Raw genomic sequence first — 115343 nt, 5'->3', positions numbered from 1 at the left:
CGCGGTAAATTCCAACCGATACCCCTGGGCGGCAATTTTCAGGGCCGCGTGGGTCATGATGATGCTTTTAAGGTTCTCTTTGCTGTCGATTTCAGCCGATTCCAGCAAGAGAGTGTGGTGGGCATCCTGAGTCAGGCTCTCGTAGAGCGCCAGAGGGTCATCCTGGTAAGGCAAGGGCTGCTTGGTCAACTTGCCTGTGGCCAGCTTTCCCTCAGCCTTGGCATCAAACGCCTGTTGTGTCATCCGGTTATCCTTCAAGTTTTTGTACCGCTTTTCCCCGGGCCAGATGCAAAAAGGCCCGCGTAGTGCGGGCCTTTTCGATGAATCTTGTGTCTGTTAAACGCACACCAAGCTTCACACTACCCGCGTATTGGGGAAGTGCCACCACCAGTTGATGAAAGAAGCAATGATTGGATTCATGTTGCGTTTATCTTGTGAAATTCGTTGTTGGCCTATAGAAAAACCCAGGCGGTGGGGATTGTCAATTGAATATTTATCATAATCTATGCGAACTCACTGATTTGGCCATCGATTGGGGGCGGGAAGGGCTGAAAGTTTGGGGCGCTTTTCATAATGCTTTCAAGTAGAATAAGCCCATGAACGATGAAAATTATTTGGTTGATCTCCACTGCCACACCACAGCCTCCGACGGACAACTTTCACCCTCGGATGTGATTACACGCGCCATCGAGCGCGGCGTGAATTTGCTGGCAATTACCGACCACGACACCCTCGACGGGCTTGAAGAGGCCCACGGCGCCAACAATGCGTCGCAGTCGCCGCTCGAACTGGTTGACGGGGTGGAAATATCAACCCGTTGGCACAGTTACGATATCCACATAGTGGCGCTGCAGGTGGACCGGCATCATCCTGAGTTGCAGGCGTTTCTCGCACGGCAACGGGAGCTTCGGGAAATCCGTGCCCGTGAGATAGGCAATCGTCTGGCCAAGGCCGGTATCGAAGGCACCTTTGAAGCGGCTAAGGCGTTGGCCGGAAACGCGGCTGTCAGCCGTGGCCATTATGCCAGGGTGCTGGTTGAACGGGGCATTGCCGCGGATATGGCCGGGGTATTCAAGCGCTTTCTGGCCCGCAACAAAACCGGCTATGTGCCCAACAACTGGGGTGATATGGCCTCGGCCATTGCGATTGTTCATCGCGCTGGCGGTGTGGCCGTGCTTGCCCACCCCAGTGGCTATAAAATGTCGGCCAAGTGGCTGAAAAAGTTGGTACGGGAGTTTAAAGAAGCCGGCGGCGATGCCATGGAAGTGGTGCTGGGGCAGCAAACATTGGAGGACAGGGCCAATTTGGTGGCGCTGTCCCATCTCAACGGCTTGTACGGCAGCCTGGGCAGCGATTTTCATTTTCCCGGCAGCTTTGTCGAGCTGGGTAAAAATCTTTACCGACCACAGGGCGTAACCTGGGTCTGGCAAACCGAACTCTGGGGGACGAGGGAATGAGTCAATTTTTTTATGTGCATGAGGTGAATCCTCAAAAACGTCTGATAGATCAGGCGGTCAATATTCTCAGAAGCGGTGGCGTGATTGTGTATCCCACCGACTCGGGCTATGCCCTTGGTTGCCTGATTGGCGATAAAAACGCCATGGAGCGTATCGTGCGAATTCGTCAGATGGAGCAGGACCATCACTTCTCCCTGATGTGCAGAGACTTGTCTGAAATTGCGACCTACGCCAGAGTCGAAAATCAGGCCTTCCGATTGGTGAAACACTGCACGCCCGGGCCTTACACCTTTATTTTCAAGGCCACCAAAGAAGTACCGCGCCGTTTACAAAACGACAAGAAGAAAACCATTGGTATCCGTGTGCCCGACAACGTGATAGCCCTGGCACTGCTCGAAGCGCTCGGCGAGCCTTTGATGTCCACCAGTTTGGTGATGCCCGGTCAGGAGTTTGCCGAATCGGATCCTGAACATATCCGCGACCTGCTCGAACACCAGGTGGAGGCCATTCTCAATGGTGGTTACCTTGGTGAGAGCCCGACCACTGTGGTTGACATGTCCGAAGACACCTTCGAGGTGCTCAGGGAAGGCGCCGGGGATATCAGTCCGTTTCTGTAAGAAGGCGCGCCCCGACTGTGTTGCTTTCACGCGGCGTTGCTTTTAAGAAGAGCTGTTTTCGGGTATAATCGCGCGCTTTCGTGTCCGATATCGGGTACGGCGCTGCAAACCGTGAGAATTGAGTCTCTTACGCATTGTAAAAGCTCGGTTTTTTGGTAAGAGGTTGGCCTTTGGGTAGCCTGGAGGACGGATGCAAGGCATTCAGCAAAGTTTGCCACTTGCGGTGGTTCGTGGGGAGCCCGTCAGGGAGTTGCCCGCCGATCTCTTTATCCCACCGGAAGCGCTTGAGGTGTTCCTGGAGGCCTTTGAAGGTCCGCTCGACTTGCTGCTTTACCTTATCCGAAAGCAAAAGCTCGATGTGATAGAACTGCCCCTGACCCTGATAGCGGCTCAGTACCTTGAGTACATCCGATTGCTGACCGATGCGCGGATTGAGCTTGCTACCGATTACCTGGTGATGGCGGCAACCCTGGCGGAAATTAAGTCGCGACTGCTGTTGCCCAAAATGGCGGTGGAAGACGACGAGGAAGAAGATCCGCGGGTTCGGCTTATCAAGCAGCTCAAGGCCTATGAGGCGATTCGTGAGGCGGCTTTTAAGCTCGACGAACTGCCGCGGCTCGAGCGTGATGTACATCAGGCCCGCGCTCAGGCAGCCCCAGGGCTTAAGCCTGAAGTGATACCGCCGGATGTCTCGCTTAAAGAGCTGGCGATGGCCTTTGCTGAAGTGCTTAAACGCGCATCGGCCTTTGAACACCACCAGGTGAAGAAAGAAGTGCTCTCCACCCGGGAGCGAATGAGCGAAATTTTAGCCAAACTGGATCATGAACACTTCACCCCCTTCACCGCGCTGTTTAGCCCGGAAGAGGGTCGTGGCGGTGTGGTGGTCAGTTTTCTTGCGCTGATGGAACTGGTGAAGGAAACCCTGGTTGAGCTGTACCAGGCCGAGCCCCTCAGCGGCATTTACGTGAAGGCGACCTGATGGCGCAGATTAGTCACTTACAGCTGAAACAATTGATAGAGGCTTGTCTGTTTGTGCAGCAAAAGCCGATGACCATCAAAGCATTGCGAGAAGGTGTGCTGGCTCCCTTTGCCGTATCACGGGAAAGGATCAGTACCGTTGTTGCCGAGCTGATGGTCGATTATCAGGAACGTGGGGTCAATCTGGTGAAAGTGGCGGGTGGATACCGCTTCCAGACCCAGGAAACCCTGAACCCTTACCTGCAGACCCTGTGGCAGGAAAAGGCGCCCAAGTATTCGCGGGCAACCCTGGAAACCCTGGCGGTGATCGCATACCGCCAACCTGTGACCCGGGGTGATATTGAGCAGGTAAGGGGTGTGGCACTTGGAAGCCATATCCTGAAAACCTTATCTGATCGTCGATGGATCAGAGTGGTAGGGCACAAAGAGGTTCCGGGTCGTCCGGCACTTTACGCTACTACTTCAGAATTTTTGGCCTATTTTGGCTTGGATAATCTGGCGTCATTACCGGCGCTGGCGGATCTGGAGTCATTGGATGCGTTATTTGGCAAACAAACTGAATTACCAAATGCGCAGGAAGAATTAACTCATGAGTGAAAAGTTGCAGAAAGTCTTGGCCCGTGCAGGCCATGGCTCCCGTCGTGAGATGGAGGCATGGATTGCTGCAGGACGAGTGAGTATCAACGGCGAAATCGCCAACCTGGGAGACAGGGTGGATGCCGACGCAAAAGTGCGTCTCGACGGTCGCCTGGTGTCCATCAAATCAGCCGACGACATCATCTGTCGTGTGCTGGCTTACCATAAACCCGAGGGCGAAATTTGCTCGCGCAAAGATCCCGAAGGCCGCCCAACTGTATTTGACCGCCTGCCCAAGCTGCGTGATGCACGTTGGGTTGCCGTGGGTCGTCTGGACATCAACACCTCTGGCCTGTTGCTGTTTACCTCTGACGGTGAGCTGGCTAACCGCCTGATGCACCCGTCCAATGAGGTTGACCGCGAATATGCCGTGCGTACCTTTGGTGAAGTGAATGACTTTACCATTCAAAAGCTGCGTACCGGCGTGATGCTCGAAGACGGTCCGGCACAGTTTGACTATGTAAAGGCTGCCGGTGGTGAAGGTGTTAACCAATGGTGGCACGTAGGGCTGCGCGAAGGACGTAACCGTGAAGTGCGCCGCCTGTGGGAATCACAGGAAGTGCAGGTAAGCCGCCTTATCCGCGTGCGTTACGGTATGATTGAACTGCCGAAAACCTTGCCCCGTGGTGGCTGGATTGAATTGCCTCTGGAGCAGGTAAACTACCTGCGTCAGCTGGCAGGTATGGACCCTGAAACCCGCTCCATGATAGGTACCGACAAGCACAGTGTGGCGCGTGCGTCTCAGGTGCGCAGCGCCAAAATTCGCCGCGCAGTGCGTAAGAGTAAGGTAGGCGCTGCCACCGGCTCAAAACGCCCCAAACCGACTCGTACTCGCAGTTAATCCCGCCTTCAGGCGTTGGATATCGAAGTCAAAGGCCGCTTATGCGGCCTTTTGTGTTATACCAGACTGTAACTTGGACTATTGACAGGGAAGCGGTATGAAACTGCTGTCGGTGACAAAAATCTGGGATCGGGGTGAGCACAACGCTTTTACCGATCTCATCCGTTTTGATGGTCGTCTTTACTGTGCCTTTCGGGAAGGCTCTGCCCATGTATCGCCAGACGGTGCTCTCAGAGTATTGGTGTCTGCCGATGAGGGTGCCAGTTGGCACGAAGCCGCGCTCATCAGGCTGGAAGAAGGGGATTTGCGTGACGCCAGGTTACTGGTGTGGCAGGGACAGCTTTATCTGTTTGGTGCCAGAGCCATCGCCGGAGAGCCACTGCAGTCTCTTATGTGGCGCTCGCCGGATGGCTGTCACTGGCAGGCAGCTGAACACTGCGCCGACACTGGTTACTGGCTTTGGCGGGTGATTGCCGATGACAGTGAACAAACCGCCCCGAATGAGTCTGCCCTCTATGGCGTGGCATACCGCCCCGGGCCCGATGGTGATGTGCGCCTGTACCGCGCTGCGCCGAAAGGCACTCTCAAAGGTGCTGATTTCACCTCCCTGGTTGTTTGCCTTAACCGCGACGGTTATGTCAATGAAACTGGCCTTGAGATCTCTGACGGCACCTTTACTTGTTTGCTCAGACGTGATCCCGTCTGGGATGACCGCAAAAATGGCATACTCGGGAAAGCCTCAACGCCTTTTACTGACTGGCAATGGCTCGAGTTGGATTGCCGTATCGGTGGCCCGATTGCGTTTCGCTGGCAGGGGCGACTGCTGGCCATTGTAAGGCTCTATGATGAAAAGATACGCACATCTCTGGTGGAGATTTGCGAAACTACGGGCCATGTAGCCGAGCATTTATCGCTGCCATCAGGGGGAGACACCAGCTATGCAGGGGTGGTGATGCAGCACGCTGAACACAGTGATGAGCTCAAGGTAAGTTATTACTCAAGCCATGAAGGTAAGACGGCGATTTACTTCGCAGCTATCCGGCTTGAGTAGAGCTTAAAAGTCAAAAACGGCAGCCAAGGCTGCCGTTTTTTTGTTATAAAACCAAACCCCGATTTCTCAACGATTTGCCAGCATAAAGTCCAGCGCGGCGCGAATGGCCGCGACCTGAGCCGCATTACATTCTTCGGCAGTGGCTTTGGGGCTGTCGGGATAGACTTCGGTCGTGGTGGTAAAAGTCGCATCCGTTATTCCGGCGCACAAACCCAGTTGCTTCACCGGGTAGTTGATTACACCGTGTTGCACTACCGGTGAGCCAATAATCTTGCCCTTATCATCGGGTGGTGCGATATGGGTGACCTTTTCCACGGCTTCGATAATCGCTTTTTGGAAGGCTTCCTGGGGATTGTCGCTGTCACCCACCAAGTAAAAGCCATCGGGGATGATATCGGGCTCGTAGTCTTTGCCATCACGGGCGGCCAGCGCCGGGCGAAACTCGGTTTCGTCTGTGTCTGTGGTTTCGTGCAGGTCGATATGCAGCGCAAAGTCAGACTTATGAGGCGCAACCAGCTTGAGCAGTGCGGCCGACTCCTCAGATGGACTGTTTTCCACGAAGGAGCGATTTGGGTCGACTGCTTTGGGGTTCCAACGATTGATGATTTCATAACCCCAGGGACTCACGCACGGAGCAACCAGCAGATTCACCTTGCCCTGATACTCTTTGGCATCATGATGTAAAAAGTCCAGTGCGCCTTGTACGCCACTGGTTTCATACCCGTGAACACCTCCCGTGACCAGCGTCAGCGGCAGGCCCGGCTGCCACTGGTTTTTCAGAGCATACAGCGGGAAACGTCCGGCATCGATGGAAAGCGCGCCGTAGTTAACCAATTCAAAATCGGCAGCCAGTGGCAGCACGCGGGACAGCACTTCATCCTGATAGCTGCGTTTTACTGTTTGGGCGTCGAACCAGGCTTGCTTGTCGGCATCGTTCCAGGGGGTGCCTGGCGTGCCAATGGGGTAGGGTGTTGTCATGGTATTTGGTCTTTATTGTATTTGGCTGAGAGTAAACATAAAAAAGCCCGCTTCAGCGGGCCTTGAGAATACAGCTTATTGTGCGCTGAAGGCCTGACCATTCTGGTCTTTGCTGTCGTCTGCCATCAGGTATACATACAGTGGCATCAGCTCTTCGGCGGTTTTCAGGGTTTGCGGATCTTCACCCGGATAGGCATTGGCACGCATCTTGGTGCGTGTGGCACCGGGGTTGATTGAATTGGCACGCACAGTGGTGCCATCACACTCGTGGGCAAGCACCTGCATCATGCCTTCGGTGGCAAATTTGGAGAAGGCATAAGGCCCCCAGTAGGCACGGCCGGTACGGCCAACACCGCTGGAGGTGAATATGATTGAAGCGGAAGGTGCCTTGCGCAGCACCTTGAGCAGGCTCTTGGTCATAATGGCCTGAGCGGTAACGTTGACCTTCATGACTTCTTCGAGGGACGCCAAATCAATGTGCTCGAATGGGCCAAGTACACCGAGCACACTGGCATTGTGGAGCACGCCATCGAGATGGCCAAATTGCTCTTCGATGGTGTCGGCCATGTCGCGGTAGTTTTGCTCTGTGGCGCCTTTCATATCCAAAGGCACAATGGCCGGAGTAGGGTAGCCTGCCGCTTCGATTTCATCGTAAACGGCTTCGAGTTTCTTCACAGTACGGCCCAGCAGGATCACAGTGGCGCCGTGGGCGGCATAAGCCAGTGCCGCAGCGCGGCCGATACCGTCACCGGCACCGGTAACCAGAATCGTTTTGCCTTTCAGAGCATCGGGGGCAACTTTATATTCCAACATGGATTTAAACTTCCTCTTGGCGCAACTTCCCGTCTTTACTGAGGGATTTTATGAGTCATACAGCTGTTTAAAACAATTGACTGTTTATTGGGTGTTCACTTCATTGCGCAGTGTGACAAAATTGTAGCGAACTCAATATTTTTGCGTTAAGTTGAAACGAGTTACGGACATTTAATAAGTCCGGTTGGCATCGCAATACGGGCTATTGTGACCAATTTCTTGGGGAAAACAAAATTATTACAACAAGATTTGGGGAAAAAAGATGAAAAGACTCATTTTGGGAGTAGCAATCGCCTCGGCTCTGGGCCTCAGCGGCTGTGGTGGTGAGGATAGTGTCAATGAGCTCAGGGATAATATAGAGCCGCTGATCCCCGAGTCCCACCTGGTGTTTGATCCCACCGCCGGCAAGGTACCGCTGCCAAGCGATCTGCTGTTCAGTGGCACCCTCGACGGTACCCTGGCCATTCCCGGCGAAGAAGGCGGTGATTACACCAATCCTCAGTACGCCATCGGCGCGCTTGATGGCTGGTCTACCACGCAGCCCATCAGCATTGATTTTGCCCCATCCAGAGATCACAGCGGTAACCTGCTGTCCCTGAACGCAGCCTCTGTATTCCAGTCTGGTGCAGTGCGTGTATTTGAGGCCACTGTAGGCGGCGCACTCTCTTCAGACGCTGAGTGTAAAGCGGCGCCTTCGGTTTCAGCCTGTAAGATTGGCGATGAGCTGCAATTCGGTGTCGACTTTATCAGTCAGGCCGTGGGCAACAAGATTGTCATAGTGCCATTAAAGCCACTGAAAGCCGGTCAGTCGTACATCTACGCGACCACTACTCTCATTGAAGACTCTGAAAACCGTCCGGTCGCAACGTCTTCGACCTACGGTTCGGTGAAGATGGATATCACCACACATCCGCTGGGCACCGAAGCACAGCGCGGACTGCAGGCGCTGGTTAACAGCTATGAAAATGCCCTCGAGTCCAAAGGCGTTGATAAGGCCAGCATCACCTACTCGAGCCTCTTTACCACCCAATCGGTAAATCCTGCGTACGAAACCCTGAAACTGCTGATGGCAAGCAACGATGCGTTCAAGCCGTCGTTCGATATGTTTCCAACCCCGACCGGGATGACAGTGGCGCAAATGGCAGGCATGAGCCCAGAAATGGGTCTGCCTTACGTGCTGTCTGATCTGGCCGATGTGTACGTTGCCAAAATCAAGCTGCCCGTTTACAGCGATTGTTCCGCGAACGGCTGTTTGACCGCTGACATGGCGCCCAAGATTAACGGCCGCTGGACTGCCCTGGGCGACAGCCCAGTGTCAGTGCTGCTTGCGCTGCAGGCCGGCACCCTGAGCCAACAAAACTTTGGTGCCCAGGCTATGGCGCAGGGTATTGAAGACCCTGCCGCCGCGCTGGCAAACCCTGCGCTGCTGGCTGGAAAGCAGTTTAAGCTTGATGACGGTACCCCAGCGGATAAAACCCGCCATGTCACCAAGTTCAACCCCATTCCTGCACCCAAGACCTACGAAAGTGTCTCTGTGCTTATGACCCTGCCAAACGCAGCCAAGCTGAAGGCCTTCACCGAAGCTCAGGGCCAGGCCTTTGTGCCACCTGCCAATGGCTGGCCGGTGAACATTGCCATGCACGGTCTGGGCGGCGGTAAAGAGATGGCGCTCGCCTATGCGGGTACCTACGCCGCAGCTGGTGTGGCAACGGTTGCAATCGATATGCCGCTCCACGGTGAGCGTTCATTCGATGCCAACAAAGATGGTATCTATGAAATCTCAGCGACCGATCCTTCATTTGGTCCTGTGGTTGGTAAACCTGACGCGTTCAAAAATGGTTCACCGCTGGTGTTTGTGAATATCGCAAGCTCACTGTCTGTGCGGGATAACTTCCGTCAGGCCGTGGCTGACCATCTGGGCGTGCGATTGGCGCTCACCGGTATGGCGCAATATTTGGCCGCCAATAACCAGCCGCAGGTATTTGATGTGTCCAAGGTGTCTTCCCAGGGCCTGAGCCTCGGCGGCATTGTAAACACCAACTTTGCCACTTACGCTTCAACCGGTTTGGTTGACCCAACCACAGGTACTCAGTTGCCCAATCCCTATGCCATCACCGCAGCTTCACTGGTTGCGCCTTCCGGTGGCTTGGCTGGCGCCTTCGCGGGCTCCGCAACCTTTGGCCCTGTGCTCTTTAGTACCATTACCGGTACCCCAGAGTTCCAGGCCATGGTGGATGCCGCCAACACGGCAGGTTATGAGCCTGGCAGCCCTGAATACGCGGCGCTGGTACAACAGGTTTACGCCGGCTTTATCCCTACCTTCGCGTTTGCCATCCAAACCGGTGTGGACTCCATTGACCCTGTAAACCATGCCGGCATGTTGAAGGCGACTGGTTTGCCGGTTCACCTGATTGAGGTGGTCGGTGACGGTAACGGTAACCTGCCTGATCAGGTACTGCCAAACAGTGTGGAAGGCTTCCCGCTGTCGGGGACCGAGCCACTGATTGCAAATCTGGGGCTGGAGTGTCGTGATACCACGGCTCAGGGCGGTGGCGCAGTGCGCTTTATCAAGGGACATCACAGCTCCATCGTGGACCCAAGCGAAAACGGTGCCACCGATGGCAAGGCAGCTGCAGCGACTGCAGAGATGCAGTGGCAGGTAGCAGGTTTTGCCAAGTCGGCTTCAGCGGGCACAGCCACCATTCTGGTGAATGATGCCAGCGTGCTGAAGGCCTGTGACTGATCTTTGCTACGTCTCAGTTAGTCACAGTTAGTCACAGTTAAACCGGCCTCAGGGCCGGTTTTTTATTGGTTTTAGCGGCTGAATTGTTAGAATAGCCGCACTTTTATGCTCGCCCGGCCAGGTTGCCGGGTGTTGGGATGGTTTGGAGCGGAATTTGGAATTTTTATACGAATACGGGCTGTTTCTTGCCAAGGCGGTGACAGTGGTCGCGGCCATCGGCGCCATACTGGTGATGGTGTTCGCCGGTGCGGCCCGTGGTAAGGGTGATAAAGGCGAACTGGTACTGACCAATGTCACTGAAGAACTCGATCATTTAAAGACTCACCTCAAACACGAACTGCTTGATAAGAAAGCTTTTAAGGCGTATGAAAAAGCCCAGAGAGCCGAGGCCAAAGAGGCTGAAAAGCAGGATACGCCCAAGCCCAGAACCTTTGTGCTGGATTTTAAAGGCAGTATCGATGCCCACGAAGTTGCCTCTTTGCGGGAAGAAATCAGCGCCATACTGACCATTGCCGAAAAAGGCGATGAGGTGCTGCTTAACGTCGAGAGCGGTGGTGGCATGGTACATGGTTACGGTCTTGCGGCCAGCCAGCTCGACAGATTGCGCCAGGCAGACATCCCACTGACTGCCTGTATCGACAAGGTGGCGGCCAGTGGCGGCTACATGATGGCCTGCGTGGCCAATCGCATCTATGCCGCACCCTTTGCTATTGTGGGCTCAATCGGTGTGGTCGCTCAGCTGCCAAACTTCAACCGCTTGCTGAAAAAGCACGATATCGATTACGAGCAGCACACCGCCGGGGACTTTAAGCGCACCCTGACGCTGTTTGGCGAGAACACCGAAGAGGGCAGACAGAAGTTTCGCGAAGAGCTGGAAGAGACCCATCAGCTGTTCAAGGCGTTCGTATCCAAGTATCGCCCTGAGCTTGATCTGGACAAGGTTGCCACCGGTGAGCACTGGTATGGACAGCAGGCCCTGGATTTGGGGCTGGTGGACAGCATCAGTACCAGCGACGACCTGATGTTGACAGCGGCCAAAGACCGAACCCTGATTAAATTGCGTTATCAGCCACGCAAGAAGCTTGCTGACAAGCTGGCCCACAGTGCTGCACTGACTGTCAGCACCTTTTTTGGCAAGCTGGCGGAAAAGAATAAACCGCTGCCATAAATTCCAGTGCATGTTGTATATATTAAAAGCCTGCTTTTGCAGGCTTTTTTGTGCGCCTATTTCCGCTGAACGTCCTAATGTAACTCTCTGTAACCGGGGTTTTCTTCCTTCAGCAAATGGTATACAACTGGGCGTTGGGGGGAATATCAGTCAATCATGAACATGTCGTTATCAAATTACCGTGCCGGTGCCATGGTGGGGGATCAGGGCTATCCTGCCTGGGAGCTGTTGCAGATCCTGTCAGCCATTGGGCGGCTTTTTGGCGAGCAGGCCCACAGCGATGTGTGTGCCCGCCTTGGTGTGGCACCTGAGGTGCTTGGCCATATTACTCTGGTACCCGTGTGGCAGGTCGATGGCGCTATGGAGGCTCTTTGTGCCCTCACTGATGACCGGGAAATCGGTATGCGGGCTGCGGCGGATTATCGCGTCAGTGAGCTTGGGTTTCTTAAAGGTCATCTTGCACGCTGCCAGACCCTGGCGGACTGCTTTTACTTGCTGAATGACAATCCGGAATGGGCCGGCACCATGAATGACAGTCTGTTGACCCTGACAGACGGCAAGCTCAGGGTTCGCTGGATAAATACCCTGAGGATCCCGGATATCCAGTTTCATTGCCACTTTCTCCACAGTTTGGGCGCCCTGGTGGTACTCGGGCGGGAGCTTTGTGGTCAGGCTTTCCCCCTGGGCAGCATTGCCCTGACAGAGACTTCCCACCCCTGCGCTTTTATTGAATCACTGTGCGGCGTTACCCCATCGTTCGGTGCACCTTTTTGCGAATGGACTGTGGATGCAGGTGTGCTGGCGCTGCCCGTGACCTATGCCTTCAGCGACGAAGAGCGCCGAGAACCCGAGCTGATACAGCCAAGCTATATCTATCAGGTGTTGCAGCAACTTAAGATTTCCATGCCTGTATTGCCCACACTCAATGAATTGGCGGCGCGTTTGGGCACCAGTGAGCGAACCCTCAGGCGAAAACTGGCTGAAAATGGATGCAGTTTTCAGCTGCTGCGGGATAAGGTGCGCAGTCAGGCGGCCATTGCATTAATCATTGAAGGCCGCCTGAGCGCTGAGGACATCGCTGAATCCCTCGGCTTTACCGATGTCAGCCATTTCCGGGCCAGTTTCAAACATTGGTTGGGAGCGCCGCCGGGTAAGTTTCAGCGGCTTATTGGCAGTTACCCACCGACAGAGCCATCAAGTCTATCCAGTGACTGATCTGCGTTACGGCTTCACTGTGAACCAAGGCGCGTCCCAGCGGTGGCATGCGGTCTTTGGCCGCTGACAACGTCTGGCGGTAGACCAGTATCGAGTGGTCGCCATTCCCCGGCACTATGTCGTAGGACAGTCCCCGCTCACCACCATCCCAGCCGGGCGGCTGCTTACAAATCCCGTACTGATAGCTGTGATGATCGGTTTCAAACCCGAGCCTGAGTCCCGATACGCTGGCAAAGCCGTCGGCCTTATGGCAATGGGCACAGTTCACATCGAGATAACCTTTCACCCGTGCAGTAAGATTTTGCTGCTCATCCCCAATGGCAAAGGTCTGTGGTAGTGACTCAAGATCACCCAGCCCAGTGAGCAGCCCCTGGGACGCAAACCATGTCAGCTGGTTCATTGGTTCACCATCAACGGTAATGGGTTTGTTCAGCAGCAGCGGTTTGGGACCTATGGGCGCTATTGTGGTCAGGCCATTCTGGGCGCTTTGATGGCAAATTTTGCACTCGGCACGACTTGGCACGTGATAGGTGAAAGTCAGTGTGTCATTTGCACTGTTTATGCTGTGGCTTACATCGGCACCGGTTTCGGCAAGGTATGCCTCATCGCCATCCCACAAATAGGGCAGCGCCGTCCAGCCGCTCTCACGGTGGATAAGGAGCCGGGTCTCTATTAGCCGGGCAGCGGATGCATTGGTGTCCGAGGTATCCGCAGGCAATAAAAAGCTTTTTACCAACACAGTGCCTATCGGCAACGACACGGAGTTTCCCGCCAATACCATGGGCGTGTTTTCGGGTAAGAACAGGAAGCGGCGCTTAATGGCATAGTCGGTAAAAAGCTCAGTGGCGAGCTGGTAGGCTACACCCGGCGCGTGAGGTGCCTGAGTCGGGTCGCGGCTGTCGCTGAAAAGTCGGTAATCAGACAAGCGCGCGCAGTTTGTGCCCATCAGGGCGTCACGATTGATGCTGCCCTCACTGTTATCGCACACAGAGGTGGCGGGGGGCGGAGTGACTACTATGGGCGGCGCTGTAGGCGGAGTGCTGTCACCTTCACCACCACAGGCGGTGAGCGCCAAAAGCAAGAGTAATGGCAGTCGTCGTGGCTGCAATAACAGCGCAGGTGTTAATCCGGGATTTGGCATTTGGGGTACCTGTAGAGAAAAGGCCGGGGTTTCCCCGGCCTTGTGTCATCAGTTGGAGCAGGCTGCCGCTGGCAGGCGTTTTATCCATTCATGGATAAGGGCGACGCCTTCTTCATGGGCGAGGCTTCGCCCAATCTCTGGCATGCGATCCCCGGGCTCAGTGCTCGCCATCCTGAAATGCATGATGGAGCTTTCCGGTTTGGTGGGCACCACGTCATACCCCAGGCTGCCGCCACCGTAGGCCACCGGCTGCTTACAGGTGCCGTGGGAGAAGCCATTGTCATCGCCATAACCGCGCCAGTACTCAAGCTTGAGCCCTGTGTTGGAGGCATTACCTTCGGGACGGTGGCAGTGGGCACAGTTAATGTCCAGATACCCCTTGGCGGTTTGCATCAGGCTGGCATCGTCCAGGCTGGCGAGACCGGCTTCATCACCATCGTGAAAGGCAGGGACTTTGGGCACGCTGGACAGTTCCGGCAGGCCTTCCAGTATACCGGCGCTCTGCCAACGGCTGAGCTGGTTCACTGTGGCGTCGGCATAGGCAAAGTCACCGTTGAGGAAACGTGCCTTCGGTCCTATGGGCACAAAGCGTGGGAACTCGTCGCCTTCGGCCTTGAACTGGTGACACTGCTTACACTGGTTGATAGAGGGCACCACATAGTCAAAGGTTTTGGCTTCGCCCTTGTGCATCACTGTCTTGGCCTGAATGGCGCCGGGTTTGGTGAGCACAGCATCGCTCTTTTGGGCATTCCACACGTAGGGCAGAGCGGTCCAGCCGCTGGCACGCTTGATGAGCAAGCGGGTTTCAATCAAATCCTCATTGGCGATGCCGCGCTTGCTGGTGTCAGCTGGCAGGGCAAAGGTTTTGGAGATGACGGTACCCACAGGGAAATCAAAGGCTTCATTTTCACTGTATTGGGCCTTGGTACCATCCGGCGTAAACACAAAACGGTATTTGCTGGCGTAGTCGGTGAAGAGCTGGGTGTTCAACTCATAGGGCATGCCGCCATTGGCATTTTGAGTGGGGTCGGTTTCATCGGCAAACAGCCCATAGTCAGACAGCTTGGGACAGTTGGCCTTGGCCAGGGCATTCCAGTTAACGCCGGATGCCGTGCTGTCGCACAGTGCCTGGTCACCATCGCCAATGATGCCGCCGTCACCGTCGCCTATGGTGCCGCCACCGCCAATCAGATTGCCACCATCGCAGCCTGCGGTATCGTCATCCACCCCACAACCGAAAATTTGCTCGCCAAAGGTCACAGTGTGCACCGGCAGGCTCACCTGGGCACATTTGAGCAGATTGGTTTGGGTTTTCTCGTACAGCACATCGGCAATGCTCATGTCGGTATTGCTGTTGCTGTAGAGCTGCCCCATGCTGACATCGCCGTTGTTTTGCATACACACGTTGTCACTGCCATCGGCGGCGAAGGGCATTTCCCTGAGCCCCAGATAGGCGGCTGTGCCATTGTTGGCGAGCAGTTCACCCAGACCATCATAGAGGATGCCGGGCATGGCGCCGTGGGTTAACACGTAAGCGTTGATGATGTCGGTGATGAGGTAGCCGTTTGGCTTGGCGCCGTAGCCGCTTATCTCGTTGTCATGCACGTAGATATTACGGGGCACAGGGCGCCAGCCGTCTTCGATGGACTGACCGGGCTGGCCGTAGTTGGCAACAAAGTCGCTGATTTCGGGCTCGGCAATGAAGAAGCTCGATACCGTCAGGCCAAGGGTGTCGTGATTGGTGATTTGGTTGTTGAAAATCTCCACGTCGTTGGTGGAGAGAATAATCACCCCGGTACCGGGCGGCACTATGTGCACCCCGGCAGGATTGGCCGAGGCATTGGCAAAGTTGTGGGTATTGTTGTCGTAGACCTTGTTGTCAAAAATCCTGACGCTGGAGCCGTATCTGTGGTTATTGATGGGCAGGTCAAACACCAGAATACCGCCGGTGTTGCCCGTGGCCTCGTTGTTGTACACGTCGGCGTAGCGGCTGTTTTCAATCTCGATACCGGCCACGTTTTCTTTGGCGATGTTATTGCGCACCACGATATATTCCGATTGACCAACGTAAATGCCAGCATCGGCGCTGCCACGCACATAGCTGTCTTCAATCAGGATGTTTTCGCACTCTACCGGGTAGAGACCATAGGCACCGTTGTCTTTATCCAGCGCACCTTCCCAAACGGCGCCCACTTTGCGCAGTATGATGCCGTTGGTGTTTTTCAGCTTAATGCCGTTGTTTTTGGCTTCATAAACAGACAGATCCGCAATGGTGATCTGCATGGCGTTTTGTACAAAGATGCCGTCGCCTGAGTTGGCATTGGCAAAGTCCAGCACGGTTTCATCCATGCCATAACCCATGATGGTGACGTTTTTGGCAAAAGCACCGTCACCGTCCACATCACCGTCAAACAGCAGGGTGGACTGGATATCAAAGCGGCCCTTTGGCAGCACTATTACATCGCCGCTCTGGGCGTTAATCAGGGCTTCCTGAATGCGGGTAGTCAGGTTGTCACCGGCCTCAATCATGATTGCGCCTTCAGGGAAGCTTGGCCCCCCTGAGGTTGGCGGTGTGACAACCGGAGGCTGTGGCGTTGGTGCGGTGTCTTCGCTGTCAGAAAAACAGCCCCCCAGTTGCAATGCCACGGCCAGAGCGACTGCTGATGGCAGCCAGTGCTTTCGAGTCTTGTTGTGCATGAGTGTTCCTCGTTATTGTTATATATCTGTTAAGAAACCTTGCACGAACGTACATATTAGGCAATGAGAAATCCGGCCAACCTGCTTGGTGTTGACTTGGCGTGCCGACAAGAGAAGGAATTTCAGGCAATAAAAAACGCGCACAGGGCGCGTTTTTGGGGATAGGGCTTGGTTCACGGCCAATGGCGACTCAGCGCCATCGAATATGGGTCGTGAGGGTATGGGTTTGACCTGGGGCCAGCTCTACGTTGTCTTCCAGTACATTGGTGGCTTCCAGACACACCATGGTGAGGTAGTCTTCATCCCTGAAGCGAGCCAAACGTTGTGACTTATCAATCCAGGGGTTCCAGAGTACCGCTGATTGGCTGTGCTCACGACTGACCTCTATCACACCGTCCGGTGTATGCAGGGTCTGGCAGGGGCCAAGGTCGGTGTAAACTCTGTCAGTTTCACGGTCGAACCTGACCTCATCGCCTTCCTGGGCATAGGGCCCTTCACCGAACTCAATGTACTTGGCGCCGCTGAACCCCTTGGCACTGAGCGCGTGTATATCCTTGATGGGGAAATAGCTGTGCAGCGCCTGGGTCAGGCTGACATGGCTGTCGCCCAGGTTGCGGTTCACCAAAGAAACGCTCAGGGTCTCTGTGAGGCGAAAATGCACCTCCACCTCGGTGTTATGGGGCCAGAATTGGCGGTCGTCCGCCGCAATATCCAATCCGAATACCAGTTCGACAGCTTCATTGTGAATATGGCTGTGCTTGAGATGCCACAGACGGGTGCGGGCAAAGCCGTGCTGGGGAAACTCTGGATTAGTGTGCATGCCAAACCAGGGCCAGCACACGGGCACCCCTCCGCGAATACCGCTGCCGGGGAGGTAATCATCGGCTTCAGAAACCCAAAGCAAAGGCGGTTTCCCGGTGGGTTGAAAGAAGTCTATCTGAGCGCCCTGCAGAAAAATTCGCGCCTTGCAAAGTGCGGTACTGACTTCAATGTAATCGAGTCCCTGGGGATGTTTTTTACTGCTTACCGACGCCATGGATGACTTCCTCCATTTAGCTCTAAAGGCGTGGACGGGGCCACGCAGAATATGAAATTGCCGCCTACTTTACCCAAGAACCTCGGCTCTGATAAACCGCTTCAGGCACTATTTGGCGGTTTTGTCTGTTCGCCAGACAAAACACTGCCAGGATAATCATGTTCTTAGATATGAAGCATTGACCCGTTAACGCCAGCGTTAAGCCTGCTCGCTGGCAACGATGGCTTCGATTCCATGGGGGTGGACTTTCACCGTTAGTCCATCGAGTCCAAAGGCCAGGGTGGGGTTGGGTAAACGTTCGGCTTCACCCTGGGGCGAGCTGCGCTTGACCTTAAAGGGGCTATCACCTGTCAGCACGGCAGCTATTGCGGGTACTTTGGCGATAAGCGCCTGCTCAAGTGTGTCACAGTCGGTGGCATCGCAGGGCAACACCAACTCTATGTGCTCCCAGCCTTCGTTGGGGTACTGCTTGCTGCCCGGGTAGGGCAGTTCGATGCAGGGCACAGTAAAGGGCCCGAGGTTTAGCGGGGTGTTGAGCTTAATAATCAGAATGGGGCGCCCATTAATCATATTGTTGCTGATGATATCGCCCAGATCGCCAAAGGCATCGGTGAGCTTCTCGGCGGCGTCCGGGGTATTGACTCTCAGTGATGCATGGTCGCACTCAAGCTTAAGTTCAGTTAAGCCCAGTTTATCAACCAAGGTGAGTATGCGGGTCTCAAAGTCGGACCAGCTGTTTAACAAGGATTCCAGTTGCATCCTTACCTCAGGGCCAGATTTCGATAGGAGTGCCGGGGTCAATCAGTTGCCACAGCTCATCCATGTCTCTGTTGGTGACGGCGATACAACCGTTGGTCCAGTTGTACTTTTGCGCTTCTTCCGCGCTCAGGGGCGATTTGGGGTCCTGACCGTGGATCATAATGGCGCCGCCGGGACTGATGCCAAGAGCCTTGGCGCGCAGTATGTCTTCGTCGTTGGGATAAGAGATGTGAATTGAGCGGTAATAGGCGCTGTCGGCTTTTTTAAAGTCCAGCAGGTAGCGGCCCTGGGGGGTGCGCTGATCGCCTTCCTTGAGCTTGTGCCCTTTGGGGTTATCGCCCATGGCAATGCGATAACTCTTGATGAGCTCACCGCGGTAAAACACCTGCATCTGTGCTTCTGCTTTGTTGACCACCACCAGGTCCACCTTCTGGCCCGGTTTAATTGCATTTGCCTGCACACTGGCACTGACCAGCAGCAATAACACCAACAGCTGACGAAACATGAAATCCCCAATCCAACATTATTCTACGCACAGGACGTGCTGATTTGGATTCTACCCAAGGCTGCGGCGGCTGAAAACTGCATTGAGAATTGTTTTTGAGCCTGAGTGATTGCCATGGCACACTGTGGGGCGATTCAGACCCATTCCAAGGACTTCAGGGAACCCATGAGCCAACCCCAGGCCGATGCTGAGAGTGAACTCAAGAAAAAACTCAGGATAATCATTTTTGGCACAGATACACCGGCGGGCCGCTGGTTCGATTTGGCGCTTATTCTGTGCATCATTGCCAGTGTGACCCTGGTGCTGCTGGATACAGTTTCCAGCATCAACGCCCGCTGGGGTGGGCTTATCCATGTGCTCGAGTGGATTTTCACGGTTATTTTTACCCTCGAATACGGCCTCAGGATTTATTGCAGTGCCCATCGCTGGCAGTACGCCCGCAGTTTTTACGGCATAGTGGATCTCTTGTCCGTGTTGCCAAGTTATCTCGCGCTCTTTTTCCCGGGCGCCAACTTCACCCTCATTATCCGGGTGCTCAGACTGTTCAGAATATTCAGGGTACTCAAGCTCTTAAGATACTTAAGTGAAGGGAATCTGCTGCTCAAGGCTATGATGCAGTCCAGTCGCAAGGTGTTTCTGTTTTTCTTCTCGGTCAGCCTTATCATCATGGTGCTCAGCGCCATCATGTATATGGTTGAAGGCCCCGAAAACGGTTTTTCGTCCATTCCCAAGTCCATTTACTGGACCATAGTGACCATAACTACTGTGGGTTATGGTGATATTACGCCCAAGACCGAATTGGGCCAGGCCATAGCGGCACTGACCATGCTGATAGGTTACTCGATTATTGCCATTCCCACGGGTATTCTCACTGCGGAAATTTCTCAGGAAATCGGCCGTCACCGGGACCTTAGACGTTGCAGTAACTGTTTGAAAATCGGACACGATCAAGACGCCGAATACTGCAATAAGTGTGGCAGCGAGCTGCAAAAAGAGCCGTAACAGGACCCATAATGACCCAAGCAAAATTTGTTGAAGGGCCGATACTGCGCCACATTCTGGTGATGAGCTCCACCGCTGCGGTGGGCATTTCGGCGCTGTTTTTGGTGGACTTGCTGGATATCTTCTTTCTGAGTTTGCTCGGGGAAGCGGAGCTTGCTGCGGCCGTTGGCTACGCAGGTACCATTTCGTTTTTTACCACCTCCATCGGCATCGGCTTGTCCATAGCGCTGGGGGCGCAGGTGTCCCGTGCTATTGGCGCCCGGGAAATCGACAACGCCAAACGGCTGCTGATGAGCTCGCTTCTGGTGACTCTGGCAGTCTCTTCCCTGGTGTCGCTCTTGGTGTCGCTGAATATCCCCGCACTGCTGACACTGGTCGGCGCCACCGGGCACACGGCTGAGCTTGCCGCGGACTATCTCGATATTCTGGTACCCTCGCTGCCCTTTATCTGCCTTGCCATGGCCCTTGGCGCCGCGCTCAGAGCGGTAGGGGACGCCAAGCTTTCCATGGTGTCGACTCTGGTGGGTGGCGGCGTGAATCTGGTACTCGACCCCATATTGATTTTTGTGCTCGCCATGGGCATTGAAGGGGCGGCGGTAGCTTCTGTGCTGGCGCGTTTATCTGTGATGCTGGTGGCCGGGCGCGGTGTGTTTGTTAAACACGGGCTTGGCAGTAAACCCACAATCGATGCCTTTGTTGGCGATTTGAAGCCCATTTTCGCCATTGCCGGACCGGCCATGCTCACCAACGTGGCCACCCCCATCGGGAACGGCTTTATGACCCGCGCCATCGCCGAATTTGGTGACGCCTACGTGGCGGGGTGGGCCGTCATTGGGCGTCTTACCCCTGTTGCGTTCGGGATGATATTTGCACTCTCAGGCGCCATTGGCCCCATCGTTGGACAAAATTTTGGTGCCAGGCGCTACGACAGGCTCAGGGATTGTTTAACCCAATCGCTGCTGTTTTGTACTGCCTATGTGGTGGGCATGGCGTTGGTGCTGTTTCTGGCCCAGGATATGATTGTCAGGGCCTTTGACCTTAAAGGTGATTCGGCGGAATTTATCGGCTTTTTCCTCACCTACATAGCGGTGTTCTTCGTGTTCTCCGGGGCGCTCTTTGTTGCCAACGCATCATTCAACAACCTCGGTAAAGCCAAGTACTCCACTGTGTTTAATGTGGGCAAGGCAACTTTGGGCACCTTGCCCTTTATCTGGCTTGGCGCCCAATACGGCGGCGTGTACGGCGTGCTAATCGGGCAGGTGTTGGGGTCAGTGCTGTTTGGTGTGGCAGGCGTTTATACCGCGTACCGCCTGGTGGCCTCTTTTGAGAGTGACAGTGACGCCACAAAGGACGCCGCCGACGAAGAGGTGGTACCTGCCAGCAACAGCCCCTTGTCGTCATCCTTCGTGCAGATGGCGACCCATACCGAAGAAAAGGATTGCATGGGCGCACAGGAGGCGACGGAGTTTTTGGTTAAGTCTGAGACCTGCCCATCTGATGTGGGCGCCGTGCCAAAAGATAAGGGTTGATAGCCCGTGTGAAGGCGTAAATGGCATTAAAAAAGGCTCTGCAAAAGAGCCTTTTTTATTCGGTGAAATGCTGGACCTCAATCCCGTCCGCCATTCTGTGCGCCGGGCATTGATTCAGTTGCCTGTATCGGCGGCAATGTCAGCAACGTCGGCACCAATCTCCATTTCACTGCTCGATGCGTCAGCAAGCTTTGCTTCAGTTGCCTGTGCTTCTGCTTCCAGTTTGGCGCGCTCGGCTTTGGAGATATATCTGTCTTTTGCTGCACCTGCGTTGGGCTTTTCTTTCTTGTTTTCTCTGGCCTTGGTGCGTTTGGCCATTTTCTTAATCAGTGCCTGTCTTCTGTTCATATTAAGCTCCGCGCAATCGAGCGGCGAATACTACCCAAGCAGCGCCGAAAATGCCACTGCTGTGGCGTGTTAACCCTGTCTTCCAAAGCGCTGCCTGTCTTCATCGGTGGCGCCTTCGGTACATTCTCCGCGAATTTCGGCTCTGTCTGCCTGTATGAGACGGCTGATTTCTATGCTGCCTTCACGGCAAAAGCCCGACATGGCAAGGGTTCGCTTCAGCCCCAGTTCGATTTGTTCTGTCCATTCGGTTAAATCAGGGCCAGACGAGCGCTTTCGTCGCTCGCGGCCGGTCAATTCCAGAGGTTGCATGGTTATTGGCGCCGTCACCCGGGTATTGCTGACACTGTAAGTAAAGAGCTTCAGGCCATTATCGGCAATGCTGGTGGTCAGTTTGTCGCGAATAACGCCTTCATATTTTGCCTCTGGCTCCACATCGGGATCAGTGGATGCTGCGCAACCTGTGAGCAACAATGCCCAGAATACGAAGGCGCCGGTTTTAAATAACACGGTTTTAATTCCCCAAAAATCGGTGATAATCACAGTCATCAAGAGTAACCATATTGACTCGGGAATCAATGCTTTTCCATGACTGAGTTTTGGCAAAATCTGTGGGGCAGTATCGACTGGCACTTCACCTTCGCCGATGGGGTGGCTTTCGCATTGCTGTTGATTTGGTTGTGGATTATTTGGCCCAAAGACGCCCTGAACAGCCTGCTGGCAGACAAGGAGCGGCAAATAAGGGCGCTCTTGTCACTCAGCACCGTGATGGGGCTCTGGCTCTTTAACGCCGGTGTGCATGGCATGTTGCAGCTGCACTTTTTAGGCCTGGTCACCTTGATGCTGATGTTTTCCTGGCGTCTTGCCTCTGTGTTGGCGTTGCTGCCCTGCGCCTTTTACTGCCTTGCGGTGCTAAAACAGCCCTGGCTCTTTGGGGCTTATGCCCTGATGGGCGTATGCCTGCCGCTCTATCTGGCATTTGTTATCCATAATCGCGGCTTTTACTGGCTGCCGAACAATGTGTTCGTGCTGATTTTTGTTGGTGGCTTTTTCAACGCCGGAGTTTCTCAGGTCAGTCACGAGGGGCTTTGGTCGCTGTGGCTGTGGGCCACAGAGATGCAGTCGTCTGCCGTGCTGTGGCAGGATTATCTTTCCCTGTCAGTGCTCATGGTGTTCCCCGAGGCCTTGCTCAACGGTATGGCCGTGACCCTGCTGGTGGTATATCGTCCCCAATGGCTCAGTGACTACTCCGACCGTTACTATCTGTGGCGCAAGTGATTCTTTGGAACAGACCATACGGCGGATTTGACCTGGCTAGCTCCTTTTAAAGCTTCACTTGACAAGCCAGGACGAAGTCAGCATCTTGAAGCGCCCAACCCCCTTCCCGGCAGGGAGAGCCACACATCATATGACGCTGTTTTTTCTGGATAACCAGCGCTTCCATGCCGAATCCGGCGAAACCGTTCTGAGCGCCCTCAAACGCGTCGGTCATCCGATTAATTACTCCTGCACCAAAGGTCAGTGCCGCAGCTGTTTGCTGCGTCTCGATGAAGGCAAGATTACCCCTAAGGCCCAGAAGGGCTTGGAAGCGGACCTGAAAGCACAGCAGTTGGTGTATGCCTGTCAGTGTGTGGCCAAAAATGGCATGAAGTTAAGCCGTCCTGCCGAACAGACGTATGTCAGTGCGCGGCTGCTCGATAAGCTCAGTCTCAGCGCTGATGTGACCCGCCTGGTCATTAAACCCGATACAACGATTCCCTATACGCCCGGACTGTGTACCGGTATTCGTGGCCCGGAAGGCCTTGGCCGCACCTATGGTATCGCGCCGGGGCAGGGGGAAGGCACCTTTGCCGTGCATGTGCGGCGAAAGCGGAATGGCCATTTCAGCCGCTGGCTGTGTGACGAAGTAAAGGTGGGCGGAAGCTTGTCGCTTACCCGCCCATGGGGCCGATGTCACTACGACGGGGCCTATGGAAATGACGAGCTGATTGTGGTGGCTTTTGGCACGGGGATTGGCCCCGCACTGGGGTTGGTGCAATCGGCACTCGACAGCGGTCATCAAAGGTCCATCAGTCTTTATCACTGGGGTAAATATCTTGACGATCTGTATTTGCACCGAACCCTGCTTAAATTAATGCTGGAGCATAAGGTATTGCATTATCAGGGGCTTATCTCGGCTTTGAGCGATGCCGAGCGCATCGATAATCACAGGGTTCGCCTCATGGAAGTGCCGCAAATCCTCAAAGAACGGCACGAGCTTGGGAGAGACAAGCGACTGTTTCTATTCGGTGAGCCCGATATGGTGGCCAAGGTGACCGAATACGCCTTCCTGTGCGCCCTGGATATGGACCGTATCCACGCACAATCCTTTGAGTACCGCGATTTGCGCCGTCGGCCAAGAGATCAGGACGGGCAGTAGTCTCTTTTTAGCCTGAGCCGGTGGTCGTCACCGTCGTCCAGGCGACTCTGTGCGCCGCCCATTGGCTCCGGATGTCGGCAGCGCACCGCACCGTATCCCAAAAGGCCCTTTCATCACCTTTCGCGAAGCAGTATTAGCCGGTGATTGCCATGGCTAAGCCAGTAATTAGCATAGAAAAGAGCCGCAGTTTCGCCAGTGTCTTTTTTAATTTCATTGTGTTACCTTCACTCGAGTCTTTCTGGGCCCCGGAGCTTTGGATAATTCAAGGAAGAAGCATGCAAATACGTTTAGCCACCGACAACGATCTCGACAATCTTGTTCCCCTGTTTAATGCCTACCGCCAGAGTCTTGGCTCTGCGTCCGACGCCATTGGCGTGCGTGAGTTTTTGTCAGCGCGCCTGACCGAAAATGACTCGGTGATTTTCGTCGCCTTGGACGAACACAACGCGGTGGGATTTATTCAGCTCTATCCCTCCTATTCATCCCTGCATCTCAAGCCACTGTGGTATTTCGATGACAGCTACGTTACCCCTGCGTATCGCGACCACGGCGTAGCTGACTTGCTTGCCGGCAAAGCCATGGAGCTTGCCAGCGAAACCGACGTGCTGTGCGTGCGTCGTACCCTGGTAGATGCCAACACTTCTGTTGTGTTGAACACAGATACCGGCGATCGCAGTATCTATCAGGTACTGGCCCTGCGCTGAGGACGTTGGCCTCGGTTGGACTCCTTGCTAGAATGCCGTCGTTTTGTTTGTTGTCCAACTGGGGGAATTACATGAATAAAGGGCTGGTAACCAATGGGTTGGCTGCGGCCGTTACGGCTGCGGGTTTTGCGGCAGAACAACCGCTGCTGACCTCGGTCGGTCTGTTTTCTCTCTCAGGCGCGCTCACCAACGAGCTTGCCGTACACATGTTGTTTGAAAAAGTGCCCGGACTCTATGGTTCAGGCGTGATCCCTGCCAAGTTCGAGTCCTTTAAAAAAGCGATTCACGAACTCATGATGCAGCAGTTCTTCACCGACGAAAACATTGACAGGTTCCTAAGTGACGGCGCCGGTCACCGGGCGCTGGACTTATCCGGCGTCATTGCCGGGGTGGACTTAACCCCCGCATTCGATGCCCTGGTGGAAACCGTTGCCCAGTCCTCCTTCGGCGGCATGTTGGCCATGTTCGGTGGCGTTGAGGCCTTGGCCCCGATGAAGGCCCCCTTCGAAGAGAAAATGAAAGCGTCCTTAACTGAAATTGCCGCATCGGATAATTTCCATGAACAGCTTAAAGCCGCGCTGGAACAACCGGATATGTTGTCGGACTTCAAGAGCCAGATAGCGCAGATAGTGCAAAATCGCCTCGATGAACTCACCCCTGAGCTGGTCAAACGCCTGGTACAGGACATGATCCGTGAGCACCTGGGTTGGCTTGTGGTGTGGGGAGGGGTGTTTGGCGGTCTTATTGGTCTTGTCGCCGGGCTGCTACAGGCATAAACTGACCAGGGTACGGTAAAAATCAGTCGTAAGGCGTAAATGCCCATCGGCGTCAAGGAAGCATGATGAACCGCGTAAATACCATTAACTATTTGGAAATTCCCTGCAGTAAGCTGGCTGAAACCAAGGCGTTTTTCAGTGCAGTGTTTGGTTGGGCGTTTCTTGATTATGGCCCTGAATACAGCTGCTTTTTGGATGCCGGCATCGACGGCGGCTTTTATCTGGGCGACGTAAGCTTCACCGCCGCGGCAGGCCCATTGTTGGTACTTTACAGCGATGATTTGGCGGCGAAACAGGAGCAAATCATGCACCAGGGTGGCCGTATAGTCCGGTCCGTCTTCAGCTTTCCCGGTGGTCGACGTTTTCACTTTGCCTGTCCCAGTGGCAATGAATATGCCGTTTGGTCTGAATAGGAGCTCAAGTGCCTCATTGTATTATTGACTTTTCAGCCAATGTTGACGGACATGATGTTGCCGAAGCTCTGACGCGTGCCTGTCACAGTGCAATGGTCGCCAGTGGCCTGTTTGAGCCGGCATCCATCAAAACCCGCGCCCATCGCGCCGAAGCGGCGCAAACCGGGGAGGGCACTGATAGCTTTATCCATGTCGACATCAGCATCATGCCCGGACGCAGCAGTGAGCAAAAGCGGGCGCTGATGGCATCGATGGCCAATGCCATCGATGCCATGGATATTCGGGCATCCAGTCTGACCATGGAAGTGCGCGAGCTGGAAAAAGCCCACTACTTTAAGAAGTTGACCTGAGATGGATAAGTTGCCATCTCCCTGCGTTCGCAATTGCTGCCTGACCAATGAGGACATCTGCATGGGGTGTGGGCGCAGCTATCAGGAAATCCTCGATTGGCATCAGGCCAATCCACGGCGGCAGCAGTTGATACTGGAAAGTGCCAAAGAGCGGCTGGAGGAGATGGCCGCGCTGCGCGGACAGCCGCTGCGGTAAATCCCCGCCGTTTGGATCCGCTCAGATAAAAGTCCAGCGATGAAAAAGCCCTGTGTTCAACACAGGGCTTTTTTATGCAATTAACTGAAGGTGTTCCAATCGACTCTTATCTGCTGGCTAATCCGCGAACTACAGGTTAGCGGCTGTCAGTAGCTTTGTGCGTGCACTTCGCGCACTGCACGGCCGGAGGGATCGATAATTCCCTGCAGGCTGGCATCCCAGGCGAGGGCCTCTGGTGTCGAGCAGGCTACACTCTTGCCACCGGGGACTGTAAGGGCCGCAGACTCCAGCGGGAACAACTCTTCAAAGAAGCAGCGGTAGAAATAGGCCTCCTTGGTTTCCGGCGTGTTGTGCGGGAAACGGAAACGGGCATTGGCCAGCTGTAAATCATCCACCTGAGCCGCGGCTTGCTCCTTGAGGCCATCAATCCAGCTGTAGCCCACGCCATCGCTGAACTGCTCCTTCTGACGCCAGGCGATTTCGGCAGGCAGCTTGTGCTCGAAGGCTTCCCGCAAAATGTGCTTCTCTATTTTGCCCTTGCCGGACATCTTGGCCGCAGGGTTCAAGCGCATTGCCACATCCATAAATTCCTTGTCGAGGAAGGGGACACGCGCTTCGAGGCCCCAGGCCGCCATGGCCTTGTTGGCACGCAGGCAATCGAACAGATGCAGCTTGTCGAGTTTACGCACCAGCTCTTCATGGAAGGCCTGAGGGTTTGGTGCCTTGTGGAAATACAGGTAACCGCCAAAAAGCTCATCAGCGCCTTCGCCGGAGAGTACCATCTTGATACCCATGGCCTTGATTTTACGCGCCATCAAGTACATAGGCGTGGCCGCGCGAATGGTGGTTACATCATAGGTTTCCAGGTGATAAATCACGTCCTTGATGGCATCCAGCCCTTCCTGGAAGGTGAAATGAATTTCGTGGTGAATGGTGCCAATGGCATCGGCCACCTTGCGTGATGCGGCCAAGTCTGGCGAACCTTTAAGGCCCACGGCGAAGGAGTGCAGCTGTGGCCACCAGGCTTCACTTTCATCGTTGTCTTCAATGCGGCGCTTGGCGAAGGTTTGGGTAATGGCCGACACGATGGACGAGTCCAGCCCGCCGGACAGCAACACGCCATAGGGTACGTCTGACATCAACTGACGTTTGACCGCGGCTTCCAGTGCCGCGCGCAGTTCTTCTACGCTTGCACCGTTGTCGGCCACAGCGTCAAAGGCTTGCCAGTCGCGCTGATAGTAGCGCACGGGCTCGGCGTCTGTGCTTGACAGGTAATGGCCGGGGGCAAAGGTTTCGACGGTTTTACACACGGGCACCAATGCCTTCATTTCTGAGGCCACATAGAAGTTACCCTTGGCGTCACGGCCGGTGTAGAGCGGAATGATGCCGATATGGTCGCGGCCAATCAGGTAGCTGCCCTTGGCCTTGTCATAGAGCACAAATGCGAAGATGCCGTTGAGTTTATCGAGAAAGTCGCTGCCGTATTCCTGATACAGCGCCAGGATCACTTCGCAGTCGCTGTTGGTCTGGTAGCTGTATTTGTCGCCAAGCTCTGCCTTGAGTTCTTTGTGGTTGTAGATTTCGCCGTTCACTGCCAACACCAGGCTGCCATCGTCACTGATAAGCGGCTGGGCACCGTGTTCTATATCGACAATGGCGAGGCGCTCGTGGGCCAGCACGGCGTGGTCGTCGGCGTAAATACCTGACCAGTCGGGACCACGGTGACGCAATAACTTGGACATCTCCAGGGCAACCTGGCGCATGGCGCTGGCATCAGACTGGATATCGAGAATGGCAAATATCGAACACATAACAAACTCCGCACGTCACTTCATAGGCATCAATGTTTTGTCACTTTGCCAGCGAATTCTGCAATAAGCAAATAATAAAAATGATGAAAAGTCATTTTTGTTGCCATTTTTGTGATGATGATTTTGCTCGGTGGCGTAGTTAAATGAATTATCATCAAAATTCATTGCGTTTCATTATGGTTGGTTGAATTGTGCTGTGCAGAAGAGCCGGGCTCTTGGTGTATCCGTAATGCGGTGTAATTTTAAGTGGTTGGATGGTACACGGTTTGAATGCGCAGAAAACAAACAGGGCACCCTTGGGGTGCCCTGTGGTGGAGATCTAGTTCGCGGGTCTTAACGGGTAAAACTCACTTTTTTGATAATACCCGGGTTTGTGCTCATTGTTGGCCAGGGTTCTTGCGACATCGTAATAGATGGCCAGATCCTGCAAGGCGCCGGACAAATCCCAATCGGCGCGATATTCATCGCACACGTTGTGATAGCAACCTTTCATTTTCAGCTGCATCTCCGCCTTATAAGCGGCGGTGGCATCGTCCAGGGGAATGCTGCCACCACCGGCGAAGGCTGCCGGAACCCCCAGCTTGGCAAAGCTGAAGTGATCGGAGCGGAAAAAGCCGCCGGAGGCCGGATTCTTTTCGGCCACGGCTTCCCGTCCCTGAGCTTTGGCCGCGGCGACAAGATAGTCTTCCAGCTGGGATTGTCCCTTGCCGACAATGGTAAAGTCCTTGGTACGGCCAAACACATTGGTCGAATCGAGGTTCAGCACCGCAATGGTCTTGTCGATGGGAAACAGTGGATTGGCGGCATAGTATCGTGAGCCAAGCAGACCCTGCTCTTCACCCGTGGTGGCGATAAAGGTGATGGAGCGGCGGTTTTTAAAGCCCATGGCATCCAGCGCCGCAAACTGGCGGGCGATTTCGACAATACCGGCGACACCAGAGGCGTTGTCGAGAGCGCCGTTGTAGATTTTATCGCCGTTGCGACTGTCGTCTTTGCCGATATGGTCCCAGTGGGCGGTAAAAAGGATATGCTCGCCGGCTTTGTCGGTGCCCGGCAGGGTTGCTACCAGGTTATAACTGTCGGTAAAGGTGGCGCTGTTGGCAAAGGCGATATCGGCACTTTGCTTGAGGTCGTGGTTACCCGGTGTGAGTGCGGCTTGTTGGCTCAGGGTGTCCAGTGACAGGCCCGCCTCATCGAAGAGCGCCTTGGCGGTATCCAGGGTCATCCAGCCTTCTACCTGAACCCGGTTGTCATGTTGACTGGCATCTGCCAGGTCTTGCTGCGGCCCGGTCCAACTGTTTTCAATGACAGACCAGGGGTAGGATGCGGGCGCCGTATCATGGATGATGATGGCGCCAAGGGCACCCTGGCGGCTCGCTTCTTCAAACTTGTAGCTCCAGCGGCCGTAGTAAGTCATGGCCTTGCCTTTGAACTTGCCCGATTCAGGTGCGGCAAATCCGGGGTCGTTGACCAGGATAACCGCAATCTTGCCCTGCATATCCAGGCCGGCGTAATCGTCCCAGTCATATTCAGGTGCCTTGATGCCATAGCCCACAAACACCAGCGGCGCCTTGCTTATCTCTACGCCTTGATTGTTGTGGCGACTGCCCAGCACTATGTCTTTGCGGTAGGCAGGATGAAGATTGCCGAGGCGAACGGCCTGATTCTCCGAGGCGTTATAGGTCACCATGGGCACGCTTTGTAAAAAGCTGCCATTGTTGGCACCTTTGAGTCCGGCGGCTTTAAACGCTGTGGTGAGGTAGTCGAGGGTACGCTCTTCACCGGTGGTGGTGGGCGCGCGGCCTTCGAAGGCGTCAGAAGAGAGGATTTTGATGTCGTTCCTGAAACGCGCCTCATTAAAATCCGGCGATGGCGCCGTGGCGGCAGTCTGGCCGCCCTGGCTGCAGGCGGTCAGCAGCACAAGTCCCAGAGGGAGCAGTGATTTCATAGGGTACCTTGTTGGTATTCTGTTGTTATTGTGTTTTGCGTTTGATTTGCGGCGCCCATAATGACAAAGGCCGCTTACCCATGACAAGGCAAACGGCCATTTTTATGTGTCAATTTGTGAACATACCCGGGGTGCATGTACCTGGGATTAGCCGCACGCTCGAACATATGGGAGTGTGGTGCCGTGCTGGCGTTGGTGCGGGTCAGAGAATATCGATGTCACCGGCACAATTAAACACATGATTGGGCCTGAACGGCTCTTTCTCTATGTCTTCAAGACGGCTGACGCCTGTGAGTACCAGTATGGTCTCAAGACCCGCCTGAAAACCCGCCAGAATGTCGGTGCGCATATTATCGCCAATGATAACCGTGTTTTCCGAGTGGCCGTTGATGTGGTTTAAGGCAGAGCGCACTATCCAGCTGCTGGGTTTACCCACGTAAAAGGGTTTGCGGCCGGTGATCCGCTCAATGGGAGCGCACAGGGAGCCACAAGCCGGTGAAAACGCCGGGCCATGGGTATCGGGGTTGGTGGCGATAAAGCGGGCGCCATCGGCTACAAACCGCGCCGCTTTATGGATCATGTCCCAGTTGTAAGAGCGGGTCTCACCCACAATCACAAAGTCGGGGTTGATGTCGGTGATGGTGAAACCGGCCTTGTAGAGTTCGTGAGTGAGGGCGCCTTCACCAATCACAAAGGCCTTGCTGCCTTCCTGATGCTTCAAAAAGTCTGCGGTGGCCATGGCGGCGGTGTAAAAACATTCCTCGGGGACATTGATGCCTGCGGCTTCGAGGCGGTTTTGCAGATCTTTGCCGGTTTGTACCGGGTAATTGGTCAGGATTACCAAGGGGTTGCCTTGTTCCAGCACCCGATGAATAAATTTGTCGCTGCCGGGCACCAGTTTGTTGTCGTGCAGCAGTACTCCGTCGATATCACAGATGATGTTTTTCATTGAAAAATCCTGTTCAAGGTTCCGTCGCTGGCGAAAAAATGGACGGCCCATTTATCTAAAGCCAAATTGGCGGCAAATTCAACGATAACAGAGCAAGTTAGCGGCGGATGTCAGGATTTAACTGAAAGGATTCGGGGGCGGGGTGATCCGAGCGCCACGTCGCGGAAAATAGATTAACGGATAAAAAAAGAGGCCAACCGGGCCTCTTTTTTCGTTCAGCAGCAATAGTGTGCTGCTTGCTTTAGTCTGCTCAGTCCGGGGCGTAGCCGCTTGGACCAATCAGGTTGCCATCGAGATAGGCGCCATCGGCGTCCATTTTCAAGCGGCCTGCGGCAAACCATTTTACGACCAAAGGGTAAATGGCATGTTCCTGCTCATGTACCCGCTCGGCAAGCGTTTGGGCGTCATCACCCTCATAGATGGGTACCTTCGCCTGCAGGATAACAGGGCCGGCATCAAGCTCAGGGGTGACAAAATGCACGCTGGCGCCATGTTCGCTGTCACCGGCATCGATGGCACGCTGGTGGGTATCCAGGCCGGTGTACTTGGGCAGCAGTGACGGATGGATATTCAGCATCTTACCCAGATAGCGGCTGACAAAGCCTTCGCTGAGAATGCGCATAAAGCCTGCCAGCACAATCAAGTCTGGCTGATAGGCTTCAATGGCCGCCGTGAGGCGCGCGTCATAGTCAGCGCGTTTTTCACCTTTTTGGGCGATAACGCAGCTGGTGTTTATCTCGGCATGGTGGGCACGGACCAGACCATAGGCATCAGGCTTATTACTGATAACGCCAACCAGTTCAACGCCGCTGCGGCCCTGACACTGGTCGATAATGGCCTGCAGATTACTGCCACTGCCGGAGATAAGGACAACGACGCGACAACTCATCAGAGGATCTCCACCTGCTCTTCATCGCCATTACGGGCGGCGATATGGCCGATGTGCCAGGCGTTTTCGCCTTCGGCCTTGAGGAGTTCAAGGGCCGCATCCACCTTGTCGGCGGGCAGGGCAACAACCATGCCCACACCGCAGTTAAAGGTGCGGTACATTTCGTAGGTTTCGATATTGCCGGCAGTTTGCAGCCAGTCGAATACCACAGGCCACTGCCAGGAATCGCCCTGAACCACGGCTTTGCAGTTTTCAGGCAGTACGCGTGGGATGTTTTCCCAGAAACCGCCGCCGGTGATGTGCGCCATGGCGTGTACATCGCTTTGGGCAATCAGCTTCAGCAGTGATTTGACATAAATCTTGGTAGGCTCCAGCAGGTGCTTGATAAGCGGCTTGCCGTTCAGATCCATTTGAGGATCGGCCTTGCTCACTTCCAGTACCTTACGGATCAGAGAATAACCGTTTGAGTGAGGACCACTTGAGGCCAGGGCAATCAGCGCATCACCGGCTTTCACCTTGGTGCCGTCGATGATGTCGGCCTTTTCAACCACACCTACGCAGAAACCGGCCAGGTCGTAGTCTTCGCCTTCGTACATGCCAGGCATTTCGGCGGTCTCACCACCAATCAGGGCGCAACCTGACTGGAAGCAGCCTTCACCGATGCCGTTTACCACAGAGGTGGCAGTCTCTACGTCCAGCTTGCCGGTGGCATAGTAGTCGAGGAAGAACAGCGGCTCAGCGCCCTGCACAATCAGGTCGTTCACACACATGGCGACCAGATCAACACCCACGGTGTCGTGGCTCTTGAAGTCGATGGCCAGACGCAGCTTGGTTCCCACGCCGTCGGTACCGGATACCAGCACTGGGTGCTTGTATTTGGTCGGCAGTTCACACAGGGCACCAAAACCACCCAGGTTGCCCATCACTTCAGGGCGGCGGGTGCGCTTAACGGCAGACTTGATGTTTTGCACCAGTGCGTTGCCTGCATCGATATCGACACCGGCGTCTTTATAGCTCAGTGGGGTAGGAGTGCTCACGGAGGATCCTCTAGTAGGGTACATCGAGTGGTTTTTATTGGGGCCGTATTCTAGCAGTTTGTGAGGGGTGTCGAAAGGGTAGTTTTGCCTATCAAATGTGCTTTTGGCGGTATAAGCCGCGACAGGCTTCACGATTCGGCGTTTGAACAAAACTTTATGTTTTATCGAGAGAACAAATCATCTAAAATTCCAGAAATTTGCCTGAAAAACGCCAAAAGTCGCAGGAGTAGACATGAAAGTCGTCGAAGTAAAACATCCCCTGGTTCGCCATAAAATTGGCTTGATGAGAGAAGCGGATATCAGCACCAAGCGTTTCCGTGAACTGGCTGCCGAAGTGGGCAGTCTGCTCACCTACGAAGCCACTGCCGATTTAGAAACTGAAACCGTGACCATTGAAGGTTGGAACGGCCCGGTACAGGTTGAGCAAATCAAGGGTAAGAAAGTGACTGTCGTGCCTATCCTGCGCGCCGGTCTTGGTATGATGGACGGTGTCCTCGAGCATATCCCCAGTGCCCGTATTTCTGTGGTGGGTATCTACCGCGACGAAAAGACCCTTGAGCCAGTTCCGTATTTTGAAAAGCTGTGCAGCCAGGTGGATGAGCGCATTGCGCTGGTGGTTGACCCCATGCTGGCCACGGGTGGCTCCATGATTGCGACTATCGACCTGCTCAAGCAGCGCGGATGTAAGCAAATCAAGGCTCTGGTGCTGGTTGCCGCCCCCGAAGGCCTGGCCGCACTGGAGAAGGCCCACCCGGATATCGAGCTCTACACAGCCTCTATTGACCGCTGCCTGAACGAAAATGGCTACATTCTGCCAGGCCTCGGTGATGCCGGTGACAAGATTTTTGGCACCAAGTAAGCAGTTGTAAACAGTTTTTGTAAACAGCTGCCTTAAATGAAAAAGCGCCCTCGGGCGCTTTTTTCGTATCTTGCAGTAGGTCTCTTTGGGTTATCAGCCCGCTTAAAGCACCATGGCCGCAATCCAGCCAAATACCAACAACGGAATATTGTAGTGGATGAAGGTTGGGATCACGCTGTCTCGCATATGGTCGTGCTGTCCATCGGCGTTAAGCCCGGCAGTGGGGCCGAGGGTTGAGTCAGACGCCGGTGAGCCCGCATCACCCAGCGCGGCCGCTGTGCCGACCAGAGCAATGGTAGCCGGTACCGAGAAGCCAAAGGAGAGCGCCAATGGTACATAGATGGTGGCGATAATGGGGATGGTAGAAAAGGATGAGCCAATACCCATGGTGATAAGCAGGCCTACCAGCAGCATCAGGAACGCCGCCAGCGCCTTATTGTCGCCAATCAGTTCGCCCAGGGACGACACCAGATTACCCACATCGCCTGTGGCCTTGACCACGGCGGCAAAGCCTGCGGCAGCAATCATGATAAAGCCGATATTGGCCATCATGCGCACGCCCTGGGTGAAGATGTCCTGATCGGCCACATGCTTAATCGCGCCCGAGAGACTGAACACCATAAAACCAATCAGGGCACCAAAAATCATGGAGTCGGTTTCAAGCTGCACCACCAGAGTCGCCACAATGGCAACCAGGGCGATGATAAGGCTACGACCATGGATGCGTTCTTCGGGCTCGGCCGCGAGGATTTGCTCTTCTACATAGCTTCTGGGTTTGCGATAGCTGATAAACACAGCGATGAGCAGGCCCAGGATCATCCCAAGTGCCGGGATCAGCATGGCACCGGGCACCTGTTCGCGACTGGCCTCCAGGCCATTGCCGGTTAGGTTTGCCAGCAGAATGTCGTTCAGGAAGATGCCACCAAAGCCCACTGGCAGCACCATATAGGTGGTCACCAAACCAAAGGTGAGTACACAGGCCACCAGGCGGCGGTCGAGCTTGAGCTTTGACATCAGGTGCAGCAGTGGCGGCACCAGAATCGGGATAAAGGCGATATGAATAGGCAGAATGTTCTGGGACGCCATGGCCATGGCAAGCAGTGAAACCAACAGCAACATGCGCACTGTACCCAGGGCTTTGGCATCGTTTTCCCGACCCAGTTTTTTAATCACAGAGCGGGAAATTACCGTGGTCAGCCCCGAATGTGACAGGGCCACGGCAAAGGCTCCAAGGAGTGCATAGCTCAGCGCGATTTGGGCACCGCCTCCAAGGCCCGTGTTAAAGGCATCAATGGTGGCTGTCAGCCCCATGCCGCCCCAAAGCCCGGCGACCAGTGCGCTTATGGTCAGCGCGATAACCACGTTTACCCGTGCAAGGCTGAGGGCAAGCATCAGGCACACGGCAATAACCACGGAATTCATCATGGATAAGTCTGTCTTCAATCAAAAGGGCTATTTTTGACAGTGTTTCCCTTGCTTGTCCAGCAATGGGCACGAATTCACATACAAATTTGCCAATTGTGATCCAGTGCGGTCGTGCCACTTGAAAAGCCCCGGAAATGCAGGGGGCTTTACGGCGATAAATTGCTCTGACAGACCGGGGAACGGAGCAATTGTGTGATATTCCTCCAAATTGGGTTGTCAGGCTCATGGCACCTCTTATAATGCTGAATATCTAACAGGAAAGTTCGTATTATCCCTAGCTCAATCCATAGATGGAGGTTACCAATGAGCGTATTAGTAGGTCGCAAGGCCCCCGATTTTACTGCTGCTGCCGTTCTGGGTTCAGGCGAAATCGTTGACAACTTCAACCTGACTGCAGCCATCAAGGGCAAAGCAGCCGTGGTTTTCTTCTACCCACTGGACTTCACTTTCGTGTGCCCATCTGAGCTGATCGCGTTCGATCACCGCATGGAAGAGTTCACCAAGCGTGGTGTTGAAGTGATCGGTGTTTCCATCGACTCTCAGTTCAGCCACAACGCCTGGCGTAACACCCCAGTAGACAAGGGCGGTATCGGCCCTGTTAAGTACACTCTGGTGGCTGACGTTAAGCACGAAATCTGTCAGGCCTACGACGTAGAGCATCCAGAAGCCGGTGTGGCTTTCCGTGGTTCTTTCCTGATTGACAAGGAAGGTATGGTACGTCACCAGGTAGTGAACGACCTGCCACTGGGCCGTAACGTTGACGAAATGCTGCGTATGATTGACGCGCTGCAGTTCCACGAAGAGCACGGCGAAGTGTGCCCAGCCGGTTGGGAAAAAGGTAAGAAAGGTATGAGCGCCAGCCCAGACGGCGTTGCTGCTTACCTGAGCGAAAACGCTGACGACCTGTAATCCAATATCTGGATCACATTGAATCGCATAAAAAAGCCGCCCAAGGGCGGCTTTTTCATTTCTGTGATTTGCCTGGCTGTTGTTGATTTAAGGGGCGCTATAAGCAGATGGCGCGGGAGCTTCGCTTATTCGCCAGCGCTGGCCTCGGCATCGACAGCGGCGTTTTCGTTATCCGCTGTTGCATCCTCGGTCTCTTCTAGGGCGTCTGCACCCAGTAACGGCCAGCCGCCGAGGGACTTCCAGCGGTTGACGATATAACAGAAGAGCTCGGCGGTACGCTCAGTATCATAAAGGGCACTGTGGGCTTCTTTATTGTCGAAGGGAATGCCGGCGATTTTACAGGCCTGTGCCAGCACTGTGTGCCCCAGGGCCAGACCAGACAAACAGGCGGTGTCGAAAGTGGCAAAGGGATGGAATGGCGAGCGTTTAACGCCACTGCGCTCAATCGCCTTGCTAACAAAACCATGGTCGAATGCGGCATTGTGGGCCACAATCACGGCTCTGTGGCAATCTGACGCTTTCATGCCTTTGCGCACCGCCTTGAAAATTTCCAGTATCGCGTCTTTTTCGCTGACCGCGCCACGCAGCGGATTGCTTGGGTCTATGCCGTTAAAGGCCAGCGCAGCAGGTTCAAGATTAGCGCCTTCAAAGGGCTCGATATGAAAATGCAGCGTTTTATCCAGCGCCAGCATGCCGTTATCGTCCATGGTCAGCAGGGTGACGGCAATTTCCAGCAAGGCATCGGTCTGAGCATTGAAGCCGGCGGTTTCCACATCTATTACCACAGGATAATAGCCACGGAACCGGTACTTGAGCTTGTTGGGGTTGAAGGCGTCAGACATCCTGAATTCTCTGGTCGTTGCAAAGGGCGCTATTATGCTAAAAGGCGCCTTGGCTGTCATGTTTGATTGCGCAAAATCTGCGCTAAAGAACCGGGAATATTGGTCGATAGTTCCAGAGTAAGCATTGAATTGTGAGAATTCCTATGTGGCGTAACTGCTTTATTCTATCTGCACTGCTGCTGCCACTGGGCGCGGCGGCCGACATGCGTCACTACGTGGCCACCATTGCCGACTCCCAGTGGCGCCTGGCCGAAAACTCCCGTATTCGCTGCAGTCTGGAGCATGATATCCCTGCTTACGGCAAAGCCGTGTTTTCCAGCGCTGCCGGTAAAGATCAGAATCTGCTGTTTACTCTGGATATGTGGTCGAAACCCGATGCGGCCACGGCGGCAACCCTGGTGAGCAAGGCTCCCTCCTGGCGCCCCGGCGAAGTTCAGTCGACCATTACCAGGCTGTCTTATATGAGAGACTTTAACGGCGAAGTACCCAAAAAGGCCGCCTGGTCGATGCTGACCGAGCTTGAGCGCGGCCGTGAGCCCACTTTCTACTACGCCGACTGGTACAACAGCGACAATAAGGTTGCCGTGGGTTTGTCGGCGGCCAATTTCCGTCGCAAGTACACTGAGTTTCGTCAGTGTTTATCTGGCTTGCTGCCCTACAGTTTCGATGATATCGCCTTTACCGTGCTCAATTATGAGTCGGGTGGAACTGAGCTGACCCGTTTTTCCAAGGCACAGCTGGCGCGGGTGCAGGAATACCTGAGCCTGGACCCCGATGTTGAGCTTATCCTCATCAATGCCTATACCGACAGCCACGGCGGCCGTAACCTGAACCAAAAGGTGTCTGACAAGCGCGCGGATTCAGTAAAGGACTTTTTTGTCAGTAAAGGCATCCCCGCTGACCGTATTCAAACAGAGGGCCACGGCGAAACCCGTCACGTGGCTTCCAACCAAGGGGCGGATGAGCGCCAGCGAAACCGCCGGGTGGTCATCCAGATAACCAAAGCTATCTGAGGATTAAATTTTCTTCATAAAAAAGACCGCCAACGCGGTCTTTTTTGTTGGGCAGGGATGCAAATGGGGATGTAAAAAAAAGCCCACTTGATTCCAAGTGGGCCGCAAAAGAATAAGCATTGCAATCAACAAATTGAAGGAAGGAAGTCAAGCATAAGAACCAGGGATGATATCGATGTGTCAGACACAGCGATAAAATGTTCTTTGTTTTCACAATCTGCGAAGCAGACACTTCCGGAAAACGTGGTCATTGTAGTCAGGCATGATAAGAACAACAAACGAGAAAAATTGGAATTTGAGATTAGTTTAACTAATGAATCATTGTGTGATCTGGCGCACGTTAACGGCCTTAATCCGTATATTTCGAGTAATTAAGCACATATCAAGCATAAAAAAGCGTATGGCATCGCCATAAGATGTTATCACTCTTTTAACGCCGGACCTTGGCGAAAGTTTCACCACCACGTTTACCTGCCATTGCCACCTCCATTTTTGGGGGTATAGTGGGCAGCGGCAATGCACCTCTCTACTGCAAAGGAAGACAACAATGACAAGCAGAATCAGCACTCTAAGCCTGCTGACCCTGGGTTTTGCTCTGGGATTATCAGGCTGTCACACCAAAGAAGCGACCCAAGATGCCCCTGCGGCTGGTATCGCTTATCCTGCCAGCCAAACGGTTGCCATAAGTGAACAAATTCACGGCGTTGAGGTGCAAGACCCTTATCGTTGGCTCGAAGAAAGCAGCCCTGAGACCGAAGATTGGGTCAAACGGCAGCAGGCTTTTGGTGAAGAATACCTTGCCGCCATTCCCAATAAGCAAGTGGTGGTTGACCGCATTACCGAGCTGTGGAACTTTGAAAAAGTAGGTGCACCTTTTGAGCACGGTGAAAATCGCTTTATTTTCAGAAACAATGGCCTGCAATCACAAAACGTACTCTATGTGAGTGAAAAGGGCGGCGCCGAGCGGGTACTGCTTGACCCCAACACGCTTTCAGCCGATGGCACTGTGGCCCTATCCGGCGTATCCGTAAGCGGTGATGGCAAAACCCTGGCTTACGGCGTTTCAAAGTCCGGCTCCGACTGGCAGGAGTGGGCCTTTATCGATGTGGCCAGTGGCCGCAAGTTGGCTGATAGCCTTAACTGGATCAAGTTTTCCCGCGCCGAGTGGGCCCATGACAACAGTGGTGTGTACTACTCTCGCTATGATGCGCCCGCTGGCGGCGATATCCTGGTCGATGTGAACTACAACCAGAAGGTGTATTTCCACCGCATTGGCGAGGAACAGGCGAAGGATACTCTGGTATACGAGCGTCCGGACCAGCCCGAGTGGGGCTTTTCGTCCACTGTGTCCGATGACGGTAACTTCCTGCTGATAAGCGTCTCAGTGGGGACAGACAGCCGCAATCGCTTCTTCTATAAACCGCTCAAAGATAAAAGCCTTAAAGTGGTTGAGCTGATGAGCGAGTTGGAAGCTGAATACCAGTTCCTCGGTAACGAAGGTCCGGTGTTCTACTTCAAGACCGATCTGGATGCCCCGAAAGGCCGCATCATTGCCGTCGATACCCGAAATCCTGCCAAAGACAACTGGCGCACCCTGGTGCCGGAATCTCAGGACCCCATCGCTGCGGTCAGCATTATCAGCGAGCATCTGGTGGTGAGTTATCTGCACGATGTGCTGGGCCAATTGTCCATTTACAATATGGATGGGGTGAAGCGTGAGGATGTGCCGCTGCCGGGTAAGGGCAAGATAGCCGGTCCCTACGGCAAGGCCAGCAAGCCTTACTTTTATTACATCTTCAACAGCTATGTGCAGCCTCAGACTATCTACAAGTACGATCTGAACAAGGGCACCAATGAGCTGTTCAGTGCGCCCAAGGTATCCTTCAATCCGGACGACTACGTGTCTGAGCAGGTGTTTTACACCAGCAAAGACGGCACTCGCATCCCCATGCTGGTCAGTTACAAAAAAGGGCTGAAGAAAGACGGCAATAACCCGACGCTGCTTTATGCCTACGGTGGTTTTTCTATCTCCATGACCCCGCGCTTCAGCCCCGCCACCATTGCCTGGCTGGACATGGGTGGCATCTATGCGGTGCCAGCCCTTCGTGGTGGCAGCGAGTACGGTGAAGAGTGGCACAAGGCCGGTATGTTCGGTAAAAAGCAAAACGTGTTTGACGACTATTTTGCTGCCGCCGAATACCTTATCAGCGAAAACTACACCAACAGCAGTAAGCTCGGCGCCTATGGCCGCAGCAACGGTGGGCTCTTGATGGGCGCAGCAGTGACCCAGAGACCTGATTTGTTTGCCGCCATCCTGCCAGCCGTTGGTGTGCTGGATATGCTGCGCTTCCAGAAGTTCACCATAGGTTGGGCCTGGACGGCTGAATACGGCAGTGCCGACAATGCTGAGGACTTCCCATATCTGCTGGCATATTCGCCTTATCACAACGTGAAAGCGCAGGCCTATCCTGCCACCATGGTGATGACAGCCGACCATGACGATCGCGTAGTGCCGCTGCACAGCTTCAAGTTTGGCGCCATGTTGCAGGCCAAACAGAAGGGGCAAGCGCCTGTGATTATGCGAATTGAGTCAAAGGCCGGGCATGGTGCGGGTAAACCCACCTCGATGCAGATTGCCGAGTTTGCCGACATCTATGCCTTTTTGTGGCAAAACTTCGGTTTAACCCTGCCAACTGAACTCTGAACGCAAAACGCACAAAAAATGCGTTGATACAAGGGGCTTCGGCCCCTTTTATCATTTATTTTTCTTTACAGTTGGCGGGGGAGCGGCCATTCACAATCCCGAGCAGGCTAGGTATAGTAGGCCTCACTTTAACAAGAGGATTTGTGCGCATTTGCCATGTTTATCTGGCCTATTTCCGTCTACTACGAAGATACCGATGCCGGTGGGGTAGTGTATCACTCCAATTATCTCAACTTTTTCGAGCGGGCAAGAAGCGAATGGCTGCGTGCGCTCGGCATCAGCCAGACCGAGCTGCTGGCCGGCGATATCGCCTTTGTGGTGAAGCGGGCCGAGATAGAGTTTCGTAAAGCGGCGCGCTTTGAGCAGAATCTTTTTGTGCATTCCACTGTCATAGAAATGAAGAAAGCCTCCATGGTTTTCGAACAACGACTTCTGGATGAGGCCGGCACCTGTTACTGCGAGGGACACATAGTGGTTGCCTGCGTGGCATTGTCGAAGATGCGGCCCCATGCCATTCCACCCCATATAGCGCAGGAGTTAACACAAGGTGCACGCTGATATTTCGTTTTTGGGACTCTTTTTACAGGCAAGCTTGCTGGTCAAATTGGTGATGCTTGTGCTGGTTGGTCTGTCGGTCCTGTCCTGGGCGGTGATCATTCAGCGCCGCAACCTCATCAAGGCCGCCAAGTCGCGCTCTGCCAAATTTGAAGACAAATTCTGGTCCGGGGTGGATTTGAATCGCCTGTATCAGGAACTGTCTGCCCGCGGCGACGCCAATGCCGGCCTCGAAGCCATGTTTGTCACTGGCTTTAAAGAGTATTCCCGTCTGGCACGCTTGTCGGCCCGTGTCCCTGGCGCCGTCATGGACGGTACTTACCGCGCCATGCGCGTGACTCTGTCCCGCGAGCTTGAAAAACTCGAAACCAATTTGCCGCTGCTGGCCACCATAGGTTCAACCAGCCCTTACATCGGCCTCTTTGGTACCGTATGGGGGATCATGAATGCCTTTATCGCCCTGGGCGCCGTACAAAACCCCACTCTGGGTATCGTGGCTCCCGCCATTGCCGAAGCCCTGATTGCCACGGCCATGGGCCTGGCTGCCGCGATTCCTGCAGTGATTTTCTATAACCGTTATTCCACCGAGGTGGAGAAGCTGGAAGGCACCTATGTGAACTTTATGGAAGAGTTCTCCAGCATCCTGCACCGTCAGGCTTATGCCGAGAAGGAGTCAGCCTGATGCACGGTTATCAGCGCAAGCGCCGCCGCCCCGTGGCTGAAATCAACGTCGTACCTTATATCGACGTGATGCTGGTGCTGCTTATCATCTTTATGGCGACTGCGCCGATTGTGACGCAGGGCGTCAAGGTGGACTTGCCCACTGGGGAGGCAGAAGCCCTGTCAACGGACAGCAAGCCGCCGGTTGTGGCTTCCATCGATGCCAATGGGGATTATTATCTGGATATCGGCAGTGGCAGCAGCGCCAAAGACGTGCTCACGCTGGATGATGTTGCAACCCAGGTTGCTGCCATGATCATGTTGGAGCCGGAGCGCCCCGTGGTGGTAAAAGCCGACCGCAGCATTCCCTATGAGGACGTTATTCAGTTGATGATCACGCTGCAAAAAGCCGGAGTGCCCTCGGTGGGGCTGATGACGGACTCGCCACAGGAGAAGTAACAGGGTGTCCGCAAAGAAATTCCATTCAAGTTTAACCTTACCCGTGGCCATCTCGCTGGCCATACACCTGGGTATTATTCTGGTGTTGGCACTGGGCGCGCTGGACTTTTTCACCAAAAAGCTCGAGACCCCGGAACCCGCAGCCGCCGCGCCTGTGCAGGCGGTACTCATCGACCAGCAAAAGGTGGCGGCCGCGGCCGAGAAAATTAAGCAAGAGAAGCGTGAAGCCGAGCGCCGTGAGCAGCTGCGTCAGGAAGAGCTGGAACGCAAGGCCGACGAAGCCCGTAAGGCCCGTGAGCAGGAGCAGGCCAAGCTGAAGCAGCTTGAAACCGAGCGCAAGCAAAAGGAAATCGAGACCCAAAAGGCCATCGAAGAAGCCAAGCGCAAGGAAGAGCAGGCCAAGCAAGCCGCCGACAAGGCTGAAAAAGAGCGGGTGCGTAAAGAGTCTGAGCGCAAGGCAGCCGAAGAAGCGGCCAAGAAGGCCGAAGAGAAACGCAAGGCCGAAGAAGCCGCTGCCAAGAAAGCCGAAGAAGAGCGTAAACGCAAGGCCGAGGAAGAGCGCAAGCGCAAAGCTGAGGAAGAGGCCAAGCGTAAGGCGGAAGCAGAACGTAAGCGCAAGGCCGCAGAAGAAGCGGCGCGCCGTGAGCAGGAGCTGGCCGACATGATGGCGGCCGAACAGGCCACCATCAACGCCGCCCGCAATCGCCAGCTTGTGTCTGAGCGTGACAGATACACCGCCATGATCAAGGCCACCATCCAGCGGAATCTGGTGGTGGATGAGTCGATGCGTGGCAAGAGCTGTAAAATGTTTATCCGTCTCGCCAGCGATGGTTTTGTGACCACCGCCGAAGCGCGGGAGGGGGACGGCGTGGTATGCCGCGCCGCCAAGGCGGCCATTACCAAGGCCGGACGTCTGCCTGTGTCACCTGAGCCTGAGGTGTACCAGCTGATGAAAGAAATCAATTTGACCGTGCAACCGGAAATCTAAAGGAGTTTCATGAAGATCATCGGAAAGTGGGCGCTGCTGATAATTGCCGCCCTGTCTTTGCCCGTGAAGGCCGCACTGGATATCGTTATCACCGAAGGTGTTGACGCTGCCCGTCCCATTGCTGTGGTGCCCTTTGTTTGGCAGGGCACAGGCCCGGTGCCATCACAGATTTCAGATGTGGTGGCCTCGGATCTGACCCGCAGCGGCACCTTTAAACCCCTGGATGCCCTGGGCTTACCGCAAAACGGCATTTCTACTCTTGCTGAGTTTGCACCGCAAAAATGGACCGGCATCAACGCCGAAGCAGCCGTGGTGGGTGCCATCAAGCCGTATGGTGCGGATCAGTATCTGGTCACATTCGATTTGATTGATTTGCTCAAGGCCCAACTGGCCGGTCAGGCGCCGCTCAATAAGCAGGATCTGCTGCTGGACAGCCGCCAGACCGTGATCACCGCCGCTCAGTTCCGTCAGTACGGTCATCGCATCAGCGATGTGGTGTACGAAAAGCTCACCGGTATTCGCGGCGCCTTTTTGACCCGTATTGCCTACGTGGTGGTAAACCATGCCGAGAAAGCACCATACCGTTTGATGATTTCCGACTATGACGGCTACAACGAGCACATGTTGCTGCGCTCGCCCGAGCCGCTGATGTCACCCGCATGGTCACCGGATGGTCGCCGCCTGGCTTATGTCAGTTTTGAAAACCGCAAGGCCGAAATCTTTGTGCAGGACATCTTTACCCAGGCCCGCACCAAGGTTTCCAGCTTCCCCGGTATTAACGGCGCGCCAAGCTTTTCGCCCGATGGCAAAACCCTGGCGGTGACGCTGTCCAAAGATGGCCAGAGCGAAATCTACACCATCGATATCGCCACCAAGACCACCCGCCGGATAACCAATCACTATGCCATCGACACTGAGCCTACCTGGTTCCCCGACGGCAAGTCGCTGCTTATCACCTCTGAGCGTGGCGGCAGACCTCAGTTGTATAAGGTGGAGCTGGACTCCGGCAAGTTGACCCGTCTGACCTTTGACGGTGAGTGGAACCTCGGTGGCTCCATCACCCCGGACGGCCGTACCATGATTTTTGTAAACCGTACCAACGGCAAGTTCAACATCGCGCGCATGGATCTGGAAACCCGGTTTATGCAGGTGCTGACCACGACCCGTTTGGACGAATCTCCCAGCGTGGCGCCCAATGGCACCATGGTCATTTATGGCACCACGCATCAGGGCCGGCAGGTGCTCGCTGCCGTGTCTACGGATGGACGCTTTAAGGCAAGATTGCCCGCGGGGCAGGGGGAGGTGAAATCACCTTCCTGGTCACCGTTCCTGTAACGAATTATCATCACCGATTGATTAAAGGATTTAAAAATGGAATTGAACAAACTGCTTAAGACCATGCTGATTGTGGCCCCTATCATGGCACTGTCTGCCTGTAGCTCAACCGACTCGGCCACCGATGCCAGTGGCTCTTCCAGCAGCCTGGGTGGTAGCGGCTCCAGCATGGGCGGTGTTGAAACCGGCAGTGTGTCTGGCATGCTGACCCCTGAAGAGCAGATGCGCATGAAGCAGGAAGAGCTGCGCCGCGAGAACGTCATTTACTTCGATTTCGACCGCAGTGAAGTGTCGCCGCTGTCAGCCGATATCCTGCTGGCCCACGGTAACTATCTGCTTGAGAACCCTTCAGTACGTATCCTGATTGAAGGCCACTCTGACGAGCGTGGTACCCCAGAGTACAACATCGCCCTGGGTGAGCGCCGTGCCAAGGCCGTTGCCAAATATCTGCAGGCCATGGGTGTACAACCTGCCCAGATGAGCATTGTCAGCTACGGCGAAGAAAAGCCACAGGACCTGACCCGTACCGACGAAGGTTTCTCCAAGAACCGTCGCGCAGTATTGGTGTACTGAGGGTTAACACGACAGGGTAGGATTGATGAAAAAGACTGTATTACTGGTAGCCATGCTGGCGGCGGGTCAGGCTTTTGCCGCCGCGCCGGTTGAAGATTTGGGTGGTGGCGGTAGCCTCGATGAGCGTATCGCCAAGCTTGAGCGAATTCTGAAAGCCAAACAGCAAACCGACTTTGACATGCAGCGTCGCTTGGACGCCCTGCAGCAGGAAGTGCTGGATTTGCGTGGGCTCACGGAGCAGCAGAACTATCAAATCAACCAGATGCTTGAGCGTCAGCGCAAGCTGTATGAAGAGATAGCCAGCTTGAGTTCAGGCGCAGCCAAGGTGCAGCCCCAGGCGCAGGTACCTGTCAGTGCAGCCGGTGGTGCAAGCTCGCCGGTCGTCAGTGGCGGTACTGTGGCGGTGGAAGCTTCACTCAATGAGACCGCATCTTACGAGCAGGCCATTAACCTGGTGCTCAAAGAGCGCAAGTACGATGAGGCTATCGCGGCATTTCGCAGTTTTGTCAAAAAATACCCTGGCTCAAACTACACTGATAATGCCAACTATTGGCTGGGTCAGCTCCTCTATAATAAGAACGAGCTCGACGAAGCCCGTGGTGCCTTTACTGTGGTGGTGGAAAAATATCCCGACTCCAGCAAGCGCGGTGACAGCCTGGTCAAGCTGGGTCTGATTGCCGAGAAGAAAGGCGATACCGTTGGCGCTAAAAACCTGTACCGCAAGGTAATAAAAGAGTACGCAAACAGTGCTGCGGCGCGCATTGCACAGCAGCAATTGAACGCACTTTGACGGGTTTTAATCCAGAAAACAGTCTCTTGGGCTGTTTTTCATGCAAACGGCAAAAGTTTCGGGAATTTGCGCTTGCATGGATAACTGAAAAAGGTATTATAGGCGCCCTCAGCGCAGCCAAGGCAGCGTAGAGGGCAATCTGGAATGGGTCGTTAGCTCAGTCGGTAGAGCAGTTGGCTTTTAACCAATTGGTCGAAGGTTCGAATCCTTCACGACCCACCAATTTCAGAACGCCGGATCCCGATGGGTCGTTAGCTCAGTCGGTAGAGCAGTTGGCTTTTAACCAATTGGTCGAAGGTTCGAATCCTTCACGACCCACCACTCTCGGTGGGGCGGGATCATCACAGTGTATCGAGCGGGTCGTTAGCTCAGTCGGTAGAGCAGTTGGCTTTTAACCAATTGGTCGAAGGTTCGAATCCTTCACGACCCACCACGCTCGGTAAACACTGTATCAAAATTTGGGTCGTTAGCTCAGTCGGTAGAGCAGTTGGCTTTTAACCAATTGGTCGAAGGTTCGAATCCTTCACGACCCACCACTTCTTTCTGAAGTGGCAATCTGCGGTAAATCTCGAGATGGGTCGTTAGCTCAGTCGGTAGAGCAGTTGGCTTTTAACCAATTGGTCGAAGGTTCGAATCCTTCACGACCCACCACTCGCTGGATATCTCAAACACCGCAAACCTTGATGGGTCGTTAGCTCAGTCGGTAGAGCAGTTGGCTTTTAACCAATTGGTCGAAGGTTCGAATCCTTCACGACCCACCACTTCCCTGAAGTGAACAATTCGCAGTATCGCAACCAGATGGGTCGTTAGCTCAGTCGGTAGAGCAGTTGGCTTTTAACCAATTGGTCGAAGGTTCGAATCCTTCACGACCCACCACTTCCCCGAAGTGGACAATTTGCGATAACGCACCCCAGATGGGTCGTTAGCTCAGTCGGTAGAGCAGTTGGCTTTTAACCAATTGGTCGAAGGTTCGAATCCTTCACGACCCACCACTCCTCAAATATCACCTTTCTCTTTTCTACTTTTGTCTCATAGACCTATTGCTAATATTTCCTCAGTAACAATTTGTTCATAGTTCCTTTGATACATAATAACAATCAGGGAGCAACAAGAATGAAACAAGCACCAGTCTCACTTGCGCTGGCCAGTGCGCTTCTGGCGATGTCAGGCTCTGCCATCGCCGAAACCGGAAAAACCGATTTTAAGTTTGGCGGCTATATCAAGGCCGACGTGATGTTCAGTGATTACAGCAATGGCGCACCGGAGTCGGGGGATTTATCCCGTCAGTTTTATGTGCCGGGCACCATTTATGGTAAAGCGGGTAACGGCGAGCAGGTTGTTGATTTCCAGGCCCGTGAAACCCGTTTTAACTTTAAAACCACTACAGATTTGGATGGGCATACTCTGACCGGCTTTATCGAGCTGGACTTTATGACCCATACCGACGGTAACGAGCGGGTTTCCAATAGTTACTCGCCCCGCATTCGCCATGCCTTTGTCAGCTATGACAACTGGACCGTGGGTCAAACCTGGACCACCTTCCAAAACCCAGGTGCTTTGCCTGAAAACCTCGACTTTGTTGGCGCAGCGGATGGTACCCCCTTCGTGCGTCAGGCACAGCTGCGTTACACCAATGGCGGCTTCCAGTTTGCTGTGGAAAACCCTGAAACCACCGTCAGTGATTATCAAACCGGCAGCCGTATCACCAGTGGCAGCGGCATGATGCCCGATGTGGTCGCACGCTATAATTTCAAATCCGAAGGTGGCGCTTCCTTCTCTGTTGCGGCCATTGGTCGTCAGCTGACACTGGAAAACAGCAACTATGATGATTCAACTCTGGGCTTCGGTGCCAGCTTTGCCGGTGTTATTCCACTGGGTAAAGACGATCTGAAGTTCACCGCCACCTGGGGTGAAGGTCTGGGGCGTTACATGGGGCTTAACTTTGCCAATGCCGCTTCAGTAGATGCCGACGGGCAGCTCGATACCATTGGCTCCTTTGGCGGCTTTGTCTCATATCGTCATTGGTGGAACGAGCAGTGGCGCTCAAGCTTCACCCTGTCCGGCATGAAGGTCGACAACAACGTCGATATCACAGGTGAGAACGTGAACAAAGATGCCTACTCAGCCTATGTGAATTTGCTGTACTCCCCAAGCAAGCCGCTGACCTTTGGTGTCGAATACATGTTTGCCACCAACAGCAAAGAAAATGGTGTGGACGGCGACCTGAACCGGGTCATTTTCTCGGCCAAGTATGTGCTCTAAGCCCCATCAGTTTTCAGTCTGAGAAACGTAAAAAAGGCGAACATGGTTCGCCTTTTTTCATTTGGTTCCAGTTTCCCGGCTATCCCTTAAAGCTGAATTCCATGGCAAATCCTTTATCTGACTCGGGCAAGCTCAGGGCGCCATTGAGCTGTTGGTGAACAAGGTTAAAGACGATGCTCATTCCAAGACCAATGCCGCCTTTGGCGCGCGCTGTGGTGTAAAAGGGTTCGAAAATGCGTTTTCTGGTTTCTTCGCTGAGGCCCTTACCGTTGTCACTGTAATGGATGTGGTAACTTCCATCGGCAAGGCGCTTGCCACGGATGTGGATTTGATTGTCCTCGCCCTGGGTGAAGGCATGATTGATGCTGTTACTGAGCAGATTGGTGAGGATCTGTGAGTGGGCACCCGGGACAGTATCCACCTCCCAGTCTGTTGGGATCTCAACGGTAACCTGTGCCTGCATGGTTTTAAGCAGTGGTTTAACGGCGGTAATGACCTGATGGTAATACTGCGCCAGATTAATGTGCTCGGTCTCGTTGGTGTGCTGGTCGGCCGCGGTGCGTTTAAAGCTTTCAACCAGTTTGATGGCCCGATGAAGATTGATATCCAATAACGACAGCGCGTTATCGCAGACATCGAGAAACTCATCCAATTGTTCGGTGGAAAGTTCCCCGCTGCGATAGGCATTAACCAGCAGGTCTCTGTGTTCTTTAATGACGCTGGAACTTGTAATTGCAACACCCAGCGGTGTGTTCACTTCATGGGCAAGACCTGCCACCAGGCTGCCCATCGCCGCCATTTTTTCCGACTCGATAAGCTTATCCTGAGCCTGCTTTAAATCGGCAATAACCCGGTTTAGGTGCTCGGTACGCTCGGCGACTTTAGTCTCGAGGGATTGATTGGCCTGCTCGAGCTTTTTTTCGTGCTCGACTCGGTCAAGCTCGGCTTCTATGCGCCCCGAAAACAGTTTGAACAGCTCCAGCGCCCAGGTGTGATTATCAATAGGGCGGCGATAGAGCGCGACAATGATCCCCATCACCTCTCCCTTGAGATCGTGCAGCGGTGTGCCAAGGTAGCCTTCAATCCCCATGTCCTGCAGCATCAGGTCTTCAGGGAAGCTCACTGTGACATCGGCCCGGTAGCAGCAAACCGAATCGTCGGCAGCATTGGCACAGGGAGTATTGGCAAGGGAGTAGGAGATGTTGTCAACCAGCTTGCCATCTGCCACCAATGCCAGGGTATGTGAGCTGTAGTTTTCTTTATCCAGGATGGCAACGAAGGTGAAGTCTGCGCCAATGGCATCGTGCAGCGCCAGGGTTATGCTATTGAAAAATGCTTCGCCCCGGGTATTGGAAACCTTTTCAATGATTGTGGATAGCATCGAGTCCATGTTGCATCTCAGGTAGCGGCGGCCGGAATTAATTCAGCTTAGCCATGAATCCATTTGCATACCAGCAAGAGTTTGAACAGCCAACAAAAAGCCTGCATTAAGCAGGCTATTTGTATTGGGCTCAGGCCAGCAGATTGTGCTCGCGAACATAGGCCTCAAAGTCGGTGCAGCCACCTACGTGGGTCTTGTCCACAAAAATCTGCGGTACGGTTTCCACGGGCTTGCCAACCGTCTTGGACAGGTCTTCTTTGCTGATCCCTTCGGCATGGATATCCACATAGCGGAAGCGGAAGTCTTCACGTTTTTCGGCAAGCTGCTCACAAAGTTGCTCGGCACGAACGCAATAGGGGCAGCCGGGACGGCCAAAAATTACAACGTACATGTAGTCTCCTCAGAACGATACTGTGTGGCTGTTATATCACAGCCAAGGTGGTTTTGATAATCCGTGGCGCGCTTTAGTCAGCAAATCGCGTGCGGGTTTGATACTTGCCCCGGTAATCAAAAAATTTGTCGACCAGCTGCCAGCCAAACTTGCTCTTTTTCAGCAACAGCAGCTCCGGCGCCCTGAACCTGGCGCTGTCTTTTATCAGGGCTTCGGCGCTGGGGTATTTGGGTAGTGGAAGTCCCGGCGCCCGTTGGTGACGCAGTAAAAACAGGGCAAAGAGGGCTTTTTTCTGCGCCGGTGTTTGCATTTTAAACCGTTCAACAAACTGGTTTCCGTCCATATCCACATAGGTCACCTCAAGGCCCGTCTCGGAGGCCCCAAGAAGCATGTCACTGACTTTAAAGAGGTGATGGTGCTTGTGCGCCAGCACAGCTTTGAGGTGCTTGTCCGGGTCGACCAGGGCGGAGTCGCAGCCGCGGCACACTCTGGCGGCAATATCATTTTCGGCGCCGCAATCGGGACAGATGCGGGCGCGAAAGCGAAAGTCACACTGATTGCCATCGTCTAGCAAACCCTGACAGCGCCTGCCGTAGTGCTCGACTATGTCGCCATCGGCATCGGCTTTGCCCCAAAAGAGGTTGGCATAACCGCAGGCTGGGCAGGGCACCTGCACGGGGACACTCTTGCTGTCGGGTCTGGGTTTACCCACATCCGGGTGGTACAGGCTGAATCCGTTGGCGGCGTAGTCGAGAATGAGACACTCGGTTTTTTTGGGGAAGAGCCTGAGGCCCCGCCCAACCATTTGCTGGAATAGACTTACCGAGGCGGTGGGTCGCAATATGGCAATCAAATCCACGTGGGGCGCGTCAAAGCCTGTGGTCAGTACCGCCACATTCACCAGAAACTTCAGTTCCTGTGCTTTAAATGCGGTGATGATCTTATCGCGCTCGGGCCCGGGGGTGTCGGCGGTGATAAGCGCTGCAGTCTCATCAAGCAGTGCCATGATTTCTTTGGCATGGCGCACTGTGGCCGCGAAGATAATGACCCCAAGACGCTGCTGCGCCAGTGCCTTTATCTGACCAATGATGGTAGTCGTAGCCCGGGTGCTGGTATCCAGAATGGCCTGCACCTCGGCCTCCTGGTAATCCGTTTCTTCAGAGGCTTTGAGCGAGGCAAAGTTATACTGGGCGGCCAGACCATCGAGCAGCAACGGCTGGGTTAAATACCCTTGTTTTATTAAGCTGCGGATGGGCAGTTCGAAGATACAGATATCGAACACGCCCTTGTCGGGATTGCCCACATGGCCACGAACATGACGTTTATATATCGCGCCTTCTCCCAACCGATAGGGGGTAGCAGTAAGCCCGAGCAGCAAGAGGTCCGGATTTTTCTCCCGCAGCTGACTGAACAGCTGCCGATATTGGCTGTTTTCGTCAAGGCTGACTCTGTGGCACTCATCGATGATCACCAACGAAAATGGCGCATCAAAGGCCGCGACATTGACTGCAGCGGACTGGATGCCGGCAATCACAGTTTTACCGCCTGTGTCTTTTTCGCCGAGTCCGGCAGAAAAGATGCTGGCGTTGCCCGCGAGTGCATCCACTTTTTGGGCGTTTTGGGCCACCAACTCTTTGACGTGGGTCAGCACCAATACCCGCCCTTTTGCCAGACGGGCAAGCTCGGCTATCACCAGACTTTTTCCGGCGCCGGTTGGCAGTACCAGCAGGGCAGACTCGCGGCTCTCTCTGAAATGGGCGAGAGTTGCTTCTATAGCATCTTGCTGATAATCCCTGAGTTTTATCGTCATTGTCGGCTGATGGGGTCTATGGTGTCGCATGAATGAAAGGCGATGATTGTACCACCTTGGGTTAGGGGAGGTTGAAGTTCAGGCAAAAAAAGGCCCCTTATTCAGGGGCCAAGCTCGAGGAGAAGAAAGGTTGGTTAGTCGGCGCGATTCAAGCGGCTTTCGATAAGGGTATCGATAACTGATGGATCGGCCAGGGTGGAAGCATCACCCAGGTTGGTGATTTCGTTTGCCGCAATCTTACGCAGAAAGCGACGCATGATTTTACCGGAGCGGGTCTTGGGTAAACCGTTGGCCCACTGGATCAAATCGGGCGTTGCCAGGGCGCCGATTTCTTTACGTACCCACTGACGCAGCTCCTGACGCAGTTCTTCGGTGGCTTCGGTGCCCTTGGTCAGGGTGACATAGGCATAAATACCCTGTCCCTTGATGTCATGGGGATAACCCACCACAGCTGCTTCGGCGACCAGGTCATGTGCAACCAGGGCGCTTTCCACTTCGGCGGTGCCGAGGCGGTGACCGGATACGTTAATCACGTCATCCACACGGCCGGTGATCCAGTAGTAACCGTCTTCGTCACGGCGGGCACCGTCACCGGTGAAGTACATGCCGCGGAAGGTCTTGAAATAGGTCAGCACAAAGCGCTCGTGGTCGCCGTAGACGGTACGCATCTGACCGGGCCAGGAGTCCAGCAGCACCAGGTTGCCTTCGGTGGCGCCTTCGAGAATGTTGCCTTCGTTGTCCACCAGTGCAGGCTGTACGCCAAAGAAGGGGCGGGTGGCCGAGCCGGGTTTGGTATCAGTGGCGCCTGGCAGCGGGGTGATCAGGATGCCGCCGGTTTCGGTTTGCCACCAGGTATCCACGATTGGGCAATGTTCATGGCCAATCACCTCATGGTACCAGCGCCAGGCTTCAGGGTTGATGGGCTCACCCACAGACCCCATGATGCGCAGCGATTTGCCTTCGAAATTGTCAAAGTGCTGCTTGCCTTCGGCCATGAGCGCACGGATGAGGGTTGGGGCCGTGTACAGGATATTGACCTGATGACGGTCCACGATTTCACCCAGGCGTGCAGGGCTTGGGAAATTGGGGATACCTTCATGGATAAGGATGGTGGCACCGTTGGCCAGTGGCCCATAGACCATGTAGCTGTGACCGGTGATCCAGCCCACGTCGGCAGTACACCAGTACACTTCACCGGGTTTGTAATCAAACACATATTCGTGGGTCATGGAGGCGTAAACCAGATACCCGCCAGTGGTGTGCAGTACACCCTTGGGGTTACCGGTGGAGCCTGAGGTATACAGCAGGAACAGCGGGTCTTCGGCGCCCATTTCCTCAACCGGGCAGTCTGTTGCGGCAGCGTCCGTTACCTGATGCCACCACTTATCGCGGCCTTCGACCCAGTTTACGGCGCCGCCGGTGCGTTTGAGTACGATAACGGTTTCCACCGTGGTCACATCGGGACGATTCAGAGCCTCGTCGATATTCCCTTTGAGCGGAATTTTACGGCCGCCACGTACGCCTTCATCGGCGGTAATAAGCAGTTTGGATTTACCATCAATGACGCGGGATGCGATGGAGTCGGGTGAGAAACCACCGAATACAACCGAATGCACTGCACCTATACGGGCGCAGGCGAGCATGGCGACGGTCGCTTCGACCACCATGGGCATATAAATGGTGACGACATCACCACGCTTTACACCTTCAGCCTTAAGGGCATTGGCAAACTGACACACCTCGGCGTGCAGTTCACGATAGGTGACTTTGCGCTGCTCGCTGGCATCATCGCCTTCCCAAATGATTGCGATATCATCACCCTTGGTGGCCAGATGGCGGTCGAGGCAGTTGGCGGAGGCGTTGAGAGTGCCGTCATGGAACCATTTGATGTACAGGTTCTGGTCGTCGTAGGAAGTGTCCTTGACCTGAGTGAAAGGTTTTATCCAATCGATGCGTTTGGCATGCTCTCCCCAGAAACCCTCGGGATTGGCGACGGATTCCTGGTACATCTTTTGATATTGTTCGTTGTTTACCAGTGCATTGGCGGCGATATCGGCGGGCACTGAGTAGAGAGACTGCGTGCTCATAGGGCTTCCCTTTTATAATTTGTTGCGTGAGCTTGAGTATGGGCATGGCACCCCTCACACACTATTAGACCTTGGTCTAGTTTGCTTTTTTCCTTATTTTTTAGCTGTTTGCAGCTTTATTGTTGGCTGGATTTCCAACAATTTTCGAGGCACAATGGGCTAAAAAAATGAGCATACTATGAATCTGACCCTCTTTGTTGCCGTGATCGCGGTTTTTTACGTCTTTCTGCTCTTCCTCCTGGCATGGGGCGCCGAGCGTTGGTTCAGTGGCGTGACCAAGAAGCTGCAAACCTGGATTTATGGTCTGAGTTTGGCGGTATATTGTTCATCCTGGAGCTTTTTGGGCACTGTTGGCCAGTCGGCGGGAGACCTCTGGTCGTTTTTGCCTATTTTTCTCGGGCCCATACTCATTTTCACCTTCGGCTTTGGCATGCTGCGTAAAATGGTGGTGGTATCCAAGGCGCAGAACATCACCTCGGTGGCCGACTTTATCGCCGCCCGTTATGGCAAGTCTCAGGGGCTGGCGGCCCTGGTTACCCTAATCGCACTCTTCGGCATCATGCCTTATATCGCGTTGCAGCTTAAGGCCATGGTGGCGTCACTCAATCTCTTTCAGGAGTCGGGCCAGCCCCTGGATGGCATGAGTGTGGCGCTGATTATTTCTGTGGTGCTGGCAGTATTTGCCATCCTCTTTGGTACCAGAAAGCTTGATGCCACGGAACACAATCCGGGGATGATGCTCGCCATCGCCTTCGAATCTTTGGTGAAACTGGCGGCATTTTTGTTGGTGGGCCTGGTTATCAGCTTCGGCGTTTTTGATGGCTTCTCCGACATCTGGCAACAGGCGGATGAGGCCGGGATCATCCAACATCCCAAGCTCAGACTCGAAGCCATACTGCCGGACCTGGTCGTCGGCATTGCCGCTTTTTTGTGTATGCCGCGCCAGTTCCACGTGATGGTGGTGGAATGTGCAGGTGAAAGTGTCCTTCGCCGCGGCCGCTGGATATTCCCTGTTTATATTGCCCTCTTCGGGCTATTTGTGGCACCGCTGGCCCTGGCGGGTAAGCTGCTTCTTGGTGACAGTGTGCCCGCCGACAGTTATGTGATTAACCTGCCGCTGGCCCTCAATGCCGATGGCCTTGCCATTGTCGCCCTTCTCGGTACCTTATCTGCCGCCACCGGTATGGTGATAGTGGCGGTGGTGACCATCTCCATCATGATAAGTAACGAATGGCTGGTGCCGCTGATGCTCAGAAGCGGCCGCATCCGTAAGAAAAACTTCGCCCAGTTTTCCCAGTTCCTGCTGAATGCCCGCCGCCTCGCGATAGTCATCATCCTTGGCATAGGTTACCTGTCGTTTTTGTACCTTGCCGACAGCGATTCACTGGCTCATTTGGGCATGCTGGCCTTTGGTGCCTTCGCGCAGCTCGCCCCCGCACTGGTGGGCGGCCTTTATTGGAAGCACGGCAATCGCGCCGGCGTCTTTTTGGGACTGGCTGCGGGATTCGGGCTTTGGGTGTGGATTTTGCTGCAAGGCGCGGGTGAGCGTGTGGCCAGCGCCGGGTTATCGGATGTGTGGCTGCTGTCTTACATAAGCCCGAATGTGTCTGACACCCTGCTTGCCATCATGGTGAACTCGGTATTCTATGTGCTGGGCTCCATCTGGTTCAGGGCCGGGGTGGTTGAGCGTATTCAGGCCAGTAGCTTCGTATCACCGGGGGAGCTTAAAACTGCCGGTAACCGCCGCACCGGCCCTATCTCTCAGCAGGACTTGCTGATTTTGGTGAGCCGTTTTGTCAGTCCCACCCGTGCCTATGAAAGCTTCAGCCGCTTTTCCCCCGAAGCGGTCAACCGCGACAGCTGGAATAAGGCCGCGTCACCGGAACTCATCGCTCACACGGAACACCTGCTTTCGGGCGTGCTTGGCGCCTCCAGCGCCGCGTTGGTGCTAGATTCAGTTATCGCGGGGCGGGATCTGGCGCTGGATGAAGTGCTGTCGTTAGTGGATGAGGCCTCCTCCAAGGTCATCCTGAGTCAGGAAATGCTCAGGGGGGCAATTGAGCACGCCTATGAAGGCATCAGCGTAGTGGATAAAGACCTGAATCTGGTCGCCTGGAATGCCCGCTACGGTGAGCTTTATCAGTATCCGGATAATTTCCTGCAGCCGGGCATGCCCATCAACGAAGTCATTCGTTTCAATGCCGCACGTGGATACTGTGGTGTTGGCGATATCGAAGAGCAGGTAGAGCGGCGCGTGCAGCATATGCGAAACGGGACGCCACACACCTCTGAGCGGGAGCGCAGCGACGGCAAGGTGATAAAAATTCAGGGAAACCCCATGCCAGACGGCGGTTTTGTGATGACCTTTACCGACATTACCCAATACCGCGCCCAGGAGCGGGCACTGAAAGAGTCCAACGAAACCCTGGAGAGCAGGGTGAAAGAGCGGACTTATGAGCTTGCCATGCTCAATAGCCAGCTGCTGGAAGCCAAGGCCCAGGAAGAGATGGCCAACGCCTCAAAAAGCCGGTTTTTGGCGGCAGTGGGTCATGATCTGATGCAGCCGCTGAACGCAGCACGACTGTTTACGGCATCGCTTTCCCAGTACAGCAATCTCGATGACGAGGCCCGCACCACCTTATCCCATGTGAACAGCTCGCTTAAAATCGCCGGTGAGTTGCTTACCGACCTCCTGGACATCTCCAAGCTGGACTCCGGCATGGTAGAGGTCAACCGACGGGATTTTGCGGTATCGGATATTCTCTCCGGTTTGGCGGTCGAATTCGATGCCATGGGCAAAGACAATCAGATTCGTTTTGCCATGGTGTCGTCCAGCGTCACCATCAACTCTGACCCGGCGCTGCTCAGGCGCGTATTGCAAAACTTTTTGACCAACGCTTACCGTTATGCCCGCGGTGGCCGGGTACTGCTTGGCTGCCGCCATCGCCCCGGTGAGCTTGAGATCCAGGTGCTGGACACGGGGTGCGGCATTGATGAGCGGGAACTTCACGAAATTTTCAAAGAGTTCAAACGACTGTCGAATCCACACAGCAAGGGCGTCAGTGGCCTTGGCTTGGGGCTTGCCATTGCAGACAGGATAAGCAAGGTGCTCGGCCATGATATCAAGGTGGCTTCTGTACTGGGGCGTGGCTCGGTGTTCTCCATCTCTGTGCCACTTGGTAAAACCGTCACTGCGCCCGTGCCAACCCGCAGGCCCACTGTGCTGCAGCCGCTGGCCGGGGTGAAGGTGCTTTGTATCGACAACGAAGAAGCTATTCTTGCCGGGCTTGAGAGTCTGCTCAGGCGCTGGCAGTGTGAGGTCATCTGCGCGCGGGATCTCGGTGACGCCCGTATCAAGCTGGGCCTCAAGGGGCTGGCGCCGGATATAGTACTGGCGGATTATCATCTGGATGATGGCCAGAACGGCGTGGATGCCATGGACGGGATACGTGCTCTCTATGGCGAGCACTTGCCCGGCATTCTTATTACCGCCAATACCCGTAAAGATTTGGTGGAAGACGTACAGCGCCGCGGCTACCACTACATGGCGAAGATGGTTAAACCGGCGGCGCTCAGGGCATTGATTTCAAGTTTGGTGAAATAATCCCTGCTCCAGGACGTGATGCGTTAACGTCCAATCACCGGGTGTTTTTTACGCCCGGCTTTTCACACGTTTTCCAATGGGTGAACAAATTACTGTTCACCCATTGACCTTCTGTTGTATATATCGCTAACATCCGTAAAAAATAAAAAACAACAGGACTCTCCATGCAAGCTCGTTGCGGCTCTTATTACAATGCCACCATTAAACACGAAACTGACTATCCGCGCTTAACTGAAGCAATTCAGGCGGATGTGGCAGTGATCGGTGGCGGATTTACCGGTGTAAACACTGCACTGGAACTGGCCGAACGGGGCTACAAGGTGGTGCTGCTGGAGGCCAATAAGATAGCCTGGGGCGCAACAGGCCGAAACGGTGGTCAGGTCACAGGGTCGCTGTCCGGCGATCAAGCCATGACCAAACAGCTCAGAAACCGTATCGGTGAAGAAGCTGAGGATTATGTTTGGGCGCTGCGCTGGCGCGGTCACGACATCATCAAAAACCGGGTAGCTAAGTACCAAATCGATTGCGATTTGCGCCATGGCCATTTGCACACAGCCTATAAACCTGCGCACATGAATGAGCTTAAATCCATGTTGGATGAAGCAGAGCGAAGGGGTATGGGCGACCTGGTGTCATTGGTCGAAAAGAACGAGATGCCACAGTATCTCGAATCGCACCTCTACCATGGTGGCTTGCTCAACAAAAAGAACATGCACCTGCATTCGGTAAATCTGTGTATCGGTGAGGCGAGGGCGGCAGAAAGTCTCGGGGTACAGATTTTCGAAGACACCCAGGTGCTGGATATTGTTGAGGGCCAGCGCCCCGTGGTGAAAACAGCCTTTGGCAGCGTTACCGCAAACAAGGTGCTCATTGCCGGCAATGCCTATCACAAGCTGGGACGCCCGAAACTCAGAGGCATGTTATTTCCGGCATCCCTGGGTAATTGCGCGACAGTACGCTTATCCGACGAAGTGGCCAGTGCAATCAATCCACACAACCTTGCGGTGTATGATTGCCGTTTTGTACTGGATTATTATCGGCTTACCGCGGATAACCGGTTAATGTTCGGCGGCGGCACCAACTACAGTGGCCGTGACCCCAAGAATGTGGCCGAAGAGCTGCGCCCTGCGATTGAACGCACCTTCCCGCGTCTTAAAGGCGTGGAAATCGAATTTGCCTGGGCGGGTATGGCGGGGATTGTGATTAACCGCATACCGCAACTTGGCAAAGTCTCCGAGCATGTCTATTACTGCCAGGGTTACTCGGGGCATGGGGTAGCGACCAGCCACATCATGTCAGAAATCATGGCCAAAGCCATCGATGGCGATCTGCGTGAGTTTGGCCTCTTTGCGGGCATGAAGCACTGGCGCATTCCGTTAAATGAATGGTTTGGGAATCAGGCGTTGGCCATTGGCATGCTGTATTATCAGCTGCGTGAGAGCCTCCGTGGCTGACAGATGAAATAAGAAGGCCGCAATGAATGCGGCCTTTTTATTGTGTATGACGGTGTCGAAACTGGGACTGGGGCTTTATGGCTCAGAGTCTCAGTGGCTTTGCCCCAAATCGACCTTGTCCATTTCAAGCTGCTGCAATGCAATCACGGCCTGGGTGCGGTTTCTTACCCCAAGCTTTCTGAAAATGGCGGTGGCGTGGGCCTTGATGGTGGCTTCTGACACACCTAAATCATAGGCGATTTGTTTGTTGAGCAGGCCTTCGGCAAACATCTGCAATACCCGGTATTGCTGCGGGGTAAGATCCGCAAGTTTACCCGCCACCTGATCGGTGCCGTCTTCTTCAATCTTGACCAGTTCAATGTCCTGGGGCAGCCAGATATCACCATAGAGTACGGCACTCATGGCCTCGGTGAGGGTTTCCATGGAGGCTGATTTGGGAATAAAACCGGCGCTGCCATAATGGATGGCACGACTGATGGTTTGAGCGTCTTCGTGGGCGGAGATCACCACCACCGGGATATCCGGGTAATGGGAGCGAAGATGTATCAGGGTTGAGTAACCGTGGGAGCCTGGCATCTGCAAATCCAGCAGCACCAGATCGTAATCGACCTCGGGTTTATCAAGCAGCAACTGCAGTGCATCGGCACTGTCAGCTTCGAACCAGCGGGTATCGGCAAAGGCGCTGGACAAGGCTTGCCTGAGGGCGTTACGAAACAGGGGGTGATCGTCAGCAATGATCACATTGAGATTCTCGAGCTTCATGATGCGGTTATATTTCTTATCGTCACAGATGCGCAATAAAACCAATGTAACAGAAGAATGCCCAATTATCCTATGGATTTATCCGGAGCTATTGCCTTGAATGTGTTAATTTTCTTTGGGGTTAGACTAAAGTCGTATTTGCTGTCAGGGGCAGATGCGCCAGTGCAACTGCCCCTGAGATACTCATTAGTGGCAGCGGCAATTAGTCCTGCGGCCATACCTGGGTGGGTTTGCGATTTTCATCTACTGCCACAAAGGTAAAGACGCCACGAATGGCATGCTCTCTTTTGTCCTGGTACATGTCTTCAACGAAAATATTCACTTCGACCTTGAGGCTGGTGTTACCCACGTGGATCACCCGGGCAATCAATTCTGCCAGGCTGCCGGCGGGAATGGCTTTGTTGAAATCGATGCGATCAGAGCTCACAGTGACCAGGGTTTTGCGGCAAAAGCGGGTGGCGGCAATAAAGGCGGTTTCATCCATCCAGGCGAGAGCTTCACCGCCAAACAGGGTGTTGTGATGGTTGGTGTTGGACGGAAAAACCGCTTTGATAACGCGTGCTTCAGAGGCGTCAATACGGCGGGCAATGGCCTCAGGAAATTGAGGCTGGGTGTCAGTCAGTGGCATACGGCAACCTTGGGGTTATGCAGACAAATCTGAAGTTTACTCAAAAGGCGCGCAGTATAGCCTTTTCGCTGGTTTGCTGTCATGGACTATGGGCTGGAAACGATGTGAATCGGGGTGAAATGCCCTGAATTCAAATATCCAGCCAGCTAACTGACCTGTATGGTGGTTGTATGAATAAAAGATCTCAGAGAATTGATAATAAAAAAGCCTCCCTATGGAGGCTTTTATAGTGCAAATGATGTAAGTGATTTATTTTTTCAGCTCGCGGCGTACCCGTGCAGCGGCGGCGAGATTGCGCAGCAGCGGCTCGGTATCGCCCCAGCTCAGGCAAGCATCGGTAATGGACTTACCATAGCAAAGCGGCTGACCTTCCACCACGCTCTGATTGCCTTCTTCGATAAAGCTTTCGGCCATAATCCCGGCGATGGCGGTGGAGCCGGCGCGAATTTGTGCCATCACATCTTCGGCTACTTCCAGCTGTTTCATATGCTGCTTCTGGCTGTTGCCGTGGGAGAAGTCAATTACCATGCCGGTGTCGATGCCAGTGGCTTTTAGCTGCTCATGGGCCTTTTGCACATGCTCCGCGGCGTAGTTGGGGTTCTTGCCACCGCGCAGAATGATATGACCGTAAGGGTTACCGTGGGTACGGTACACCGACATATGACCATCTTTATCCGGTGAGTAGAAGATGTGCGGCACCTTGGCGGCGCGCACGGCATCCACGGCGATATTGATATTGCCGTCCGTGCCGTTTTTAAAGCCGACTGGGCAAGACAGCGCCGAGGCCATTTCGCGGTGGATTTGGCTTTCGGTGGTACGGGCACCGATGGCACCCCAGGTAATAAGGTCGGCGATGTACTGACCGTTCACCATATCCAAAAACTCGGTGGCGATAGGCAGTTTAAGCTCGGTAATTTGCTGCAGCAGATGACGGGCCAGGCGCAGCCCTTTGTTTGCACTGAAGCTGCCGTCCAGATCCGGGTCTGAAATCAGCCCCTTCCAGCCCACAATGGTACGCGGCTTTTCAAAATACACCCGCATCAGTATGCACAAATCGTCTTTAAGTTCATGGTGCAACTTTGCCAGACGTCCGGCATATTCCAGCGCAGCTTCGGTATCGTGAATAGAGCAAGGGCCGATGATCACCAGAAGGCGAGGATCCTGACCGGTCAGAATGGCTTCCACCTCACGGCGCTGGGCAACCAGATAGTCAGCCGCTTCCTGCGTCAGCGGGTATTCTGCGGCCAGTTGTGAAGGTGAAATTACTTTACAAAGAAGGGATGTACGTAGTTCGTCAGTCTTAATCGTCATTCAGCATACCGGTTTGGTGCGGGCTTATCGCCAGATTGAACCGGATTATAACCAATAGTGACGGACTGCACAGTGCCGATTGTGTAATTAATCGACAACTGTGCAACGAAATTGATTTAAGTTAGATCCGATTGACCGAAGCGGCCAATCTTAGAACATATGACGCTCCATACCTGTCATGTCGAGGATTTTGGTGGCGATTTCCTCCACCGAGTGATTGGTGGTGTCTATATAAGGAATGCGTTCCTTCTTAAACATCATTTCCACTTCCTTTACTTCCATCCGACATTGGCGCAAAGAGGAGTAGCGGCTGTTCTCCATCCGGCTCTGGCGAATTTCCTGCAAACGCACCGGATCGATAGTCAGACCAAATAACTTGTGTTTGTTACGCTTGAGTGCTTCAGGCAGCTTTAAGCTGTCCATGTCATCCTCAGTAAAAGGGTAATTTGCCGCTTTAATACCAAACTGCATTGACAGATACAGGCTGGACGGGGTTTTGCCGCAGCGTGATACGCCGAGCAGGATAATGTCGGCTTTGTCCATGTGTTTTAAGGTTTGGCCGTCATCGTTTTCCATGGCGAAGTTAATGGCATCGATACGGGCTTCGTAGCTGTGATTGGCTTTGCCATGGGTACGATGCAGCACAGGTGCCGCACTGACGCCCAATTGTTGCTCAAGTGGTGCCACGAAGGTGTTCAAAAAGTCATAATCCAGTCCTTCACTGGAATAGATAACATCTCTGATCTCCGGCTTTACGATGGAATGAAATACCAGAGGCCGCTCTCCTGTTGTAATAAAACTATCATTTATCTGCTTTTTTACCGCTTCTGCTTTGGCGTTGGTTTCGACAAATGGAATGGTAATTGCTTCAAATTCCATAGGAAATTGTGAAAGTACTGCATGGCCGAAAACTTCTGCTGTGATCGCCGTTCCATCGGAAATGTAGAAAACTTTACGAGCCATACCAACCTCATGTAGTAATAAAATTACAAAGAAAATTATAGATTTACGCTTAATGCCCCGAAGTGTAAAATGCCGCTGCCCCGGTGTGAAGGGGCCAACTAAATAAACATGCGGAGATAGAACTGTGCAGCAATATGTACTCTGGTATCAGGAATTGGGCATGGGCGACGTCAACAGAGTTGGCGGCAAGAACGCTTCACTGGGCGAGATGATCAGTAATCTGGCCAACGCAGGTGTTCAAGTCCCCGGTGGCTTTGCAACCACGGCTCATGCATTCAATGAGTTCCTTGAGCAAAGCGGAGTAAACCAGAAGATTTATGACATTCTTGACACTCTGGACGTCGACGATGTTAACGCACTGGCGAAAGTGGGTGCACAGATCAGACAGTGGGTTATCGAAACCCCTTTCCAACCCGAACTCGAAAAGGCCATCCACGAGGCCTATGACAAACTCTCCGGTGAAACCACCGAAGCCTCCTTTGCCGTACGTTCCTCTGCCACAGCCGAAGACATGCCTGATGCCTCTTTCGCCGGTCAGCAGGAAACCTTCCTGAACGTGAAGGGTTACGATGCCGTATTGGTGGCTATCAAGCACGTATTTGCGTCTTTGTTTAACGACCGCGCGATTTCTTACCGCGTTCACCAGGGTTACGACCACCGCGGTGTGGCCCTGTCTGCCGGTGTGCAGCGCATGGTGCGTTCTGACAAAGCTGCCTCTGGCGTAATGTTTACCATCGACACCGAATCCGGTAACGATGATGTGGTATTCGTGACCTCATCTTACGGTCTGGGCGAAATGGTTGTGCAGGGCGCCGTTAACCCTGACGAATTCTACGTTCATAAGCCAACCCTGACCGCCGGCCATCAGGCCGTGGTACGCCGCAACATCGGTTCCAAGCTTATCCAGATGGTCTACTCAGACGATCTTTCACACGGTAAGCAGGTGAAAATTGAAGATGTGAGCGTGGAAAACCGTCGTCAGTTCTCCATTAATGATGCCGAAGTGATGGAACTGGCCAAGCAGGCTATCATCATCGAGAAGCACTACGGTCGTCCAATGGACATCGAGTGGGCCAAAGATGGCAACGATGGCAAGCTGTACATTGTTCAGGCCCGTCCTGAGACAGTACGTTCACGTGAAGACGTTCAACTGATTGAACGCTACCACCTGAAGAGCCGCGGCGCTGTGATCAGCGAAGGCCGTGCCATCGGTCACAAGGTGGGCTCCGGTGTTGCCAAGGTACTGAACTCCATCGAAGAAATGGACAAAATCCAGCCAGGCGATGTACTGGTTACCGACATGACCGACCCGGATTGGGAACCTATCATGAAGCGCGCCAGCGCCATCGTGACCAACCGTGGTGGCCGTACCTGTCACGCTGCGATTATCGCCCGTGAACTGGGTGTGCCAGCCGTTGTGGGTTGTGGTGACGTGACTGACCGTATTCAGAACGGCCAGATGGTCACTGTATCCTGCGCCGAAGGCGACACGGGTTACATCTACGATGGCAAGCAGGAGTTCGAAGTGATCTCCAGCCGCGTGGATTCCATGCCTGATCTGCCAATGAAGATAATGATGAACGTGGGTAACCCTGACCGCGCCTTCGACTTCGCCCGTCTGCCAAACGAGGGTGTGGGTCTGGCCCGTCTTGAGTTCATCATCAACCGCATGATTGGTATTCACCCCAAGGCACTGCTCGAGTTCAACCAGCAGGAAGCTGCCCTGCAGGAAGAAATCAACGAGATGATCGCCGGTTACGACTCGCCAGTTGAGTATTATGTAGCCCGTCTGGTTGAAGGTATCGCCACTATTGCTGCGGCCTTCCATCCGAAGAAGGTGATCGTGCGTATGTCTGACTTCAAGTCAAACGAATACGCCAACCTGGTGGGCGGCGATCGCTACGAGCCAGAAGAAGAGAACCCAATGCTGGGCTTCCGCGGTGCCAGCCGTTATATCTCTGAGTCGTTCCGCGACTGTTTCGCCCTCGAGTGTGAAGCTATCAAGCGTGTTCGCAACGACATGGGCCTGAAGAATGTGGAAATCATGATCCCATTCGTGCGCACCCTGGGTGAAGCCGAGCAGGTGATTGAACTCCTGAAACAGGAAGGTCTGGAGCGTGGTAAAGATGGTCTGCGCGTTATCATGATGTGCGAACTGCCATCCAACGCCCTGCTGGCCGAGCAGTTCCTGGAGCACTTCGATGGTTTCTCCATCGGCTCTAACGACCTGACTCAGCTGACTCTGGGTCTGGACCGCGACTCCGGCATCATCAGCCACCTGTTCGATGAACGTAACGAAGCCGTTAAGGCGCTGCTTGCCATGGCCATCAAGGCTGCCAAGGCCAAGGGTGCTTACGTGGGTATTTGCGGTCAGGGTCCATCGGATCACGCCGACTTCGCCGCCTGGCTGGTGGAGCAGGGCATTGATACCGTGTCCCTGAACCCTGACACAGTCATCGATACCTGGCTGTATCTGGCCGAGGCCCACGGTTAATCAGGGCAAAACCCTTGGTTAATCCGGACAAAGATAGCCACATTCTGAGAAGGTCGGCGCCACCGGCGCCCCTTTTTACCGATGTGTAACAAAAGCCGCTTTTTAGCGGCTTTTTTTTGTTTATAATGCCGGGACAAAACAACAACACAGATGCCGTGCATGTTACCCCTGCTTTCTCACCAGCAAACCCTGGAACCCGTTTATCTGGCCTTTCTCGAGGCCCTTGCCGCTGATTTTGACGGCGAGATAGATACCCGTTACAGCGCCCGCATAGTGCAGGCTACCGATAACTCTGTGTACCAGTTTCTGCCTCAGGCTGTGCTCTATCCCAAGAGTACGCTGGATGTGCAGCGGGTGATGCAGCTCGCCGCCAAAAACGAGTTCCGCGAGGTGGTTTTCAGTGCCCGCGGCGGCGGCACCGGCACCAATGGTCAGTCGTTGACTCACGGGCTTATCCTCGATTTGTCGCGCCATATGAACAAGGTGCTGGAAGTCAACGCCGAGGAAGGCTGGGCACGGGTACAGGCCGGTGTGGTGAAAGATGCCCTCAACGATGCCTTAAGGTCCCATGGCTTTTTCTTCAGCCCAGACTTGTCCACCTCCAACCGCGCCACCCTGGGCGGCATGATTAACACCGATGCCTCAGGCGCAGGCTCGCTGGTGTACGGCAAAACGTCAGACCATGTGCTGGGCCTCAAGAGCGTGCTTATCGATGGCTCTGTGCTGGATTCTGCCCCGATGGCCGCCGAAAACCTGGATGCGGTGGACAGCTCCAGCCTTGCCGGTAAGCTGATTGCCAATATCTCAGCCGTGTGCCGCGACAAGCGCGAGTTGGTGAAAACCCGCTTCCCCCGGCTTAACCGCTTTTTGACCGGTTACGATTTGGAGCATGTGTGGAACGATGAGCTAAGTCAGTTCGATTTAAGCCGTATTCTTACCGGCTCCGAAGGCACCCTGGCCGTTATCACCGAAGCAAAGGTGAATCTCACGCCGCTGCCCAAGCAGCGCGCCATGGTCAATATCAAATACGATTCCTTCGAGTCGGCGCTGCGTCACGCACCGTCGCTGGTGGCTGCCAATGCCACAGTCGTGGAAACCGTCGACTCCAAGGTGCTTGGCCTTGCCCGTGAAGATATCGTCTGGCACTCGGTGAGTGAGCTTATTCAGGAGGTGCCCGGCAAGCATATCGATGGCCTCAATATGGTGGAGTTTGCCGGCGATGAAGCCGAGGTAAACGCCAAACTGGCGGCGCTCGAAGCTGTGCTTGCTCAGCAAATCGAAAACGGTGAGTGCGGCGTGGTGGGCTTTCAGAGCACCCACGATAAGGGCAGCATCGAGAAAATCTACGCCATGCGCAAAAAGGCCGTGGGCCTCTTGGGCGCCGCCAAGGGCAGCCGCAAACCCATCGCCTTTGCTGAAGACACTGCGGTGCCACCGGAAAAGCTTGCCGACTTTATTATGGAGTTTCGTGCGCTCCTTGATGGCCACAAGCTGCAATACGGCATGTTTGGCCATGTGGATGCAGGTGTGCTGCACGTCCGTCCCGCGCTGGATATGTGCGACGTCGTGGATGAAAAGCTCCTTCGCACCATTTCCGATGAAGTGGCGGCGCTTACCCTTAAATACGGTGGCCTGATGTGGGGCGAGCACGGTAAGGGTGTGCGCGGTGAGTATGGTCCGGCGGTGTTTGGCGACGAGCTTTACGGCGTGCTGCAGGACATCAAGGGCTGGTTTGACCCCGACAATCGCCTCAATCCCGGCAAGCTGGTGGCGCCAAAGGACAAGGGTGAGCTGTTTTACAATGTCGACAGTGCCAAGCGTGGTAGTTTTGACAGACAAATTCCCGTTAAAGTGCGCGAAGCCTTCCCCGATGTGATGAACTGCAACGGCAACGGCCTGTGCTTTAACTACTCGGCCTATTCACCCATGTGCCCGTCCTTTAAGGTAACCGGCGACCGTATTCAGTCCCCCAAGGGCCGCTCGTCGCTGATGCGCGAATGGTTAAGGCTCCTCGAAGCCGAAGGCGTGGATGTGGAGCAGCTTGCCAAATCCAAGCCACTTGGGCTGCTGCAGCGGGCGCAAAATACCTTAAAAGCCAAGGAAGAGTATGATTACTCCCACGAGGTGATGGAATCCTTAAAGGGCTGTCTTGCCTGTAAGGCCTGCTCGGGTCAGTGCCCGGTGAAGGTGGATGTGCCCAAGTTCCGCGCCCAGTTTTTCAATATTTACTATCAGCGTTATCTGCGCCCGCCCAAAGATTATCTGGTGGCCGGTATCGAAGATGCGCTGCCGCTGATGGCCAAGGCGCCGAAACTGGTGAATGCCCTGTCGCAAAACACCTTGTCCCAGTGGGTTATCAAGAAAGCCATCGGCTACGTGGATGCACCCAAGCTGTCCGTGCCTACTTTGACTCAAAGGCTTGAGAGCCATCAGAGTCTGGGGTATGACCTTGAGTCACTGAAACGTATTCCGGCCGCCGAGCGCAGCCGTTATGTGTTGGTGGCCCAGGACCCATTCAACAGCTTCTATGATGCAGGCCTGGTGTATCACTTTGTGAAGCTGATTGAAAAGCTTGGCTTTAAACCGGTGTTGCTGCCGTTCAAACCCAACGGCAAGCCCGCCCATATCAAAGGCTTCCTTGACAAGTTTGCTGCAACCGCAGGCTCGGCATCGGCCTTTTTCAATGAACTCAGTAAGCTTGGAATGCCCATGGTGGGTGTGGATCCGGCCATGGTATTGGTGTACCGGGATGAGTACAAGGTGGCACTCGGTAACGATCGCGGTGACTTCAATATCAAGCTCGCCAACGAGTGGTTGATGGAGGTGCTGAGTGAACTGCCGCAGCGTGAGTCCTCTGGCCGCGCCTACACCTGGTTCAGCCACTGCACCGAGTCCACCGCCAAGCCGGGCACAGCCAAAGAATGGAGCGCAATCTTTGCCAGATTCGGCGCGACCCTTAAGGTCAAGAACCTTGGCTGCTGCGGCATGGCAGGCACCTATGGCCACGAGCTGGATAACCTTGAGCGCTCGCAAACGCTCTACGATATGTCCTGGAAAGAGGGGATTAATGGTACTTCCAGGGAAGAGATCCTGGTATCCGGCTACTCCTGCCGCTCACAGGTAAAGCGCTTCTCGGGATTCCGTCCAAAGCACCCACTGGAAGCCTTGCTGGAGCTTATTTGAGTAGACGGCTTTATTTGACAACCTAATACAAGCCCTTTCACAGAGTGAAGGGGCTTTTTGCTTCCGATTTATGCCATCCCGGCTTAGCCTGAATAACAAGACTAATAATGGGAACAAAGACGCACATCATGACGCAGATGCCTGACCCTCAGACTCAGTCGGCCAACACCATTACTCAGGACGGGCCCCCCGAGGCCGACGCTTTTACGGCCATGGAAAATATGCTGATGCCAGCCTTTTGCAGCGAGCAGCCGCTTTTTACCATTGATGAAGCCGGGCGATGGTACTATCAGGGAGAACCCTTGCCCGATAAGTTTGCCCGGCTCTTTATGGGTATCCTCAGGCCCGACAGTGGCGGCTGGGCCCTGGTTACACCGGCAGAGAGAGTCAAGGTGACGGTAGCCAGGACGCCTGTGGTGATAGTGGATTTTGAAATGCAGGCAGACCAGTTTCTCCTTACCTGTGTGTTGGGAAGCCAGTATCGAGTGGACAAAGCAGATATCTCCTTGATAGAAGAGGGCGTTTTTATCTCTCTTCCCAATTTGAAAACAGGCAGCATGAGCCGTTCCTGCTTCTATCGGTATGCTGAATTACTCCTGTCTGACAAAGACTGAATTTGCGCAGGGCCGCTAGTGTATTGTGCTTTCGGTGATAGTATTAAGAAGGTGGCTGTGATTTCTGGCCAGCAGCTTGAACGACGGGAGGTGCTGTTTGAATCGTCAGGAGAGTCTTGGTTATTTGGTGTCCCATCTCAATGTGGCCATTGCCAATGAGCTGGATCAACGCCTGAAGCGCTATCAGCTGGACATTAAACTCTGGCCGGTATTGTTTGCGCTTTGGCAGGAAGAAGGCATTACCCAAACCGAATTGTCACGTCGCTGTGACGTGGCCAACTACACCATGACCCGTCTATTGGATCAGCTTCAGGTACAGGGGCTTATTACGCGGCATCAGGAAGCGGATAATCGCCGCGCCTTCAAGATTTTTCTGACAGACGAAGCCAAAGCCCTTGAGCAGGATCTTATCCGTGAGGCCGAGCGGGTGAATGACAAGTTTATGGCCGAGCTGGACGTGGAAGAACAAGATTTGCTGATGAAATTGCTGAACAAGATAAATCACACGGAGTGATGCTGCTTTTCGTCAAAAGACATCTCAGTTTGCAAAAAGACCGGCGCTTTGCCGGTCTTTTTGTTAGTGGTATTCCTCGGCTGTGTCATTCCCGAACGAGGCGAAGCACGGCTTTGGAGCCTGCCAGATGATCGTGTCCTCAGTGCACCACCAACATCACCAGTCCCCCCAACATGCCGACGCCCAACAAAGACTGCCACAGCAGGTTTTGCGCACGCGACAGATTTTCTTGCCCTTGTTTCAGGCTTGCGACCAGCTGTCCCTTTTTATAGATACGGCACATGACCTCTTCCGTTTGGGGATCGATAAACAATTGAAACTTAGCCTTGTTTCCATCCTTTAACGGAACCTGATGCTCACTCTGCCCGCCAAAATTCAGTTTACTTGAGACCATCTCTCCGTTGACGTAGACGCGCTCCAGGCCACTCCAATCGCTTGCCTGCAACTCGACAGAATCCTGATTCAGGCTGTACTTGAAACAGATCATGATGCTCTCCTGCACCTTGGGGGAGTGTTTAAGTCAAGCAAAGGATCCCGACCATTTCCACACGAAAAGTTATGCTTTGGCTTGGAAACGCCATATCCCCATGAGTTGCTTTTAAATTTAATCTGAAAAAAATCTTACTGGCGAAAGATGACAAAATGCAGGCACAAAAAAGGGAAACCGAAATGGTTTCCCCTGTGTTTTTGAATTGACTGAATTATTTACGGGCGGCGTCGATAATGGCGCGGGCCATTTCGTCGGCAACGGCACCTGTGGTGCGGTTTTGCTCATCTGCGGCCGCGAAGATGGTCAGCAGAGTGTCGTAAATCTTCTCAACTTTGGCGGTCGACCTGGCCGCATCGTAATCGTTTTCGAACGACACGTTGATGATACCGCCGGCGTTAATGACATAGTCAGGGGCGTAGAGGATCCCCATGTCTTTCAGCATCTGGCCGTGACGTGGCTCGGCCAGCTGGTTGTTGGCACAACCGGCCACAATCTTGGCCTTGAGCAGTGGCAGGGTGGCGTCGTTAATGGTGGCACCCAGCGCGCAAGGAGCGTAGATATCAACGTCCTGAGAGTAGATGTCCTGTGGAGCAACAACAGCCGCACCAAACTCGGTGGCAACCTTGTCCAGAGACGCCTGATGAATGTCTGTCACGATAAGCTCTGCGCCTTCTTCGTGCAGGTGCTTACACAGGTAGTAGCCAACGTGGCCAACGCCCTGAACAGCAATTTTCAGCCCCTTGAGGCTGTCAAGACCGCGCTGATGCTTAACGGCAGCTTTGATCCCAAGGAAGGTACCCAGGGCAGTGAAAGGAGATGGGTCGCCACTCTTACCTTCCAGACCGGCCATGTATGGGGTTTCCTGGTGGGCAATCATGATGTCAGCCGTGGTGGTGCCCACGTCTTCAGCGGAATAATACTTGCCACCCAGGGTGTTGATAAAGCGGCCAAAGGCACGGAACAGGGCTTCTCTGTCCTGGGTCTTGGGATCGGCAATAATTACTGACTTGCCACCACCCATGGTCAGACCGGCAAGGGCATTTTTATAGGTCATGCCGCGGGAGAGGCGAAGCACGTCGTTCAGCGCTTCTTCGTCAGACTGGTAGTTCCACATGCGGCAACCACCCACCGCAGGGCCCAGATTGGTATTGTGCACGGCAATAATTGCCTTCAGGCCACTCTCTTTGTCATGACAGAAAACAACCTGTTCATGTTCGTCATAAGATACATGATTGAATACAGCCACGTTGCAGATCTCCGCATTGCTAATAAAAAGCCGCAGGCGGCTACCTGCGGTCGTTATATTTATTGCCGAACCATAGCATTTAGGGATACTCTCAACAAAGCCCGCCAGTGGATTATTTGTGATCTCCGTGGCAATTTTGCTTTCCACTTTACGTCAACGTAAAGTTATGGCAGTCTCCCAGCATCCAGTGCGGATTGATACGCTCATTCTCAGTGTTAGATTGTGCGGTATAACAATAAGATAGGAAAGAAGTATGACTGAGCAAACCCAAGAACCCCAGGTTGAAACAGCAGCACAGGATCCCGAAGCGCTGCGCCAGGAGTGGGTGCGTACCCAGTTCCAAAAAGCCAACCGTTTTCTGGCTGAAAAGGGTATTTTACCCGGTAAAGTACTGATCGACGAAAGCCGTTATCTGGTGCCTTACGTTGCGGTGTGGAAGATGGAAGCACAAAAGCCTGCCAAACAAACTTACTGGGTGATGTCTGGTGACCTGCCAACCGATTATGTCGATGTCAAAGTCGCGCAAACCGCCCGTGATGCACTGAAACATTTCTCCATGATGTGGCAACTAAAAGCTGAGAATCTGATCCAGTCCGGCGCGGCACAAGACCCAACACAGGCCAAGTTTGCCAACATGCTGATTTCCCGCGCCCAGAGCCTGTATCAAATCCAGCAGGATGACAAACTCTGGGGCTAAGCCTGAAACTGCCAGCCAGTGCAGCAACCTCAGAAACAGAAAAGGCACCTTAAGGTGCCTTTTTGATTAGTTGGCTGAGTCGTCGCGAAACTGTTTACAGAGTCGACAAGGTTCCGTCAGGCAGTCAGTCTTCGCCGAGATAAAAATAGCCTTTTTGCAGCATCTGTACAAAAAAGCCCTGCCAGTGTGGCAGCAGCGCCAGCTCAGCGTTAACGATGACTGAGTTGGATACCTCGATGAGCTCTTCTTCCGAAGCGCCTTCAATTATCACACTCTCGCCCGCCACAAAGAGCCTTGCCTGGCTGTCGCCTTCCATTTTGAGCACCTTAAGGCCGCCAATTCGCATCAGCACAGCCCCATCGTCCAGAGCCTCAACCAGGGCGTCGGCATCGATGCTTTCATCTTCCTGGATATCCAGGTCGAAGCGGTTCTGGCTTAAGAGTTTACCGAGCACCTTCACGACGTTATCGGCGTCATCACACAGGTCGCGGATAAGCTGCATAATGCCTTGCTGCTCAGCCAGGCTCACAGTGCCGTGGCTCGCAGCGCCATCCACGGCGATAAAGCGCTTGTGCCCCTTGTCTTCATCCATCAGTTGATCGGCAATTTGTCCCGCAAGCTCCTGCTGGCTGGGGGCGCGATAACCCATGGAATAAGAGAGTGCCAGAGTCAGGGTTTCACCCTGATGGGGGAAGCCGGGCGGGATATAAAGCACATCACCTTTTTCCAGCACCACATCGATAATGGGCTCAAAGTCTTCAATCAGGGGAGAGGTCGTTACACCACCGCGACGCTGGTAGTTGCCCTTGGGGCCAACGGTCCAGCGGCGCTGCCCTTCGCCTTGAATGATGAACACATCGTAATTGTCGATGTGAGGTCCCACGCCGCCCTGCGGAGTGGCGAAAGACACCATCAGGTCATCAAAGCGCCAGTCCGGCAAAAAGCGAAAGGCTTCCACCAGCGGTTGGGATTCCGGGTACCAGTGGTTTACGGCCTGCACCAAGAGCTGCCAATGGGTCTCACCAAACCTGTCGTAGTCTTCGAATGGGCCGGAAATCACGTCCCAGTCGTTACCCTTGGTGACAACCACGCGGCTGGACACTTCCTCTTCACAGGCCAGGCCCGCGAGTTCGTCAGCGGCAATAGGGTCTTCAAAGTCAGGGAATGCGCCTTTGAATACTTTTGGGGCCTGTTGCCAGTCATTGGCGAGAAACGCCTGAATATCGAAATTGAGCTTATACATAGTGTTAAAAAAGGCGGCTTGGTTTCCCTTGCCGCCTCTCCATTAAAGTGGATTAATTCAAATCGTCCACGAAGGCTTCGGCGCGGCCGATGTAGCTTGCCGGGGTCATCAGCTTCAGCTCGGCCTTCACAGGCTCTGGCAGCGCAAGGCCATCGATAAAGGCGGCCAGTTGTGGGCCATCGATACGCTTGCCACGGGTCAGCTCTTTGAGCTTCTCGTATGGCTTTTCAATGCCGTAGCGGCGCATCACGGTTTGTACCGGCTCAGCCAGCACTTCCCAGTTGCTGTCCAGCTCTGCGGCCAGACTCGCTTCGTTCACTTCCAGCTTGCTGATCCCTTTCAGGGTCGCCTGATAGGCGATGATGCTGTGGGCAATACCCACGCCCAGGGTGCGCAGAACGGTGGAGTCGGTCAGGTCGCGCTGCCAGCGTGATATAGGCAGTTTGGAGGCCAGGTGCTGCATCAGCGCATTGGCGATACCCAGGTTGCCTTCGGAGTTTTCGAAGTCGATTGGGTTAACCTTGTGCGGCATGGTGGACGAGCCGATTTCACCGGCGATGGTCTTCTGTTTGAAGTGACCCAGGGCGATGTAACCCCAGATGTCACGGTCGAAGTCAATCACGATGGTGTTGAAACGGGCCACGGCATCGAACAGCTCGGCGATGTAATCGTGCGGCTCGATTTGCGTGGTGTAAGGGTTCCAGTTCAGGCCCAGGCTGGTCACAAAGCGCTGAGACAGGGCATGCCAGTTCACTTCTGGGTAGGCAGACAAGTGGGCGTTGTAGTTACCTACGGCGCCGTTGATTTTACCCAGGATTTCCACGGCTTTGATGTGGGCAAGCTGGCGCTCAAGACGCACAACCACGTTGGCCATTTCCTTACCCAGAGTGGTAGGAGAGGCTGGCTGACCGTGGGTGCGTGACATCATGGGCACGCTCTTGTAGGTCTTGGCCAGAGCCTTGATGGCGTCGATGATTTTCTGGCAGTAAGGCACCAGCACCAGTTCACGGGCTTCTTTCAGCATCAGGCCGTGTGACAGGTTGTTGATATCTTCTGAGGTACAGGCAAAGTGCACAAATTCATCGACGGCTTTCAGCTCGCTGTTGTTACCGAACTGCTCTTTGATGAAGTATTCCACGGCTTTAACGTCGTGGTTGGTGGTGGCTTCAATGGCTTTAACGCGCAGGGCTCCGTCTTCGTTGAAGTTGTCTTTGATGCCATCGAGCAGGGCCAGGGCCTCTTCGCTGAATGGCGGAACTTCTTCGATTTCAGGACAGCTGGACAACAGCTTGAGCCAGTTGATTTCAACCTGAACACGATACTTGGTGAGACCGAACTCGCTGAAGATCCCACGCAGTTCGGCGGCTTTGCTGCCATAGCGGCCGTCGACCGGGGAGATAGCTGTCAGTGCAGAAAGTTCCATTGATAAGCTCCTTAATGGAATGGCTTTATTTGTCTATAGGGTAAGATTTTTCTTTGCAGTATCAACGATGGCCTTGCGGGCAAATACCAGATGACGGCGTTTGCCACCGAGCTGTCGCCACAGCACGGCACTGCGCATGGCGGCCAGCAGCAGGGCACGGATCTTTTGCTGAACCAAGGGGCGCTGCAGTACATTGGGATTGCCGGTAATTTGCAGCTTGGGGCCAAGGTTACTGATGATATCGCTGTAAATACTGGCCAGATTGGCAATCACCTGCTCGTCTGTAATGGCAAAGTGATTGAGCTGGCGATGAATTTGGTTAATACGCTCGGAGAGCATACCAAGGGCAGCATTGCTGCGGGACAGCTTGCGCTCCAGTGCAAGAAGACCCACCAGATAACGGGTCATTTCCACGTCTTTGCTTTCGCCGTCGCCGAGCTGATTCAAAATCCATTTATAGCCCACTCTGAGCTGATCTTTGTCGGCGTAGACGTCTTCGGGCTGTTCAGGATTGGTCACCAGAATCGTATTGAAGCTGGCGGCCATGGCGTCAGTGTCGCTGTCACCATGGCGGGCGATGTATTGTACCTGGGCGAGCGCCTGCAAGATACCGGCAAAGGCCATGGTGCGTGCTTGCATTTGGCTCATGGCTCAGTCCTTAATCAGGGTGTCGATGATGCCGCCGCCAAGGCAGACTTCGCCATCGTAGAACACCGCCGACTGCCCGGGGGTAACGGCGGCCACAGGCTCATCGAACAGCACTTCAATGGTTTGCTCGTCGATAATCTTCACTGTGCAGGGGATATCCTGCTGGCGATAGCGGGTTTTTACGCTGATGCTTGCGCCATCAGCAGGGCCAGTACGGTCAACCCAATGCAGCTGGTTAACCAACATACCCTTTGACATCAGCCGCGGGTGATCATGGCCCTGGGCCACCACCAACACGTTACGGGCCATGTCTTTATCAACCACATACCAGGGGTCGTCGTTTGAATTTTTCATGCCGCCAATGCCAAGGCCTTTGCGCTGGCCAAGGGTGTGATACATCAAGCCTTCATGGCGGCCAATGACGTCGCCTTCCGGGGTTTCGATGTTGCCGGGCTGGGCGGGCAGGTAGGTGGCGAGAAAGTCTTTGAACTTACGCTCACCAATAAAGCAGATGCCGGTGGAGTCTTTCTTATCGTGGGTGATAAGGCCCTGCTCTTCGGCAATGCGGCGCACTTCCGGCTTTTCAAGCTCGCCAACGGGGAACAGGCTGCGGGCAACCTGCTCGTGGCTCAAGGTGTACAAAAAGTAGCTCTGATCTTTATTGCCATCGATGCCGCGCAGCATTTCAGTTTTGCCATCGGTGTCGCGGCGGCGCACATAGTGGCCCATGGCGATGTAGTCGGCATCGAGGATATCGTCGGCAAATTCAAGGAAGGCTTTGAATTTGATTTCCTTGTTGCACATGATGTCGGGATTCGGGGTACGGCCTGCCTTGTATTCGGCGAGGAAGTACTCAAACACGTTATCCCAATACTCGGCGGCAAAGTTGACTGTGTGCAGCTTAATGCCGAGCTTATCGCACACGGCCTGAGCGTCTTTCAGATCCTCAGCGGCGGCGCAGTATTCGTCGGTGTCGTCTTCTTCCCAGTTTTTCATGAACAGGCCTTCAACCTGATACCCCTGTTGTTTCAGCAGGTAAGCAGAGACAGAAGAGTCCACACCGCCGGACATGCCGACAATGACTTTTTTGCTGCTGTTGGCAGCGATTTCAGCGGGAGAAGCTGTAGTTGACGTCATACGTTGAAAATGATCCTTTCGAGTAACCAATCACCGCTGCCAATGGCATTTGCTGCAAATTAAACGAGGGAAATCGCAGTCAAAACTTAGATAAAACAATGGCTAAGCAAGGCTTGAATCAGTACCTGTTGTTTATCTGTTCGGCATCGAAACAGCGGCGTTTTTTCGGGGGCGTATTCTATCACGGATTGCTACTAGCGGCTATGGAAAGAAGTTCGCTGTCGAGGATGCAGAGTTCTGTGCCTTTGCCGGCCAGATAGTCGTCGATGCAGCGACTGACCAGTTGGCTTCGAAGGTGGCGGCTGTCGTTAATCTCGGCCGGGGTAAGCCAGTGCAGGGCATGGATAGCCCCATCCTGTGGCTCAGTTTGCATTAGTTCATCGAGCTCACAGACAAAGGTGAAGCGCAAAAACGCAAGCTCGGCACTGGCGCTGAACTGATAAATGCCCACAAGGCGTGAGGGCTCGGCCTTGATGCCGGTTTCTTCCCACAGCTCTCGCTTACAGGCGTCAATCAGGGATTCGCCCGCCTCAAGGTGTCCGGCAGGTTGGTTAAACACCGACTTGCCGTCGATGATTTCCTCTACCATCAAAAACTTGCCACCGCAGTGCACAATGCAGGCAACGGTGACATTGGGTTTGTAGCGCTCCATCGGGCTCCCTTACTTGTAAAAGTCGCGTGTCGTGCCAAGGGCGGTTATGAGGCCGCTTATCTCATCCCCACTAAGCTCCCGGTACTCGCCGCTGCCGAGTTGCCCAAGGCTTATCTCACCGATGGCGGCGCGCACCAGCCTGAGTGTGGGAAAGCCGATGTGAGCGGTCATGCGCCTTACCTGGCGGTTGCGGCCTTCGCAAATCTGAATTTCAAGCCAGCAGTCGGAAATACTTTTTCGCTCCCGCACCGGCGGATTGCGCGGCCAAATGTGAGGCTGCTCGATGCGGCGTACTCTGGCAGGCAGAGTAGGGCCGTCTTTAAGCTCAACGCCCTCTCGCAGTTTATCCAGCGCCGACTCATCGGGAACGCCTTCGACCTGCACCCAATAGGTTTTGTAGGTTTGCTTTTTGGGCTCGGTAAGACGGGATTGCAACTGACCATCATTGGTGAGCAGCAACAGGCCTTCACTGTCTCTGTCAAGTCTGCCTGCGGCATAGACGCCGGGCAAGGGAATAAAGTCTTTCAGGGTTTGTCTGCCGGCTTCGTCGGTGAACTGGCACAACACATCGAAGGGCTTATTGAAGAGCACCACCTTGGTGACAGCCGGTCTGCGCGGCCTAGGCCTGGCGCTTGCCCGTTCTGCAGCTTTCTCAGTTGGCCGCTTTGAGCTGCCGGGCCCTTTGGGACTATATGCTTTACGGTTTTTGGCGTTTGCCTGCTGGCTACGGGTGTTTGCAACGCCTTTTTTCTCGCCCTGCGGTTGCCGATTTGATGGGCTGCGGGCAGGGCGCTTGGCCGAGGGTTTATTGGCGCGGGAAGGGGACGACACGGCGTGTGAATTTCCTTTGTAGATCTAACTGTACAGTTACCTGGGTATAGGGTAACCCCTGTTCGCCCTAAGTGGAATTTGAATATTGGGCCGAATGCACTATGATGTCGGCCATCAAAATGTGATCCATGCCCATATCGGCATCCCAGCTTTGCGGTAACCCCAGGACGACAGGTTACCGCGCGGTGAAGTCAGGTGCTTATGCTGCTCGCCGTGCTTATCGAATAAAAACTATAAATCTTTAAATTATACAATCACGTAGGAAGCAAAATGAAAGATAATTCCCCAACGATTATTTACACTGAAACCGATGAGGCGCCAGCACTCGCTACCCTGTCCCTGCTGCCTATCCTTCAGACATTTGCCGAACCTGCCGGCGTGAAGATCGAAACCCGCGATATCTCTCTGTCCGGTCGCGTTATTGCTACTTTCCCTGAGAAGTTGACCGATGCCCAGCGCATTGGCGATCACCTGGCTGAACTGGGTGAGCTGGCCACCAAGCCAGAAGCCAACATCATCAAGCTGCCAAACATCTCTGCCTCTATTCCACAGCTGAAAGCCTGTATTAAAGAGCTGCAGGAGCAGGGTTATGACATCCCCAACTACCCTGAAGAGCCAAAGACTGACGAAGAAAAGTCTATCAAGGCACGTTACGACAAGATTAAAGGCAGTGCGGTAAACCCTGTGCTGCGTGAAGGTAACTCCGACCGCCGCGCGCCGCTGTCTGTGAAAAACTATGCCCGCAAGAACCCACACTCCATGGGTAAGTGGGCCAGCGACTCCAAGTCTCACGTATCTCACATGGAAGCCGGTGATTTCTACGGCTCTGAGCAGTCAGTGACCCTGGCCGATGCCGATACAGTCAGCATAGTGCACACCAGCAAAGCCGGTGTTGAAACCGTACTGAAATCAGGCCTCAAGCTGCAAGCCGGTGAAATCATCGACTCAGCCGTGATGAGCAAAAACGCCCTGGTTGCCTTCTTCGAGCGCGAAATCGAAGCCGCCAAGGCCGAAGATGTGCTGCTGTCGCTGCACCTGAAAGCCACCATGATGAAGGTGTCTGACCCCATCATGTTTGGTCATGCCGTTAAAGTGTTCTTCAAGCCACTGTTTGCCAAGCATGCCGAGACCTTTGAGCGTCTGGGTGTGGATGTGAACAACGGTTTTGGTGACGTGGTTGCTAAAATCCAGTCGCTGCCAGAAGCCGAGCGCGCCGCCATCGAAGCCGATATCCAGGCCGTATACGCCGAGCGTCCTGCCATGGCCATGGTGAACTCTGACAAGGGTATCACCAACCTGCACGTACCAAGCGACATCATCATCGATGCCTCTATGCCTGCCGCTATCCGCTCTTCAGGCCAGATGTGGGGCCCTGACGGTCAGCTCAAAGACACCAAGTTTATGATCCCGGACCGCTGCTACGCCGGCGTGTACGATGCCACCATCAACTTCTGTAAAGAGCACGGCGCCTTTGATCCCCGCACCATGGGTACCATCCCCAATGTGGGTCTGATGGCACAAAAAGCCGAAGAGTACGGCAGCCATGACAAGACCTTTGAAATGGCCGAAGACGGCGTGGTGACCGTGGTTAACGCGGCCGGTACTGTGCTGATGAACCACAACGTAGAAGCCGGTGATATCTTCCGTATGTGTCAGGTGAAAGACGCCCCAATCCAGGATTGGGTGAAACTGGCCGTTAAGCGCGCCCGTCTGTCTGAAACCCCCGCCGTGTTCTGGCTGGATAAAAACCGTGCCCACGATGCCCAGCTGATTAAGAAGGTAGAAGCTTACCTGCCACAGCACGACACTGCCGGTTTGGAGCTGCACATTCTGTCTCCGGTTGAAGCAACCCAGTTCTCTCTGGCGCGCATGAAAGATGGCAAAGACACCATCTCTGTAACCGGTAACGTTCTGCGTGACTACCTGACTGACCTGTTCCCAATCCTTGAGCTGGGTACCAGCGCCAAGATGCTGTCTATCGTGCCACTGATGAACGGCGGCGGCTTGTTCGAAACCGGTGCCGGCGGCAGCGCGCCCAAGCACGTTGAGCAGGTTCAGAGCGAAAACTACCTGCGTTGGGATTCACTGGGTGAGTTCCTGGCACTGGCTGCATCTTTCGAGCATCTGGCTCAAACTGCCGGTGTTGCCAAGGCCCAGGTGCTGGCCGATACCCTGGATACCGCTATCGGTAAGTTCCTGGATGAGAACAAGTCACCAGCCCGCCGCGTAGGTCAAATCGACAACCGTGGCAGCCACTTCTACCTGGCCATGTACTGGGCCCAGGCACTGGCCGCCCAAACTGCCGATGCCGAGCTTGCTGCCCACTTCGGTCAGCTGGCTGATAAGCTTGCTGCCAACGAAGAAACCATTCTGGCTGAGCTGATTGGCGTACAGGGCCACAGCGTGGATCTCGGCGGTTACTATCGCCCTGATTTTGCCAAGGCAAGCTCAGTAATGCGCCCAAGCGCGACCCTGAACGGTCTGATGAGCCACTGAGCATAGTCAGTCGCTGAAAAAGGAGAGCTCAGGCTCTCCTTTTTAATGGGTGTTATAAAATAAATGGCAGGAATAAGAACAGAAAATAAAAAGGCAGGAAATTATTCCTGCCTTTTTAACTTTACCTTTCGACGCATCATCGAGCAGGTGTGATTGCTGAAGCGTGCATCCCCTTTGGACCTTGCTCAACTTCGAACTGGACTGGTTGGCCTGCTTTTAGAGTTCGATAGCCTTCCATTTCGATAGTTGAATAATGGGCAAATACATCTTCACCACCTTCATCAGGGCAAATAAACCCGAATCCTTTGGCGTTGTTGAACCATTTAACAGTCCCGCTTGCCATACTTCCACTTCCTTCTGTTGTCTACTTCCCAGTAAGATAGTAAAACCAATTAAGCGGGTTCCTAACTCCGCTTCGTTGAACAGAATGAAAGCGTTAAAAGCGGATGTCAAGCTAAAATTAACAAAGAGGCAACATCTGCTTAATTAAGTGGTATCAATTGGTCAGGCCAGTTGGTGCACTGTATTTGAGAGGCTAATATTGCTATATGGCAAAAGCAGGAAATATAGAAAGAGTTGTCGAGCGTGCCGATACAAAACTGATGCCGCCGTCCATGTATAAGGTGATCCTGAATAATGACGATTACACCCCCATGGATTTTGTGGTAGAAGTACTTCAGCTGTTCTTCAAGATGAATGAGCATCAGGCAACAGAAATCATGTTGCAAATCCATCATCAGGGTAAGGCGGTATGTGGTGTGTTTCCTTTCGGCATTGCCGAAACCAAGGTTGCCCAGGTAAATCAGTTTGCCAGGCAAAACCAACACCCATTACTGTGTTCTTTGGAGAAAGCCTAAAGCATTAAGTCTTTCCGTGCGCTTTAGCAGCAGTTTTAGGGGGTATTTATGCTGAACAAAGATCTTGAAGTGACGTTGAATCTGGCGTTTCAGCAGGCAAGGGATGCCCGCCATGAATACATGACAGTAGAGCACTTACTGCTCGCGCTTATCGACAATCCATCGGCCCAGGATGCCTTGGTTGCCTGCGGTGCCAACATCGACAAACTCAGGGAAGAAGTCGCTACCTTTATTTCGCAAACAACGCCTGTCATTACCGATCCCGATGATGACAGGGAAACCCAGCCCACACTCGGGTTTCAACGGGTGTTACAGCGTGCAGTGTTTCACGTCCAATCCTCCGGCCGCAACGAAGTCACAGGTGCCAATGTCCTTGTGGCAATTTTCAGCGAGCAAGAGTCTCAAGCTGTGTATTTACTTCGCCGCAGCGACATTACCCGCCTCGACGTGGTCAATTACATCTCCCATGGGTTTTCAAAGAGTGAAGATGCACCTCAGGAATCCGAGCAGGAACGCATTGAAGACCATTCTGAGCAGGGCGAAGAGCAGCGCAGCATGTTGTCGCAGTTTGCGGCCAACCTGAATTTATTGGCTGCACAGGGGGTGATTGACCCGCTCATCGGCCGTGACAACGAAATCGAGCGCTCGATACAGATTCTGTGTCGTCGCCGTAAAAACAATCCTTTGCTTGTCGGTGAAGCGGGCGTGGGTAAAACCGCCATCGCTGAGGGTTTGGCGTATCGTATCGTCAATGATGATGTGCCCGAAGTCATGCGTGATGCCACCGTATATTCACTGGATCTCGGCGCGCTGCTTGCCGGTACCAAATATCGCGGCGATTTTGAAAAGCGGTTTAAGAGCCTGCTTAAAGAACTCACAGCCGATAAGCACGCGATTCTCTTTATTGATGAAATACACACCATCATAGGTGCGGGCGCCGCATCCGGCGGGGTGATGGATGCCTCCAATTTGCTCAAACCGCTGCTTTCAAGTGGCACCTTGCGCTGCATGGGCTCCACCACCTTTCAGGAATACCAGAGTATTTTTGAGAAAGACCGGGCACTGGCACGGCGCTTCCAGAAGATAGACATCAACGAGCCGTCGGTGGCCGAAACCACCAAGATTTTGATGGGGCTAAAGAGCAAGTACGAAGAACATCATGGGGTACGTTACACCCAGGCTGCCCTTGCCTGTGCGGCAGAGCTCAGCGCCAAACACATTAATGACCGGCATTTGCCGGACAAGGCCATTGATGTGATAGATGAGGCGGGGGCTCGTATGGCGATGCAACCGGCCAGTAAACGGAGAAAGACCATAGGCCAGGCGGAAATTGAGGCCATTATCGCCAAGATTGCCCGTATTCCTGAAAAGTCTGTGTCCACCTCTGATAAGGACATGCTCAAGAACCTTGAGCGTAACCTCAAGATGGTGGTCTTTGGCCAGGATAAAGCCATTGAGAGCTTGAGTGCGGCTATCCGTTTGTCACGCAGTGGCCTGGGCGCCGACAACAAACCTGTGGGCAGCTTCCTCTTTGCAGGGCCAACCGGTGTGGGTAAAACCGAGGTCACCAATCAGCTTGCCAAGTGCTTGGGGCTCAAGCTGGTGCGTTTTGATATGTCTGAGTACATGGAAGCGCACACAGTATCTCGGCTCATTGGCGCCCCTCCAGGCTATGTGGGCTACGATCAGGGCGGTTTGCTGACCGATGCCGTGATTAAGCAGCCTCACTGCGTGGTACTGCTGGATGAAATTGAAAAGGCGCATCCGGATGTCTATAACCTGCTGCTGCAGGTGATGGATCACGGGACCCTCACCGATAACAACGGCCGTAAGGCGGACTTCCGCCATGTGACACTGGTCATGACCACCAACGCCGGTGTGCAGGAAACTGTGCGTAAATCCATTGGCTTTAAACAGCAGGATCACAGCCACGATGCCATGTCGGAAATCAACCGGGTGTTCTCGCCTGAATTCCGTAACCGTCTCGACTCCATCATTTGGTTCAACCACCTGGATTTGACCATTATCGCCAAGGTGGTGGACAAGTTCCTGACCGAGTTGCAGGCACAGCTTGATGCGAAGCGGGTAACGCTGATGGTCAGTGATGAAGCCAGAACCCTGCTCGCCGAGAAGGGTTACGACAAAGCTATGGGCGCCAGACCCATGGCCCGGGTAGTCAAAGATTTGATTAAACGGCCTCTGGCCGATGAAATCCTCTTTGGCGAACTGGAGCATGGCGGCATGGCACATGTCGATGCCAAAGACGGGGAAATCGTTATTACTGCCGAGCGTTTAGAGAAGGTCACCTGAGGTGGCCCTGGCCTCTGAGACCAACAAAAAAACCCGGATGTTCCGGGTTTTTTATTTTGAAGGGCAAATCAGCGAGCGCGGAAGACGATACGACCCTTGGTCAGATCATAAGGAGTCAACTGAACGGTTACTTTGTCACCGGTCAGGATACGGATGTAGTTTTTGCGCATTTTACCGGAGATGTGGGCGATAACCACGTGACCATTCTCGAGCTCTACACGAAACATTGTGTTCGGCAGAGTCTCCAGGATAGTGCCCTGCATCTCAATGCTGTCTTCTTTCGCCATTAAATAATTGTCCCATTAGCCTTCAAAGATGAAAAACGGGCGTATCATGCCGCAATTTCCCCTGACTGTAAAGGGCGCACTGGGATATAAGCACGGTAAAGCCGAGATAATCAGACGTTGGCGTCGGTATGAAACTCCCAGCCGTTCTGGGTGAGGATTTGATAGGGGCGATAGAGTCGCTTGTAACACATTTTCCGGTTGGCATCGATTTGATAGCCAAGATAAACAAAGGTTTTGTCCATGTCGGCTGCCAGCGCCATCTGAGTCAATATCAGCTGGCTGCCAAGGGACCTGGCATCAAAGTCAGGGTCAAAGAAACTGTATATGGCCGACAGGCTGGTTGGCAGCACATCGGTCACGGCAACCGCGAGTAACTTTCCCTCAAGTCGTAATTCTACAAATCCCGGCGGTGCCCAGTCACACAGGACAAAATGCTCGTATTGATCTCTGCTTGCCGGAAACATGGGGCCATCAAAGTGTCTGAGATTGATATATTTTTCGTAGAGGGCATAGTGCTCGTCGCTGCTCTCATTTACCCAGTGAACCGTGAGGTCCTTATTTTTGGCGAGGGTTCGCTTCTGCCGCTTGGATGGCTGGAAAGTGCGTACCGGCACTCTGAGGGCGATACATGCACTGCAACTGGGGCAACGGGGCTTATAAATGGCATCACCACTGCGTCTGAAACCCAGCTGCAGTAGTCGCTCAAACAATAGGGGGTCAAGAAAAGGCTCCTGAATAATGAGCAGCTGTTCCTGTTGCTCCTCTAGGTAACTGCATTGGAACAGCTGGCTTATCCCAACGCTGACGTGGGTACTACTCTCCAATTGGCATCTCCTTGGGCAGCCAGCAGCTTTTGGCGACGGGTTCGTCCCGGTAACGTTTAAGCAGCGAAAGGAATGCCGTCCGGCTGACTTCGCGGGCGCCAAGACTTTCGAGGTGCGGATTCATGATCTGTGCATCCAGCAGCTTAAAATCATGCTGCAGCAAATGCTGATGCAGCGCCATCATCGCGAGCTTGGACGCATCTGTTTCCCGATGGAACATAGACTCACCACAAAACACTTTTCCTACGGCAAGCCCGTAAAGACCACCAACCAGGCGGTCTTCCATCCACACTTCAAGCGAGTGAGCATGTCCCTGGCTGTGCATCTCAAGGTAGGCGAGCTGAATTTCCTGGGTTATCCAGGTATCACGCTGTTTTTTACGGGGCTGAGCACAGCCGGCCATCACATCGGCAAAGGCATGATTGATGGTGATGCGCCATGGGCGTTTTTTAAGGCTCTTCTTAAGACTGCGACTGATTTTAAGCTCACCGGGGAGAAAGATAGCTCTGGGGTCTGGTGACCACCACAGAATAGGGTCCTCGGCGTTGAACCAGGGGAAAATGCCATCATAGTACGCGGCCAGCAAACGCTTGGGATGCAGGGAGCCGCCGATAGCCAGCAGCCCATTGGGCTCGGACAAGGCCAGCTCGGGGGAAGGAAATCTTATCTGTTCATCATCGATAAAAGACAGGCCGTTCACAAAGGCGTACTATCAAAGGGTTCATCCTAATAAAGTAGCGGAAATTGGATTATGTGGAAACCTGCACTCTGTTGTCTGATGCTTTTGGCAGCATGTTTCTCCGGCTCGGTGACCGCCGGTTACGAGCGTAATCAGGCGATGCCGGTCGAAAACGTGCTTTATGGAGAGGTGATCTCAGTGCGTCGACTCACGCAGCAGGAATTAGTGGCTGATCAGCATCGCGGCTGGCGAACCTTCGGTGGCGCTTTGCTCGGCGGTGTGATTGGTCATCAGTTTGGCGGCGGCTCAGGGCAGGATGTGGCGACAGTCCTCGGTGCCTTACTGGGCGGGGCTATTGCCAATCAGGCCGGAGGCGACAGGTATCGTGAGCTTCGTCTGATTGAGCTGATGATTCGCCAGGAAGACGACTCGCAAATTATGATTTTGCAGGACGAAGACTCAGGCATGCCCTTCAACGCGGGTGATGAGGTACGCGTGGTGTACCTTCAGGGCATGGTCAGGGTCGATAGAGCCATGTGATTGTGGGTTAATACCATTTAAATAATGAAAGCCCGGCATTGCCGGGCTTTTTGCTGTGCGCTTGGCCACAGGATAGCCGCGTATAAACGAGAGTTTATTTTACGCCGCGGGGCAGGGTGTTGCCCTTGGCCAGCAGTTGCTGTTTCCACAGGTCTTTTGGCAGCAGACCTCCTGAGCCTGGGTTGGCAGCGGGCTTGGCTGCAGCTTTGGGCGCAGTCTTAGGTTTGGCTGTAGCCTTGGGCTCGGCTTTTACCTTTGGTGCAGCTTTCACAGCTGGCTCTGATTTGGGCGCTTTGGGCGTGTTGGCCGCATTGCCGCTGTGCTCAGCCAGCATGGCTTCCAGCTCGGCGAAACGCAGGGACTTGCCACCATCAATTTTGAACCAGCTTCCTTTCTGTTCAATGCTTACCTTACGGCCTTCGGCTTGCTCCAGCGCAGCCTCCAGGGCTGAGATCACCTCTTCTTTGGTCATGTTAGACATATTGATATAACCTGTTGTCGTCTATGGTTGTTTGGGTTACCCGGACATAGTAAAAGCGGATGTCTGTCTTGTCCAATTTTTCACCGGCAAACACAGGCAGGTCCGGCACCGATTGACCCCAAAATCTGGATAAGTACACTTTGACATTAACCTCTTGAGAGTTAAATACAGTTTTGGAGGCGCCATGGAGCGCAACGTTTTGGGCCAGTATCTGGCCGACTTTTTACAAACCGGAAGATTCAAGGACTACGCCCCCAATGGGCTGCAGGTCGAGGGCAAGGCCGAGATCCAAACCATAGTCACTGGAGTGACGGCCTGTCAGGCGTTGGTTGAACGTGCCATAGAACTTAAGGCCGATGCCATATTGGTCCACCATGGCTTTTTCTGGAAAAACGAGCCGGACGTGTTGGTGGGTATGAAACAGCGCCGTATCAAGGCATTGCTGGCCCATGATATTAACCTCTTTGGTTATCACCTGCCGCTGGATGCGCACCCTGTGGTTGGGAATAACGCCACCCTTGGCCGCCGTATGGGCATTCTGGATGCCGAGGCGTTTGAAGCCGCAGGCGATGGCTTGCTGTGGGGGGGAAGCCTTGATACGGCGCTCAGTGGTGAGGCCTTTGCCGGATTGCTTGCCAAAGCACTGGGACGAGAGCCTTTACATATTGGTGCCGATAAGCCCGTACAGCGCCTTGCCTGGTGCACCGGCGGTGCCCAGGACTATATCGACCTGGCCGTGAGTCTGGGCGTCGATGCCTTTATCAGCGGTGAAGTTTCAGAGCGCACCTTCCACAGCGCCAAAGAGCAGGGCATTCATTATTTTGCTGCCGGTCACCATGCCACAGAGCGTTATGGCATAGAAGCTTTGGGTGAGCACCTGCGCCGTGAGTTTAGTCTGACTCATCATTTTGTCGATATCGACAACCCGGTTTAAGGCGGTTCAATCAGCAACTGGAATAAATAAAAAAGGCCACGATTGCGGCCTTTTTTATTTCAACATGACGCTGATGTCACGCGAGTTACTTTATGCGAGTTACTTAACGCGCATGCCAGGTTGGGCGCCTTCGTGTGGCTCCAGTACAAACAGGTCTTTACCGCCAGGGCCTGCTGCCAGCACCATGCCTTCGGACATACCAAAGCGCATCTTGCGCGGCGCGAGATTCGCTACCATCACTGTTAGTTTGCCTTCCAGATCTTCCGGGTTGTAAGCAGACTTGATACCGGCAAACACCTGACGCACTTCACCGCCGATATCCAGCTGCAGTTTCAGCAGTTTATCGGCTTCTGGTACGGCTTCGGCCTTTTTAATCAGCGCTACACGCAAATCGATTTTGGCGAAGTCTTCGTAGCTGATGGTGGGGCTGATGGGGTCATCGGCCAGCGGGCCTGCTTTAACTGGCTCTGCAGTGGCTTGCAGGTTTTCCTTGGAGGCTTCCACCATGGCAGCAACCTTGTCCAGCTCCACTCGCTGCATCATTGGCTTGAACGGGGCAATTTCATGGCCGCTCAAATCGCTGCCAAGACCATCCCAGGTGAGTTCCATTCTGAAGAAGTCTTCCACGTCTTTGGCAAGGCGCGGCAGCACAGGCTTCAGGTAGGTGACCAGAATACGGAACAGGTTCAGTGCGTTGGAGCACACCTGATGGGCTTCTTCCTGCTTGTCGTCCAGTTTCACCAACTGCCATGGGGCTGCATCGGCCACAAAGCCGTTGGCCACATCGGCCAGCGCCATGATTTCACGCATGGCTTTGCCGTATTCGCGGGTTTCAAACAATTCGGCAATCAGGTCCTGCTTGGCAAGGAAGCTGTCAATCAGGCTCTTGTCGGCCACGGCGGCCAGCTTGCCATCGAAGCGCTTGGTGATAAAGCCGGCGGTGCGGGAAGCCAGGTTGACCAGCTTGCCAACCAAGTCGGAGTTCACCCGCTGGGCGAAGTCTTCAAGGTTCAAATCCAGATCGTCGATACGGGCACTGAGCTTGGCCGCGTAGTAGTAACGCAGGTACTCAGGGTCCAGATGATCAAGGTAGGTACGGGCCTTAATAAAGGTGCCCTTGGACTTGGACATCTTGGCGCCGTTAACGGTCACATAACCGTGGGCGTAAACGCTGCTTGGCTGGCGGAAACCGGCGCCGTGCAACATGGCAGGCCAGAACAGGCTGTGGAAGTACACAATGTCCTTGCCGATAAAGTGATACACCTCGGCGCTGGAGTCTTTGGCCCAGAATTCGTCGAAGTTGATATCTGCGCGCTTGTCGCAGAAGTTCTTGAATGAGCCCATGTAGCCAATAGGGGCATCGAGCCACACATAGAAATACTTGCCCGGTGCATCGGGAATTTCAAAGCCGAAATAAGGCGCATCGCGGGTAATGTCCCACTGTTGCAGGCCTTGTTCGAACCATTCGTCCAGCTTGTTGGCCATTTCAGATTGCAGTGCACCTGAGCGGGTCCATTCTTTGAGCATGCCTTCAAAGGCAGGCAGGTCGAAGAAGAAGTGCTCAGTCTCTTTCATCACCGGCGTGGCACCACTCACGGCAGAGCGCGGGTTTATCAGTTCGGTTGGGCTGTAGGTTGCGCCGCAGGCATCGCAGTTGTCGCCGTACTGATCTTCAGACTTACACTTGGGACAGGTGCCCTTAACGAAACGGTCGGGCAGGAACATCGACTTTTCAGGGTCAAACAGCTGAGAAATGGTCTTGGTCTTGATGTAGCCGCCATCGCGCAATTTCAGGTAAATCTCGCTCGCCAGCGCGCGGTTTTCGTCGCTGTGGGTGCTGTGATAGTTATCAAAGGCCACGTTGAAGTCGGCGAAGTCCTGCTGATGCTCAACATTAACCTGGGCAATCATCTCTTCGGGAGCCATGCCCAGCTGCTGTGCCTTGAGCATGATAGGTGTGCCATGGGCATCGTCGGCGCAAATGTAGTGACACTCATGGCCACGCAGCTTTTGAAAACGTGACCAGATATCGGTCTGGATGTATTCCAGCATGTGTCCCAAATGGATTGGGCCATTGGCATAGGGAAGGGCGCTGGTGACAAGGATTTTACGTTGTGAATTGGCCATCTTTACTCAAAATCGTGTTGGTCCCGAAATAATTGGCTTAGATACTAACCGATGCGCGCGCTATTTTCACCAAATGCCTGTGCAATTGAGTTATTTGTGCACGCATCTTTTTGGCAATATCTGATACACTTGGGCAAATTTTTGCGGGGGAGGTAATACTGGGTGTTAACTGAGCACAATTATCGACTGGAAGAGCCACTGAAGTCTGCCGTGTTATCTGTGTTGGAGGCCCATGTGGAGCCTCTGCTGGGTAAAGGATTGGTCAGCGCGGGCATGGTGCAAAAACTGGCCTTGAACGGCCGTCGTCTCGAACTCGGTTTGGTTTATCCTTACCCCTGCCAAAGCACTTACAAAGACACCGTAATGACATTGACCAAGGCCCTGGCCAAGCTTGATGTTATCGACGAAGTTGAGTGTGAAATCGATCTGCAAGTCCCTGCCAACGCGGGAAATACCAATGCAGCTCCTATTCCCAATGTCAAAAACGTAATTGCCGTTGCCTCGGGCAAGGGCGGGGTGGGCAAGTCTACCACGGCCGTAAACCTGGCTCTGGCTTTGGCTGCGGAAGGTGCCAATGTGGGCATTCTCGATGCCGACATCTATGGTCCCTCTGTGCCCTTGATGCTGGGTGTGCCCGATTTTAAACCTGTATCCCCCGACGGCAAAATGATGACCGCCGCCAACGCTCACGGTATTGCCGCCCAGAGTATCGGTTTTATTCTCGACGATGAGCAGGCGGCAGTATGGCGCGGCCCAATGGCCGCTGGTGCTCTGGTGCAGCTGGTGAATGAAACCAGTTGGCCTGAGCTCGATTATCTGGTGGTGGATATGCCGCCGGGCACCGGGGATATCCAACTGACGCTGTCTCAAAAAGTGCCGGTAAGCGGTGCCGTTGTGGTGACCACGCCTCAGGATATCGCCACGCTTGATGCCAAAAAGGGCATCAGTCTCTTCAATAAGGTCAACATTCCGGTCATCGGGATAGTTGAAAACATGAGTTTCCACCTGTGTCCGAGCTGCGGACACAAAGAACACCCCTTTGGTACCCTGGGCGGCAGTAAAATTGCTGAGCGCTATCACGTACCGCTGCTTGGCGCGTTGCCCTTAAACATCGCCATCAGGGAAGGAATGGATGCAGGTAATCCCTCAGTGGTTGCCGAACCTTCGGGTGAAATTGCTGCTATTTACCGGGAAATAGCGCGGAAAGTGGGTGCCAGTCTTGCTAAAACAGGGCCCCAGACCGGTGTATCCATTAGCATTTCGGACGATGAGTAAGGTTTTAAGTATATGAATTCGCAGCAATGTGTCATTATTGGTATTGCAGGGGCCAGTGCATCGGGCAAGAGCCTTATCGCAAAAACCATATATGAAGAGTTGTGCCGTGATTTGGGCACTGATCAGATAGGCGTAATAGCCGAAGATGCCTATTATCGCGATCAGAGCCATCTGTCCATGGAAGAGCGGGTAAAAACCAATTATGACCACCCCAAGGCCATGGACCATGAGTTGTTGGCACAGCACCTGCGAAGCCTGAAAAATGGTGACTCGGTGGAGATCCCGGTGTACAGCTACACAGAGCATACCCGGATGAGCGATACCCGTACCATGACGCCCAAGAAGGTGATTATCCTTGAAGGCATCTTGCTGCTGACCGACCCACATCTGCGTGATTTGATGGATGCCTCGGTATTTATGGATACACCGCTGGATATTTGTTTCCTGCGCCGTTTGACCCGTGACGTGGCTGAGCGTGGCCGCACCATGGAGTCGGTCATCAGCCAGTACCAAAAGACGGTAAGGCCGATGTTTTTGCAGTTTATTGAACCTTCCAAGCAATATGCCGACATCATTGTGCCCCGAGGGGGTAAAAACCGTATTGCCACCGATATCCTCAAGGCACGTATTCAGCACCTGTTGGCAAAATAAAAACATAGAACTCAGGGAGATAAAGGCAAGATGCGATTGACAGACTTTGAAATTGAGCAGGCCCTCGATGCCGGTACCATCCTTATTGAGCCTCGCCCAAGCATTGATGCTATCAGCGGCGTCAGTGTGGATGTGCGCCTGGGGAACCAGTTTCGGGTATTTCAGGACCACACTGCACCTTTTATCGATCTGAGTGGCCCCAGTGCCGAGGTGCAGGCGGCGTTAGACCGGGTCATGAGCGACAAAATTGACATCAAAGATGGCGATGCCTTTTTCTTGCATCCGGGGGAACTGGCCCTTGCGGTGACCCTGGAAAGTGTGACCCTGCCGGCGGATATTGTAGGTTGGCTCGATGGCCGTTCATCCCTGGCCCGTTTAGGTTTGATGGTGCACGTAACAGCGCACCGTATCGATCCGGGCTGGCAGGGCAAAATCGTGCTCGAATTCTACAACAGTGGCAAGTTGCCGCTGGCACTGCGCCCCGGCATGACCATAGGTGCGCTTAACTTTGAACGTTTGAGCGGTCCCGTGTCCCGCCCCTATAACAAGCGTAAAAACGCCAAGTACAAGGACCAGCAGGAAGCGGTGGCCAGCCGCATCAGTCAGGATTCCTGAGTCTGCCCATGGCCAAGGTGACCATGGAAAGCGGTAAGGGCAAGGCAACTGCCGGGCTCAGCTGGCTCGATTTAACCCTGGAGTCAGCTCATTCCGCTCATGCTCAGGGCATATCCCCAATGGACAGAGGCCTCGCCTATGGCGATGGCCTTTTTGCCACCATGGCGCTGACACCCAAAGGTGAAGTCGCGTTTCTCGATACCCACTTATCTCGCTTACAACAGGGTGCGTGCCGCCTGGGCTTTGTGCTGGATATCAAGGATATAGAGAGCAGGCTGGTCTTGGCCGCCAAGGCCCAGGCCAAACATCAAAACCCGAGAGGCCTGAAGCTGCTAATCAGCCGCGGACCCGGTGGCCGTGGCTATCAGGCTCCCGATGAAGCCAGCCCTCAGGCGGTGCTCAGTGCCTTTGACGTTCCTGCCCATTACCGCGACTGGCAACGTAAAGGTATTTGCCTCTTCTCCAGTGAACTAAACCTTGCCAAGCAGCCAAAGCTTGCGGGAATGAAGCACCTTAACCGTCTCGAACAGGTGCTTATTCGCGCTCAGCATATGCCGGAATGGGCACAGGATTTTTTGGTGTCGGACACGGATGGCGCCCTGATTGAAGCATCCATGGCCAACCTGTTTTTCATCTCAGGTGATACCGCCTACACGCCTTATCATGCCTTTGCCGGTGTCTCGGGCGTAATGCGCGAGCAGATAATTCAGGCCTTGCTGGAACGAGGCTACAGGGTGGTTGCCGATAAGCTTTGTCCCGATATGTTGGCAAAGGCGCAGGCAGTCATCATGTGCAACAGCCTGCTTGGGCTGGTGGACGTGGTGCGTATCGATACCTTTCATTACCAGGTTTTTGCTGAAAGCCAGAGCATTCGCGATGCACTGGAATTGAATTTATGAAGAGAATTTTCATTGGGATAGTCGGGGCGATTATGACCCTGACCTTACTCGGCGCCGTTACGGCGTTATGGGGTATGAAAGAGCTTGAAACCTTTGCCAACAGGCCGCTGATGCTTGAACAGTCAAGGGAACTGGAGCTCAATCGGGGAACCAATGCCCGCGCATTGGGCAAAGAGTTGGTTGAACAGGGACTCCTTGAGCCCTCATGGCATTACGATTGGTATCTGCGATTAAATCCCGCCATGGCGGGGATTCGTCAGGGGTTGTATGAAATTACCCCGGGCGACACCGTCAAATCACTGCTGGATAAACTTATCAGCGGTAAAGTGAAAGACTTCGCAATCACTCTGGTCGAAGGCCAAACGCTGCGGGAATGGCAGCCAAAGCTGGAAACTGCCCCGAGACTGAATTGGGAAGCGGATGTTTTCCTTAAGGTTCTCAAGGCGAACGGTGATGATTCCGGATTGCCCGAAGGTAAATTTTTCCCCGACACTTATAGCTATCATGCCAATCAGGACGTGGAAAAGCTCCTTACCCAGAGCTACCTGAAGATGCAGCAAGAGCTGGCAGCGGCCTGGCAGGCCAGAGCACCCGATCTACCTCTGGCGAGTGCCTATGAGCTGCTTATCCTCGCGTCCATCATAGAGAAAGAGACCGGCAAGGCCGAAGAGCGCCCATTAATTGCGGCCGTGTTTATCAACCGGCTGCGAAAGGGAATGCGGCTGCAGACAGACCCCACGGTGATTTATGGCATGGGGGAGCGCTTTAACGGCAATATCACCCGAAAAGATCTGCGTGAGGATACGCCCTTTAACACCTATCGCATTCAGGGACTGCCACCTACGCCGATTGCGGCGCCAGGGCGTGAAGCCTTGATGGCAGCGGCACAACCGGCCCAATCAGATTACCTTTACTTTGTGTCCAGAAACGATGGCAGTCACGTGTTCTCCCGCACGCTCGCTGAACACAATCGCGCAGTAAACCAATTTCAGAGAAAGCAAAAATGACGCAAAATCCCGGTAAATTCATTGTGATTGAGGGGCTTGAAGGCGCAGGTAAGTCCAGCGCCATCACGCTGGTGCATGACTTTATCGAAAAGCACACCGGCATGGCGCCCGTGTGCACCCGCGAACCCGGCGGAACACCGCTGGCGGAAAAAATCCGCGACCTGGTGAAAAATGCCGAGCCTGGCGATCCTCTCTGTGATGAAGCCGAATGTTTGCTGTTTTACGCGGCCCGCGCACAGTTGGTCGCGAACGTCATTAAACCCTCGTTGGCATCGGGTCGCTGGGTGCTGGGAGACAGACACAATCTATCTTCCATCGCCTATCAGGGGGGCGGTCGCGGGTTGATGTCGTTGGTCAAAACCATCAGTGACGCCACTCTGGGCGGTTTTAAGCCGGATCTGACACTCTATCTCGATATAGATCCCTTGCTGGGACTGGAGCGCGCCGCCCGTCGCGGCGCTTTGGACCGGATAGAACAACAGGAAATAGACTTCTTTCACCGCGCCCGCGCGACTTTTCTTGCTCAGGCGAGGGATGACAGATCCATAGTGGTAATTGATGCTTCCAAGCCACTTAACGAGGTACACAAGGACATTCTTGCCTGCTTAAGCATAGCCCTGTAAAGGGCAAGGAGACCTATGACTGCCATTCCCTGGCTTTCTCAGCCTTTGGCCGATTTTACGGCCTTGTTAACCTCAGGGCGCATGCCCCATGCGGTGTTGGTGGGCGTGGATGAAGGGCTGGGCGCTTCGATGCTGGTTAATCAACTTGCGCAAACGGCACTCTGCACCTCTCCCGTTGTGTCTGGACTCTGCGGCCAATGTAAAAGTTGTCAGTTATTCAGTGCGGGAAATCATCCGGATTTTTACCCCATCAAAGCCGATGGGGCTCAAATTAAAATCGACCAGATCCGTGAACTTATTGCCCGGCTTTCGACCACCGCCCAACAAGGTGGCAGGCGGGTAGCCATCATTGAAGCGGCTGAGCGCATGAATACCGCGTCGGCCAATGCGCTGTTGAAAACCCTGGAAGAGCCCGGTGCCAACACCCTGATCCTATTGCACAGTAATACACCTGCACGCCTGCTCCCCACCTTGCAGAGTCGCTGTCAAAAGTTGGCGTTTGTGGCGCCTAACCAAAGTCAAATCGCCGCCTGGTTGGCGCATCAGGGGCTTGGCACTGAGGCACTCTGGTGTTTGCCGGTTGTGGGCGGCCCCATCAAATTGGCAGAGTACTTGCAAAACAATTACATAAGCGTACTTGAAAACATCCGAAAAGATTGGCGAAGCAGTTTGTCGACGGGCCATCTGTGTGCTAGCTTGAAAGAAATTGCTGAAGACCAAATAACTGATGCTCTTAAGGTTTTGTACGTTGAATTGATGGCTGGCCTCGCTGTAACAGCAAAAGAGGATCCGCTTTTGGCATCAAGATTGGCAGGATTGGCTGGCGAAGTTATGAGCGTTTGTCATATGTTAAGTACTATGCCGAGCGTCAATTATCTGGCACTATGTCAAAAGATTGTTTCAGAATATCAGAGAATAAAAGAAAACTAGCCTATGGTAGATCTGGTGGTTAACTTCGATACCTTGCATCAGCTGTATCGTGCCTACATGCCTTTTATTAAGCCGGCGGGGCTGTTTGTTTCCACCAGCGAAAGCCATTTCCTGGGGCAGGAAATGACAGTGGCTTATCGACTCCCCGGGGCAACCACGGTACATCAACTCAGAGGCATAGTGGTTTGGATAAACCCTGTCGGCGCCTCCGGTGGTCGTCCTCCCGGCGTTGGTCTTAAAATCGTTTCCGATGCCGACACCCACAAACACCATATTGAAAATCTGCTTTCCAGAGAGCTGGCATCCGGCGATTTGACCTGTACCATGTAGGCCGCTATCCTTGCCATCCTTTTCACTATTGGCAGGATCCTCACTTTGCTTATCGATTCCCATTGTCACCTCGACAGATTAAAAGCCGCCCCCTGTGATGCGTCTTTGGCTGACATGCTCAAAGGCGCCAAGGCGCGGGGCGTTGACTATGTGCTGTGCGTCAACGTCCGACAGAAGGGATTTGAATCCATGTGTGCCCGGGTCGAGCAATTTGACAATGTGTTTCTGTCCAGTGGTGTGCATCCATTGGATGTAAAAGAAGGCCTGGATCTGAATGAGCTCAAGCAGTTTGCTGCCCATCCCCGGGTGGTGGCTATCGGTGAAACCGGCCTGGATTACTATTACGCCGATGACAGTCGTGAGTTGCAATTACAGTGTTTTGAGCAGCAAATCGCACTGGCCCGTGATGTGAATAAGCCACTGATTGTTCATACCCGGGATGCCCGCGAAGATACCATCAAGCTGCTTAAGCAGGGCGGGGCAGATACTGTGGGTGGCGTACTGCATTGTTTTACCGAAAACTGGGAAATGGCCAAGGCAGCCATGGATCTGGGTTTTTATATTTCGGTATCCGGGATAGTGACCTTCAAAAATGCCTCTGAGCTGCGTGAGGTCATCCGCAAAGTGCCAAAAGACAGACTGCTGGTTGAAACCGACTCGCCTTATCTGGCACCGGTTCCTCATCGAGGTCAGGAAAATCAGCCCGCCTATGTGCGAGATGTGGCGGAATTTGTGGCAGAACTGCGTGGTGAAAAATTCCCTGAACTTGCCGAGTTCACCACTAATAACTTCTTTACCCTGTTTAAGGATGCGGCACGATTGGCAGGTCGCTGATTGGCAGATAAAAAAAGGCCCAAAACTATTCCAATTGTTTTGGGCCCAGGGGAATGGCTCATAAAGAGCCGTGCGCTATTCGGTCGCAAAAGGGGATTGAATATCACTGTCAATGATTGTAGGACAGCAATTCAGGGTTTGCTGAAATTTTAAGCAAAATATTTTCACCGCAGTCGTACTGCATGCGGTTAACGGTTTCAGTTCTGCACGTTGTCGCGACAGAGATCCCTTGGCAAGTTGTTTTTAAGCTTATTTCCCAGATGCTTGGCAATGCCGAGTGGTGCACCATGCAGTGAAAGAATTTTTTCTCCCTGCGCCTTTCCTGCAGTATCGAGCGCGATATCTCGCCCCATCAGATACTGTTTTGCCGCCTCAGGTTCAATCGCGAGCATCTGATGGCAAGGCAGCGCCATCACAGCTTCATGGCGAACCTTGATACCGTGCTTTTGCGTTTCCGCAAGCCGTATCCCAATTCGCTGAAAGCGCATTTTAGTGAGCAGGCTGTCGAGTGGCGCTGGCATTAACCAAAACTCGCCATCCCGGGTCACTATCACAGCATCTTCCGGCAGAGACACCCCCAGGGCCGACATCGCCTCTTCAAGGGCGCTGAGCTCTTTGCGGTTGGCTGCAACAAAGGGGAACTTGCTCACAAACCTGGGGTCATCGGTATTTCTTTCTACGCTGGAGGTTTTTCGGATACGGGCGACAAAAAAGCCTTCGCTGTCGTAAATTTGCGGCCAGATGTGTAAAAAGCCTTCTTCTGTCAGTGCTTTATCTGCACCTTTAAAGAGGTCTTTCAGGGATTCAAAAGTCACAGCATCGCCGTAGCGCGCTTTTAAAAAGTGGCAAACATCTTCATTCTCGCGGCGGTTCAAGGTGCAGGTCGAGTACACCAGCACGCCACCGGGTTTCAGGGCCTGAAAAGCGGAGTCAATCAGGTCACGCTGCAGTTCGGCAATGGCTTCAATCTCGTCCGGACACCAGTTTTTGAGACTCAAGGGATCCTTACGAACCGTGCCTTCACCGCTGCAGGGGGCATCCAGTTGAATCGCATCCAGCGTCTCGTATAAATGCGCACCAAAAACTCTGCCATCAAATTGGGTGATTGCCACATTGGCGACACCCATACGCTGTAAATTGGCGTGCAGTGCCTTGGTGCGGGAGGCCGAATATTCATTGGCGATGATAAGCCCCTGATTGTGCATCAGTGCGGCCAGCTGGGTGGTTTTTGAGCCGGGAGCCGACGCCACATCCAGCAAGAGTTGCCTTGGCTCTTTGTCCAAAAACAGCGCGGAAGGCGGCATCATGGAGCTGGCTTCCTGAATGTAAAACAGCCCCTGATAGTGCTCGGTTAAATTGCCCGGCTGGCAGTCGTCGGGCACTGTTACCCAAAAACCGTCTTCACACCAGGGCACAGGTTCAAATTGCCAGCCACGGGGCTCAAGTATGGAGCGAAGCGCGTCCGATGTGATTTTCAGGGTATTGACCCGGATAGACAGGCGCAGCGGCAAGCCACAATAGTGGATGAAATCATCCATCGAGAGGTGTGGCGGCATTTCTTGCGCAATGCTATTGATAAATTTTTGATTTAATTGAACCATAACGCGACAGAGCTTAAAGCGAATGGCGGGAGTATATCAGAAATCCCTCGTCAGTGGCCGGAGGAATTGGGGGCAAGGTGTGCTGAATCGGGTATGGCTGGTTTTTTTTACGGTAAGCCTTCTGGCAATTCTGCTGAGGTTGTTTCAGGGAGATACTGCCGTCCTTGCTTCATCGGTTGAAGGACTGTTTGCCAGTGCCAAACTCGCGGCAGAGATAGCCCTGGGGTTGATTGGTGTGCTTGCCCTATGGATGGGCTTGATGAGAGTGGGTGAAAAAGCCGGTATGGTGTCGCTGCTTGCGCGATGCACCGAGCCATTGCTTTGCAAGCTTATGCCCGAGATTCCCCGCGGTCATAAGGCGTTTGGCAGTGTTACCATGAATCTCACCGCCAATGTGCTCGGTCTGGATAATGCCGCCACCCCCCTGGGGTTAAAAGCCATGCAGGATTTGCACAGTGTCAATCCCGATAAGGAAACCGCGAGCAATGCCCAGATATTGTTTCTGGTACTCAATACCTCCTCTGTGACCCTTGTTCCTGTAACCGTGTTTTTATATCGGGCGCAGCAGGGCGCGGCGTCCCCGGCCGATGTGTTTTTACCTATTTTACTCGCTACTACGGCTTCGACACTGGCGGGGTTATTGGCGGTGGCGTTGGTGCAACGTCTGGCGTTGTTCTCTGCCGTCGTGCTCGGTTACGGGGCTCTGATTTTAGGCAGTTTGTCGGCGCTGGTTTTTTATCTTGGCACCCTTGCCGCGGAAGAGATAGCCAGAGTGTCCGGCGCCATGGGCAATGGCGTTTTGTTGGGTTTGCTGTTTCTGTTTATTCTCGGTGCCGCCTGGCGACGGGTTGCCATTTACGATGAGTTTGTTGAAGGTGCCAAAGAGGGCTTCGGGCAGGCGATTAAACTCATTCCCTTCCTGTTGGCCATGCTGCTGGCGATTGGGCTGTTACGCGCATCGGGAGCCCTGGATTATCTGTTATCGCTGCTGGCGGCCTTGGTAAATGGCTTGGGCGGCGATACCCGGTTTGTGGATGCCATGCCCACGGCACTGATGAAACCGTTCAGCGGCAGTGGCGCCAGGGCCATGATGCTGGAGACCATGGACCACTATGGTGTTGACTCCTTTGCCGGACGCCTGGCGGCTGTGCTTCAGGGCTCGACCGAAACGACATTTTATGTACTTGCTGTGTATTTTGGTGCCGTTGGGATTAAATACAGTCGTCATGCCGTGGGCTGTGCCCTGGTTGCTGATTTGGCGGGGATCCTGGCGGCGATTGGCGTGTGTTACTGGTTTTATGGCTGATTTTATCGATAAGACAACAAAGCGGGCATTTGCCCGCTTTGTTATTGGTAGCCAATACTGCGCTGACAGAGTCAGTAAATCAGCTCACCTATGGGATTAAGCAGCTTGGATAACCCCTTGGTGAAGTGCAGCGGTGCGTCAACCACTGTGAAGCACAGGCAGCCATCAAGGGTCTTTGGTGTGTGTTGGTGCCGGGCGTCAGTCACCATAAAGTCCCCGGGTGCATAGTCGCCCATTTCATCGCTGAAGTGACCATGAAGCAGCAGGGTGATTTCCTGCCCCTTATGGGTATGCTCGGGTATTTCGCCACCGGCGGCGATGTGCAGCAGGCTGGAACGGGCTTTACCGTCCCGGGTATCCAAACGCATACGGCTTACGTGACCAATACCACTCCAGCTGGAGGCCAGTGCAGGGTTGGCAACAAAAGACCTGAATGCTTTAGGCAAGGAATAACTGAAACCTTTCACCTCGGTTGCCAGCGACACAGTACTGCAGTCGTGTGCGGATGTCTCAACCGCACTTGCCGCGGGCGTGGCTGTAATGGCATCAAAAAGGGAGTCAAGGCTGTTATCCTGGCTCTCCCAAGAACTATCCCAAGAACTGTTCCAAGCGCTATCTCCAGATGCTACACCTGACTGGTCAACGCTTCCCTTGGATACACTTTCACTGATGGCGCCACTGCGGGCAGCCTCGCTTGTTTGGTCTGGAAGAGGCAGGTGATGCATAGCCAATTTGTGCTGAAAATGCTCCACTTTTGCCGCGCAGGCAGGGCAAAGCTCACAGTGTGCACTGAGCGCAATCGCCAGACCAAGCACAGTTTCGCCGGCAGCATGGGCAAGCAACATCTCGTCGCTGGGGTGATGTTTAATCATGATGTTTCTCCAACAGGCTTTTCAGTTTCTCAAGGCCCAGGCGCAGTCTGGACTTGATGGTACCCAAGGGAACGCCGAGTCTGTCGGCCAGTTCCTGTTGGCTGAGTTCCTGAAGATAGATGCCTAGTACCACTTCACGTTGGAGCTTGGGTAATTTCGAAAGATATTGGTTAAGCAATGCGTCCAATTTGTGGTCGCCATGGTCGCCCGCATGAGTGTCAACGTCGAACAAAGGCCAGATGTCGTCACCAAAGGCATCTTCCCGGTTGTGTTGTACGCGTCTGAGCATGTCAAAACACTGATTTCGCATGATGGCGTAAACCCAGGTGCTGACATTGCCTCTGTCGGTATCGAAAAGATGTGCCTTGGTCCATACCGTGGTGAGAGTTTCCTGCACCAAATCCATTGCGAGACCTTGCTGCGCCAGACGCGACATGCCAAAGGACCTGACCTTGGGACCAAAATGATCAAACAGGGCGCGGAAGGCCGATTTGTCCCTGTGATTGGCTACCGCCACCAACCAGTGGCGCAGTGTTTCTTCACTGATATCTGGCTTGGAATCCTGCATACCTTTGATATTGATAGGAGAGGAGCTTCTATCATAGTGGGATCCGTGCTGATTTTGCCTGAAAATTTGCATGTTTTTGCTCGTTTGTTGGCGTTTTCACAAAGCAAGGTTGGTTGCGTAAATGTGGTTACGCAGTCTGGCCGCTGTCGGATCAATCTTTTTCAATAATTTGCTCCAATAAAGCAAGGGCCATGTCCGGTGAGTCCTGTCGATAACACTGCTGCTTGTGTACCAGCGCTATGGGCAGTAATTCCAACCAACGTTGGCATACCCAGGTAAGGTCATTAAAGTCAGTGGCTTGATTCAGGTTTTGGTGCTCGGGGAAAGCATGCATCACCTCCTCAAGCCTTTGTGAAAGCAGCAAATGATTGTTGTTTACCTCGCAAGGCTCCCAAGGACGGAGAATGCGCGCTTCACCCCGTTTTAAGCCATCTGATTCGCTGTGGCATGAAACGATCTCGATACGCTCAATCCCGGCGATGCTTATTCCAAGCAAGCCATCGTCGAGGGTTTCGAAGTCAATGATTTCTACCCGTGTAGCTATGGGCATAGGCTCGTTATTTTCCCCTAACATACAAAGACCAAATCCCATACCTGAACTCAGTGATTCGCTCACCAGGCGCTTGTACCTGGGCTCAAAAATCCTCAGTTTGGTGAAACCACCGGGCAGCAGACAAATGGGTAATGGAAAAAGGGCCAGTTGCATAAGGGCTCCAGAATAAACTTTTCTGGCTGGCATTACGTAATAGAGCGACAAGGGGATCACTTGCCAATAGCGACAAACCCGGTTTGCGTTTGCAGTGACCCCGGCGCTGTCAGTGAAGGCAGTTATCAAAATCGAATGACGAAGAGATGCTATGAAGCTGAATCAGAATGAAAAAGCAGTTGTTACTTCTAAGGGCAGGGCATGGATCCAATCCACATTGGAGGCCAGATTGCTACAAAGCCTCTTTCCCGAAGACCTGCCTGTGTTGGAACGAACACTGGAAATTGGCTGTGGCAGTGGTAACGGCATGCAATTTCTGAAACATCGCCTCAACGCCCGGCAAGTGGTTGCCATGGATTTGGACGAAGAGATGTTGGCCCTCAGTGCAAAGCGTTGGCAGGGGACCGATTGGGCCTTTTTTACCGAGGCCAATGCCTGTCAGATGCCCTTTAATGAAGAGGCGTTTGATTTGGTTGCTGAGTTTGCTGTGTTTCATCATGTGCCGGATTGGCAGGGGGCACTGGCTGAGGTGGCCAGGGTGCTTAAACCCGGCGGCTACTTTTTGTATTGGGACCTGTACCGGTTTGCCATCTGTAACCCAATCAGTCGCAGGTTATTTGAACATCCGATGGAAAACCGGTTTTCTCACAGAGAGTTTACTGCCGAGCTTGAGCGCTTGGGATTTGAATGTCGTCGCAGTCGTAAGCTTCCGGCAGTTGCCGGCATGGGCTTGTTTCAAAAAGCGGCGGTCATCACTTAGCCCCGCCATCAAGCCACACAAGGGCATCCGGGTTGACACCAAGCGCCCGGATTTTATCGGTAAAGTAACGGCGCTCTTCGTCGGTGAGAGTGGGTTCCCTTGATAACAGCCACAGGTAATCGAAGGAATTGCCAGTCACCAGTGCTGTGCGGTATTGCCCGTCTGCGTTACGACTGGCAGCCAGAATTTGATAGTCGCCGTAAAAGGGGCCAAAGAAAGACACTTCCAATCGTCCCTCATCAGATGCCCCCTCAAATCGCGCTTTGCCAACAGCCTGCTTCCAGCGCTGCTCTGCTGCCGAGTAGCCGCGGTTTATCACTATGATATGGTCGCTCTCCTGCCGATACTCTGCCGTCACCTGGCTTAAGCCTTTTTCGAAGCGATTTTCCATGCGGGCGATTTCATGCCAGGTGCCGAGGTACTGTTTTATTTCAAAATCCTGGATAACCGGCAGTCGTTGACTGCTGCAGGCTGAGAGCCAATAGATCATGATGATGCCGATTAGAAATGGGCGCCAATTCATATTCGTTCCTCTGATAAGTGGTAAATCCCCCGATACGTAAACCGGTGTGAAAAGATCACTGTGGGCGCTTTATCCTTGTCCAATATTGCGCCAGAGCATGGTTGTTGAACACTGAAAAGCCTATAATTTAAGGTGTTGAATAAATTACCCGGCGGCTCTTTTGTGATTTTTGGCGCCGCAGAACTTCATCGAGAGACCGCGTTTATGGCCAAAATATTGGAAACTGTCGATCAGCGTACCCAACTGGTAGGGGAAAACCGGCTTGAGCTTTTGCTGTTTCGGCTGAATTCAACACAACTTTTTGCCATCAATGTGTTTAAAGTCAAAGAGGTGGTTAAGCTGCCCCCGCTTAATGCCATGCCGGGCTCCCATCCCAGTATCAGCGGTGTGGCCAATATTCGGGGTGTTTCCATACCTGTGATTAATCTGCGCCGGGCCATAGGTTTTCATCCCATGCCGGCCGAAGCCGAAGCGAATCTTATCATCACCGAATATAACCGCTCAGTTCAGGGCTTTTTGGTAGGTAAGGTGGAACATATCGTCAACATGACCTGGAGCGATATTATGCCGCCGCCCAAAACGGCTGGGCGCAATAATTACCTCACGGCCATTACTCGCCTTGACTATCAGGGAACGTCAAATCTGGTCTCTATCATCGATGTGGAGAAAGTGCTCGCCGAAATTATCCACTACGATGTGCGCCTATCTGAAGGAGTGTTGGATGATTCGCTGCTGGCAAAAATGCCCGGGCAGAAACTTCTGGTGGTGGACGACTCTGCCACCGCCCGCAAGCAGGTGAAGGAAACTCTGGGTCAGTTGGGCATTGAAATACTTGAGGTCAGTGATGGCCGTGAGGCGCTGGAGCTACTGAAAGCCTGGGCTGACGAAGGGATGAATGTGCCCAAAGAGCTTTTGATGATGATAACCGACGCCGAGATGCCTGAAATGGATGGTTATAAATTAACCCATGAAGTGAGAAACGATCCGCGCCTGAAAGATCTCTACATTACCCTTAACACCTCACTCAGCGGCAGTTTCAATAATGCCATGGTGGAAAAGGTAGGCTGCGATCAGTTTATCTCCAAGTTCCAACCCGACAGATTGGTGGAAGTGGTTCAGGATAGACTGCGCGACGTCATCAAGGCGTAACTTAGCTCGCGCTTGCCTTGCGCTATATATGCTGCCTTGTTTGCACTGCCGGCGACAGCCTCTATAGTCTGAAGCAATTGGGCGTTCACTCAGCGCTGTGCTTCATCCTCTTTAATTTCTCTCAAAAACTGTTGTTTTTCTTTGGCGCTTGCCACCCGATAGAGGGTCGCAAGCCTTAATGCATAACCCAAACGATCGCGCCCAAGGATTTTTACCAGAGCACATAAAAAGGCTTCATCCAGGCCCTGGGTCTGACTGAAGTGGTGCGCTGCGGCATTGAGGCTGGAAAACGTGAGGCCACCGTGCTCAAAGCCGATGTCAGTCACACTCTCTTCAACAGGAAGACCATTGACCGTCAGGGGCCATCCACGGGCGTTAATGCGGTCACGGGCCACCTCGTACATAAACCAGGCGCTTTTTTTAAAGCCGCCGAGAATTTTGCAGTCAAACCCTGAGTCTTCCAGCTCTTCCCTGGTCCAGTTACTGCCGATAGCCAGGTGTTTGGCATAACGCTTAAGAAGGGTGTCTTTTACATAGAGTCGATATTCATACAGGCTGTCGAACTCGCGGGTATTGGCAATCTGTTTGCATTCACGGCAGGCGGGGAGAGCAAACGCTGACGTTTGCGGGCTGACAAATGTAAAGAGCCCTCCGGCGGGCTCTTCGCAAAACCAACAGAGATGCCGTTTATCGAAAGGCGTCTCTGTCAGTACAACCTCTTTGCTCACTCGGCTTCAATCTCGGCGAGATCCTGAGCCAAATCGATAGGGTCAACTTCCATACAATCTTCATCGGCTTCCCAGTCAACGCCGATGAGTACGCCATCGTGATTCAGATCTTCAACCCAATACTCGAGAAACTCGACCAGGGAAATGGCGGTGGCTTTGTAATCGGCCCATTCGTCACAGCAATGCTTTTGTGCATTGGCTTCGCTGGACCACAAAGGCATGACGTCTGTGTCCTCGTACTCGCTGGAATCGCAGACTACCCAGCCTTCGCCATCGGCATCCATCAGGCCCCAAAGCAACTGGGACTCTTTGATATTGTCAATAAAACTGCTGAGTTTTGGATTCATGTCGGTCATAGTTGGTTCTCTGCATTAGATGTTCGCTTGATTATATGCGATGGTCTCGTAAACCCAAGGATTTTCTCTATTTTGATGCGGCTTTAGCCACAGAGTTGCAGAAAAATCGCCAGTCGGTTGCCTTGCGTCGCCCCTTGGTGCACGATGATGGCTCGCCTGAGTTCTTTTCTTTTGCCACCCGGCCTATTCAGGTACGACTAAAGGAGTCGACGTCTTGAAGTACCCATTCATCCTGGCCTCGTCACTGAGCATTATCACCGTATTCTCAGCCGGTGCCGAGCCGCGCACCTTCGAGCAGTGTATTGCCGATATTAAAGTGGAAGCCCAGAGTGCTGGCCTCTCTCCCCAAAGCATTGCCGCACTCGATAGCGTAAAACCATTACAGCGGGTAGTAGAGCTTGACCGAAGCCAACCCGAATTTACCCAAACCTTTGCCGATTACTTTAATAAAAGAGTGACAGAACGCCGGATATCGGAAGGGCAAAAAATGCTCAAAACCCACGGCGCGCTGCTGAACAAGTTACAAAAGGAATATGGGGTACCCCCCCAATACCTGCTGGCGTTTTGGGGGCTTGAAACCAATTTTGGCGGCTACAAAGGTAAGATGCCGGTATTGGATGCGCTGGCGACTCTGGCCTGTGACGCCCGCCGCAGCCAGTATTTCACCCAGGAACTGCTGCAGGCGTTGAGGCTTGGCGATAAATTTGGATTGCCCTTTGAAAGCATGGTCGGCTCCTGGGCTGGCGCCATGGGGCACACTCAGTTTATGCCAACAACCTATCTCACCTATGCCGTGGACGGTGATGGTGACGGCAAGGTTGATTTGTGGAACAGCACCGAGGATGCCTTAAGCTCTGCTGCCAACTTTTTAACGCAGCTCGGCTGGCAGCGAAACGAGCGTTGGGGCAGGGAAGTTCTGCTGCCAAAAAATTATGACTATGAAAGCCTTGGCAGAGACCACCGTAAACCGTTGGCCGAGTGGCAAACTTTGGGGTTAACCACCGTCTTTGGTCATCCTGTTCCCACAGCGCCCATGGACGCTGCGCTTTATTTGCCTGCCGGACATACTGGCCCCGCTTTTTTGGGCTACAGCAACTTTGAGGTAATTCAGCGCTGGAACCGCTCTGAGTTCTATGCGCTTGCCGTGGGGCACCTGGCTGACCGCATTAACGGGGCAAAGCCACTTAAAATTGCCCCACCTGAGCAGCCAAGACGAACCCGGGATGGTCTTAAAGCCATGCAACAAAAGCTGATTGAGCTTGGGTATGATATAGGTGCTGCAGACGGCATAATCGGCAGTAAGACTTCGGCTGCAATCCGCGACTTTCAGCGACGCAATAAACTGGTGCCTGATGGTTTTGCCGACGATGCGACCCTTAATGCCCTGGGATTGGATGTCGCATCTATCAGCTCAAAATGATTGCATCTTACAGACCTGAAGCGTAACTTCGGGGCATTCTCATAATAAGGAGTGCCCCATGCAGTTGGAAGAGTTGAGCCATGGCCAGCGCCAGCGACTGGCCTTTATCGATTTCAGTTTGCAGTATTTTGGCGAGATCAGTCGTCAGGACCTTATCAGTCGCTTTGCCACTGGCCTTGCCGCTGCTACCCGCGATTTCGCTATGTATCGCGAACTTGCCCCCGATAACATGCAGTTGGTGCACCAAACCAAACGCTATCACCGTCAACCGGGTTTTAAAGCGCTGTTTCCCCACGACCCAGCAGTCATTCTGCACGGCCTTGCCCAAGGGTTTGGTGATGGTTTGTCCCATCCGAAAAATCCCAGTGACATTTGTTTCGACGCGGTGGCGCTGATTCATCCCGAGCCGGAAATTGTGGCCGCCGTGATGCGAGCGATTCAGGCCAATGCATCGCTTAAGGTCCGTTATGTGTCGACCTCATCCGGCGAAACCCGCCGGGAAATAGTGCCCCACGCGCTTGTCAACAATGGTCAGCGCTGGCATGTGCGTGCCTATGATCGGCTCAATCAACAATTTACCGACTTTGTGATTAACCGGATTAAGTCAATCGGCGGCTTTGGCGAACCCGTGGTGCAGCACGAACGCAGCGAGGCCGATGCTCATTGGCAGACGATGCTGTGCCTCAAGCTTATCCCTCATCCGTCGCTTAAATACCCCGAAGCCATAGAACTGGACTACGGCATGCAAAATGGCGTGCTGGACGTCCGCTGTCGCGGGGCGCTCGCCGGCTATTTACTGCGCCAGTGGAGTGTGGATTGCAGTCCGAGGCATCAAATCAGCTCGGGTGTGTGCCAATTGGCGCTGCAAAATCTCGAGATTCTGCGTGAAATAGAGCACAGCAGCATAGTCCCCGGCGCACAGAGCCGATAATCGGCTGGGGCGTGCTACTCAGTCAATAAGGCTGGAGGGCAGGGCGCTTCTTTGCTAAGCTCCTGCGGTTTTTTATTAATGACACTAGGACTATTCATGGAAATCAAAGACGATCTGGTGGTGCAGTTCAACTACACCCTGCGTGACGAGAAAGGCGAAGTAATTGAAACCAACGAAGGGCACGACCCGATCGCTTACCTGCACGGTCACGACAACATGATGCCCGGCGTTGAAAATGCCATCGCAGGCAAAAAGGTGGGTGACAAGTTCAGTGTGACACTGCCCGCCAGCGAAACCTATGGCGAGCGTATCGAAAATGCCGAGCAGCGTGTGCCTTCAAAACACTTGCTGGGAGCCAAGGTATGGAAACCCGGCATGCGCGCCATAGTGAACACCGATCAGGGTCAGCGCCAGGTGACTGTGGTTAAGGTGGGCAAATTTATGGTTACCGTGGATATTAACCACCCATTGGCCGGCCGTGAGCTGACGTTCGACATCGAAATCGTTGACGCCCGTGAAGCCAGTGCAGAAGAAATCGCCCATGGTCATGCCCATGGTGTCGGTGGTCATCAGCACTGATGCTACATATAAAAAAGGCCGACGATAAGTCGGCCTTTTTTATTGTTGTTATCAGTTCAAATACTGTTTGAGGAAAGATAACATGTCATTGAACAGCTCTTCGCGGTTGTCTTCATCGTAGAAACCGTGTGCTTCGGTTTCTTTCCACAACCATTTAGGTTCCTTACCCACCTTTTGCAATGCCTTTCTCATGACAATAGCGTTGTCGTAATGGGCCTGTTCATCACGGCCACCGTGCACCAGGAATACACCGGCCTTGATTTTGTCGGCGTTGTAAGCAGGAGACGCTTTTTTCATCTCTTCTTCCGAGCCGCCGAAGGCTTGCTCCATATACCTCTTACCCCAACCGAGACGTTCTGCAACGTTACCCTTTTCGAACATCAAGGGCAGATCGTATACACCAACATATCCGATGGCACATTTATAGAGATCAGGTTCTTTTACCACAGCCATCAAAGATGCATAGCCGCCGTAACTGGCACCGGAAATACAAATTTTGTCTTTATTGGCGATACCTTTGTCAATTGCCCACAGGGTAGCGTCAGTCAAGTCATCCTGCATTTCTTTGCCCCATTGGCCAAAGCCCGAATCTTCAAATTCGCGACCGTATCCGCCTGAGCCACGGAAGTCTACCTGCAATACAGCGTAACCTGCACTGGCATACACCTGAACTTCATCATCATAGAACCAATAATCACGAGGGCCATGTGGACCGCCGTGAGGGTGTACGATGAGTGGCAGTTCTTTAGCGTCTTTGCCGCGCGGTACGGTCAGATAGCCGTGTATGGTTAAGCCATCCCTCGCTTTGAAACTCACCGGCTCTTTGTGCGACATCTTGGCTTTGTCTATCCATGGCTTGGATGACGCGACGTAGGCAATCTTTTTATTCACACGGTCGTATGAATAAAACTCGCCTGGGTTCACATCGGATGCTGTGGTCAGTATCCAGGTGTTGTTGTCAGCGGTAGATGACGTAATAAAGACGGCGTCCTGAGGGAAGCTTGCTTCAAGTGCACGAAACTCCTTTGCAAACGCTGAATCTTCGTCAAAGAAAACGACTTTGGGTTTCCCTTCGTGAACAAGTGCACCCACAACTTCAGAGATTTGATTTCCGTTGGCATCGAAGTACCGATTGAAGAAAGGCTGCGCATCCACAACATCGTTTTTATAAACCAGCTTTTGCGTGCCAGTAGCCAGGTCATATTCATACAGACCCTTTTGGCTTTGCTCGACGTTGCTGAGCAGATACATTTTGTCACTGGTTGCATTGAAGCCAACGATAGCAGTGGTGCCCTGTGCACTTTCCCGACTCATATCGACGATGGAAATCTCTTTCCATTCAGAGTCCGGTGTTTGGCGATAGTAGGTCACCATCTCCCCTGAGGCTTCACTCTTGAGTAGACCCTGACGCTCCGTCTTGTATGACTGAGATACACGCCATTGCTTGTTGTTATCAAGCACAATGCTGGCATTTTCATGGGTAGCACGCTCTACCAGTACTTTTTTACCAGTATAGATGTTCAGCTTATACAGGTTGGAGTACGAGCGTTTCTCCAGCGCAGACGAAATCAGAATGTTGTCCCTGTCGGTCAACAACAAGTCCTCAACCTGCGCCGCGCCCATATCATTATTTCGAGCGCCAAATAGCTGTTCTCTCTTACTGCAATCCGCGTTACCGGCAAAGAGTTCACCGGTACCAAAAGGCTGCGAATACTGTCCCAATTGCTTGGAGATGGACATCACAACCCTTTCATCGTTCGCCCACCAAAAAGAGGCCACTGACTCGTCAGAACGGAAGAAAAACTGGCAGGTAATTTTCTTGGTCTTCGTATCTATGATGGCCAGGCGTTTGTGGTCTTCATAAGGATAGGTTGCGGCAAGGTAATCACCTTTAGGTGAGGTTTTTATGGCGGAGAACATGGCATGTTTGGCAAAACCTTCCACCGAAATCGCCGGGTTCGACTGTTCAGCCAAGCAGCCAAAAGCAGCGCTAATCAATGCTAATGAACTGATTGATTTAGTGAATTTCCTTTTACTAGTCAATTTTGGTACTCCATTATGTTAGACAATTGTAAAATATCTCTTGCTATTTACAATCGTTATAACAATTGATAACGTTAGAGCGCGGAAACAACCAAATGGTAACATTTGGCAAGCGAAATACAATAATTTTCAACAGTTTATACCGTACAGAAAACTATAAAGTTAATTATAAATAAGTCACGCTAGTTGGTCCGGGGATTTGAATGATCAGGCTAGGTAGCTTTTGTGACAAGGAGGCTTAATGTTCAAGGCAACACAACTTTCCACGGCTGTACGTTTGGGGCTTTTTTCAGCCACTCTCGGTCTGTCCGTAGGCGCTATCGCTGCAGAAGAAGTTGACACTACTTCAGCAGAGAAAGAGAAAGTCGAACGAATTGAAGTAACGGGTTCCCGTATTAGCCGTACTGATATGGAAATTGCAACGCCTGTTACTGTGATCACCGCAGATGACATGAAGGATCAGGGCTTTATCACTGCCTTCGATGCGCTGCAGGGTCTGTCACAAAATACCGGTACTGTGCAGGGTAACGAATTCGGTGCTCAGGGTGGTTTTACCCCTAACGCAGACGTAATCGACCTGCGTGGTTTCGGCCCTGGTTATACCCTGGTGCTCCTGAACGGTCGTCGTATCGCAGATAACCCAACCCCGTATAACGGTCAGAGTAACTTCGTTAACCTGAACGGTATTCCCTTTGCTGCTATCGACCGTATCGAAGTGGTAACTCAGGGTTCTTCGGCTATCTACGGTTCAGACGCTGTAGCTGGTGTTGTTAACATCATTCTGAAGAAAGGTGTTGAGTCCACCACTGTGTCGGCCATGATGGGTACCACCAAAGACGGTGGTGGCGATCAGAGCCGTTTCTCAGTGGTTACCGGCGCTGTGGGTTCAAACTACTCTGTTACCGCTGCACTGGAATACTCCAAGCAGGACCCTATCTACGCTCGCGACCGTGACTTCATGGACTCAGTAGATGACAACCCAGCCGGTGCCGGTCCTCTGGCCCGTGGTATTCTCGTACTGGATGCCTTCGCAGGTAAATACCGTGATCCAGGCGAGCAGAAATGTATCGATTCTGGTTCAGGCTATGTGTATGCAGAGCGCGCTAACTTCGGTAAGTACTGTGGGGTAGATACCACAGGTGACAACACTATCAAGAACAAGCGTGAAAACATTTCTGCTTACTTCTCTGGTACCTACGATTTCTCTGATAGCATCAGTGGCTTCGCCGACGTCATGTACTCACAGATGGAATCTGGCGTGTATGGCTCTCGCCACTTCTTCAGCGAATATCTGCTGCTGAATACCCCTGACGGCTCCGGTAACTTTGCAGGTGGTACCCGTGACTATGTGCTGCATCAGCGTATTTTCGGTTTCAACGAACTGGGACAGCGTACCACTGAGTTTGATGAATCAAACACCAACGTTACTCTGGGGCTGAAAGGTGTTCTCGCTGACAACTACGACTGGAAAGTGTTTTACTCCGATTCCAGCCTGGACTACGAGAGCCGTCGTGACTGGCTGAAAGAAGAAGCAGTAACTGAGTACTTCCTCGGTCAAGTTGACAACCCATACGGCCTGTACAATGGTGCCGGTAAAGTGGGTATTTACGATGTGATCACCCAGGATATCCGTGACTCAGTAATGGGTACTCAGGTTATCACTGCTGATTCCTATTCACGTACATTTGCTGCCGAAATCAGTGGCGACCTGTTTGACATGCCAGCCGGCGCCGTAGGTTTTGCTGCCGTTGCTGAATACAACAAGCAGGGTTATGACCTGATCCAAGACGAACGTACCATGAACAACGAAGGTATGGGTTGGCAGGGCTTGACCGGTACTGAAGGTGGCGGTGATCGTGACCGTTATGCAGTTGGTCTGGAAGTACTGGTACCTGTACTGGACGGTTTGGATGTGACTCTGGCTGGCCGCTATGACCAGTATGATGACTCTACCACTGATGTGGGTGGCCGTTTGTCTCCATCTGTTGCTGTTACCTATAAGCCAATGGATGAGCTGATGGTTCGCGGTACCTGGGGTCAGAGCTTCCGTGCACCAGACATGCACTACGTATTTGCCGGTGACAGCGGATACTATTCAAGCACCTACGACTGGATCGATTGCCGTGTAAACGACTACGATAACGACCCATCATTCGTACCGAGTGAGTCTAACTGTAACACTACCAGCTTCAAGGGTAGCCGTTCTGGTAGCAAGACCCTGGAAGAAGAAAGCGGTACCAACTGGGGTATCGGTATCGTTGCCGAGCCAATCGAGAACCTGAGTTTCACCCTGGATTACTACAGCATCAAGCTGGAAGACATCATCAATGATGAAAGTGAACAGGACATCATGGATCTTGAGTACGATTGTACTTATAGCCGCAACGGAAAAGATCCTTCCAGTGCTGAGTGTATGGCCAACCAAGCCAAGATTACTCGTGGCGGTCCAGACTCACTTGACGAAGGCGCTCTGATTAGTATCGACACTACACCTGTGAACAAGTCTCAGTATCAGCAAGATGGTTTGGATGCCTCTATCCACTATAAACTGTCTACTGAAATCGGTGACTTTGGTGCTCAGTTGAACTGGACTCACATCCTGCATACCAAGTATCAGGCAACTGATGAAAGCATGCTGGAAGATATTCGTGATGACATGAATAACTATGAGCCACGTTCCAAGACTTCTCTGGTACTGAGCTACAGCTATCAAGACTTCTATATGGCTATCCGTGGCGACCGCACTGGCAAGGTACCTCTGTGGGAACAGCCTGGTGAGAACTACGATCCTGAGACCGGTGATGTGCTGAAAGTGGACCGTCTGGACCCTTACTACACAGTTAACCTGGGTATGGGCTATCAGTTCAATGACAACCTGTCTGTGTCTATGAGTGCTGAGAATATTTTCAACTCTCGCCCAGAAACTGACGTGACTCACGACAGCTGGCCATACTACAACAGCTTCTCCTATCCAGGCGCTGGTGTAGGTGCCACCTACCGTGCAGAAGTGTCTTACAAGTTCTAATGTTTAGGACTTAACTAAAAAACCGCCGCAAGGCGGTTTTTTTATTTGCAGTGGTAAAAGTGGTAGTCGTGTTGCGCTTATGCTTTGTACCGAGTGTGTTGCTGGTGTGTCGCTGTCATGTATTCTGGAATTCAAACTGCTGCTTAAGATAATTGAGGCTGCCAGTTATCCCATCTTCAAAACCGAACCGCTTGCCATACCAAACCACGAAGGCCGCTTTTCTCAAGGCATGAAACTGGATGCGGGCAGTGAGTGTCTGTGGCTGCAGCGATTGCCAATGGCCTTCCCCTGAGACTTCTCGGTAGGTTGCAAGCAAGTCGTGCATAAATTCACTGGGACTGCGACGCCATAACGGGGCAAAGTCCATGGCAGCATCCCCCAGGCACACATCCGAAAAATCAAGCACACCACTGAGCCGGTAATCGCGGCCGAGCAGGATATTGGCCGGGCCGAAATCACCGTGGCAAAGCCTTGATGACACTTCAGCTTGTGTGGCAACTGTCTCTGACATTTTTATAAAGTAGGTTTGGGCGTTTCTGTAGCTATCCGCACCCATCAAAGGGCGCAGCGCAGGTAGCACACTTCCAACAAAGTCCTCATCGCCATAGGGAAATGCCACCAACTGCAGATGTGTCAATTCTGTGGCATGAAGTTTGGCAAGCAAGGTGCCGATAGCGGCGGCCAGTGACGTGCATGTATTGGTGCTCATTGTCCTCAATCCCGGGCTTTGCCAATCAAGAGGGCTTCCCGCCAGCTTGGGGTAGAGCATACAAGCCGCGATGTGCCCGGGGGCTAAGTGCACTTTTGGGAGGATAGCTGCCGTCAGGCAGTTTGGCTGGTCAGTTTCACAGTCACGGTCACGGTCAATGGCGAGGCTTAAGGTATCCAGCAGTTGTTTTTCCAGCGCATAGCGGTTGGTGAGAGTGTGTCCCTCGGTATCTGTGAGGTGCTTGGGGACCCTCGCCATCCAGCAACCATTGATTTCAAACACCAGGTTAGTCCAACCCTGATTATTGATCTCCACCGCCAGGACGGGTTCACCAATTGTCTCTTCTATCCAGTCTGTTAAGGTGTCAGAAAGCTGATACAATTCAGGCCCCTTAAGGTTATTAGCGCAATTACGATTGTCGGACAGGCTCACGGAGGCCAGATGGTCATTAGCCATTCAGAGGGTAAACTCATCCTTGCCCATTCAGAGCTTCTGTGCAGGCTTAACGGCGGCGTGCAACTCAGGGCGTTGGTGGATGATATTCGTTTATTGGCCGATGCCAAACTATTGATTGCTGATGCCGGTGCCGTCAGTTGGTCATTATCGCTGGACGATGATGAGCAGCTGGAGGCCATCGCCGCCTTTTACGGACTGGAAAAGGATAAGAGATAACAGATGAACACAGAACAAACGACCTTGGATGCCATTGTAGTAGAACCCGCCGTACCTGCCCGTTATGCGGTAATTTGGCTCCACGGCCTGGGGGATTCCGGTGCGGGATTTGCCCCCATAGTGCCTGCGCTTTCACTGCCAAAGGATGCCGGGATCCGCTTTATATTCCCCCATGCTCCCGAACAGCCTGTGACCATCAACAGTGGCTATATCATGCGCGCCTGGTATGACATCAAAAGCATGGATTTGCATGACAGGGCCGACCTGGCCGGTGTGCTTGAGTCAGAACGCAAGATAATGGCGCTGATTGAGGCGCAAATGGCAGCGGGGATCCCAAGCGAACGTATCCTGTTGGCGGGATTCAGTCAGGGTGGGGTAATGAGTCTTTTCTGTGGTTTGAGGTTTCATCAGCCCCTTGCCGGCGTGATGGCACTGTCATGCTACCTGCCCGGTGCCGATACCTTGCCCCAGGACTGTCATCCTGCCAATGCTTCAACCCCCATTTTGCAACACCATGGCGAGCAGGATGAGGTGGTGCCACTCTTTGCAGGCCAAATGGCCCAAAAGGCACTCCTTGATGCGGGTTATGAGGTTGAATGGCAAAGCTTCAACATGGGCCACAGCGTATTACCTGCACAGTTGATGGAGATCCGACGCTGGTTATTGGCAAGACTGGTTAATTAGTATGCATTTGGAGTGACACTTATATGAAGGCGCACCTCAGGGTGCGTTTTTTATTTGAAACAGTCCTCAGTG

At 53.5% G+C, this 115343-nt stretch carries 108 protein-coding genes and 8 tRNA genes (1 of these 116 cut by a window edge); 68 read left to right on the top strand and 48 right to left on the bottom strand.

The features are described 5' to 3' along the window. Positions 1 to 243, bottom strand: the 5' portion of a protein-coding gene (locus K0H63_RS11915; RefSeq protein WP_220064869.1) for an anthranilate synthase component 1. It extends 1341 nt beyond the left edge of the window; 243 of the gene's 1584 nt are visible here — the first part of the coding sequence; it begins with the start codon at positions 241 to 243; the stop codon falls past the left edge of the window. Between the two features lie 353 nt (positions 244 to 596). On the opposite strand from K0H63_RS11915, the gene rnm reads away from it, so the two are divergent. The 6 genes from rnm to K0H63_RS11885 all read left to right on the top strand — a co-directional run bounded on the left by rnm (position 597) and on the right by K0H63_RS11885 (position 5580). After that, positions 597 to 1457, top strand: coding sequence for an RNase RNM (gene rnm, locus K0H63_RS11910; RefSeq protein ID WP_220064868.1), 861 nt, complete (start codon positions 597 to 599; stop codon positions 1455 to 1457). Next, positions 1454 to 2074 carry an L-threonylcarbamoyladenylate synthase gene (locus K0H63_RS11905; protein WP_011760240.1) on the top strand — a complete coding sequence of 207 codons (621 nt, stop codon included), beginning with the start codon at positions 1454 to 1456 and terminating at the stop codon, positions 2072 to 2074. Before rnm ends, K0H63_RS11905 begins: the two co-directional genes overlap by 4 nt. Before the next feature lie 190 nt (positions 2075 to 2264). Next, on the top strand, positions 2265 to 3053 hold the full coding sequence (locus K0H63_RS11900) for a segregation and condensation protein A (protein ID WP_220064867.1): 789 nt from the start codon (positions 2265 to 2267) through the stop codon (positions 3051 to 3053). Continuing rightward, a complete protein-coding gene (scpB, locus tag K0H63_RS11895; RefSeq protein WP_011760238.1) occupies positions 3053 to 3649 on the top strand; it encodes an SMC-Scp complex subunit ScpB in 597 nt (198 codons plus the stop codon). The genes K0H63_RS11900 and scpB overlap by 1 nt, the downstream gene beginning before the upstream one ends. Continuing rightward, entirely contained in the window at positions 3642 to 4529 is an 888-nt protein-coding gene (gene rluB, locus K0H63_RS11890) for a 23S rRNA pseudouridine(2605) synthase RluB (protein WP_011760237.1), read from the top strand. Before scpB ends, rluB begins: the two co-directional genes overlap by 8 nt. 97 nt (positions 4530 to 4626) lie before the next feature. Further along, positions 4627 to 5580: an exo-alpha-sialidase gene (locus K0H63_RS11885; protein ID WP_220064866.1), complete on the top strand. Its 954-nt coding sequence runs from the start codon at positions 4627 to 4629 to the stop codon at positions 5578 to 5580. Positions 5581 to 5646: 66 nt separating this feature from the next. Here K0H63_RS11885 and K0H63_RS11880 read toward each other — a convergent pair whose 3' ends face one another. Together K0H63_RS11880 and K0H63_RS11875 are read right to left on the bottom strand one after the other, a co-directional pair. Beyond that, on the bottom strand, positions 5647 to 6558 hold the full coding sequence (locus K0H63_RS11880) for a M14 family metallopeptidase (RefSeq protein ID WP_220064865.1): 912 nt from the start codon (positions 6556 to 6558) through the stop codon (positions 5647 to 5649). 75 nt (positions 6559 to 6633) lie between these two features. Beyond that, positions 6634 to 7371, bottom strand: coding sequence for a YciK family oxidoreductase (locus K0H63_RS11875; RefSeq protein WP_220064864.1), 738 nt, complete (start codon positions 7369 to 7371; stop codon positions 6634 to 6636). 262 nt (positions 7372 to 7633) lie between these two features. Between K0H63_RS11875 and K0H63_RS11870 the strand changes: the two genes are divergently transcribed. The 3 genes from K0H63_RS11870 (at position 7634) to K0H63_RS11860 (ending at position 12497) form a co-directional block, all read left to right on the top strand. Beyond that, positions 7634 to 10114 carry a VolA/Pla-1 family phospholipase gene (locus K0H63_RS11870; RefSeq protein ID WP_220064863.1) on the top strand — a complete coding sequence of 827 codons (2481 nt, stop codon included), beginning with the start codon at positions 7634 to 7636 and terminating at the stop codon, positions 10112 to 10114. A 154-nt stretch (positions 10115 to 10268) separates the two neighbouring features. Beyond that, complete coding sequence (gene sohB / locus K0H63_RS11865; protein WP_220064862.1) at positions 10269 to 11282, top strand: protease SohB; 1014 nt, start codon at positions 10269 to 10271, stop codon at positions 11280 to 11282. Between the two features lie 156 nt (positions 11283 to 11438). After that, the gene (locus tag K0H63_RS11860) at positions 11439 to 12497 is read left to right on the top strand and encodes an AraC family transcriptional regulator (RefSeq protein WP_220064861.1); all 1059 of its coding nucleotides are present in this window, start codon (positions 11439 to 11441) and stop codon (positions 12495 to 12497) included. Here the strand turns inward: K0H63_RS11860 and K0H63_RS11855 are convergent. The 5 genes from K0H63_RS11855 to K0H63_RS11835 all read right to left on the bottom strand — a co-directional run bounded on the left by K0H63_RS11855 (position 12448) and on the right by K0H63_RS11835 (position 18635). Continuing rightward, a complete protein-coding gene (locus K0H63_RS11855; protein ID WP_220064860.1) occupies positions 12448 to 13638 on the bottom strand; it encodes an SO2930 family diheme c-type cytochrome in 1191 nt (396 codons plus the stop codon). The two genes, K0H63_RS11860 and K0H63_RS11855, sit on opposite strands and share 50 nt — an antisense overlap. Before the next feature lie 48 nt (positions 13639 to 13686). Then, complete coding sequence (locus K0H63_RS11850) at positions 13687 to 16335, bottom strand: parallel beta-helix domain-containing protein (protein WP_220064859.1); 2649 nt, start codon at positions 16333 to 16335, stop codon at positions 13687 to 13689. A 190-nt stretch (positions 16336 to 16525) separates the two neighbouring features. Beyond that, positions 16526 to 17371, bottom strand: a complete 846-nt coding sequence (locus K0H63_RS11845; protein ID WP_220064858.1) for a D-hexose-6-phosphate mutarotase — start codon at positions 17369 to 17371, stop codon at positions 16526 to 16528. Positions 17372 to 17569: 198 nt separating this feature from the next. Further along, positions 17570 to 18130 carry a VOC family protein gene (locus K0H63_RS11840; protein ID WP_220064857.1) on the bottom strand — a complete coding sequence of 187 codons (561 nt, stop codon included), beginning with the start codon at positions 18128 to 18130 and terminating at the stop codon, positions 17570 to 17572. 7 nt (positions 18131 to 18137) lie between these two features. After that, positions 18138 to 18635, bottom strand: a complete 498-nt coding sequence (locus K0H63_RS11835; protein ID WP_011760226.1) for a L,D-transpeptidase family protein — start codon at positions 18633 to 18635, stop codon at positions 18138 to 18140. Positions 18636 to 18800: 165 nt separating this feature from the next. On the opposite strand from K0H63_RS11835, the gene K0H63_RS11830 reads away from it, so the two are divergent. Then, on the top strand, positions 18801 to 19637 hold the full coding sequence (locus K0H63_RS11830) for an ion transporter (protein WP_220064856.1): 837 nt from the start codon (positions 18801 to 18803) through the stop codon (positions 19635 to 19637). Between the two features lie 11 nt (positions 19638 to 19648). Beyond that, positions 19649 to 21166: an MATE family efflux transporter gene (locus tag K0H63_RS11825; RefSeq protein WP_220064855.1), complete on the top strand. Its 1518-nt coding sequence runs from the start codon at positions 19649 to 19651 to the stop codon at positions 21164 to 21166. A 114-nt stretch (positions 21167 to 21280) separates the two neighbouring features. Here the strand turns inward: K0H63_RS11825 and K0H63_RS11820 are convergent, their stop codons facing one another. Both K0H63_RS11820 and K0H63_RS11815 read right to left on the bottom strand, forming a co-directional pair. After that, positions 21281 to 21514 carry a DUF2986 domain-containing protein gene (locus tag K0H63_RS11820; protein WP_220064854.1) on the bottom strand — a complete coding sequence of 78 codons (234 nt, stop codon included), beginning with the start codon at positions 21512 to 21514 and terminating at the stop codon, positions 21281 to 21283. A gap of 69 nt (positions 21515 to 21583) precedes the next feature. Continuing rightward, entirely contained in the window at positions 21584 to 22021 is a 438-nt protein-coding gene (locus K0H63_RS11815; protein ID WP_220064853.1) for a hypothetical protein, read from the bottom strand. A 78-nt stretch (positions 22022 to 22099) separates the two neighbouring features. Between K0H63_RS11815 and K0H63_RS11810 the strand changes: the two genes are divergently transcribed. The 7 genes from K0H63_RS11810 (at position 22100) to K0H63_RS11780 (ending at position 26369) form a co-directional block, all read left to right on the top strand. Next, a complete protein-coding gene (locus K0H63_RS11810; protein ID WP_220064852.1) occupies positions 22100 to 22789 on the top strand; it encodes a hypothetical protein in 690 nt (229 codons plus the stop codon). Positions 22790 to 22919: 130 nt separating this feature from the next. Next, positions 22920 to 23930: a 2Fe-2S iron-sulfur cluster-binding protein gene (locus K0H63_RS11805; RefSeq protein ID WP_220064851.1), complete on the top strand. Its 1011-nt coding sequence runs from the start codon at positions 22920 to 22922 to the stop codon at positions 23928 to 23930. 275 nt (positions 23931 to 24205) lie between these two features. Beyond that, positions 24206 to 24634, top strand: a complete 429-nt coding sequence (locus K0H63_RS11800) for a GNAT family N-acetyltransferase (protein WP_220064850.1) — start codon at positions 24206 to 24208, stop codon at positions 24632 to 24634. Between the two features lie 71 nt (positions 24635 to 24705). Further along, positions 24706 to 25410: a DUF445 domain-containing protein gene (locus tag K0H63_RS11795; RefSeq protein WP_220064849.1), complete on the top strand. Its 705-nt coding sequence runs from the start codon at positions 24706 to 24708 to the stop codon at positions 25408 to 25410. 65 nt (positions 25411 to 25475) lie between these two features. After that, positions 25476 to 25823: a VOC family protein gene (locus tag K0H63_RS11790; protein WP_220064848.1), complete on the top strand. Its 348-nt coding sequence runs from the start codon at positions 25476 to 25478 to the stop codon at positions 25821 to 25823. Between the two features lie 8 nt (positions 25824 to 25831). After that, the gene (locus K0H63_RS11785; protein ID WP_220064847.1) at positions 25832 to 26173 is read left to right on the top strand and encodes a 5-carboxymethyl-2-hydroxymuconate Delta-isomerase; all 342 of its coding nucleotides are present in this window, start codon (positions 25832 to 25834) and stop codon (positions 26171 to 26173) included. A gap of 1 nt (position 26174) precedes the next feature. Further along, a complete protein-coding gene (locus K0H63_RS11780; RefSeq protein ID WP_220064846.1) occupies positions 26175 to 26369 on the top strand; it encodes a DUF1289 domain-containing protein in 195 nt (64 codons plus the stop codon). Positions 26370 to 26515: 146 nt separating this feature from the next. On the opposite strand, the gene asnB is transcribed toward K0H63_RS11780, so the two are convergent. The 5 genes from asnB to purM form a co-directional block, all read right to left on the bottom strand. Further along, on the bottom strand, positions 26516 to 28180 hold the full coding sequence (gene asnB / locus K0H63_RS11775) for an asparagine synthase B (protein ID WP_220064845.1): 1665 nt from the start codon (positions 28178 to 28180) through the stop codon (positions 26516 to 26518). 319 nt (positions 28181 to 28499) lie between these two features. Then, on the bottom strand, positions 28500 to 30128 hold the full coding sequence (locus tag K0H63_RS11770) for a M28 family metallopeptidase (RefSeq protein WP_220064844.1): 1629 nt from the start codon (positions 30126 to 30128) through the stop codon (positions 28500 to 28502). Between the two features lie 202 nt (positions 30129 to 30330). Continuing rightward, positions 30331 to 31077, bottom strand: a complete 747-nt coding sequence (locus K0H63_RS11765) for an HAD-IIA family hydrolase (protein WP_220064843.1) — start codon at positions 31075 to 31077, stop codon at positions 30331 to 30333. Between the two features lie 250 nt (positions 31078 to 31327). Next, on the bottom strand, positions 31328 to 31966 hold the full coding sequence (gene purN / locus K0H63_RS11760) for a phosphoribosylglycinamide formyltransferase (RefSeq protein WP_220064842.1): 639 nt from the start codon (positions 31964 to 31966) through the stop codon (positions 31328 to 31330). Next, positions 31966 to 33003, bottom strand: a complete 1038-nt coding sequence (gene purM, locus K0H63_RS11755; protein WP_220064841.1) for a phosphoribosylformylglycinamidine cyclo-ligase — start codon at positions 33001 to 33003, stop codon at positions 31966 to 31968. Before purM ends, purN begins: the two co-directional genes overlap by 1 nt. A gap of 232 nt (positions 33004 to 33235) precedes the next feature. Here purM and upp point away from each other — a divergent pair, with 232 nt between their 5' ends. Then, the gene (upp, locus tag K0H63_RS11750) at positions 33236 to 33862 is read left to right on the top strand and encodes a uracil phosphoribosyltransferase (protein ID WP_220064840.1); all 627 of its coding nucleotides are present in this window, start codon (positions 33236 to 33238) and stop codon (positions 33860 to 33862) included. Between the two features lie 102 nt (positions 33863 to 33964). Here the strand turns inward: upp and K0H63_RS11745 are convergent, their stop codons facing one another. Next, positions 33965 to 35284, bottom strand: coding sequence for a Na+/H+ antiporter family protein (locus K0H63_RS11745; protein WP_220067890.1), 1320 nt, complete (start codon positions 35282 to 35284; stop codon positions 33965 to 33967). Between the two features lie 306 nt (positions 35285 to 35590). Here K0H63_RS11745 and K0H63_RS11740 point away from each other — a divergent pair, with 306 nt between their 5' ends. Then, a complete protein-coding gene (locus K0H63_RS11740) occupies positions 35591 to 36196 on the top strand; it encodes a peroxiredoxin C (protein ID WP_011760207.1) in 606 nt (201 codons plus the stop codon). A 125-nt stretch (positions 36197 to 36321) separates the two neighbouring features. Here K0H63_RS11740 and rnt read toward each other — a convergent pair whose 3' ends face one another. Next, the gene (rnt, locus tag K0H63_RS11735; RefSeq protein ID WP_220064839.1) at positions 36322 to 37038 is read right to left on the bottom strand and encodes a ribonuclease T; all 717 of its coding nucleotides are present in this window, start codon (positions 37036 to 37038) and stop codon (positions 36322 to 36324) included. Positions 37039 to 37181: 143 nt separating this feature from the next. Here rnt and K0H63_RS11730 point away from each other — a divergent pair, with 143 nt between their 5' ends. The 18 genes from K0H63_RS11730 (at position 37182) to K0H63_RS11645 (ending at position 48377) form a co-directional block, all read left to right on the top strand. Next, on the top strand, positions 37182 to 38051 hold the full coding sequence (locus K0H63_RS11730) for a flagellar protein MotY (protein WP_220067889.1): 870 nt from the start codon (positions 37182 to 37184) through the stop codon (positions 38049 to 38051). 547 nt (positions 38052 to 38598) lie between these two features. Next, a complete protein-coding gene (locus tag K0H63_RS11725; RefSeq protein ID WP_220064838.1) occupies positions 38599 to 40755 on the top strand; it encodes a prolyl oligopeptidase family serine peptidase in 2157 nt (718 codons plus the stop codon). Positions 40756 to 40911: 156 nt separating this feature from the next. Further along, positions 40912 to 41313: a tol-pal system-associated acyl-CoA thioesterase gene (ybgC, locus tag K0H63_RS11720; protein ID WP_011760203.1), complete on the top strand. Its 402-nt coding sequence runs from the start codon at positions 40912 to 40914 to the stop codon at positions 41311 to 41313. Beyond that, positions 41303 to 41992 carry a protein TolQ gene (gene tolQ / locus K0H63_RS11715; protein ID WP_011760202.1) on the top strand — a complete coding sequence of 230 codons (690 nt, stop codon included), beginning with the start codon at positions 41303 to 41305 and terminating at the stop codon, positions 41990 to 41992. Before ybgC ends, tolQ begins: the two co-directional genes overlap by 11 nt. After that, the gene (gene tolR, locus K0H63_RS11710; protein WP_220067888.1) at positions 41989 to 42429 is read left to right on the top strand and encodes a protein TolR; all 441 of its coding nucleotides are present in this window, start codon (positions 41989 to 41991) and stop codon (positions 42427 to 42429) included. The genes tolQ and tolR overlap by 4 nt, the downstream gene beginning before the upstream one ends. Positions 42430 to 42433: 4 nt before the next feature. After that, the gene (tolA, locus tag K0H63_RS11705) at positions 42434 to 43417 is read left to right on the top strand and encodes a cell envelope integrity protein TolA (RefSeq protein ID WP_220064837.1); all 984 of its coding nucleotides are present in this window, start codon (positions 42434 to 42436) and stop codon (positions 43415 to 43417) included. 9 nt (positions 43418 to 43426) lie between these two features. Further along, entirely contained in the window at positions 43427 to 44752 is a 1326-nt protein-coding gene (tolB, locus tag K0H63_RS11700; protein WP_220064836.1) for a Tol-Pal system beta propeller repeat protein TolB, read from the top strand. Positions 44753 to 44788: 36 nt separating this feature from the next. After that, complete coding sequence (pal, locus tag K0H63_RS11695) at positions 44789 to 45325, top strand: peptidoglycan-associated lipoprotein Pal (RefSeq protein ID WP_011760198.1); 537 nt, start codon at positions 44789 to 44791, stop codon at positions 45323 to 45325. Positions 45326 to 45350: 25 nt separating this feature from the next. Further along, positions 45351 to 46115, top strand: a complete 765-nt coding sequence (gene ybgF / locus K0H63_RS11690) for a tol-pal system protein YbgF (protein WP_220064835.1) — start codon at positions 45351 to 45353, stop codon at positions 46113 to 46115. Between the two features lie 146 nt (positions 46116 to 46261). After that, a tRNA-Lys gene (locus tag K0H63_RS11685) sits at positions 46262 to 46337 on the top strand. Between the two features lie 23 nt (positions 46338 to 46360). Beyond that, positions 46361 to 46436: transfer RNA gene (locus tag K0H63_RS11680), tRNA-Lys, on the top strand. Between the two features lie 36 nt (positions 46437 to 46472). After that, a tRNA-Lys gene (locus tag K0H63_RS11675) sits at positions 46473 to 46548 on the top strand. Positions 46549 to 46575: 27 nt separating this feature from the next. Then, positions 46576 to 46651 (top strand) — tRNA-Lys (locus K0H63_RS11670). Positions 46652 to 46690: 39 nt separating this feature from the next. Beyond that, a tRNA-Lys gene (locus tag K0H63_RS11665) sits at positions 46691 to 46766 on the top strand. A 34-nt stretch (positions 46767 to 46800) separates the two neighbouring features. Next, a tRNA-Lys gene (locus K0H63_RS11660) sits at positions 46801 to 46876 on the top strand. A gap of 39 nt (positions 46877 to 46915) precedes the next feature. Further along, a tRNA-Lys gene (locus K0H63_RS11655) sits at positions 46916 to 46991 on the top strand. Positions 46992 to 47031: 40 nt separating this feature from the next. After that, a tRNA-Lys gene (locus K0H63_RS11650) sits at positions 47032 to 47107 on the top strand. A 121-nt stretch (positions 47108 to 47228) separates the two neighbouring features. Then, on the top strand, positions 47229 to 48377 hold the full coding sequence (locus K0H63_RS11645) for a DcaP family trimeric outer membrane transporter (RefSeq protein ID WP_220064834.1): 1149 nt from the start codon (positions 47229 to 47231) through the stop codon (positions 48375 to 48377). A gap of 79 nt (positions 48378 to 48456) precedes the next feature. On the opposite strand, the gene K0H63_RS11640 is transcribed toward K0H63_RS11645, so the two are convergent. From K0H63_RS11640 to acs, 4 genes are all read right to left on the bottom strand, one after another. After that, positions 48457 to 49767 carry a sensor histidine kinase gene (locus tag K0H63_RS11640; RefSeq protein ID WP_220064833.1) on the bottom strand — a complete coding sequence of 437 codons (1311 nt, stop codon included), beginning with the start codon at positions 49765 to 49767 and terminating at the stop codon, positions 48457 to 48459. A 121-nt stretch (positions 49768 to 49888) separates the two neighbouring features. Next, positions 49889 to 50149, bottom strand: a complete 261-nt coding sequence (locus tag K0H63_RS11635) for a GrxA family glutaredoxin (RefSeq protein ID WP_011760194.1) — start codon at positions 50147 to 50149, stop codon at positions 49889 to 49891. Between the two features lie 73 nt (positions 50150 to 50222). Then, positions 50223 to 51959 (bottom strand): DNA repair helicase RadD, encoded by a 1737-nt coding sequence (radD, locus tag K0H63_RS11630; RefSeq protein ID WP_220064832.1) that lies wholly within the window; start codon positions 51957 to 51959, stop codon positions 50223 to 50225. A gap of 134 nt (positions 51960 to 52093) precedes the next feature. Beyond that, positions 52094 to 54046 carry an acetate--CoA ligase gene (acs, locus tag K0H63_RS11625; protein WP_220064831.1) on the bottom strand — a complete coding sequence of 651 codons (1953 nt, stop codon included), beginning with the start codon at positions 54044 to 54046 and terminating at the stop codon, positions 52094 to 52096. Positions 54047 to 54224: 178 nt separating this feature from the next. On the opposite strand from acs, the gene K0H63_RS11620 reads away from it, so the two are divergent. Beyond that, on the top strand, positions 54225 to 57650 hold the full coding sequence (locus K0H63_RS11620) for a hybrid sensor histidine kinase/response regulator (RefSeq protein WP_220064830.1): 3426 nt from the start codon (positions 54225 to 54227) through the stop codon (positions 57648 to 57650). 164 nt (positions 57651 to 57814) lie between these two features. Next, positions 57815 to 59104, top strand: a complete 1290-nt coding sequence (locus K0H63_RS11615) for an NAD(P)/FAD-dependent oxidoreductase (RefSeq protein ID WP_220064829.1) — start codon at positions 57815 to 57817, stop codon at positions 59102 to 59104. Positions 59105 to 59194: 90 nt separating this feature from the next. Here the strand turns inward: K0H63_RS11615 and K0H63_RS11610 are convergent, their stop codons facing one another. The 4 genes from K0H63_RS11610 to ppsR form a co-directional block, all read right to left on the bottom strand. Continuing rightward, positions 59195 to 59866, bottom strand: coding sequence for a response regulator transcription factor (locus K0H63_RS11610; RefSeq protein WP_220064828.1), 672 nt, complete (start codon positions 59864 to 59866; stop codon positions 59195 to 59197). 202 nt (positions 59867 to 60068) lie between these two features. Further along, positions 60069 to 60494 (bottom strand): acyl-CoA thioesterase, encoded by a 426-nt coding sequence (locus K0H63_RS11605; protein WP_220064827.1) that lies wholly within the window; start codon positions 60492 to 60494, stop codon positions 60069 to 60071. A 249-nt stretch (positions 60495 to 60743) separates the two neighbouring features. Then, entirely contained in the window at positions 60744 to 61805 is a 1062-nt protein-coding gene (locus K0H63_RS11600) for a 3-deoxy-7-phosphoheptulonate synthase (protein ID WP_220064826.1), read from the bottom strand. Between the two features lie 150 nt (positions 61806 to 61955). Beyond that, entirely contained in the window at positions 61956 to 62768 is an 813-nt protein-coding gene (ppsR, locus tag K0H63_RS11595) for a posphoenolpyruvate synthetase regulatory kinase/phosphorylase PpsR (RefSeq protein ID WP_011760186.1), read from the bottom strand. A 124-nt stretch (positions 62769 to 62892) separates the two neighbouring features. Here ppsR and ppsA point away from each other — a divergent pair, with 124 nt between their 5' ends. The 4 genes from ppsA to K0H63_RS11575 all read left to right on the top strand — a co-directional run bounded on the left by ppsA (position 62893) and on the right by K0H63_RS11575 (position 69573). After that, on the top strand, positions 62893 to 65262 hold the full coding sequence (gene ppsA, locus K0H63_RS11590; protein ID WP_220064825.1) for a phosphoenolpyruvate synthase: 2370 nt from the start codon (positions 62893 to 62895) through the stop codon (positions 65260 to 65262). A 159-nt stretch (positions 65263 to 65421) separates the two neighbouring features. Then, a complete protein-coding gene (ydiJ, locus tag K0H63_RS11585) occupies positions 65422 to 68445 on the top strand; it encodes a D-2-hydroxyglutarate dehydrogenase YdiJ (RefSeq protein WP_220064824.1) in 3024 nt (1007 codons plus the stop codon). Between the two features lie 107 nt (positions 68446 to 68552). Then, entirely contained in the window at positions 68553 to 69059 is a 507-nt protein-coding gene (locus tag K0H63_RS11580; protein ID WP_220064823.1) for a DUF1285 domain-containing protein, read from the top strand. A gap of 97 nt (positions 69060 to 69156) precedes the next feature. Further along, positions 69157 to 69573, top strand: a complete 417-nt coding sequence (locus K0H63_RS11575) for a MarR family winged helix-turn-helix transcriptional regulator (protein WP_220064822.1) — start codon at positions 69157 to 69159, stop codon at positions 69571 to 69573. Positions 69574 to 69712: 139 nt separating this feature from the next. On the opposite strand, the gene K0H63_RS11570 is transcribed toward K0H63_RS11575, so the two are convergent. Then, complete coding sequence (locus tag K0H63_RS11570; protein ID WP_220064821.1) at positions 69713 to 70060, bottom strand: hypothetical protein; 348 nt, start codon at positions 70058 to 70060, stop codon at positions 69713 to 69715. 214 nt (positions 70061 to 70274) lie between these two features. Then, positions 70275 to 71309: a Glu/Leu/Phe/Val dehydrogenase dimerization domain-containing protein gene (locus K0H63_RS11565; protein WP_220064820.1), complete on the bottom strand. Its 1035-nt coding sequence runs from the start codon at positions 71307 to 71309 to the stop codon at positions 70275 to 70277. 253 nt (positions 71310 to 71562) lie between these two features. On the opposite strand from K0H63_RS11565, the gene K0H63_RS11560 reads away from it, so the two are divergent. Next, entirely contained in the window at positions 71563 to 72006 is a 444-nt protein-coding gene (locus tag K0H63_RS11560) for a DUF4826 family protein (protein ID WP_220064819.1), read from the top strand. Positions 72007 to 72130: 124 nt separating this feature from the next. On the opposite strand, the gene K0H63_RS11555 is transcribed toward K0H63_RS11560, so the two are convergent. The 6 genes from K0H63_RS11555 to K0H63_RS11530 all read right to left on the bottom strand — a co-directional run bounded on the left by K0H63_RS11555 (position 72131) and on the right by K0H63_RS11530 (position 77940). Continuing rightward, complete coding sequence (locus K0H63_RS11555; RefSeq protein WP_220064818.1) at positions 72131 to 73249, bottom strand: cupin domain-containing protein; 1119 nt, start codon at positions 73247 to 73249, stop codon at positions 72131 to 72133. 52 nt (positions 73250 to 73301) lie between these two features. Beyond that, positions 73302 to 74672: an adenylosuccinate lyase gene (purB, locus tag K0H63_RS11550; protein WP_220064817.1), complete on the bottom strand. Its 1371-nt coding sequence runs from the start codon at positions 74670 to 74672 to the stop codon at positions 73302 to 73304. A gap of 33 nt (positions 74673 to 74705) precedes the next feature. Next, positions 74706 to 75320, bottom strand: a complete 615-nt coding sequence (gene hflD, locus K0H63_RS11545) for a high frequency lysogenization protein HflD (RefSeq protein WP_203324074.1) — start codon at positions 75318 to 75320, stop codon at positions 74706 to 74708. Positions 75321 to 75323: 3 nt separating this feature from the next. Next, positions 75324 to 76457, bottom strand: a complete 1134-nt coding sequence (gene mnmA, locus K0H63_RS11540; RefSeq protein ID WP_203324073.1) for a tRNA 2-thiouridine(34) synthase MnmA — start codon at positions 76455 to 76457, stop codon at positions 75324 to 75326. Between the two features lie 181 nt (positions 76458 to 76638). Next, complete coding sequence (locus K0H63_RS11535) at positions 76639 to 77109, bottom strand: NUDIX hydrolase (RefSeq protein ID WP_220064816.1); 471 nt, start codon at positions 77107 to 77109, stop codon at positions 76639 to 76641. Positions 77110 to 77118: 9 nt separating this feature from the next. After that, positions 77119 to 77940 carry an rRNA large subunit pseudouridine synthase E gene (locus tag K0H63_RS11530; RefSeq protein ID WP_220064815.1) on the bottom strand — a complete coding sequence of 274 codons (822 nt, stop codon included), beginning with the start codon at positions 77938 to 77940 and terminating at the stop codon, positions 77119 to 77121. A 270-nt stretch (positions 77941 to 78210) separates the two neighbouring features. On the opposite strand from K0H63_RS11530, the gene K0H63_RS11525 reads away from it, so the two are divergent. Continuing rightward, on the top strand, positions 78211 to 80436 hold the full coding sequence (locus K0H63_RS11525) for an NADP-dependent isocitrate dehydrogenase (protein ID WP_220064814.1): 2226 nt from the start codon (positions 78211 to 78213) through the stop codon (positions 80434 to 80436). A 136-nt stretch (positions 80437 to 80572) separates the two neighbouring features. Here K0H63_RS11525 and cspD read toward each other — a convergent pair whose 3' ends face one another. Further along, complete coding sequence (cspD, locus tag K0H63_RS11520) at positions 80573 to 80779, bottom strand: cold shock domain-containing protein CspD (protein ID WP_011760171.1); 207 nt, start codon at positions 80777 to 80779, stop codon at positions 80573 to 80575. 205 nt (positions 80780 to 80984) lie between these two features. Between cspD and clpS the strand changes: the two genes are divergently transcribed. Both clpS and clpA read left to right on the top strand, forming a co-directional pair. Beyond that, positions 80985 to 81293: an ATP-dependent Clp protease adapter ClpS gene (gene clpS, locus K0H63_RS11515; RefSeq protein WP_220064813.1), complete on the top strand. Its 309-nt coding sequence runs from the start codon at positions 80985 to 80987 to the stop codon at positions 81291 to 81293. Between the two features lie 48 nt (positions 81294 to 81341). Continuing rightward, a complete protein-coding gene (gene clpA, locus K0H63_RS11510) occupies positions 81342 to 83603 on the top strand; it encodes an ATP-dependent Clp protease ATP-binding subunit ClpA (protein WP_220064812.1) in 2262 nt (753 codons plus the stop codon). A 68-nt stretch (positions 83604 to 83671) separates the two neighbouring features. Here clpA and infA read toward each other — a convergent pair whose 3' ends face one another. The 3 genes from infA to aat form a co-directional block, all read right to left on the bottom strand. Next, on the bottom strand, positions 83672 to 83890 hold the full coding sequence (infA, locus tag K0H63_RS11505) for a translation initiation factor IF-1 (protein ID WP_011760168.1): 219 nt from the start codon (positions 83888 to 83890) through the stop codon (positions 83672 to 83674). A gap of 110 nt (positions 83891 to 84000) precedes the next feature. Next, positions 84001 to 84714, bottom strand: coding sequence for an arginyltransferase (locus tag K0H63_RS11500; protein WP_220064811.1), 714 nt, complete (start codon positions 84712 to 84714; stop codon positions 84001 to 84003). Next, positions 84704 to 85414 carry a leucyl/phenylalanyl-tRNA--protein transferase gene (gene aat, locus K0H63_RS11495; protein WP_220064810.1) on the bottom strand — a complete coding sequence of 237 codons (711 nt, stop codon included), beginning with the start codon at positions 85412 to 85414 and terminating at the stop codon, positions 84704 to 84706. Before aat ends, K0H63_RS11500 begins: the two co-directional genes overlap by 11 nt. A gap of 51 nt (positions 85415 to 85465) precedes the next feature. On the opposite strand from aat, the gene K0H63_RS11490 reads away from it, so the two are divergent. Beyond that, positions 85466 to 85933, top strand: a complete 468-nt coding sequence (locus K0H63_RS11490) for an outer membrane lipoprotein (protein ID WP_220064809.1) — start codon at positions 85466 to 85468, stop codon at positions 85931 to 85933. Between the two features lie 94 nt (positions 85934 to 86027). On the opposite strand, the gene K0H63_RS11485 is transcribed toward K0H63_RS11490, so the two are convergent. Further along, on the bottom strand, positions 86028 to 86414 hold the full coding sequence (locus tag K0H63_RS11485; protein WP_220064808.1) for a hypothetical protein: 387 nt from the start codon (positions 86412 to 86414) through the stop codon (positions 86028 to 86030). A 184-nt stretch (positions 86415 to 86598) separates the two neighbouring features. Here K0H63_RS11485 and K0H63_RS11480 point away from each other — a divergent pair, with 184 nt between their 5' ends. Beyond that, positions 86599 to 87348 carry a Nif3-like dinuclear metal center hexameric protein gene (locus tag K0H63_RS11480; protein WP_220064807.1) on the top strand — a complete coding sequence of 250 codons (750 nt, stop codon included), beginning with the start codon at positions 86599 to 86601 and terminating at the stop codon, positions 87346 to 87348. Positions 87349 to 87447: 99 nt separating this feature from the next. Here the strand turns inward: K0H63_RS11480 and metG are convergent, their stop codons facing one another. Further along, on the bottom strand, positions 87448 to 89475 hold the full coding sequence (metG, locus tag K0H63_RS11475) for a methionine--tRNA ligase (RefSeq protein WP_220064806.1): 2028 nt from the start codon (positions 89473 to 89475) through the stop codon (positions 87448 to 87450). A 162-nt stretch (positions 89476 to 89637) separates the two neighbouring features. On the opposite strand from metG, the gene apbC reads away from it, so the two are divergent. From apbC to K0H63_RS11430, 9 genes are read left to right on the top strand one after another with little or no spacing between them, the layout of a single operon-like run. Further along, entirely contained in the window at positions 89638 to 90750 is a 1113-nt protein-coding gene (gene apbC, locus K0H63_RS11470; RefSeq protein WP_220064805.1) for an iron-sulfur cluster carrier protein ApbC, read from the top strand. Between the two features lie 12 nt (positions 90751 to 90762). Next, the gene (gene udk, locus K0H63_RS11465; protein WP_220064804.1) at positions 90763 to 91401 is read left to right on the top strand and encodes a uridine kinase; all 639 of its coding nucleotides are present in this window, start codon (positions 90763 to 90765) and stop codon (positions 91399 to 91401) included. Positions 91402 to 91431: 30 nt separating this feature from the next. After that, on the top strand, positions 91432 to 92016 hold the full coding sequence (gene dcd / locus K0H63_RS11460) for a dCTP deaminase (RefSeq protein ID WP_220064803.1): 585 nt from the start codon (positions 91432 to 91434) through the stop codon (positions 92014 to 92016). An 8-nt stretch (positions 92017 to 92024) separates the two neighbouring features. After that, positions 92025 to 92915, top strand: a complete 891-nt coding sequence (pabC, locus tag K0H63_RS11455; protein ID WP_258405575.1) for an aminodeoxychorismate lyase — start codon at positions 92025 to 92027, stop codon at positions 92913 to 92915. Then, positions 92912 to 93922: an endolytic transglycosylase MltG gene (gene mltG, locus K0H63_RS11450; protein ID WP_220064802.1), complete on the top strand. Its 1011-nt coding sequence runs from the start codon at positions 92912 to 92914 to the stop codon at positions 93920 to 93922. The genes pabC and mltG overlap by 4 nt, the downstream gene beginning before the upstream one ends. Continuing rightward, positions 93919 to 94545 (top strand): dTMP kinase, encoded by a 627-nt coding sequence (gene tmk / locus K0H63_RS11445; protein WP_220064801.1) that lies wholly within the window; start codon positions 93919 to 93921, stop codon positions 94543 to 94545. The genes mltG and tmk overlap by 4 nt, the downstream gene beginning before the upstream one ends. A 15-nt stretch (positions 94546 to 94560) precedes the next feature. Continuing rightward, the gene (gene holB / locus K0H63_RS11440) at positions 94561 to 95475 is read left to right on the top strand and encodes a DNA polymerase III subunit delta' (RefSeq protein WP_220064800.1); all 915 of its coding nucleotides are present in this window, start codon (positions 94561 to 94563) and stop codon (positions 95473 to 95475) included. A gap of 3 nt (positions 95476 to 95478) precedes the next feature. Continuing rightward, on the top strand, positions 95479 to 95805 hold the full coding sequence (locus K0H63_RS11435; protein WP_203324058.1) for a PilZ domain-containing protein: 327 nt from the start codon (positions 95479 to 95481) through the stop codon (positions 95803 to 95805). A gap of 45 nt (positions 95806 to 95850) precedes the next feature. Beyond that, entirely contained in the window at positions 95851 to 96639 is a 789-nt protein-coding gene (locus K0H63_RS11430) for a TatD family hydrolase (RefSeq protein WP_220064799.1), read from the top strand. A gap of 197 nt (positions 96640 to 96836) precedes the next feature. Here the strand turns inward: K0H63_RS11430 and rsmF are convergent, their stop codons facing one another. Next, complete coding sequence (gene rsmF / locus K0H63_RS11425) at positions 96837 to 98240, bottom strand: 16S rRNA (cytosine(1407)-C(5))-methyltransferase RsmF (protein ID WP_220064798.1); 1404 nt, start codon at positions 98238 to 98240, stop codon at positions 96837 to 96839. 79 nt (positions 98241 to 98319) lie between these two features. Between rsmF and K0H63_RS11420 the strand changes: the two genes are divergently transcribed. Next, positions 98320 to 99546 (top strand): nucleoside recognition domain-containing protein, encoded by a 1227-nt coding sequence (locus K0H63_RS11420; RefSeq protein WP_220064797.1) that lies wholly within the window; start codon positions 98320 to 98322, stop codon positions 99544 to 99546. Between the two features lie 71 nt (positions 99547 to 99617). On the opposite strand, the gene K0H63_RS11415 is transcribed toward K0H63_RS11420, so the two are convergent. From K0H63_RS11415 to K0H63_RS11405, 3 genes are all read right to left on the bottom strand, one after another. Next, positions 99618 to 100418 carry a ChrR family anti-sigma-E factor gene (locus K0H63_RS11415; RefSeq protein WP_220064796.1) on the bottom strand — a complete coding sequence of 267 codons (801 nt, stop codon included), beginning with the start codon at positions 100416 to 100418 and terminating at the stop codon, positions 99618 to 99620. Next, positions 100411 to 101058: a sigma-70 family RNA polymerase sigma factor gene (locus K0H63_RS11410; RefSeq protein ID WP_220064795.1), complete on the bottom strand. Its 648-nt coding sequence runs from the start codon at positions 101056 to 101058 to the stop codon at positions 100411 to 100413. The genes K0H63_RS11415 and K0H63_RS11410 overlap by 8 nt, the downstream gene beginning before the upstream one ends. Positions 101059 to 101137: 79 nt before the next feature. Further along, complete coding sequence (locus K0H63_RS11405) at positions 101138 to 101692, bottom strand: LON peptidase substrate-binding domain-containing protein (RefSeq protein WP_220064794.1); 555 nt, start codon at positions 101690 to 101692, stop codon at positions 101138 to 101140. A gap of 151 nt (positions 101693 to 101843) precedes the next feature. On the opposite strand from K0H63_RS11405, the gene K0H63_RS11400 reads away from it, so the two are divergent. Continuing rightward, the gene (locus K0H63_RS11400; RefSeq protein ID WP_220064793.1) at positions 101844 to 102452 is read left to right on the top strand and encodes a class I SAM-dependent methyltransferase; all 609 of its coding nucleotides are present in this window, start codon (positions 101844 to 101846) and stop codon (positions 102450 to 102452) included. Here the strand turns inward: K0H63_RS11400 and K0H63_RS11395 are convergent. Further along, a complete protein-coding gene (locus tag K0H63_RS11395) occupies positions 102445 to 102975 on the bottom strand; it encodes a lipocalin family protein (protein ID WP_220064792.1) in 531 nt (176 codons plus the stop codon). The genes K0H63_RS11400 and K0H63_RS11395 overlap by 8 nt on opposite strands. Positions 102976 to 103179: 204 nt before the next feature. Between K0H63_RS11395 and K0H63_RS11390 the strand changes: the two genes are divergently transcribed. Next, positions 103180 to 104124 (top strand): chemotaxis protein CheV, encoded by a 945-nt coding sequence (locus K0H63_RS11390; protein ID WP_220064791.1) that lies wholly within the window; start codon positions 103180 to 103182, stop codon positions 104122 to 104124. Positions 104125 to 104213: 89 nt separating this feature from the next. Here K0H63_RS11390 and K0H63_RS11385 read toward each other — a convergent pair whose 3' ends face one another. Further along, entirely contained in the window at positions 104214 to 104852 is a 639-nt protein-coding gene (locus K0H63_RS11385; RefSeq protein WP_220064790.1) for a hypothetical protein, read from the bottom strand. Further along, positions 104849 to 105208 carry a DUF2750 domain-containing protein gene (locus K0H63_RS11380; protein ID WP_203324047.1) on the bottom strand — a complete coding sequence of 120 codons (360 nt, stop codon included), beginning with the start codon at positions 105206 to 105208 and terminating at the stop codon, positions 104849 to 104851. The genes K0H63_RS11385 and K0H63_RS11380 overlap by 4 nt, the downstream gene beginning before the upstream one ends. A gap of 214 nt (positions 105209 to 105422) precedes the next feature. On the opposite strand from K0H63_RS11380, the gene K0H63_RS11375 reads away from it, so the two are divergent. The 3 genes from K0H63_RS11375 (at position 105423) to K0H63_RS11365 (ending at position 108138) form a co-directional block, all read left to right on the top strand. Next, the gene (locus tag K0H63_RS11375) at positions 105423 to 106628 is read left to right on the top strand and encodes a lytic murein transglycosylase (protein ID WP_220064789.1); all 1206 of its coding nucleotides are present in this window, start codon (positions 105423 to 105425) and stop codon (positions 106626 to 106628) included. A 58-nt stretch (positions 106629 to 106686) separates the two neighbouring features. Continuing rightward, entirely contained in the window at positions 106687 to 107559 is an 873-nt protein-coding gene (locus K0H63_RS11370; protein ID WP_220064788.1) for a helix-turn-helix transcriptional regulator, read from the top strand. Positions 107560 to 107655: 96 nt separating this feature from the next. After that, positions 107656 to 108138 carry an FKBP-type peptidyl-prolyl cis-trans isomerase gene (locus K0H63_RS11365; RefSeq protein ID WP_203324044.1) on the top strand — a complete coding sequence of 161 codons (483 nt, stop codon included), beginning with the start codon at positions 107656 to 107658 and terminating at the stop codon, positions 108136 to 108138. Between the two features lie 51 nt (positions 108139 to 108189). On the opposite strand, the gene K0H63_RS11360 is transcribed toward K0H63_RS11365, so the two are convergent. Next, entirely contained in the window at positions 108190 to 110181 is a 1992-nt protein-coding gene (locus K0H63_RS11360) for an alpha/beta hydrolase family protein (protein ID WP_220064787.1), read from the bottom strand. A 241-nt stretch (positions 110182 to 110422) separates the two neighbouring features. Between K0H63_RS11360 and K0H63_RS11355 the strand changes: the two genes are divergently transcribed. Next, positions 110423 to 113206 (top strand): TonB-dependent receptor domain-containing protein, encoded by a 2784-nt coding sequence (locus tag K0H63_RS11355; RefSeq protein ID WP_220064786.1) that lies wholly within the window; start codon positions 110423 to 110425, stop codon positions 113204 to 113206. 115 nt (positions 113207 to 113321) lie between these two features. On the opposite strand, the gene K0H63_RS11350 is transcribed toward K0H63_RS11355, so the two are convergent. Continuing rightward, positions 113322 to 114296 carry a phosphotransferase family protein gene (locus K0H63_RS11350; RefSeq protein ID WP_220064785.1) on the bottom strand — a complete coding sequence of 325 codons (975 nt, stop codon included), beginning with the start codon at positions 114294 to 114296 and terminating at the stop codon, positions 113322 to 113324. Positions 114297 to 114356: 60 nt separating this feature from the next. On the opposite strand from K0H63_RS11350, the gene K0H63_RS11345 reads away from it, so the two are divergent. Next, positions 114357 to 114587, top strand: coding sequence for a DUF3389 family protein (locus K0H63_RS11345; RefSeq protein ID WP_220064784.1), 231 nt, complete (start codon positions 114357 to 114359; stop codon positions 114585 to 114587). Positions 114588 to 114590: 3 nt separating this feature from the next. Continuing rightward, positions 114591 to 115271 carry an alpha/beta hydrolase gene (locus K0H63_RS11340; RefSeq protein ID WP_220064783.1) on the top strand — a complete coding sequence of 227 codons (681 nt, stop codon included), beginning with the start codon at positions 114591 to 114593 and terminating at the stop codon, positions 115269 to 115271. The last annotated feature ends 72 nt before the right edge of the window (positions 115272 to 115343 follow it).

Source organism: Shewanella zhangzhouensis (assembly GCF_019457615.1).
In the GTDB taxonomy this organism is placed as follows: Bacteria; Pseudomonadota; Gammaproteobacteria; order Enterobacterales; family Shewanellaceae; genus Shewanella; species Shewanella zhangzhouensis.
The sequence above is the reverse complement of the archived record's forward strand: the minus strand, read 5'-3'. Positions and strand labels throughout refer to the sequence as shown.

Coding starts and splice junctions, on each gene's coding strand:
- ybgF (WP_220064835.1), top strand. CDS start 45,351: ATGAAAAAGACTGTATTACTGGTAGCCATGCTGGCGGCGGGTCAGGCT.
- K0H63_RS11795 (WP_220064849.1), top strand. CDS start 24,706: ATGAATAAAGGGCTGGTAACCAATGGGTTGGCTGCGGCCGTTACGGCT.
- ydiJ (WP_220064824.1), top strand. CDS start 65,422: ATGTTACCCCTGCTTTCTCACCAGCAAACCCTGGAACCCGTTTATCTG.
- K0H63_RS11340 (WP_220064783.1), top strand. CDS start 114,591: ATGAACACAGAACAAACGACCTTGGATGCCATTGTAGTAGAACCCGCC.
- K0H63_RS11745 (WP_220067890.1), bottom strand. CDS start 35,284: ATGAATTCCGTGGTTATTGCCGTGTGCCTGATGCTTGCCCTCAGCCTT.
- holB (WP_220064800.1), top strand. CDS start 94,561: ATGACTGCCATTCCCTGGCTTTCTCAGCCTTTGGCCGATTTTACGGCC.
- K0H63_RS11835 (WP_011760226.1), bottom strand. CDS start 18,635: ATGTTTCGTCAGCTGTTGGTGTTATTGCTGCTGGTCAGTGCCAGTGTG.
- metG (WP_220064806.1), bottom strand. CDS start 89,475: ATGGCCAATTCACAACGTAAAATCCTTGTCACCAGCGCCCTTCCCTAT.
- pal (WP_011760198.1), top strand. CDS start 44,789: ATGGAATTGAACAAACTGCTTAAGACCATGCTGATTGTGGCCCCTATC.
- K0H63_RS11355 (WP_220064786.1), top strand. CDS start 110,423: ATGTTCAAGGCAACACAACTTTCCACGGCTGTACGTTTGGGGCTTTTT.
- upp (WP_220064840.1), top strand. CDS start 33,236: ATGAAAGTCGTCGAAGTAAAACATCCCCTGGTTCGCCATAAAATTGGC.
- cspD (WP_011760171.1), bottom strand. CDS start 80,779: ATGGCAAGCGGGACTGTTAAATGGTTCAACAACGCCAAAGGATTCGGG.
- K0H63_RS11435 (WP_203324058.1), top strand. CDS start 95,479: ATGGTAGATCTGGTGGTTAACTTCGATACCTTGCATCAGCTGTATCGT.
- K0H63_RS11870 (WP_220064863.1), top strand. CDS start 7,634: ATGAAAAGACTCATTTTGGGAGTAGCAATCGCCTCGGCTCTGGGCCTC.
- clpA (WP_220064812.1), top strand. CDS start 81,342: ATGCTGAACAAAGATCTTGAAGTGACGTTGAATCTGGCGTTTCAGCAG.
- K0H63_RS11875 (WP_220064864.1), bottom strand. CDS start 7,371: ATGTTGGAATATAAAGTTGCCCCCGATGCTCTGAAAGGCAAAACGATT.
- ybgC (WP_011760203.1), top strand. CDS start 40,912: ATGTTTATCTGGCCTATTTCCGTCTACTACGAAGATACCGATGCCGGT.
- K0H63_RS11605 (WP_220064827.1), bottom strand. CDS start 60,494: ATGCCACTGACTGACACCCAGCCTCAATTTCCTGAGGCCATTGCCCGC.
- K0H63_RS11370 (WP_220064788.1), top strand. CDS start 106,687: ATGCAGTTGGAAGAGTTGAGCCATGGCCAGCGCCAGCGACTGGCCTTT.
- K0H63_RS11800 (WP_220064850.1), top strand. CDS start 24,206: ATGCAAATACGTTTAGCCACCGACAACGATCTCGACAATCTTGTTCCC.
- K0H63_RS11880 (WP_220064865.1), bottom strand. CDS start 6,558: ATGACAACACCCTACCCCATTGGCACGCCAGGCACCCCCTGGAACGAT.
- K0H63_RS11415 (WP_220064796.1), bottom strand. CDS start 100,418: ATGATTAAACATCACCCCAGCGACGAGATGTTGCTTGCCCATGCTGCC.
- acs (WP_220064831.1), bottom strand. CDS start 54,046: ATGAGCACGCAGTCTCTCTACTCAGTGCCCGCCGATATCGCCGCCAAT.
- rluB (WP_011760237.1), top strand. CDS start 3,642: ATGAGTGAAAAGTTGCAGAAAGTCTTGGCCCGTGCAGGCCATGGCTCC.
- mltG (WP_220064802.1), top strand. CDS start 92,912: ATGAAGAGAATTTTCATTGGGATAGTCGGGGCGATTATGACCCTGACC.
- K0H63_RS11725 (WP_220064838.1), top strand. CDS start 38,599: ATGACAAGCAGAATCAGCACTCTAAGCCTGCTGACCCTGGGTTTTGCT.
- tolB (WP_220064836.1), top strand. CDS start 43,427: ATGAAGATCATCGGAAAGTGGGCGCTGCTGATAATTGCCGCCCTGTCT.
- K0H63_RS11535 (WP_220064816.1), bottom strand. CDS start 77,109: ATGGAGCGCTACAAACCCAATGTCACCGTTGCCTGCATTGTGCACTGC.
- K0H63_RS11810 (WP_220064852.1), top strand. CDS start 22,100: ATGACTGAGTTTTGGCAAAATCTGTGGGGCAGTATCGACTGGCACTTC.
- dcd (WP_220064803.1), top strand. CDS start 91,432: ATGCGATTGACAGACTTTGAAATTGAGCAGGCCCTCGATGCCGGTACC.
- K0H63_RS11380 (WP_203324047.1), bottom strand. CDS start 105,208: ATGACCGACATGAATCCAAAACTCAGCAGTTTTATTGACAATATCAAA.
- scpB (WP_011760238.1), top strand. CDS start 3,053: ATGGCGCAGATTAGTCACTTACAGCTGAAACAATTGATAGAGGCTTGT.
- K0H63_RS11830 (WP_220064856.1), top strand. CDS start 18,801: ATGAGCCAACCCCAGGCCGATGCTGAGAGTGAACTCAAGAAAAAACTC.
- purN (WP_220064842.1), bottom strand. CDS start 31,966: ATGAGTTGTCGCGTCGTTGTCCTTATCTCCGGCAGTGGCAGTAATCTG.
- K0H63_RS11560 (WP_220064819.1), top strand. CDS start 71,563: ATGACTGAGCAAACCCAAGAACCCCAGGTTGAAACAGCAGCACAGGAT.
- K0H63_RS11390 (WP_220064791.1), top strand. CDS start 103,180: ATGGCCAAAATATTGGAAACTGTCGATCAGCGTACCCAACTGGTAGGG.
- K0H63_RS11570 (WP_220064821.1), bottom strand. CDS start 70,060: ATGATCTGTTTCAAGTACAGCCTGAATCAGGATTCTGTCGAGTTGCAG.
- K0H63_RS11395 (WP_220064792.1), bottom strand. CDS start 102,975: ATGAATTGGCGCCCATTTCTAATCGGCATCATCATGATCTATTGGCTC.
- K0H63_RS11620 (WP_220064830.1), top strand. CDS start 54,225: ATGAATCTGACCCTCTTTGTTGCCGTGATCGCGGTTTTTTACGTCTTT.
- K0H63_RS11825 (WP_220064855.1), top strand. CDS start 19,649: ATGACCCAAGCAAAATTTGTTGAAGGGCCGATACTGCGCCACATTCTG.
- K0H63_RS11640 (WP_220064833.1), bottom strand. CDS start 49,767: ATGGACTCGATGCTATCCACAATCATTGAAAAGGTTTCCAATACCCGG.
- K0H63_RS11790 (WP_220064848.1), top strand. CDS start 25,476: ATGAACCGCGTAAATACCATTAACTATTTGGAAATTCCCTGCAGTAAG.
- K0H63_RS11410 (WP_220064795.1), bottom strand. CDS start 101,058: ATGCAAATTTTCAGGCAAAATCAGCACGGATCCCACTATGATAGAAGC.
- K0H63_RS11820 (WP_220064854.1), bottom strand. CDS start 21,514: ATGAACAGAAGACAGGCACTGATTAAGAAAATGGCCAAACGCACCAAG.
- ppsR (WP_011760186.1), bottom strand. CDS start 62,768: ATGGCTCGTAAAGTTTTCTACATTTCCGATGGAACGGCGATCACAGCA.
- K0H63_RS11765 (WP_220064843.1), bottom strand. CDS start 31,077: ATGAAAAACATCATCTGTGATATCGACGGAGTACTGCTGCACGACAAC.
- rnm (WP_220064868.1), top strand. CDS start 597: ATGAACGATGAAAATTATTTGGTTGATCTCCACTGCCACACCACAGCC.
- clpS (WP_220064813.1), top strand. CDS start 80,985: ATGGCAAAAGCAGGAAATATAGAAAGAGTTGTCGAGCGTGCCGATACA.
- K0H63_RS11740 (WP_011760207.1), top strand. CDS start 35,591: ATGAGCGTATTAGTAGGTCGCAAGGCCCCCGATTTTACTGCTGCTGCC.
- rsmF (WP_220064798.1), bottom strand. CDS start 98,240: ATGGTTCAATTAAATCAAAAATTTATCAATAGCATTGCGCAAGAAATG.
- K0H63_RS11480 (WP_220064807.1), top strand. CDS start 86,599: ATGGAGCGCAACGTTTTGGGCCAGTATCTGGCCGACTTTTTACAAACC.
- K0H63_RS11780 (WP_220064846.1), top strand. CDS start 26,175: ATGGATAAGTTGCCATCTCCCTGCGTTCGCAATTGCTGCCTGACCAAT.
- mnmA (WP_203324073.1), bottom strand. CDS start 76,457: ATGACGTCAACTACAGCTTCTCCCGCTGAAATCGCTGCCAACAGCAGC.
- K0H63_RS11600 (WP_220064826.1), bottom strand. CDS start 61,805: ATGACGATTAAGACTGACGAACTACGTACATCCCTTCTTTGTAAAGTA.
- pabC (WP_258405575.1), top strand. CDS start 92,025: ATGGCCAAGGTGACCATGGAAAGCGGTAAGGGCAAGGCAACTGCCGGG.
- udk (WP_220064804.1), top strand. CDS start 90,763: ATGAATTCGCAGCAATGTGTCATTATTGGTATTGCAGGGGCCAGTGCA.
- hflD (WP_203324074.1), bottom strand. CDS start 75,320: ATGAGCCAAATGCAAGCACGCACCATGGCCTTTGCCGGTATCTTGCAG.
- K0H63_RS11770 (WP_220064844.1), bottom strand. CDS start 30,128: ATGAAATCACTGCTCCCTCTGGGACTTGTGCTGCTGACCGCCTGCAGC.
- K0H63_RS11400 (WP_220064793.1), top strand. CDS start 101,844: ATGAAGCTGAATCAGAATGAAAAAGCAGTTGTTACTTCTAAGGGCAGG.
- rnt (WP_220064839.1), bottom strand. CDS start 37,038: ATGTCTGACGCCTTCAACCCCAACAAGCTCAAGTACCGGTTCCGTGGC.
- asnB (WP_220064845.1), bottom strand. CDS start 28,180: ATGTGTTCGATATTTGCCATTCTCGATATCCAGTCTGATGCCAGCGCC.
- K0H63_RS11635 (WP_011760194.1), bottom strand. CDS start 50,149: ATGTACGTTGTAATTTTTGGCCGTCCCGGCTGCCCCTATTGCGTTCGT.
- K0H63_RS11490 (WP_220064809.1), top strand. CDS start 85,466: ATGTGGAAACCTGCACTCTGTTGTCTGATGCTTTTGGCAGCATGTTTC.
- K0H63_RS11365 (WP_203324044.1), top strand. CDS start 107,656: ATGGAAATCAAAGACGATCTGGTGGTGCAGTTCAACTACACCCTGCGT.
- tmk (WP_220064801.1), top strand. CDS start 93,919: ATGACGCAAAATCCCGGTAAATTCATTGTGATTGAGGGGCTTGAAGGC.
- K0H63_RS11860 (WP_220064861.1), top strand. CDS start 11,439: ATGAACATGTCGTTATCAAATTACCGTGCCGGTGCCATGGTGGGGGAT.
- purB (WP_220064817.1), bottom strand. CDS start 74,672: ATGGAACTTTCTGCACTGACAGCTATCTCCCCGGTCGACGGCCGCTAT.
- K0H63_RS11905 (WP_011760240.1), top strand. CDS start 1,454: ATGAGTCAATTTTTTTATGTGCATGAGGTGAATCCTCAAAAACGTCTG.
- K0H63_RS11615 (WP_220064829.1), top strand. CDS start 57,815: ATGCAAGCTCGTTGCGGCTCTTATTACAATGCCACCATTAAACACGAA.
- K0H63_RS11580 (WP_220064823.1), top strand. CDS start 68,553: ATGGGAACAAAGACGCACATCATGACGCAGATGCCTGACCCTCAGACT.
- K0H63_RS11645 (WP_220064834.1), top strand. CDS start 47,229: ATGAAACAAGCACCAGTCTCACTTGCGCTGGCCAGTGCGCTTCTGGCG.
- K0H63_RS11405 (WP_220064794.1), bottom strand. CDS start 101,692: ATGCAACTGGCCCTTTTTCCATTACCCATTTGTCTGCTGCCCGGTGGT.
- K0H63_RS11840 (WP_220064857.1), bottom strand. CDS start 18,130: ATGCAACTGGAATCCTTGTTAAACAGCTGGTCCGACTTTGAGACCCGC.
- K0H63_RS11855 (WP_220064860.1), bottom strand. CDS start 13,638: ATGCCAAATCCCGGATTAACACCTGCGCTGTTATTGCAGCCACGACGA.
- K0H63_RS11525 (WP_220064814.1), top strand. CDS start 78,211: ATGAAAGATAATTCCCCAACGATTATTTACACTGAAACCGATGAGGCG.
- K0H63_RS11885 (WP_220064866.1), top strand. CDS start 4,627: ATGAAACTGCTGTCGGTGACAAAAATCTGGGATCGGGGTGAGCACAAC.
- K0H63_RS11730 (WP_220067889.1), top strand. CDS start 37,182: ATGTGGCGTAACTGCTTTATTCTATCTGCACTGCTGCTGCCACTGGGC.
- K0H63_RS11900 (WP_220064867.1), top strand. CDS start 2,265: ATGCAAGGCATTCAGCAAAGTTTGCCACTTGCGGTGGTTCGTGGGGAG.
- K0H63_RS11610 (WP_220064828.1), bottom strand. CDS start 59,866: ATGAAGCTCGAGAATCTCAATGTGATCATTGCTGACGATCACCCCCTG.
- radD (WP_220064832.1), bottom strand. CDS start 51,959: ATGACGATAAAACTCAGGGATTATCAGCAAGATGCTATAGAAGCAACT.
- K0H63_RS11845 (WP_220064858.1), bottom strand. CDS start 17,371: ATGGCGTCGGTAAGCAGTAAAAAACATCCCCAGGGACTCGATTACATT.
- K0H63_RS11850 (WP_220064859.1), bottom strand. CDS start 16,335: ATGCACAACAAGACTCGAAAGCACTGGCTGCCATCAGCAGTCGCTCTG.
- K0H63_RS11345 (WP_220064784.1), top strand. CDS start 114,357: ATGGTCATTAGCCATTCAGAGGGTAAACTCATCCTTGCCCATTCAGAG.
- K0H63_RS11555 (WP_220064818.1), bottom strand. CDS start 73,249: ATGTATAAGCTCAATTTCGATATTCAGGCGTTTCTCGCCAATGACTGG.
- infA (WP_011760168.1), bottom strand. CDS start 83,890: ATGGCGAAAGAAGACAGCATTGAGATGCAGGGCACTATCCTGGAGACT.
- K0H63_RS11485 (WP_220064808.1), bottom strand. CDS start 86,414: ATGTCTAACATGACCAAAGAAGAGGTGATCTCAGCCCTGGAGGCTGCG.
- K0H63_RS11805 (WP_220064851.1), top strand. CDS start 22,920: ATGACGCTGTTTTTTCTGGATAACCAGCGCTTCCATGCCGAATCCGGC.